Consider the following 112,325-nt stretch of genomic DNA (forward strand, 5'->3'; position numbering starts at 1 on the left):
CGACTTCCCCGAAACGAACCGCAGCGGCTTTCGCCTGCGCCTGGAGCGTCCACCGGGCGCCAGCCAGGCCAAGCTCGCCCTCAAGGGCGCCGGCGCCTATTTCGTCGACCTGGGCGTCGACCAGGCGATGCAGGATCTCAAGACCGCACTGGATCGCTGCGTCGCCACGCAGCCGCAGTGAGCCCGAATAGGACACTGCGGTTCTGATCCCGGCGCCATCACAGCGACCAAGGAAGGACACGACCATGCCCCATTACGCCATCGAAGCCCGCTCGCTCGGCGTCATCGGCATCGCGGGCCACGCCTTCTGGGTGCTGCGCGACGAACACGGCAAGGCCGTGGCGGAACTGCATGGCCTGGCCACCGACCGCCAGACCGGCCAGGCCATCCCCATCGGCACCGACGCCACCCGGCACTCGCTGCGCGCCTGGCACTACCCGCACGATCCTGACTATGCCCGCTCCATCGGCGAGAAGGTCGACAGCACCACCTACATCCGCGACGACCAGCCGGCGCGCACGGTGGCCACAGGCGACAAGAACGAAATCCTGGAGCGCTGGAATACCGCGGTGCGCGCTGTGCCGGAACTCAACGCACAGGATCGCGACTACCCAAACTATGGCTTCAAGGTCTTCGGCGAGACCGTCAACAGCAACTCCGCCTACCGCACCTTCGGCGAACTCATGGACGTGCCCGTGCAGGGCTTCCGTGGACGCCTCGAACCCGGCATCGGCAACCGCATGCTCTCGCCGGAACGTACCGAGGAACTGCGCTACCACGCACCGGACGAACAGGATCGGCAGCGCGCACCCGCGCCCGCGGCCGATCCCACGCGCGCCGACCATCCCGATCACACGCTGCTGCAGCAGATCCGCGACAAGGTCCAAGGCCTCAACGGCCCTGGCCAGTTGAACCCGGCCGACAACGACCGCGTCAGCGCCAGCCTGTACGCCCTGGCCAAGCAACACCACTTCAGCAGCGTCGACCAGGTCGCGCTCAGCCAGCAGACCGCAACCGCTGCCCCTGGCGAAGCATCTTCATCGCGCAGGTTTCCTGCCAACGATCCAACCAAGCAGCATGCGCATATGTCAAAGGCGTGCCTCACCGCCGCGCACAAAGGCTAATCACAAGGCTGGATGCAACATCGACTCAGGATTCAGAAGTGCGGACGATGCTGTATCCGTCTTTGCTGTAGAGACCATTGAGCCTTGAATCCAGCGTACTCATGCGAACGGAGTAACCCAAAGCGAATACGTAATGGAAGACTTCCCTTACATCCCCCAACTCGATCTGGTTTACATTTCGATTGGCGCCAGTAACCGGCTGTGCAACCCGAAAGGCCACTCTACCTGTATCGCGGCGCTTTACTCTGCAGGGGTACAGCCGGACGCCGTTACGGTGCTCAAACCAGAAGCTCGTATCTATACGTTTCACGTGCATAGCAACCCCCTAAAGTAGGCCCCGGTTTCCAGCTAGCCGCCCAGTACAACAGGCACTCCAAGCAAAAAAGACCGAGTACGAAATCCGTCCTTACTCACCCCCAGCAAGAAACCACACCGGCTTGAGCGGCAAACGCGCCCGGGCGATGTCGTCGAGCTGCGCATAGTGCGCCGTCCATAGCCCCAGTAGCTTGCGCGCATCGATCAGGCTGATGCGCCGATGCGACTGCCGCGCCTCGTAGTCCGCGTCCTTGGTGAAGCCGGACAGGGCCACGAACAGGCCCACGTCGCCCTCGCCAAGGACGGCCATGAAGCTGCGCAGACCCATCACGTCGATGCGCGGGGAGTTGGCGTTGCGCTTGACCTGCACCTTGATGCGTGGTGGCCGGGTGCCGAGCGGGTCGTTGTAGGCAATGATGTCGGTGCCGCCGTCCTTGCCGGGCGGGGCGATCCAAGCGACGTGGTAGCCCATTGCCTTCAGCAGTGAGCCGACCAGTTCCTGGAAATCGTAAGGCGGCATCGCCGCCAGGTACGCCTCGATCTCGGTCCAGGCCATCTCCTCGGCTTCTTCCAGGGTGATGGTGGCCGAACCTTCGCCGAGTTCTTCCTCGCCCTCCTCGTCCTCGATCGGGTCGGGCTGGGCGCTCTTCCATTTGCGGTAGAGCTGGCCGACCGCGCGGGTGAACTGTTCGGGGTCGGGGTAGGCATGCAAGGCAGCTTCGCCATCGGGTGTCAGCGTCCAGATGCCCTTGTCCTTGACCATCCAACCGGCCTTCACCGGCGCTACGGTGCTGAAGCGCACGATCTTCTCGAAACGGCGGCCGCCGGTCTGGTAGTCCCCTGCCTCGTACTCGGTCATCGTGACCTGCTTCGCCAGCACCTCCAGCGCGTCGCTGGCGCGCATCCCCTCCGGCTGCGCCTTGAGGATCTGGAACAGCATGCGGATCAGCTCGCCTTTGCGGCGCTTGGTGATGTTGGCCATCGGCTCTCCATGTCTCCGGTGTGTTGGCGCGGGGCGCAGGTGCAATGATAGCTGCCTTCGCATCGCTCGAACTTCCAGCCAGGCTTCGCCGTACACGTTCGCCGTCGAAGCGGAAGCGTCTGCTGCCCCCTCATGTCACGAGGATCCGGATACAGATAGGCGACAAGATCCTCAACCTTGCAGCTACGTGTTGCAGTCGGGCACCGCACGGGCGCCTCTAGCGCTATGATCCGCCAAGCTTCGTCTCAGTGGCTCGCCTTTGCGCCTACTGACTCAATTCAGCCCATGTATTGCGAGGATGCGATGGACCGCGGACTGCAAGAAGAAACGGTGGACCGGCTGCGCCGGACGGTGGAGAGGCTGGCGCGTTCCGCGGGCACACCGGACTGGGCATCCTCATTGGCCAACGTTGCCTGGGAAGTCACAGCCGCGTCGTCTGCTGCGCTACCGAGTAGCGATCACCCATTGCATCAACGGGCTGTCACAGACCTTGCCACTCTCCAGGAGACGCTCTCCGAAGTCGTGGTCACCATGAGCGATCCGCAGCGCTTTCAGACACTGCTCGCTTCGAAGGGGCAGATACCAGAAGTGATGCAGCAGCATCTTGCACTGATGGAGGCGCTGGATCGTGCGCTCGGCTGCATCGTGGGACTCATGCAATACGACGTCCACGACCGCTACCTGCTCGATCCAGAAGACGGCTTCATGATCTCAAGCGGCAGCATGAGCTATGGGCGCAGCCGTTTCCGTGGTCGAGCAAGCTAGGTGCATCGCAGTCTTGCACTCACCGGACGCAAGGATTGCGTGCCATAGCTAGGAGCGCGAACTGGTGGCCTTCACCCATGCTGTCGCGACTTGACAGCCATGAGGGAAAAAGATGATTCGAGTATCGGCATCCTTCTCGCGTCTCGACGCCTCTGGCTAGAAACGCGACACCGACCCCGCTCAGCGCGATATGCCCAACATTGCGCTGGGCTGGAATCACCTCCTCACACCACTACCTGACCCGCCACAGACACCACCCCATCACCCCCACTCTGCCGCAGCAGCCCCTCCGCCTCCAGTGTCTCCAGCGACACATCGGCGCCGGGATCGGCCGCCACCCCGTCCAGCGTCAATCCCACCCAACGATCGCGGCCGGCATGCTTGGCGCGATACAGGGCGGCGTCGGCGATGCGCAGGCTCAGTGGCCAGTCCCCGCCGGGATGTGCGGGGAACAGGCTGACGCCCATCGACACGGTGAGGGCGATGCGGCCGGTCGGGCGCACCAGTGGGTCGGCCTGCAGGCGCTCGCGCAGGCGGCGGAACAGGCGTGGGGCGTCGGCCAGGGTGCCACCGGGGCAGATCCACAGGAATTCTTCGCCGCCCCAGCGGGCGATGATGTCCGAGCTGCGTGCACACTCGCGCAGCAGGTCGCCCAGTCGTATCAAGGCGTGGTCGCCGCCTTCGTGGCCGTGCAGGTCGTTGACGCGTTTGAAGTGGTCGATGTCCAGCAGGGCGATCAGCAGCGGTTCCTGCGTGCGCTCGGGCGTCGCGGCGGCCTCGCGCGCCTGCAGCCAGGCGGTGACGTAGCGGCGATTGCGCAGGCCGGTGAGGGCGTCTTCCTCGCTCTGGCGACGGATGGTGGCGGCGAGTTGTTCCAGTTCGCGGTGCTGCGCCTGGATCTCCTCGTTCTTGCGCGCCAGTTCCGCGTTGATGCGCCGGCGCGCGCGACCTTCGCGCACCTTGAGCAGGAAAAAGCCGGCCAGCGCCAGCAGTGCGGCCAGCAGACCGTAGAGCACGCTGCGCTGGCGCTGCGCGCGCGCCTGCAGTTGCGCATACGCAACCTGTTCGGCGACACGGGTGCGGGCAAGTGCGGCCAGTTCGCTGTTCTTGCGCGCCAGGTCCACCGCCGATTCGAGCTCGGCGATCCGGGTCTTGGATTCGACGTTCACCGCCTTGTCGTTGACCGCCTTGTACTCGCGCATGAGGGCAAGCGCCTCGCGGTCGCGGCCGAGTGCGTCGAGGTTGTCGATCATGCGCGGGTACAGTTCCAGCCGCCGAGGGACGTTGTCCCACTGCGTGAACATCTGCCGCGCGCGCTCGAACGCGGCGGCCGCGGCGTCGCGTTGGCCGAGATCGGCCAGCACGTTGCCGAGCGTGGAATAGACGATGCCTCCCTCGCCATGGTCGCCGCCTGGCGCCGCCCCCTCCAGCATCGCGGCCGCTTCGCGCAACAAGGGCAACGCCTCACGCGGGCGATGCTGCAGCGCGAGCACGTTGCCCAGGTTGTTCAGCAATCCGATCAGCGACGTCTTGCCATCGGCACGCCCCGCCGCCAACGCCTGCCGGTAGATCGCTTCGGAGCGTTGCAGTTCGTTTGCGCCCTGATAGGCCGTGCCCAGGTTGTTGAGTATGTCCGCACGCGTCAGGTCCTTGTACGGCATCGCATCGTAGGCAGCGAGCGCACGCTGGCCGTAGGCGATCGCCTTTTTCCATTCGTGGGCATAGATGAACACGCCGGTGGCGTTGTGCAGCATGGAGACGTCGTCGGGCATGCCGAGTGCCTTGACCACACGCTCCGCCTCGAGCAGGGCGGCGATGGCATCGGGCATGCGCCCCTGCTGAGCCGACACCAGGAACACGGTCTGGTTGGCCTTGTACTCCACCGGATCCGGATGCCGACGTACTCTGGACAATGCGATGCGGGCGACCCGCAAGGCGTCGTCCTGCGCGCCCATCTTGTAGTAGGAGCGGGCCAGCAGTCGCCACAGCTCGGCGATGTGCGGATCGTGCGGCAGTTCCGCTTCCAGCCGCTGCATCTCGCCTTCGAGCTGCGCGATGCGGAGCGCGTCGCGCGGCCGCCAGATCTCGGCATTGAGTTGCGTGAACAGGCGCACGCGCTGTTGCGACGACAACGGCTGGGCGAGCAGCGCCGAGCCGATGGAGACCACCCTATTCGGCTGGCCTGCGGCGGCAGCCGCATCGACCAGTTCCAGGCCGAGCGCGATCGAGCCTTGCTTGTCGGCCGCGGCGTCCCAGGCCGGCATGCCCATCTGCAGCGCGGCCGCCGGGTCTGCGGCACGCATCGCCGCCACGCAGGCCGGCAACGCCTGCGCCGGTGCGCACCGCTGCATCGCGGCCGTGTGTGCCACCGCGGGCGACACCAGCACACTCCCACACAGCAGCATCCTGAGCGACTGCAAGATCAAGCGACTGCGCACTGCCGTTCTCCCCAAGATGCCGCAGCACACGCCGGATCCGTGAATGCGGCGGATATCGTCGCAATCCGGTCCCACGCGCGCCGTTGCCAGCGTGCAGCGACGCCGACCCGTGCAAGGCTATCGGCCACACGGGCAATTTCTTGAGCTCTATCCCATGCAAGAAGCCACGTTACTCACGCTACGCCTGCACGCGCCTTACCAGCGGGACCGCAACTAGCCCCTCTCCCACCGGGAGAGGGGTTGGGGTGAGGGTCGGAGCACGCGACACACCCATGCATCCCCCAACTCCAATCCCCAAATCCCATCAAAGTGGCGTCAGCTGCCTGAGCTGCGCGTCATCGGGAAACGCCAGCACGCGGTAACGCGGCGGATACAGCGGCGGCTGCGACTCCATCAGGTCGCCGAACGCGGCAATAGCCTCGTCCCATGACACCAGGACGACCGCTTCCTCCTCGGCATCGTCGCGCGGGACGACCAGGGCGATCCGGTCGGCCCTGGGCAGCAAGGTATCGACGCCCTTGGTCCAGGTGCAGAGCGAAAACTGCCGCGCGCCGTCGTCGCGCTCCTGGTAGACGCTGAACGATGCGACGAAGATGTCCTGCTCGGTCGCGTCGTGGAGCTTGTCCAGCGCCGCCTTCTGATCGGCGTAGGCAGGCGCGTCCAGCAGCCGGCGCAGGTCCGCCTGGCGCTGGCGATGCGCGGGCAACGCCAGCGCGAACGGCACCATGCGACGTGCCTCGTCGTAGGTGAACACCAGCGCCGAGACGTTGCGGCCCTGCGCGGCTGCTTCCACGCTCAGTTCCAGCATCGCGCCGATGGCGGCGGCGTCGCGATCGCCCACCACCAACAGACAATCGCGCGCCGGCAGCATGAACAGCGGATTGCCCGCCACCGGTACGCGGTACAGCACGTCGGGCAGCAAGGCGCGACTGGTGTCGTAGGCATCCTGCCATGCGCCGCGGAACACGCCGGGCGCGACTTCGACGAAATGGTCGGCGGTCGCGTCGCGCAGATTGTCGCGGGCGATGGCCAGGCCTTCGTCCAGGGTGATCCCCCATGCCGCGCGCGGCCCCTGGAACAGCGTGGAAATCGTGTCCGGCAGATCCAGCGCCAGCAGCTCGACGCAATCCTCGGCAATGTCGCGCCATGCATATGGAAATGGCGCATCGAGGCCTTTCTCCAGCATGTGCTCCAGCCGCAGCTCCTCGAACATGCCGCGATTGCGGATCACCGGCATCAGCGTCGCGCGCACCTCGTCGAATGTCTTTTCCCGGCCACTCTCTTCCTGCGCGTTGAGCGAGGACGTCACATAGGCGCGCAATGCCTCGGCCCGGCCTTTGCGCGTCGCGGTCCTGTAGGCCTGATAGGCATTGTGCAGATAGATGGTGTAGCCATTGCCGCCGACCAGTCGGAACGCGTCGGGCTGATAAACCAGCTCCTCGCGATAGCCGCGTGCGCGCAAGGCGTCGGTGTAGATCCTGGCGAAGGCGTCGGGGCTGGGCGTGCGGTTGAACAGCGTGTCGAACAGTGCAGCGAACATCGGCGGTCGTCCTTGTCGAGTGGCGGCATGCGGGTGCCGCGCGGAATGCTAGCGCAGCTTTGCGGCAGTCGCAGGTGGACGCGGACTGCAGTGTCGGCAACGGCACTCCGGCAACTCCGGCAACTCCGATTACGTCGAGCAGCCAGAACGCGTGCGCACGCTGTTCGGTCAGCCGTCCTTCCCACGTGCATGCACGGCGCACCGCATTACGCGTGTCCGTGTGCGGCGTGAAACAAAAAGCCCCGCTGTCGCGGGGCTCTCTGGAGACTCGGCACGTCCTTCTCCCGCATGCAGGAGAAGGAGCGGCGTGTCGCCTGCCTCAGGCGAACGGATCCTGCAGCACCATGGTGTGCTCGCGATCCGGGCCGGTGGAGACGATCGAGATCGGGCAGCCGGCCAGTTCCTCCAGCGCACGCAGGTAGGCGCGGGCGGCGGGCGGCAGTTCGTCCCACACGGTGATGCCGTGGGTGTTCTCGCTCCAGCCCGGGAACTCCAGGTACACGGGGGTGCACTCTTCCCAGCCCTGCGCGTCCAGCGGTGCGTATTCGGTGCGCTTGCCACGGTATTCGTAGGCGATGCAGACCTTCAGCTTCTCCATGCCGTCGAGCACGTCGAGCTTGGTGATGCACAGGCCGGAGATGCCGTTGATGGCCACCGCGCGCTTGAGCGCGACGATGTCCATCCAGCCGCAGCGGCGCGGACGGCCGGTGGAGGCGCCGTACTCGGCACCGCGATCGCGGATGCCCTGGCCGATCTCGTCGTCCAGTTCGGTCGGGAACGGGCCGCCGCCGACGCGGGTGGCGTAGGCCTTGGCGATGCCCAGCACGTAGTCGATGTCCTGCGCGCCCACGCCGGTGCCGGCCAGTGCGCCGCCGACGGTGGTGTTGGAGCTGGTGACGTAGGGATAGGTGCCGTGGTCGATGTCCAGCAGCGCACCCTGCGCGCCTTCGAACAGCACGCGCTTGCCCTGCTTGCGCAAGTCGTGAAGGATGCCGGCAACGTCGGACTTCATCGGCTGCACGTACTCGCCGAAGGCCAGCGCTTCGTCGAAGGTCTTCTGGAAGTCGACCGCTTCCACGCCCAGGTACTTGGTCAGCACGAAGTTGTGGTAGTCCAGCGCGGTGCGCAGCAGCTCTTCCAGCTGCGGCGGGTAATGCAGGTCGGCGACGCGGATGCCGCGGCGCGCCACCTTGTCTTCGTAGGCCGGGCCGATGCCGCGGCCGGTGGTGCCGATGGCCTTGCCGCCGGCGGCCTTCTCGCGGGCCTGATCCAGGGCGATGTGGTACGGCATGATCAGCGGCGCGGCCGGCGAGATCTTCAGGCGCGAACGCACTTCCACGCCGGAGGTCTCCAGCTCCTCGATCTCCTTGCGCAGCGCGGCCGGGGAGATCACCACGCCGTTGCCGATCAGGCACAGCGCGTCGTCGCGCAGGATGCCGGACGGGATCAGGTGCAGGACGGTCTTCTTGCCGTTGATGACGAGGGTGTGGCCGGCATTGTGGCCGCCCTGGAAACGCACGACGGCACCGATTTCCTCGGTGAGCAGATCGACGATCTTGCCTTTGCCTTCATCGCCCCACTGGGCGCCGAGCACGACAACTGACTGACCCATGGCTGGGTAACTCCTGGTTTGCTGCGCGACCGTCGGGGCCACGCGGATGTGGTGGCCGTGCGGGGACCGGCCGACACCAGTGCGGTTGCTCCATCGGGGAGCGTCCAGGCGGCGGCAGGACCCATACACGGAAAAAGCCGGTCGAGACGCTCGCGTGGAGCGGGCCCGGCCGGCTTTTGTGCATTATCCGGGTTTTGGGTGGCGGTCACCACCCCTTCCCCTGCCGCGTTCAGCGACCTGCCCAGCGGGCGCGATCAGGATGCGGTCAGGCGCGAACCCACAGCAAGGCGAGCAGTCCCACCGCCAGGGCTACCCCGCCAGCGATCCGCAACTGCGTGGCCGGCATGGCCAGCATCTGCTGCACCATCCGCTTCCAGGCCTCCGGCGCGACCAGCAGGATCAGGCCTTCGAAGACGACGACCAGGCACACCGCGGCGATCAGATCGTGCATGGGGCTCCCGGCAAGCGAAGATGGGCGGAGCGCGCGGCGCTCAAGCGTGTCGACCTTGTAGGAGCGACTTCAGTCGCGACGGGCTTTACCGGGAAGGCCCGTCGCGACTGAAGTCGCTCCTACAAAGGCTTCCAGCGACGGGGCCAGCCGCATGCAGCCGGCAACCCAATACATCATCAGAAACCGGGGACCCGCTTTGGCGAATCCCCAATCAACTCCCCAATCCCACTCCTCAACGATCGCTCTTGAGGTACTGCAGGAACGGGTCGTTCTTGTCGAGCACGATCACGCCGTTGCCGTCGGCCATGGCGCCGCGGTAGGCCTCCAGGCTGCGGTAGAAGGCGTAGAAGGACGGGTCGGCGGAGCCGGCCTTGCCGTAGACGCTGGCGGCCTCGGCATCGCCTTCACCGCGCAGCTTCTGCGCGTCGCGCTCGGCCTCGGCGACCAGCACCGTGCTCTCGCGGTCGGCCTGGGCGCGGATGGTCAGTGCCTGCTCCTCGCCTTCGGCGCGCAGCTTGGCTGCTTCCTGCTTGCGCTGCGCACGCATGCGCTCGTACACGTCGGTGATCACCTGGCTGTCGGTCGGCAGGTCGATCTGCTTGATGCGCAGGTCGACGATCTGCATGCCCAGGGTCTTGCTGGCCGCGTTGATCGCCACCAACTGCTTGGCGATCAGTTCGCTGCGGTCGCCGGACACCAGTTGCTGCAGGGTGCGCGAGTTGATCTGGTTGCGCAGCGAGTCGGTGATGATCGGCGCCAGCAGGCTGTTGGCCACCTTCTCGTCGCCGCCGGTGGTGGCGCGGTAGAAGGCGCGCACGTCGGAGATGTAGCCGATGGCGAAGAAGCTGACGCTGACGTCCTTCTGCTCGGCGGTGAAATAGCGCGCCGGGTTGGTGTCGATCACCTGGAAGCGGCGGTCGAACATGCGCACCGATTCGACCAGCGGCACCTTGAAGTGCAGGCCCGGCTTGAGGTCGGCACGCACCACGCGGCCCAGGTTCAGCACCATCGCCGCCTTGTCCTCGGGCACCACGAACACCGAGCTGAGCAGCGCGAACAGCGCGACGACGGCAATGCCCGCCCACAATGACAGTTTCATCGCTGGATCTCCTCACGGCCGGTCGGGCGCGGCGTGCGCTCCGGGTTGCGGACACTCTCGGCCGAACTGCTGTTCAACGCCGGCATCAACACGTCCTGCGGCACCGTCGGCAGCGAGGTGGTCGGCGTCGGCGGCGTCGCGGCGGCCTGCGCCTTGCTGTCGGCCGGCATCGGCACGTAGATCAGCTGGCGGCCGTCGCCGCCGATGACCTTGCGGTTCTCCGCCAGCACCTGCTGGATCGTCTCCAGCCACAGCCGCTTGCGGGTGACCTCCGGCGCGTTCTGGTACTGCTGCTGCAGCAGGGTGAAGCGCTCGGCGTCGCCCTGCGCGCGGGCGATCGCCGCTTCCTTGTAGCCTTCGGCGACGGTGCGGGTGCGCGCCGCCTGGCCGCGCGCCTCCGGCACCACCTTGGCGGCGTAGGCCTGGGCCTCGTTGATCAGCCGCTCCTTGACCTGCTGGGCGCCATTGACCTCGTCGAAGGCCGATTTCACTTCCTCCGGCGGACGCGCGTCGGGCAGGGTCAGGCCGGTCACGATCAGGCCGGTGTGATAGGCCTTCAGCGCGGCCTGCAGGCGCTCGCGCGCGGCCACGGCCATCGGCCCGCGGTTGTTGAGCACCGTGTTGAGATCCGAGCGGCCGATCTGTTCGCGCACCGCGCTCTGCGCGGCCTGCTCCAGCACCAGGTCGGCGTTGCGCGCGCCGAACACGTAGGTGCGCGGGTCCTCGACCCGGTACTGCACGTTGAGCGAGACGTTGACGATGTTCTCGTCGCCGGTCAGCACCGGCAGCTGGCTGTCGAAGGTCTTGATGCGGGTGGCATCGACCTTGCGCACGGTCTCGATCGGCCACGGCAGCTTGAAGTTCGGGCCCGGCTGCAGAATCCGCGAGAACTGGCCGAAGCGCAGCACCACGCCGCGCTGCTGCTCGCCGATCAGCTGGAAGCTGCTGAACAGCAGCACCAGCACCACCGCACCCAGGATCCAGCGGCCGATGCCGCCGCCATCGCCGAACAGGTCCTTCAACGGACCGGGCAACCCGCCCCACCTGCCTCCCCCATTGCCGCCACGCGGCGGCCAGGGACCGCGCCCGTGATTGTCGGGGCCGTCTCCGCCCTTGCCGCCAGGTGTGTTCCAGGCCATGCATGCTCCAAGAAGGAAGGTGGCGACGCGTCGGTCACGCGCCGGTCACCGGATAATGAGTCGCCGATTCTACAAGATGGGGCAGACCCGCCGTTTCGAAAGGGTATCTTGGTGCATTCCTGCGTGCCGACCAAGGTGTTCCATGTCCGTTCCCGCCCAGTTCTCCGCCTTCCGCATCCACCAGGACGCCACCGGCTACCACGCCGGCCTCGCCCCGCTGTCGCTGGACCAGCTCAGCGATGGCGAGGTGGTGATCCGCGCCGCCTGGTCGTCGGTGAACTTCAAGGACGCGCTGGCCGGCACCGGCCAGGGCAAGATCCTGCGCCGCTTCCCGCTGGTCGGCGGCATCGACGTGGCCGGGCACGTGGTCGCCTCCCGCGACCCGGCGTTCAAGGAAGGCGACGCGGTGCTGGTCACCGGCTGCGGCCTCAGCGAGACCCGCGACGGCGGCTACAGCGACTACGTGCGCCTGGAGTCCAAGTGGGTGGTGCCGCTGCCGGCCGGGCTGAGCCTGCGCGAGAGCATGGTGCTGGGCACCGCCGGCTTCACCGCGGCGCTGGCGCTGCTGCGCCTGCTCGACAACCGTCAGACCCCGGCGCACGGCCCACTGTGCGTGACCGGCGCCACCGGCGGGGTCGGCTCGCTGGCGATCGACATCTTCAGCCGCGCCGGCTTCGAGGTGCATGCGGTCAGCGGCAAGGCAGACCGCGCCGAACAGCTCAAGGCCTGGGGCGCCACCCAGGTGCTCGGCCGCGAGGCCCTGCAGACCAGCCGGCCGCTGGAATCGGTGCGCTTCGGCGGCGGCCTGGACAACGTGGGCGGGGCGATGCTGACCAGCCTGCTGGCGCAGACGGCACCGTACGGCAATGTCGCCAGTGCCGGGCTGGCCGCGACCGCCGAGCTGGACATGACGGTGATGCCCTTCATCCTGCGCGGCGTGTCGCTGCTGGGCATCGGCTCGGCCGGCACCGCCCGCGACCTGCGCGACCGCATCTGGCAGCACCTGGGCAGCGACTGGAAGCCGCGTCACCTGGAGACCATCTGCACCCGCGAAGTGGACCTGGCCGGCCTGCCGGAGGTGTTCGCGACGATGCTGGCGGGGCAGTCGTTCGGGCGCACCGTGGTGCGGCTGGATCCGAGCGCGTAGCCACGCCGGCGCTTTGTGACACGCAACGCTTTCCGCCCTCGCGCCGCTGCCACTACACTCGGAGCCTCCTAGGGGGAACCACATGGCACGCATTCTGATCGTCGACGACTCACCGTCGCAGTTGCTGGGCATCCAGCGCATCGTCGAAAAACTGGGGCACGAAACGATCACCGCCACCGACGGCGCCGCCGGCGTGGAAGCGGCCAAGGCGGCCTTGCCGGACCTGGTGCTGATGGACGTGGTGATGCCGAACCTCAACGGCTTCCAGGCCACCCGCACCCTGCGCCGCGAGCCGACCACGCAGAACATCCCGGTGATCCTAGTCACCACCAAGGACCAGGACACCGACCGCATGTGGGGCATGCGCCAGGGCGCCCGCGCCTACATCACCAAGCCGTTCTCCGAGGACGAGCTGTACGAGGTGATCGAGCGTGTGTTCAGTGGCGAGGATGCGCCGTAGAAGCCGGGAATCGGGATTGGGAATTGGGGATTCGTAAGGGCGGGTTTCCGGGCGGCGTTTGAGCGCGCGGCGTAAGGCCGCGTTGCAATCGGCGCCCCTTGTAGGAGCGGCTTCAGCCGCGACGGGCGTTACCGGTAACGCCCGTCGCGGCTGAAGCCGCTCCTACGAGGCCCCAAGCGCGAGGGGAGCCCGCTCTTGCGAATCCCCACTCCCGACTTCCCACTCCCGCCTCACCTCATACGGCCTCGCCAAACGCCTTGGCCAACCCGCGATACGCCTTGCGCTGCGCTTCGGTTTCCGGCGCCGGTGCCAGGACTTCCAGTTCGACGATCTGGTCGCCCGGCGGGGTGCCGGGCAGGCCGCGGCCGCGCAGGCGCAGCTTGCGGCCGGCGTCGGACTCCGGCGGGATCTTCAGTTCCACCGCCCCGCCCAGGGTCGGCACGCTGATGCTGGTGCCCAGCGCCGCCTGCCACGGCGTCACCTGCAGGGTGTAGAGGATGTTGCGGCCGTCCACCTCGAACTGCGGATGCGCGGCGTACTCGATCTCCAGCAGCAGGTTGCTGCCGCCGTTGCCCTGCCCGCCCAGCCGGATCACCTGGCCGGGGCGCACGCCCTTGGGGACGCGCACGTCCAGTTGCTTGCCGTTGATGGTGATGCGCACGCTGTCGCCGGCGTACACCGCCTCCAGCGGCACCGCCAGCTTGGCGCGGGTGTCGCCGCGCGGCGCGCCCGAGCCCGGACCGGGGCCGGCGCCGCCCTGGCGGGCGCGCTGCTGGCGGGCGAACAGGCTCTCGAAGAAATCGCTGAAGCCGCCGCCGGCGCCGCCGTTGCCGAACACTTCCTCGAAGTCGAAGCCCTGCGCGCCGCCGTAGTTCGGCGGCGCGTGGAACTCCTCGCCGGGCCGGTAGCCCTGCGCGCGCAGCTGGTCGTAGGCGGCACGCTTGGGCGGGTCGCGCAAGGCCTCGTAGGCCTCGTTGATCGCCTTGAACTTCTCTTCGGCCCCAGGCTCCTTGCTGACGTCGGGATGGTACTTGCGCGCCAGCCGCCGGTACGCGGTCTTGATCTCGGCATCGCCGGCGCTGGGTTCCACGCCCAGGGTCGCGTAGTAATCCTTGAATTCCATCCATCACCTCAAAAAGAGTCGGCCCGCCGCCTTGCGGCAACGGGCCGGTTGCATGCACTGCGCCATCGCCCGGCCATTCTACGGCCGGCCGCGAGGGCGCGGCGTCGCGATGGCGACGCCGCTGCGAGCAGGCGCTTACTGCACGATCGTGGCCCCGGTATCGACCTGGATCCGGCGCGGCGTGCTCGCCGGACGCTTGGGGATGCGCACTTCCAGCACGCCATGGTAGCCGGTGGCGGAAATGCCGTCCGGATCGGCGCTGTCGGGCAGCGCGAAGCGGCGGTGGAAGCTGCCGTAGCGGCGCTCGATGCGCGAGAAACGCTCGGTGTCGGCGGCCGATTCGCTCTTGCGCTCGCCCTTGATCGAGAGGATGCCCTTGTCCATCGACACCTCGATCTCCGACGGGTCGATACCCGGCAGGTCGGCGTACAGCACGAAGCGCTCCGGCTCCTCCTTGATGTCCACGCGCGGCACCCACTGCGCGGTGACGACGGCCGATTCGTCGGTGCCGCCGTTGGGGTCGAAGAAGCGGTCGAACACCTGCTTGATCTCGTTCTGGAATGCGGCCTGGGCCGGCCACTGGCGATAACGGACGATGCTCATCGTGGTCTCCTGAAACGTGAATGAGGTACACCCCGGAGGGGACGGTTCGCGGCGGCGGGACCGGCCCGCCGTCCATGCCGGTCAGATAGGCCTGCCGCGGCGCTTTTCAAGGCGTTGACGCCACCTTCCCATTTCCGTTTCTAGACTCGGTTCATCCAAGGAGCCCGACATGCCCATCCAGACCGGCGAACGCATTCCCGAAGTGGTGCTGCAGCGCATCCGCGACGGCGTGGAAGCCGTGGACACGCGCACGTTGTTCGACGGCCGCCGCGTGCTGCTGTTCGCGGTGCCCGGCGCGTTCACCCCGACCTGTTCGGAGAAGCACCTGCCCGGCTATGTGGAGCACTTCGACGAGTTCCGCAAGCGCGGCATCGAGGTGTACTGCATGGCGGTCAACGACCCGTTCGTGATGCAGGCCTGGGGCAAGAGCCAGCTGGTGCCGGACGGCCTGCAAATGCTGTCCGACGGCAATGGCGCCTTCGCCAAGGCGCTGGGCCTGGAACTGGACGCCAGCAGCTACGGCATGGGCGTGCGAGCGCGGCGCTTCGCGCTGTACGCCGACGACGGCGTGGTGCAGGCGCTGTTCGTCGAGGCGCCGGGCGAGTTCAAGGTCTCCGCCGCCGACTACGTGCTGCAGCACCTTCCCGACTGATCCCCTTACCCACCACAGGAAACGGCCAGCCATGTCCAACAAGCCAGCCACCCCGAAGACCGACGCCAAGCCGCTGCAGCACACCGCCGGCCTCACCGACACCGCCACGCTGCGCGCCAACGCCCGCCAGAGCATCGAGGACGGCGCGATCACCAAGAGCTACAGCGCCGACCGCGAGGCGGTGATCAAGATGCTCAACGACGCGCTCGCCACCGAGTACGTGTGCGTGCTGCGCTACTACCGCCACTACTTCATGGCTGCGGGCATGCTTGCCGATGCGGTCAAGTCCGAGTTCCTGGAGCACGCGCAGCAGGAACAGGCGCACGCGCACAAGCTGGCCGAGCGCATCGTGCAACTGGGCGGCGAGCCGGACCTCAATCCGGACACGCTGACCGCGCGCTCGCACGCCGAGTACAAGGAAGGCGAGGACCTGCGCGACATGGTCAAGGAGAACCTGATCGCCGAGCGCATCGCCATCGACAGCTACCGCGAGATGATCAACTTCGTCGGCGACAAGGACACCACCACCAAGCGCATCCTGGAAGAGATCCTGGCCCAGGAAGAAGAACACGCCGACGAGTTCTCGGACATGCTGGAAGGCTGGATCGGCAAGTAAGCCGGATAGGCTCACGCCCTCTCGTAGGACTCGTAGGACTCGTAGGAGCGGCTTCAGCCGCGACAGGCCGTCTCGATTGCACCTGTCGCAGCTGAAGCTGCTCCTATTGTCTTTCTGGTCTGACACACATGGTTGAAGCAACTGCAAAGGCTTTCGCCTTGCGGCGAGTCACTTTTCTTTGCTTGTGCAAAGAAAAGTAACCAAAAGAAAGCACACCCTGCCTCGCGCCCTCCGCGCTAACGCGCTCCGGGTCCGCGTCCATCCCGGGGATCCGTGGAAGGGGCTTGGCTGCTTCGCAGCCAAGTCCGGGGCAGTCGCCTCACGGCGCCAGCCCGCCCGCCGGGGCGAAGCAGTGCTTCGCCTGTTTCCGGCGAGCCCTGCCCTGCCGCGGACGGCGTACATCCATGTACGCCGCCCTTCGGGTGTTTCCCCGCGATGGCCGCCGCTTCGGAAGGGAACCCGGTAAGTCAAAAGCAAGAGCAAGAGCAACAGCAACAGCAACCAGCCAAAGCCAAGCGACCGCGACTCTCGCGGGGACTCACGCTTATTCGTGTCCGCGAGCGATGTGGGAGGGACTTCAGTCCCGACTGCTTCCTACGTCAGATCGTCTGCCTACTCTGGTCGTAGTGGCTGCATGACTGTTGGCTTCTACGAAGGCGCGCGCGCCACCGCTGCTCAGCGCAACACCCGGAACCGCACCTGGGTCCAGGCGCCGTTGCTGGCCAGCGCGGTCAGGGTGTGGTCGCCGGCGTCGGCGAAGTCGCGCTGGAAGGTGCGTGCGCCTTCGGTGCGGGCGATCCAGCGGCCGTCCAGCAGCCAGTCCACCGGTGTGCTCGTGCCCAGCGCGCGCACCTGCAGACGTACAGTGGTGCTGCCCGGCGCGCGCGCCAGGGTGGCGCGATCGTTGAGGCCTTCGATGCGCAGCACGTCGCTGCGGCCACGGCCGTCGTCGCGGCAGTCCGGTGCGAGCGCCGGCAGTTGCCCGGCCTGGCGCTCGCTGGCGTGCAGCCACGGCGTCAGCAGCGCCGGCCAACGTGCCAGGTCGCGGGTGACCGCCTCATGCGGCTGTGCGCAGTCCGGCGACAGGCGCAGGCCGCTGCGGGCATCCACCTGCACGGTCTCGCGGCCGGCGCTCCACAGCCGCGCATCGCGCTCGGCGAAGGTCGGCGGCACCGCGCCATCCAGCGCATAGGCGGAGAAACGGCGCTGGCACAACGCCGGCGGCGTCTGCTCGGCGGCGATGCCCAGCGGCCAGCACACGTCCAACTGCTGCACCGTCGCCGGCATCGGCCGCGGGGCGTTGTCGCCGCGCAGGCGCGGCAGGCTGTCGATGGTCTCGAACATCAGCGGCAACGCGGTCACCGCGCCGTACTGGCCGGGCAACGGCGTGCCGTCGGGGCGGCCCACCCACACGCCGACGGTGTAGCGGCGGGTGCTGCCGATCGCCCAGGCATCGCGGTAGCCGTAGCTGGTGCCGGTCTTCCACGCCACCCGCGGGCGCGTGCCGACGTCGAAGGTGCCGACGCCGTAGCCCGGACGCGGATTGGCCTCGAGCATCTCGCGCACGATCCAGGCCGCGCCGGGCGACATCAGCCGCCGTTCGATGCGCTTGTCGGTTGCGCTGTAGCGCACGTGGCCGGCGATGCCGTCGCGGTTGAGCGCGGCGAAGGCGCCAACCAGTTCCTCCAGCTTCGCGCCGGTGCCGCCCAGAATCAGCGCCAGGTTGGGGGTACTGCCGCGCGGGAACTTCAGGCCGATGCCGGCATTGCTCAGGCGCGCGGCGAAGCGCGCCGGCCCGACCCGGTCGAGCAGGTCCACCGCCGGCACGTTGAGCGACAGGCGCAGCGCGCTGGCGGCGCCGATCGGGCCGTTGAAGGCTTCGTCGAAATTTCCCGGGCGGTAGTCGCCGAAACTCTGCGGCGCGTCGACCAGCAGGCTTTCGGAATGGATCAGGCCGTCGTCCAGGGCCATGCCGTACAGGAACGGCTTGAGCGTGGAGCCGGGCGAGCGCCAGGCCTGCACCATGTCCACATCGCCGAGCCGGCGGCGGTCGCCGAACTGCACCGAGCCGATGTAGGCGCGCGCCTGCAGGTCGCGGTTGTCCACCACCAGCAAGGCGGCGGAGGTGCGCTCGGGCAGTTGCGAGAAGTAGGCGCTGACCCGGTCTTCGAGGGTGCGCTGCAGGTCGGCATCGAGGGTGGAGACGATGTGCGCGGCATGCGGATGTTGCTGGCGCAGGCGCTCGGCCAGCAACGCGGCGTGCAGCGGCGTCTGCAGCGAGCGCGCCACCACCGGCTCGATGCGCGCGTCGTCGACCTGCGCGCGCGGCCACACGCGCAGCGCGACCATGCGTTCGAGCACCTTGTCGCGCGCCGCACGCGCCGCCTCCGGATGCCGGTCCGGGCGCAATCGGCTCGGCGCCTGCGGCAGTACCGCCAGCAGCGCCGCCTCGGCCTGCGACAGGCGTGCGGCCGGCTTGCCCAGGTAGGCCCAGCTCGCCGCTTCCACGCCTTCGATGGTGCCGCCGTAGGGCGCGCGTTCCAGGTACAGCTGCAGGATCTGCCGCTTGCTCAGGTGCGCTTCCAGTTGCAGCGCACGCAGCGCCTGCTGCGCCTTGCCCCACGGCGTGCGCGTGCTGACCTCGGGCGGCATCAGGATGCGCGCCACCTGCATGGTCAGGGTGGAGCCGCCGGAGACGATGTGGCGCGAGAACAGCCACTGCTTGGCCGCACGCAGCAGGGCCCAGGGATTGACCCCGGGATGGACCCAGAACCAGCGATCCTCGTAGTTCAGCAGCGCCTGCAGGTACAGCGGCGAGACGCTGTCCGGCGTGGCCGGATAACGCCAGACGCCGTTGCTGTCGGCGAAGGCACGCAGCGGCGTACCGTCGGCGGCGACTACCAGGGTCGAGGTGTCGCGCGACTTCGGCAGCGGCAGCGGGAACGCCAGGTCCAGCAGCAGCAAGGTCGACAGCAGCGCCACCGTGCCCCAGCGCAGCCACGGCAGCAGGCGCGTCCAGCGCCGGGGGCGCCGCGCGACGTGCGAGGCGGCAGTGTCGTCCAGTGGCATGCGTGCTCCCGATGGAAGCGGCCATTTTGCCTGTTGCGGCGGCGACGCGGCGAGCGGGACCAGGCCGGCGCGTTTGGCGGCACCGACGGTGCGCGGAGCTGGCGTCGGGACACCGCCACCAGTTCGCCGTTGCCGCGACGCGATTGACGCGCTGCTGTTTTGTAGGAGCGGCTTCAGCCGCGATGGGCGCTATCGGGAACGCCCGTCGCGGCTGAAGCCGCTCCTACGACGGCATGGAGTCTCCTGGGGACGCGCAATGCCAGCACGTAGTGCACGGGCTAGATCCCGCCGAACGTCCCCACCCCACCCCGCCCTACGCCAGCGGCAGGCGCAGCGTCGCCACGCTGCCGGGCGCATCCGTGCGCGCCTCCAGGTGCAGGCTGCCGCCCTGCGCCTCCAGGATCTGCCGCGACAGCACCAGGCCGATCCCCGAGCCACCGGGCTTGGTGGTGAAGAACGGCACGAACAGGTTGTCGCTGGGCGGCAGGCCGGCACCGCCGTCGCGCACTTCGATCAGCACACCGGCGCCGTCGCCGCGCGCGCGCAGCGTCACCGGCGCGCTGCCGCCGGCTTCCAGCGCGTTGCGCAGCAGGTTGATCAGCACCTGTTCGAGCTGGTCGGCGTCGGCGCACGCATGCAGCGACGGCGCGACCTCGACCTGCACCCGGGCATCGTCCAGCAGCCGCTGCACGCGCGCGCACAGCGGCGCCAGCGCCACCGGCGCCGGGACCGGCGCCGGCAGCCTGGCCAGGCGCGCGTAGCCGCCCAGGAACCGCTGCAGCGCGGCACTGCGCTGTTCGATCACGCCCAGCCCGTTGTGCAGATCGGCCTGCAAGTCGGCGTCGAGCGCCTGCGGCGCGGCCGCCAGCAGGCGCGCGAGGGTGTCGGCGATCGAGGCGATCGGCGCCAGCGAATTGTTGATCTCGTGGCTGAGCACGCGCAGCAGGCGGCGGAAGGCTTGCGCCTCTTCCTCGCGCAGTGCGCGCTCCATTGGCTGCACCAGCAGCAGCCGCCCGGCCTGGCTGCGGCTGCGCAAGGCGGCGTGGCCGATCTGCCAGCGCCCCTGCTGCCGAGGAAACGCATGTGCCTGGATGCTGCCCGACGGCACATCGAACAGGCCGGCCAGGCCCAGCGCCTGTGCGGATTGCCCGATCGCCTGCTGCGCGGCGACGCCGAGCAGGCGCTCGCCGGCCGGATTGAGCAGGCGCAGGCGCTGGTCCTGTTCGAAGGCGAACACCGCCCCGTCCAGCGCCGCCAGGGTCTTGCTCAGCAGTTGCAGGCTTTCGTGCGAATCGCGCTGGTCGTCCTGCAGGCGCTGCGCCAGGGCGTTGAACCGTGCCAGCAGGCCGTCGGCATCGCGCGCATCCTGCGCCGCGCGCACGCTGTAGTCGCCCTCGCGCAGCGCGTCCAGCAGGCCGCCGAGGGTACGCAGGCGCTGCCCGGCATCGCGCTGCTGCCAGCGCCACAGCGCCATGGTCAGCAACAGCACGCACAGCAGCAGCACGATCGCCTCGGGCAACCGCGGCGCGCCGGCCACGAGCACCAGCACCAGGGCCAGCACGGCCGGTGCCGCCAGCCACAACGGCCGCCGGCGCTGCCGCTCAGCCGGCGTCATCGCTGCGCAGCCCGTGCTTGCCCAGGCGCCGGTACAGGCTCTGCCGGGTGATGCCGAGCTGGTCGGCAGTGCGCTGCAGGTTGCCCTGCTGCTGTGCCAACGCCTGCTTCAGCAGCAGCGCCTCGGCCTCTTCCAGCGTCAGTTGCGTCGACAGTGTCGGCGCGGCGTTGGTCGCCGGCTGCAGCCGCAGGTCGTCGCTGCCCAGAGTGCTGCCGTCGGCGAGCAGCGCCGCGCGCTCCATCGCGTGCGCCAGTTCGCGCACGTTGCCGGGCCAGGCGTAGCCCAGCAGGGCGCGCTCGGCGTCGCGTGCCAGCGTCGGCAGCGGCCGCCGATAGCGGGTGCAGGCGGCGGCCAGGTAGTGCCGCGCCAGCGGCAGGATGTCGGCGCCGCGCTCGCGCAGCGGTGGCACCCGCACCTGGAAGGTGTTGAGCCGGTACAGCAGATCCTGGCGGAAGCGGCCGGCCGCCACCTCCGCCTCCAGATCGGCATTGGTCGCCGCGACGATGCGCACGTCCACCCGCTGCGTGCGCGAGGAGCCGAGCCGCTCGAACTCGCCGTCCTCGATCGCGCGCAGCAGCTTGGGCTGCTGCTGCAGCGGCAGGTTGCCGATCTCGTCCAGGAACAGGGTGCCGCCATCGGCCAGTTCGAAACGGCCGGCACGGTCCTGGCGCGCGTCGGTGTAGGCGCCGCGCACGTGGCCGAACAGTTCGGCCTCGAACAGGGTCGGCGCCAGCCCGCCGATGTTGACCTTGACGAAGGCCTGCGCGCGCCGCGGCGACCACTGGTGCAGCAACTGCGCCAGCAGGCTCTTGCCGGTGCCGTTCTCGCCCAGCAGCAGCACGTTGGCGCCGCTGCCGGCAATGCGCAGTAGGTCCTCGACCAGGCGCTGCATCGGTGCCGATTCGGCGACGAAGCCGGCCGCGCCGTCCTGCAGCAGCCGCGCCTGCGCCTCGCCCAGCCGCTGCGCGTTGCGCCGGCTGCGCTCCAGCGCGATGCGGCTGTCCAGCACCGCCAGCACCCGCGCGTTCTGCCAGGGCTTCTCGATGAAATCCACCGCGCCCTCGCGCATCGCCGCCACCGCCAGCTCGATGCTGGCCCAGGCGGTCATCGCGATCACCGGCAGTCCCGGCCATTGCGCGGCAATCTCCGCGATCAAGGCCAGGCCTTCGGCGCCGGAGGTGGTGTCGCGGGCGTAGTTCATGTCGACCAGCACCGCGGCGAACGCGTCGCCGCGCAGGCAGGCCAGCGCCAGCTCCGGCGATTCGGCACCGACCATGCCGTAGCCGGCGCTCTTGAGCAGCATGCGCAATGCTTCGCGCACGTCGGCCTGGTCGTCGACGACGAGGATGCGCGGCAAGGGCGGGAGACGGGGCTCGTTCATGGCGCAGAGTCTAGGGCGTACGCCGCAGGTTGCGGCCAGACGCGGCCCGCGCACGGCATGGGCGGGTGCCACGCGCGTGTCGCGCGGCACCCGCGATGCGGCAGGCCACCGGCAGGCGCCACGGCCGCTGTCGCGGCGCCCGCGCCTCGGTTGCCGGCGCGCATCATTCGGCGCGCAAGGCCTGCATCGGCGGCACCCGCGCCGCGCGCCGCGCCGGCGCCAGCGCGGCGAGCACGCCGGCCGCGGCCAGCACCAGCAGCACCGCGCCGATCGCCAGCGGGTCGGCCACACGCACCTCGAACAGGAACCGCTGCAGCAGCCGCGACACCGCCATCGCCACGCCCAGGCCCAGCAGCAGGCCCACGCCGATCTGTACGCCGGCCTCGCCCAGCACCTGCCGGCGCAGCCGTGCCGGCGGCGCGCCGAGCGCGGCGCGCACGCCGAACTCGTGCTGGCGCGCGGCCACCGCCACCGCCATCACCGCGTACAGGCCGACCGCCGCCAGCAGCAAGGCCAGTCCCGCGAACAGGCCCACCAGCAGCAGGTTGAGCTTCTGTTCCCCGGTGGTGGTGGCGACCAGCGCCTGCATCGGCTGCAGGCCGGCGATCGGCTGCTGCGGCGCCACCTCGTCGATCGCCGCACGCAACGCGCGCTCGTCCGCGCCCAGTGCGCCGGCCCGCAGATGGATGGCATAGGTCAAGGCGCCGAAACCGCGGATGATCTGCCACATCGGCTCGCTCATCTGCGCCAGCGGCTGGTACACCGTCGGCTCCGGGGGCTCGGCCGGGCTGGTGTGGCGCACGTCGCCGACCACGCCGACCACGCGCATCGTCAGGCGCTGATCGCCGCCGTCGTCGGGCACGGTGACGATCTTGCCGAGCGCCCGGCCATGCAGGTAGCGCGCAGCGAAGCTGGCGCTGACCACGCAGACGCGCTCGGCTCCGGCCACGTCGCTGTCGGCGATCCCGCGCCCGGCTAGCAAGGGGATGCGGAACACCTCCAGGAACTGCGGCGTGGCCAGCCGGTACTGGCTGTCGACGGAGGGCGCGCCGTCGATCTCCACGCTCCAGCTCAACCGCGTCGCCGTCGGCGGATTGGTCGACACCCCCACGCGGTCGATGCCCGGCACCTGCTGCAGCCGCGCGACGATGCGCCGGGTCTGCTCCACCGCATCGGCCGCGGTGACATAGCGATCCTTCACCGGCGCCAGGGTGAACACCACCGCCGAGCGGCTCTCGAAGCCCATCGGCACCTCCGCCAGCTTCTGCAGGGTGCGGGTGAACAAGGCCGCGCCGATCAGCAGCACCACGGCGATGGCCACCTGCGCGATCACCAGGACGCGACCGAGGCGACCGGCCTGCAGGCTCCAGCCCCCGCGCCCACCGCCGGCCAGTTCAGTGACCAGATTGCGACGGCGGCCGCGCACGACGCCCAGCGCCGCCGCAAGCAACGCGGTGGCGCCACCGGCGAGCAGCGCGAACAGCACACTGGCGCCGCTCAGATGCGGCGCCTCGCCGCGCATCCACATCAGCGGCACCCAGCCGCCGAGCAGGCGCAGCCCGAGCCAGGCCAGCGCCAAGCCGGCCAAGCTGCCGAGGGCGCCGATCAGCACGCCTTCGGCCAGCGCCGGCAGGCTCAGCCGCAGCCACGATGCGCCCAGCGCGGCGCGCACCGCGCTGTCGTGGCTGCGCCCGAGCGCACGCAACAGCATCAGGCTGGTCAGGTTGATCGCGGCGATCAACAGCACGCAGGCGGCCGCGGCGAAGAATAGCCACAGCGTGTTGCCGCTGTTGGCGGCGTACAGGCTGTCCTGCAGCGGCAGCGCATTGGGCGGCCGTCGCTGCAAGGACGCCCACCACGACGCGTCCATGTGCGGGCTGTTGCGCAAGAGGGCCTGGAGCGTCGCCGCGGTCTGCGCGGAAGCGGCGGCCACGCTGACGCCGGGCCGCAACCTTGCCACCACGATCTCGTTGGTGGACAGGTTGGTCGCGGCCAGGTCCGGCTGCATGTTGCGGATCAGGTCGAACGGTTCGGCCCAGGGAAACTCCGCCGGCAACACGCCGACGATCTGCACCGGCTTGCCTTCCACCTGCAGGGTGCGCCCCACCGCCGCCGGATCGCCACCGAAATAGCGCTGCCAGAAGCGATGGCCGAGGATCACCGCCTGCGGCCCGCCGGGCCGGCTTTCCTCGTCGTTGAAGTTGCGCCCGGCCGCCATCGGCAGGGCGAGCGTGCGCAGGAAGCCGGCATCGGCGCTGATCGCGCTGACCACCTCGCTGGCAGCGCCGCGGGCGACGTTGGCCGGCACCGGGAACCCGCGCGCAATGCCGATCGACTGCAGGCTCGACATGCGCCGCAACACCGGGTAGTAGCCGGGCGCGGCGACATTGCGCCCGGGGTCGCTGGACAGGCCGAGTGTGACCAGTCGCTCCGGCTGCGGGAACGGCAATGGCTTGAGCAAGGCCTGGTCGAGCAGCGCGAACACCGCGGTGGTGGTGGCCACGCCCAGCGCCAGGGTCAGCACCGCCAGCAGCAGATAGCCCGGCTTGCGCGCCAGCGCGCGCCAGGATTGGCGTAACTCGGCCCAAAGCAGGGCGGCGCTCATCGCGCCTGCCCCGCGGCGCGCGCCGGCAACGCCACGTCCTGCTCGTGGCGCAACCGATCGAAGGTGTCTTCGTCGACGATGCGGCCGTCGAGCATGTGTACGATGCGCTGCGCGCGCCGCGCGAACGCCGGGTCGTGGGTGACCATGCACAAGGTGGTGCCGTTGTCGTGCAGTTGCTCGAGCAATTGCATCACCGCCTCGCCGTTGCGGCTGTCCAGGTTACCGGTGGGCTCGTCGGCAAGCAGGATCGCCGGGTTGCCGGCCAGTGCGCGCGCCACCGCCACGCGCTGCTGCTGGCCGCCGGACAACTGCCCGGGATAGTGCTTGTGGCGATGCTGCATGCCGACCAGTTCCAGCACCTCGCGCACGCGCTGGCGGATCTGGCTGCGTTGGGCGCCGTCGCGGTAGGTCAGCGGCAGCGCCACGTTCTCTTCCACGGTGAGGTCGGCGATCAGGTTGAAGGCCTGGAAGATGAAGCCGATCTCGGCATTGCGGATCCGCGCGCGGCCGACCGTGTCCAGCTCGGCGACGCTGCGGCCGTTGAGCAGATAGCTGCCGCCGCTGGGCGCATCGAGCAGGCCCAGGATCGACAGCAGGGTCGACTTGCCGCAGCCGGACGGGCCGGTGATGGCGACGAAATCGCCAGGCGCCACGTCCAGTGCGATCTCGGCCAGGGCGTGGGTTTCCACTTCCTCGGTGTGGAACACCTTGCTGAGCCCGTGCAGGTGGATCAGCGGCGCGGCGGATGGTGCGGATAGTGCGGTCATGCGGGGTCTCTCCTGGTGAGGCTAGCGTAAGCGCAAGGTGGCGTCGGCATTCCACTGACTGGTGTCGGACAGCACGACGCGATCGCCGGCGCGCAGGCCGGCGCGCACTTCGATGCGGTCGCTGGAGGCGGCGCCGAAGCGCACGCGGATGCGGTGTGCGGTCTCGCCGCCGTCGCGCAGCACGAACAGGCTGCCGGCGGTGTTGGGCACGGCCAGCGCCGGGCGCGGAATGCTGATCACGTCGTGCAGCGTGCCGAGCACGATGCGGCCATCCACCGACAGGTCCGGGCGCACGCCGGGCGGCAGCGGCGGCGCCAGCCGCACGTCGACCACCACGCTGCCGCTGCGCACCGCCGGATCGATACGCGCCACCTGCCCGCGGATCACGCCGTTGTGCGTGTCCACGACGACCGGCAAGCCGTCGATCACGTCCTTGGCCAGGACTTCGGGCACCTGCAGCCTGGCCAGCAGTTCGTCCGGGCGCGCGACCCGCGCCAGCTTGGCGCCGGCCTCGACGCGCTGGCCGGGTTCCACGTCCACCTGCTGCAGGATGCCGTCGCTGCCGGCGCGTACCTGCAGCGAGGCGGCCTGTTCCGCCGCGATAGCCAGGGCGCTGGCGGCCTGCGCACGCCGTGCCTGCGCGGCGCGCAATTGCGCCGCCATGTTCTGCCGGAACGCGGCGACGCGCTTGCGTTCGATGTCGGCACGGCTGCGTTGCTGCGCCTCGACGATCTGGCTCTGGGTGAGGTCGATCGCCGAGATCGCGCCGCCGTCGTGGCCGCGCCGGTAGGCCTTGGCCTTGATCTGCGCGATCTGCAACTCGGACTCGGCCTGCGCCTGAAGCGCCTGCTGGTCCAGCAGCTGCGAGGCCAGTGCGGCGTGCAGCGCGGCCAGGTCGGCATCGGCGCCGGCCAGCGCGGCGCGCGCGCGATCCAGGCCGGCCTCCAGTTCCGGATTGACCAGCTGCAGGATCGGCGTATCGGCCAGCACGCGCGCGCCGGCCTCGACCCGTTGCTGTTGCACGGTGGCCGGCGCCCCGGCGGTGATCCAGCGGATCTGCCGCGGCACCAGCACGCCGTTGGCGCGGACCTCGCGACGCATCTCGCCGCGCGTGGCCGCATCGATCCACACGTCGCTGCGTGCCACCCGCGGTGCGGCGCGGCCGCTGCCGAGCAGCGCCACGCCCAGGACGATCGCCACGGCGGCGGCCGCCACCAGCCAGCGGCGGCGGTGGCGCCAGAACGAACGGTTCGGTGATTTCGCGATATCCATGCCTGCTGTACAGCAGGCCGCATGCCAATCGCCGAAGCGCGCTAACCCATTGAATCGGTTGCACCGCGACCGCGACGCGCGCAGTCGCCGCGTCCGCAAGCGGTCGCGCAGCGACCGATTACGGACAGTGGAACGGCCATGCGCGGGTCAGGGCTTTTCCAGCGACGCGCGATAGCGCAGCAGCGCTTCCGGTTCGTCGGTCTGGAAGGCGCCGATGCCGGCGCGGTACAGCCGCCCCCACACCGCCTCCGGATCGCGCACCGCATCGGCATCGCCGCCGACGTCGGCGACGAAGCCTTCCCACAGCGTATTGACCAGCAGCCGTACCTGCCGCTGCTTTGCCAGCGCCGTCACCGCCGGCAACTGGTCCAGGCGCATCCGCGGCAGTTCGATCGCCACCGGCCGCACCTTGCCGCCGGTCTGGGTGCGCACGGTCTGCACCAGGTCGTCGGTTCCCGGCGGGTTGAGCAGCACCGGGGTGAAGTTGATCCGGTCGAACGGCGGCATCGACGCCAGATCCTGGCTGGCGACGCCGACCTCGGTCTTGATCACTACCTGCCGCTCCATGCCGGCGCGGCGCACCGCGTCGACCACCTCGGCGTAGATGGGCGCCTTGACGTCGAGGTTGAGCATGATCCGGCCCTTGGCCGCGGCCAGCATCTGCTGCAGGGTCAGCGGATGCTGGTCGGTGAGCGGCGCGTCGGCGCCGCCCTCGTCGTCGCGCAGGCGCAGCCGCGCCAGTTGCGGCCAGGTGAGTTCGGCGACCTTGCCGGTGCCGTCGGTGGTGCGGTCGACGGTGGCGTCATGGAACATCACCAGGGTGCCGTCGCCGGCGCGGCGGATGTCGGTTTCGAGCATGTCCACGCCCAGCGTCACGCAGCGTTCCAGCCCCAGCAGCGAGTTCTCCGGTGCGTGCCCGGGGAAGCCGTGCGCAGGCGCGGGATTGTGGCAGCCGCGGTGGGCGACGACGAAGATGCCGCCGTCGGGTGCGGCCAGGCGCGCCTGGATCGGGGCGATGGCGGCGACGGCCGGGGCGGTCGCGGTCAGCATTGCGGCAATGACGGCGCCGCGCGAAAAAAGCAGGTTCATGGAAGGTCTCCGGCAACGGTCACAGCGACGGGGTGAAGCGCAGGCCGAGCCAGTAGGTGGTCGGCATCGAATAACTGTCCTTCAGCAGGTTCTCGCCGGGGCCGGTGAAGCTGGTGAGGCGGCTGTGGGTGACATTGCTGATCTGGCCGACCACGCTGAGCTGCTTGCTCACCGCCCAGGTCGCCGACAGGTCCAGCTGCGAGCGCGGCGCCCAGTACAGATCCTGCCAGGCGATGTTGCTGACGATGGCGCGCAACGCCTTGCCCTGGCGGTTGTAGGCCGCACGCAGTTCGACGCCGCCGACGGTGTAAAACAGCGAGGCGTTGGCGGTGTAGTCCGGCTGCCCGACCAGGCGATCGACGGTGCGCTGGCTCTGCACCAGGTTGGGCGCGCTGCCGCTGGTGAACGGCACGTCCATGCCGCCATCGAGCAGGGCCAGGTTGGCGCTGGCGCCCAGGCCGGACAGCGCCGGCACGCCCGGGAACAGAGTGTTGAACACCGCGCTCAGCTCCAGGCCGCGCACGTGCGCCTTGGCGGCGTTGGCCGGGGTGCTGATCAGCACGTTGGAATAGGTGGTGCCGTTGAAGCTGAACTGGTCGGTGCGCGAGAGGGTGAAGATCTCGTCCTGGATGCGCTTGTCGAACAGCGCCGCGGCCAGCATGCCGTCGAAATCGTCGGGCAGGCGCCATTCCAGCGACAGGTCCAGGTTGGTGGACACGCGCGGCTTGATGTCGGGGTTGCCGATGGTGACGGTCACGCCCTGCGCGTTGGGATTGCCCATGTCGCTGCTGTTGACGAAGCCGATCGAGGTGCGCGCGGCATAAGCGTCGTAGGGCGGACGGCCGAGCGTGCGGCTGGCGCCGGCGCGCAGGTCGAGGCGGTCGTTGACGTGATAGGTCATCACCGCAGAGGGCAGCACCTTGGCATAGCGCGACTCGGTGGGCGCATCGACGTAGACGTAGCTGCCGGTGGCCGCATCCAGTTGCCGCTGGCGGCCGACGGTGGACTGGTCGGTGTGGTCGTAGTGCAGGCCGGCTTCCACGTCGAACGCGTCGGCGCGATAGCCGACCAGGCCGTAGGCACCGAAGATTTCTTCGCGATGGCTGAAGTTGTCCTGGTTGCTGAAGGCGCTCTGGTCGGTGCGGTTGAATGCGCTCAGCGGGGTGGCGCTCAGCACCTGGTTGGCCTTGTCCGGATCGATCGCGATCAGGTTCAGGCCCAGGTAGCGCATCGGCGCATTGGACGGCGCCAGCACGTCGGCGATCTTCAGCGGCGGCGCGCTGCGGTTGGGTTGGTATTCCACGCGATAGATGTCGAAGCCGGGTTCGTCGCGGGTGTAGCTCAGGCCGCTGCCGAAGCCGAAGCCGCGGTCCATCTCGCCACGGTTGAAGGCGTAGTCCAGGCGCCCGGTGAGCACCTTGTCGCGCGCATTGCGCTGGTAGTCCGGGCGCCAGTACAGCAGGCTGTAGTTGTCGTAGTTGTAGTACGCCTGCGCCGCCATCGGGAAACGCTGGTTCAGCGCGGAGGTGTCGTAGTTGAAGCCATAGGCCGCCGTCGGCACCACGGTGACGCCGGGGCCGGTCTGCCCGGTGGGCACCGCCGCCGGGCGCTGCGCGCCGGTGACGTACTTGATCATCTTGATCGGCTCGGCATAGGTGGCATCGGACCAGGAGGCGCGCGCCGACAGCAGCTGCCGGTCGTCCGGGCGCCACTCGAAGCCGGTCTGGCCGAGCTTGGTGCGGGTGGTGGTGATCTGGTTGGAGTAGCCCACTTCCACGTCGCCGACCGGGTAGCTGCCGCTGGTGGCGGTCTGGTTGTAGACGCGGTTGCGGTTGCGCGGATCGAGGATGATCTCGTTGCGCTCCATGTTGTCGCGGAAGTAGTAGTAGCCGGCCATGGCGTAGGCCTGCAGGGATTCGCTCAGCCGCGCCTCGAACTTGCCGGTGAGGCCGTAGCGGTCGCGCTTGTCCATCACGTACCAGTACTTGTCCTGCTGCGGCACGGCCCAGCCGTTGCCCAGGTTGGTACCGCTCTGCAGCGCGCCGGTGCTGTCGTAGAACCCGTAGTGCACCGTGTCGGTGGTCATGTGGGTTTCGGTGTAGCTGCTCAGCGTCTGGTAGTTGCCGGACAGGGTCAGGCCGTACTGGCCTTCGCTGCCGAAGGTGCGGCTGCCGGTGGCGAGCAGGCGATAGCCCGGGTCGTCCTGGTCGCGCGGCTTGCCGACGTCGTTGGCGTGGCCCAGCGAGGCCTCGGCGGTGAAGAACGGCTTGCCGCCGTTCTCGAACGCGCTGCGGGTCTTGAGGTTGATCGCGCCGCCGGTGGCGTTCGGGTCCAGGTCCGGGGTGAAGGTCTTGATGACCTGCAGTTCGCTGACCATCGAAGCCGGCAGGATGTCCAGGCGCACGCCGCGGGTGATCGAGCCCAGCGTGCCGTTGGGCGTGCCCGGCGAGGCCACGGTCAGGCCGTCGATGGTGACGTTGTTGTAGGACGGGCCGAGGCCGCGCAGCACCGGGGTGGCGGCTTCGTCGCGCGGATGTTCGTTGTCGGTGGCCGGCAGCACCGACAGGCCGGGGATGCGGCGCAGCGCTTCGACGATGGTGGTGTCCGGCAGCGCGCGCACGTCGGTGGAACTGACCACGTCGGTGATGTTGGTGGCCGCGCGCTTGCTCTCGATCGCGGCGGCATTGGCCTTGCGCACGCCGGTGACCATCACGCTGGACAGAGTGGTGGTGCCGTCGCCGCTGGTGGCCTCGTTCGGCGCGGTGTCGGGCGTGGTGGCGCCCACGGCCGGTGCGGTGGCGGCCGCGGCCGCGACGGCGCTGGCGCTGGCGTCGGCGGCGACCGTCGCCGTGGTGGACGCGGCGTCCTGCGCCAGCGCGGCCTGGCAGCTGGCGGCAAGCGCGCAGACGATCAGCGCGCGGCGCCGATGGGTGAGTGGTTGCATGGCGATGTCCCCCGGTTGACCGAATTAAGTAACTTAAAGTTCGTTATTTAATCCCAGGGATATGACGCTGCGATGGCGGCGTGAGGAAAGCGCGAAGACACGGCGGCACGGCCCAGCCTGACTCGGCTCGGGCAGCGGGTCACTCGCGATGGCATAGCTGTGCGGACGCCGCGCCCTTGCCGCGCTTGATGCCGTCGTGTGCGCTGCAGCGGCCGCCCGGCCGCCGTCCCTCAGTCGGCGTCCGCAGGCGCAGCGCGATGCACCTGCACCGCCTGCGCGGCGAACGCGGCAAGCACGCCGGCCGGGGCGTCGTGCTCCACCACCAGCCGGTCGATCGTCTCCACGCCGACCACGCGGTGCGCGGCCAGGGTGCCGAGCTTGTCGCTGGTCACCACCGCCACGGTCTCGGCGCTGGCCTCGACCATTGCCCGCTTGAACAGGCTCTCCTCGTCGTCCACGCCCCACAGGCCGCGCTCGGGGTCGATCGCGCAGGCGCCGGGAAAGCACAGGTCGGCGCGCAGTTGCCGCACTTGCTGCAGCGCCTGGGCGCCCACCGCCGCGCCGCTGCGCGGATCCAGGCGGCCGCCGATCAGCAGGATCTCGATGCCCTCGCGACGCAGCAGGATCTGCGCGATGTCCGGCGCATTGGTGACCACGCTCAACCCCTGCCGCGCCGGCAGTGCGGCGGCGATGGCGCTGTTGGTGGAGCCGGCATCGATCAGCAGCCGCTGCCCGGGCTTGACCAGCGCCACCGCGGCCAGCGCCAGCGCACGCTTGCGTTCGGCATGCTCGGCCTGGCGCTGCGGCAGCGGCGCAAAGGTCGGCGTGGGCAGCAGCGCGCCGCCGTAGACGCGCCGGCACAGCCCCTGCGCGGCGAGTTCGCGCAGGTCGCGGCGGATCGAGTCCTCGGACACCGCGAAGCGCTCGGCCAGTTCCGCGGCCACCACCCGGCCGTGCTCGCGCAGGCGCTGCAGGATCGCCTGCTGTCGCTCCTGCGGCAGCGTGTCGCGCTCGCCGCTCATGGCGCCGCGGCGTCGGTGCGCGGCGGCAGCAGGCCCAGTACGACCAACTCCTCGCGCAGCGTGGCGGCGTCGCGGAACTGCAGCGCGTGCATGCCGGTGGCGGCCGCGGCGTGCACGTTGCGCGGCGCGTCGTCGATGAACACCGCCCGCGCCGGGTCGATCGCATAGCGTTCGCACAGCAGCGCGAAGATCGCCGGGTCCGGCTTGACCAGGCGCTCCTCGCCCGACACCAGCACGCCCTCGAACCACTGCAGGAACGGAAAGCGTTCGCGTGCGATCGGGAACGTCTCGTGCGACCAGTTGGTCAACGCGTACAGCCGCACGCCCTGCCCGCGCAACTCGTCCAGCACCGCCACCGTGGCGTCCAGCGCGCCGCCCAGCATCTCCGGCCAGCGCGTGTGGTAGGCGGCGATCATCGGCGCGTGCGCCGGATGCAGCGCGCTCAGTTCGGCCACCGCCTCGTGCCACGGCCGCCCGGCGTCCTGGCGCTCGTTCCACTGCGGGCTGCACACCTCGCGCAGGAAGGCTTCCATCGCCGCCTCCTCGTCGAACAGTTGGCGATACAGATGGCGCGGATTCCAGTCGATCAGGACGCCGCCGAGATCGAACACCACGGTGTCCAGGCGAGGCGAGGCGGAGGGATCGGACGACGGCATGGCAGGCTCCAGCGGACGGAAGTGGGGATCAGCGACGGACCAGGCGCGCGCCGGCGGCGACCAGCAGCAACAGCGCCGCCACCGCGGCCAGCGCCAGCGGCAGGCCGATGGCGTGAGCCAGGAAGCCGATCAGCGCCGGTCCGGCGAGCAGGCCGGTATACCCGAGCGTGGTCAAGGTCGCCAGCGCCAGCGCGGGCGAAGTACCGGGCATGCGCCCGGCGGCGCCGAACATCACCGGCACCAGGTTGGACGCGCCCAGGCCGACCAGCACGCAGCCGAGCAGGCCGCTGCCCGGCAAGGTCCCGAGGCTGGCAAGCGCCAACCCGGCCGCCGCCAGCACCGCGCCAAGGGCGACGGTGCGCACCGGCCCCAGCCAGGCCACCAGGCGGTCGCCGCCGAGCCGGCCCAGCGCCATCGCCACCGAGAACGCGGCATAGCCCATGCCCGCCGCGCTGGGTGCCAGGCCGTGATGCTCGCGCAGCAGCACCGCGCTCCAGTCCAGCATCGCGCCCTCGGCCAGCAGGCAGACGAAGCACAGCGCGCCCAGCAGCAGCACCGGCCCCTGCGGCAGTCGCAGCGGCACCGCTTCGCTGGTGGACGCCGTGTGCCGCAGCAAGCCGCCGCGCTGCCACAGCAGCACGCCCAGCAGGAGCACGGCGACCAGCACGGCGCCGGCCAACAGCGGCAGGCCGGCGCCGAGCAAGGCGCTCATGCCGGCCGCGCCGATCAGCCCGCCGACGCTGAACAGGCCATGGAAGCCGGACATCGCCGCCTTCTGCAGGCGCCGCTCCACCTCCACCGCATGCGCGTTCATCGACACGTCGAGCGCGCCCAGCGCCGCGCTGAAGTACAGCAGCGCCGCCACCAGCAGCGGCACGCTGGGCGCCAGCGCCAACGCCGGCAATGCCAGACACAGCGCCAGCGCGCTGGCGACGATGACCGTGCGCGCGCCCAGGCGGTGGCTGAGCAGCCCGCCCAACGGCATCGCCAGCACCGAGCCGGCGCCGAAGGCCAGCAGCACCATGCCCAGCCGCGCGTCGTCCAGCGCGAAGCGCGCCTTGACGTAAGGGACCATCGGCGCCCAGGCGGCCATGGCCATGCCTGAGAGCAGGAACATGCCGCGGGTGGCGGCGACGGCGCGGGAGACGGTGGGCGCAGAGGTTGGCGCGGAAGCTGGAGGCGAGGCGGACGGCATGCGGGGGACCTGCGATCGGATGCGAGCCCAGCTTAGACGAACGTGCATAATCGTGCAGAAACGTGCATTCATCGGCGTCGGGGTATTGCGGCGGTCATTCGGTCTCTGAGCACCGGGCGGCTCGATTCCGCCTGGGAGTTGCGCTGCGGCGACGCAGGCGCTGGCCGCAAACGACGACAGGACCCTGCTGGGTCCTGTCCTTGGGTGCTGCGAAGTGTGGGGGCGTCTGCAGCGCGGTTGGGCGCGGCGGTCTTTGGTGCATTTCTGGCCGCCGTACCCTCACCCCCGGCCCCTCTCCCGCAGGGAGAGCGGGGTTGAGCGCGGCGGTTTCTGGTGCATTTCTGGCCGCCGTACCCTCACCCCCTGCCCCTCTCCCGGAGGGAGAGGGGAGGTCTATCAGGGCTGCACGACATTGATCGTGCCGGGGTTGCTGCGCCCCACCCCGCGCAGGTCGCGACGGTACATGTCCTCGACCAGCGACGGCGGCACCGTGTAGGTGCCCGGGGTCACCGCGCGCACCAGGTAGAACACTTGCGCCTTGCTGCCCGCCGACAGGCTCAGCGCGGCCACGTAGCGGTCGTCGCGGAACTCCTCGTGCTTGACGTCGGCGGCGTTGGAGCGGTCGCTGATCTCGATGCCGTCCACCACCACGTCGGCCCACTGCTTGGCGTCGCCCAGGTTGAAGTTCTCGATCTCCAGGCCGGCCGGCAGCAGGTCGGTCAGCAGCGCGTCGGGCATGCTGGTGTCGGAGGTGATGGTGACCCGCACGATCAGCGCCTCGCCCTCCTTCAGCGGCTGCGGCGTCCACGGCTTGCCGTCGGTGCCGTAGAAGCTGCGCTCCACCTTCAGCGTGCTGTCGTCGGCCGTCGGTGGGGTGCGCGGCACACCAGCGATTTCCAGGCTGGCGTACAGCGGCGGCTGGCCCTGCGGCACGAAGTGCACGCCGCGCGCCAGCTCGGCCTCGTCGAACTGGCGGCCGAAGGCCTTGGCCGGGGCGATCGCTTCGCTGCTGTCGCCGATGCTCAACTGTCCGGACACCTGCGCGGTCTGGCTGTTGAGCAGGGCCTTGCCCATGCGCGCCAGCGCCACCTGCTCCTGCGTGCTCAGCCACAGCCAGCCACCGCGGCGGCGCGCGTCCAGTTCGCGGCCCAGCGCCATCACCCGCGCGTCGTACTCGGGCTTGGCCAGGCCGCGCTCGTGCAGCAGCGCGACCATCAGCGCATCGTCGCGGACCACGCTGCCGTAGTCGCCGAAGTAGCGCGGCCGGTCGGCGCTGTCCTTGGCGAAACCGGCGGCGATCGCCGCTTCGCCACGCTTCTTGTCGCCCTGCAGCGACAGCGCCACGCCCAGGTGCACCAGCGACAGGCCGGTCAGCGCCTTGTTGCGGTCGTTGTCGTACAGCGCGCGCAGCGTGCCCAGCGGCGCACGGTTGACCCGCGCCAGCACGTAGCCGGACCAGGCCTGGTTGGCGAACTTCAGGTTCTCGCGGCGGTCCTGGCCGTAGAAGTTGTTGCCGCCGGACAGCAGGTCCTCGCTGAGCCGGTTCAGCGCCTTCTGCAGCACGTTGTCGGGCACCGCGAAACCGGCGTCCTTGGCGTCGAGCAGAAACTCGGCGATGTACGGGGTCAGCCCCGGATTTACGTAGCCCTCGTCGCCCCACATCGAGAAGTGGCCGCTGGAGACCTGCATCGAGGCCAGCCGCCCAAACGCGCCTTCCATGCGCGCGCGACGCGTGGCCGCATCCAGGCCCTTGACCCCGAGCAGGCGCGCGGTGGCGTCGTCGAGCAGCAGCGCGGCGTAGCCCTTGCTGGTGGTCTGCTCGGCGCAGCCGTAGGGGTACTGCAGCGCGCCCTGCAGGGCGCTGGCGAACGGGATCGGCGGCAAGGCGCTGACCAGCATGCGCGCGTTGACCGAGCCAGCCATCAGACCCTCGGCATCGCTGGCACCCAGGGTCACCGGCGCCAACGGGTCGAGCACGCGGGTCTGCGCGCGCAGCACCGACGGCCACGCCGCGCGCACCGGCAGGTCGTAGCGGCGGTCGGCGGCATAGCCATTACCCTCCACGCGCACCCGCACCTTGGCCACCGTATAGCCTTCCTGCGCCACCAGCGGGAAGCTCAGGGTGGCCTTGCCGTCCTTGCCCAGCTTGGCGCTGCGCGCGTTGTCGGCGATCGCCAGCGGGCCTTCGCCGTCCACCCGCACCTTGAACTCGCCCGGCTGGCCGGTGAAATTCTGCACGTCCAGGGTCACGGTGCTGCGGTCGCCCGGCGCCATCACCCGCGGCATGCTGGCCTCGGCCACGATCGGCGCGCGCACCAGGGTCTCCACGTCGCGGTTGCCGTAGCGCTCGTCCGAATAGACCAGCGCCGACACGCGCAGGGTGCCGTTGAAGTCCGGCACCGGCAGCTGCACGCGGGCGTTGCCCTTGGCGTCCAGTTGCACCGGGCCGGAGAACAGGTCCACGGTCTGCACCCGCGCGGTCGGCCGCTTGGCCTGCGGCAACGCCGCCAGCGCCATGTCGCCGCCGAAGCGCAGCTTGCCGGTGCCGCCCTCGAAGCTCTCGATCACCCGGCCGTAGATGTCGTAGGCATCCACGCCCAGGCGCCGCTGCGCGAAGAACTGCGCGTTGGCGTTGGGCACCGGGAAGCGGGTGATGTTGAGGATGCCCACGTCCACCGCGGAGATGGTCACGTGCGCCTGCTTGCCGGCCAGTTCCGGCACGCTCACCGTCACCGGCAGCGGCTGTTCCGGGCGCATCTGCTTGGGCGCGACCAGGCCCACCGCCACGCGCCGGGCCTTGCGGTCCATCGGCACGTAGGCCACGCCGACCGCGCGCGCCGGAGTGATCTTGCTCGGCGCCGAGCCGCCGCGGAACACCAGCGCGGTGACGTAGACGTCGTGGCGCTCCCAGTCCTTGGTCACCGGGATCTCGAAGCGGCTGCCCGGCTTCACGTCGATGTCCTGCACGTACAGCATGCGGTCGCTCTCGACCATCAGCAGGCCGGGGCCGGCATGCGGCGGGGTCAGGGTGACCTTGAGCGTGTCGCCGGCCTTGTAGCCGGTCTTGTCCAGCGCCAGCTTGACCTTGTCCGGACGCGCATCGAGGCCGCGGTTCTCGTCGTTCCAGCTCCAGCCGGCATGGAACGGATAACGCGTGGTCAGGCCGGTGGCCGGGTCGAACACGTCCACCCGGTACTCGCCCCACTCCACCGGGAAGTCGACCTTGGCGGCGCTGGCGCCGGCATCGATGGTGAGCGTCTGCTTGTTCTCGAAGCGGCGGGTGAAGTCGTAGTCCCAGCGGTTGTCGGTGAACGCCCAGTGGTAGTCGCGCAGCTCGCGTACCAGGGTCACCTTCAGGCCCTTGGCCGGCTGCGGCTTGCCCTGCGCATCCACGCGCATCAGCTCGAAGCGCGCGTTGGCGTTGGCGTCGGCGCCGTCCTTGTCGTCGAACAGCGGGCGCACGCCGACCAGCGCCGGCGCCGGCCACAGCACGCGCTTGAGGGTGCGGGTGACGGTGCGGCCGCCGGTCTCGTACACGCTGGCCGAGACCAGCGCGGCGATGGTGCTGGTCGGCTTGGCCTCGTCGGGCAGCGCCAGGTCCTCGCTGAGCTTGCCGTCGGCGCCGAACTCGGTGTCGACCACGTCCTTGGCCTCGCGCGGCAACTGCAGGGTCGGGTCGCCGAAGAAGTAGCCCGGCAACGCCTCCACCGGGTGCTGCTCGACCGCCACCGCCAGCTTGGCGGTGAAGCGGTTGCCCGCGGCCGGCGCGCCGTACAGATAGGCGGCGGTGGCCTGCAGCTTGAACGGCTCGCCCGGCTTGAGCGTCTTCTGCGCGCTGTCCAGGTCCAGCTTCATGCGCTCGGGCAGGAACTCCTCGATGCGCAGGGTCATGCCCTGCACCGCTTCCTTGCTGGTCGGGTCGGTGCGGAACTCCACCTGCCAGCGTCCGGTCGGCGCATCGGCGGGGATCAGCTGCTCGAAGCTGAAATAGCCCTGCTCGCCCGGCTGCAGCCGGGTCTCGCGGAAGATCTTGCCGTCGGGCTGCTTGAGCCGCAGGAACACCGGCTGCGCGCCCTTGCCGGTGGTCGGCACCGGCTTGCCGTCGTTGTCGCGCAGCAGCGCCGACACCCGCACGGTCTCGCCGGGGCGGTACAGGTCGCGGCCGGACCAGGCGAACACGTCGAACCAGGCGTTCTCGCGCCCGGCCACCGCGAACTCGCTCAGGTCCAGCGCCGGCTGGTTGAACGGCAGCATCGACAGGTCGGTGCCGCTGCGCGCCACCAGCACCTGGCCGGCGTCGAGCGTGTAGTTCAGCAGCGCGTTGCCGTTGTCGTCGGTCTGGCCCTTCAGGAACAGCTCGCCGTCGGCGCCGAGCACGCGCAGCTCCACCTTCTTCAGCGGCTCGCCACTCTGCAGCGAGGCAGTGTGCACGAACAGCTTGTCCTTGTAGGCGCGCGCGTGCAGGCCGATGTCGCTGACGGTGAAGAAGGCGGTGTCGTATTCGTTGTCGAACTTGCCGGGGCGGCGCAGCACCGCGAAGTACAGGCCCGGCGCCTGCAGTTCCTTGATTTCCTGGATCGGCAGGTAGGTCAGCGCGCGCTCGTTCTTGTCGCCGCCGAGCACGAAGCGGTTGACGTAGACCGAGTCGGCCATCTGCGAGATCGGGGTGTGCTCGCCGTACTCGCTATCCAGTTCCCAGGTGCCGCGGCGGCCGCCGCGCTGGTACTGGGCGAAGAACGTCGGCAGCGCGCCCTCCTTGACCCGCATGAACTCCACGTCCACTTCCGGCACGTTGAGCGAGACCACCGGCAGGCCGCGGCTCTCGCGCGCCGGCAGCACGCTGCCCTGCGAGGCGAAGCCGACCGCCGGGGTCAGTTCGCCGGTGTAGACCTTCTGCTTGAGCGGCTTGCCCAGGCGGCTGCCGTCGGCGGCCAGCAGGTCGGCCGAGATCACCACGGTGTAGTCCTTGGCCGCCTCCACGTAGGGATAGCGCAGGGTCTTGCCGTCGTCGGACAGCGACCAGGCGCTCTCGTCGGTGCCGACCTTCTCCTCGAAGCGCAGCAGCTTGTCGAAATCCTGGGTGCCGACCAGCGGCCGCGAGAACTCCAGCGCCAGCGACAGCCCGTCGCTTTTCTGGTCGGGATAGGCGCGGACCAGGCCGAAGCCCTTCATCGCTTCCTTCTGCCCCTTCACCGGCTCGCCGCTGGCCTCGGGCAACTGCCCGGATTCGTTGCGCTTGCAGCCGCCCAGCGCCAGCGCCAGGCCCAGCAGCAAGCACGTCCCCATCAACCCCGCGCGCAGGCCCGCCCAGCGCCGCTTCGAATCCGTGTGCATGCGTTCGCTCCGTGAATGTGGCGCGAGTATAAAGCGCCGGCGCGACGGCTGGAGGGGCGAACGTGCGCCATCCGTCGGCGTGTGCGCGGCAGGCCGCCATCGGTGCGGAAGCACCTCCCGCAACCATGCCACCGATCGCCGTGGAGCCCCTGTAGGAGCGGCTTCAGCCGCGACGGGCTTTCTCGGGAACGCCGGTCGCGGCTGAAGCCGCTCCTACCCCTGAGTCGCCGTGGGCCCTCACCTTGAGGCCAGGTTGGAGGGCTTCGGTCCCACCGCGACGGCACGGGGTGCGCCGATGGCTCCACTGGTCGGGACTGAAGTCCCTCCCACAGGGAGCCAATCCGATCGCCCATGCCGACAGCATCCACGGCAAGCGTCCTATGTGGGAGGGACTTCAGTCCCGACTGCAGCGCAACGAATCAGCCAACTGCCCCGCTTGTCGCGACCACACGTCAGCGCAGCAGCCGCTGCATGTACAGCGCAATCAGCCGCGGCCGGTCCAGTGTCAGGCACACCTGCGCGTTGGCCGCAGCCCCCGACGCGTCCGCCGTCGACGTCTCGCGGGTGTAGCCCTTGTCGTCGACCACGATGCGCAGCGGCACGGTGGGGCACAGGCCGGGATCCAGCAACTGCGCCACCGGCACCACGTCGAACAGCGTCGGGGTGGCGCTGGCCCAGGGCTGGTCGGTGTCGCGCCACTGGTAGTAGAGCTGCGCCAGCGCGTCGGTCAGCGGCTCGCCATGGGCGAACAGCGCCACCCGCTCCGGCTCCTCCAGGGTCACCTGGGTGGCGTCCAGCGGCAGCATCACGATCGGCACGCCGGCGGCGAACACGCGCTGCGCAGCGGGGATGTCGGCGGCGATGTTGTACTCGGCCGCCGGCGGATTCGGCGGGCGGTAGCGCGACTTGCCGTACCCCGCGCGCACCGAGCCGCCCATCAGCACCACCTGCTTGAGCTGGGCGAAGCCAGCCGGATCGCGCTGCAGCGCGCGCGCCGCGTCGGTCAGCGGGCCGAGCACCAGCAGGGTGACCTGGCCGGGATGACGCCGCGCCTGCGCCACGATGAAGTCGGCCGCATCCGGCGCCTTGCGCGGCAGCGTACCCTTCGCCGCCCAGCGCGCCTGACTGAAGGGGATGGTGCTGGTAGTGCGCTGGCCGATCGCCAGCGGAATGTCGCTGCGGCCGGCCTGCTGCAGCAGCCGCTGCAGCAGTTGCGCGCGCAGGCCGGTGTCGCCCCAGGCCGAGGCGATGCCCAGCACCTGCAGCTCCGGGCTGCGCAACAGCAGCGCCAGCGCGAACGCATCATCGATGTCGTCGCCGACGTCGGTGGACACCACCACCTTCTGCACCGGCGCGGTCGTTGCTGGCGCCGTGGCCGTGGCCGCCGTCGCATCGTTCACCCACACGGCCGCGATCAGCAGCGCCGACGCCGCCCATTGCTTCAGCACGCGCATGCGCGTCTCCCAAAAAAGAACCGCCGGCATGATAGCCGGCGGTCGGTGGTGCAACGGCGGGGCCGCGGATCAGAAGTTGGCGCGGAACTGCGCGCCGACGATGCGCGGATCGTTGATGAAGCCGGTGAGGTTGTTGAAGTCGATCGCACCGGTGGCGCGGATCTGGTTGGTGCAGTTGCGGCAGAACACCGAGACCTCGTACGCGCCGGCGCCCCAGTTGTAGCCGATCTTGGCACCACCCTCGAGCAGCGGCTGGCCGACGAACTCGCGCGAGTCGTACAGGAAGAAGTTGATCTCGCTGCGGTAGGACCAGTCGGTGAAGAAGAAGAACTCGGCGTCGTCGCCGACCGGGATGCCGTAGCGCAGGGTCGCGTTGCCCATCCACTTGGCCGCCTGCGGCAACACATTGCCGTCGATCAGCGCGCGGCCGGAGGCGTTGACCGGATCGGTCACGGTGCAGGTGCGGCACACGCCCACCGACAGGGTCGGGTCCTCGATGCGGGTCCAGTTGTAGGCGCCGCCCAGGGTCATGCGCAGGTTCTGGGTCAGCAGCGCTTCGAAGTCGAACTCGGCGCCGCGCGCCTTGGAGGCCTTGGCGTTGAGCAGGCGCACGTCGTTGGAGGCGCCACCGACGGCGGTCAGCTGCTGGTTCTTCACCTTGAAGTCGTAGACGTCGAAGCTCAGGCGCGCACGCTTGTCGAACAGGTCGGACTTGATGCCGATCTCGTAGGAGTCCACGGTTTCCGGCGCGGCCACGGTCAGCGGCGCGGTGGCCGACGGCACGCCGAAGCTGGCGCCGCGGAAACCGCGGGCGGCGCGCCCGTAGACGTTGACGTTGTCGTTGATCGTGTAGGTGGCGCTGAGGTCGCCGGTGACCTTGGAGTTGTCGGTGCTGCCGCTGGAGGGCTGCTGCAGGGTCACGCGGTCCAGCGCGAGCACGTCGAAGGTCTTCTTATCGTAGGTGTAGCGGATGCCGGCGCGCAGGTTCAGGCGCTCGGTGGCCGCGTAGTTCAGCGAGCCGAACGCCGCCCACGAGGTGTTGCGCTGGCGGGTCAGCTGGTAGCTGGACAGGGTGCCGCCGGCCAGGGTGTTGTAGGTGTAGTTCTCGCCTTCCACCGAATCGTGGAAGTAGTACAGGCCGGCCTGCCAGTTCAGCGGTCCGGTGTACTGCGACTCGGCGCGCAGCTCCTGCGAATACTGGTCCAGGTTCTTGATGCCGCCGGCGGTCTCCACCGGGAACGCGATCACCCCGGGGCCGGACGGCGGCGCGAACACCGCGCCGTAGCCGCCGTCGATGTCGCCGCGGCTGTAGTACTTGCCGATGCCCTCGTAGCCGGTGATCGAGTGCAGCACGATGTCGCCCAGGTCCCAGGTCAGGTTGGCGCTGCCACCGTAGGTCTGCAGTTCCTGGGTGTTCTTGCCGTCGATGGACACCTTGTCCGGATCGAAGCCGGCGACCAGCTGGTTGGTGCCCGGCTGGAAGATGTTGGCGCGGAACAGCCGCGCGGTGCCGTCGAGGTGGCGCGCGTGCGCGTTGAACAGCGCGCTGAAGTCCTCGCCCGGCTGGAACAGCACCTGCAGGCGCACCGCCGAGTCCATGTAGCCTTCGAAGGAGCGGTTGTCGATGGTGTTGTCGACCCAGTCGCCGCGGCGCTGGCCCAGCGCCGACAGGCGCGCGGCCCACTTGTCGCCCATCGCCACGCTCAGGCCGGTTTCCATGGTCATGGTGCCGTAGGTGCCGTAGGACAGGCTGGCGTAGCCGTCGTTGGCGCCGATGGTCGGCTTGACCGAGTTGAACTTGACCACGCCGGCGGGGGTGTTGCGGCCGAACAGCGTGCCCTGCGGACCGCGCAGCACTTCCAGGCTCTGCAGATCGAAGATCGGGAAGCCCTTCAGGAACGCGTTCTCGGCGACCACGTCGTCATAGATCAGCGACACCGGCTGCGAGGCGTAGGTGTTGAAGTCGGTGTTGCCGTAGCCGCGGATGTAGAAGCGCGGGAACACGCGGCCGTTGGATGACTCGACGTTGAGGCTGGGCGCCTTACCGGCCAGCACGCGCACGTCCGAGCCGCTGGTGGCGATGGCGTCCAGGTATTCCGGGCGCAGCACGCTGGCCGACACCGGCACGTCCTTGGAGTCCTCGGCACGGCGCTCGGCGGTGACCTTGATCGTGTCCAGACGGGCGACCCCGTCGGTGCTGTCCGCCTGCTGGGCGGCGGCGGGGAACGAAAGCGCGGAAACGACGGCAACGGCAAGCGCACTGGCGCGCAGCGACCAACTGGCAGACATGGGAACTCCGGGATGGGTGGGCGTAATCGGGAGCGCGCCGAGTCCTTGCCGCGCCGCAGCATAATTAACACAAAATATACAACCTGCGGCGGCCGGCGTCACCTGGGGGGCGGGGATTTGGGATTGGGGAGTCGGGATTGGCAAAAGCGGGCCTGGCGCCGGAGCTGCGCCTGACGGCCCGGGCGGGGCTTCCCACCTCGGATTGCGGCAGCCGTCTTTCGTCGCGTCGGGACTGAAGTCCCTCCCACAGGGCTTCCCTCCCCTGTGGAACGCATCAGGCTGGCAGTGCCCCCACCTGTACCCACCTGTAGGAGCGGCTTCAGCCGCGATAAGCGAAGCGGCAGCGCCTCCCGCCTCTGAAACACTCGGGGCCGCACTCGCTGCCGGGGCCGCACTCGCTGCCACCGGCTCAGCCGGCCAGCGCCCTCAACCCGCCGGCGTCTCCGGCACGCGCACCCAGCCTTCCATCAGCACCCGCGCGCTGCGGCTCATCAAGGCCTTGGTGACGGTCCACTGGCCGTCGACCTGGCGCGCCTCGGCGCCGACCCGCAAGGTGCCGGAGGGATGGCCGAAGCGCACCGCGGTGCGTTCGCCGCCGCCGGCGGCGCGGTTGACCAGGGTGCCGGGAATCGCCGCGGCGGTGCCGATCGCCACCGCTGCGGTGCCCATCATCGCGTGGTGCAGCTTGCCCATCGACATCGCCCGCACCAGCAGGTCGATGTCGGCGGCCGCCACCGGCTTGCCGCTGGAGGCGGTGTAGTCGGCCGGCGGCGCGACGAAGGCGACCTTGGGCGTGTGCTGGCGCGTCGCCGCGTCTTCCAGCGTGGCGATCAGGCCCATGCGCAGCGCGCCGTACGCGCGGATGGTTTCGAAGCGCTGCAGCGCCTGCGCATCGCCGTTGATCGCGTCCTGCAGTTCGGTGCCGCGGTAGCCCAGCGCCTGCGCCTCGAGAAAGATCGTGGGGATACCCGCATTGATCAGGGTCGCCTGGAAGCTGCCGACGCCGGGCACCTCCAGCGTGTCGACCAGGTTGCCGGTGGGGAACATGGCACCGCCGGCGCCGTCCTCGTCGGCGGCCGGGTCGAGGAATTCCAGCGCGATCTCCGCCGCCGGGAAGGTCACCCCGTCCAGCTCGAAATCGCCGGTCTCCTGCACCGCGCCATCGGTCATCGGCACCTGCGCGACGATGGTCTTGCCGATGTTGGCCTGCCAGATCCGCACCGTGGCCACGCCATCGCGCGGAATCCGCGCCGGATCCACCAGCCCGGCGGCGATCGCGAACGGCCCCACCGCGGCGGACAGGTTGCCGCAGTTGCCGCTCCAGTCCACGAACGCGCGCTCGATCGCCACCTGGCCGAACAGATAGTCCACGTCGTGGTCCGGGCGCGTGCTCGGCGCCACGATCACGGTCTTGCTGGTGCTGGAGGTGGCCCCGCCCATGCCGTCGATCTGCTTGGCGTACGGATCGGGACTGCCGATCACCCGCTGCAGCAGCGCATCGCGCGCCGGGCCCGGCGTCTGCGCCGCCGCGGGCAGGTCCTGCAGGCGGAAGAACACGCCCTTGGAGGTGCCGCCGCGCATGTAGGTGGCGGGGATGCGGAGTTGCGGAGCGTGGGCCATGGCGGTTCCGGTTGCGTGCGAAAAGAAGAGACGGCGGATCAGGGCGAATCGGGAATCTCGGGCTCGACCAGCTGCGTCAGCAGGGTCAGCGACTCCTGCCAGCCGAGATGGCAGAACTCCACCGGGATCTGCGGCGGGATGCCCTCCTGCACGATCTCCAGCGCCGTGCCGCAGGCCACCGGCCGCAGCCGCACGGTCACGATCATCTCGCCGGGCAGGTCCGGGTTGTCGAAGCGATCGGTGTGGCGGATCAGCTGGCCGGGCACCAGCTCCAGGTAGGTGCCGCCGAAGGCGCTGCTGGTGCCGGTGCCGAGGTTGGTGAAGCTCATCCGGTAGCTGCCGCCCACCCGCGCGTCCAGCGCATGCACGGTGGCGACGAAGCCGTGCGGCGGCAGCCATTTGACCAGCGCCGCCGGCTCCAGGAAGGCGCGGTAGACGCGCTCGGCCGGCGCGCGCAGCACGCGATGCAAGTGGACGGTCCCGGTGGTGGCGGCGGACGTGGTCATGGCGTTTTCCTCGGCGGTGGCGGGCGCGGCCAGCATGGCACGCGCCCGATGACAGCGGCAGCCGGCTCAGGCGCTGCGGGCGTCCTCGAGGAAGTCCTGGGCGAAGCGCTGCAGCACGCCGCCGGCCTCGTAGATGGACACCTCCTCGTTGCTGTCCAGGCGGCACAGCACCGGCACCTCCACCACGTCGCCGTCCTTGCGCACGATGCGCAGGGTCAGCGTGGCGCCCGGGGTGCGCGCGCCGACCACGTCGAAGGTCTCGCTGCCGTCGATGCCCAGGGTCGTGCGCGTGGTGCCCGGCAGGAACTGCAGCGGCAGCACGCCCATGCCGATCAGGTTGGTGCGGTGGATGCGCTCGAAGCCTTCGGCGACGATGGCCTCGACCCCGGCCAGGCGCACGCCCTTGGCCGCCCAGTCGCGCGAGGAGCCCTGGCCGTAGTCGGCGCCGGCGATCACGATCAGCGGCTGCTTGCGCGCCATGTAGGTCTCGATCGCTTCCCACATGCGCAGCACCTGCCCGTCCGGCTCCAGCCGGGTCAGCGAGCCCTGCTGCACCTTGCCATCGACCACCGCCATTTCGTTGATGAGCTTGGGATTGGCGAAAGTGGCGCGCTGCGCGGTGAGGTGGTCGCCGCGATGGGTGGCGTAGGAATTGAAGTCCTCCTCCGGCACGCCCATGTGCGCCAGGTATTCGCCGGCGGCGCTGTCGGCCAGGATCGCGTTGGATGGCGACAGGTGGTCGGTGGTGATGTTGTCGCCGAGTACCGCCAGCGCGCGCATGCCGCGCAGCGTACGCTCGCCGGCCAGCGCGCCTTCCCAGTACGGCGGGCGGCGGATGTAGGTGCTGCGCGGGCGCCAGGCGTACAGCGGCGCCACCGGCGCGCCCTGCTCCACGCGCACGTTGAACATCGGCGCATAGACGCGGCGGAACTGCTCCGGCTTCACCGCGGCCCGCACCGCCGCATCGATCTCGGCATCGCTGGGCCAGATGTCCTTCAGCCGCACCTCGCGCCCGTCGGCATCGGTGCCCAGCACGTCCTTCTCGATGTCGAAGCGCACCGTGCCGGCGATGGCGTAGGCGATCACCAGCGGCGGCGAGGCCAGGAACGCCTGCTTGGCATAAGGATGGATGCGCCCGTCGAAGTTGCGGTTGCCCGACAGCACCGCGGTGGCGTACAGGTCGCGCGCCACGATCTCCTGCTGGATGCGTGGATCCAGCGCGCCGCTCATGCCGTTGCAGGTGGTGCAGGCGAAGGCGACGATGCCGAAGCCCAGCGCCTCCAGGTCCGGCAGCAGGCCGGCCTCTTCCAGGTACAGCTGCACCGCCTTGGATCCGGGCGCCAGCGAGGTTTTCACCCACGGCTTGCGGGCCAGGCCGCGCGCGCGCGCATTGCGCGCCAGCAGGCCGGCGGCGATGACGTTGCGCGGGTTGGAGGTGTTGGTGCAACTGGTGATGGCGGCGATGATCACCGCACCGTCGGGCATGCGCCCCTGCGCCTGCTCGGCCTGGCCGGCGGCGAGCTTGGTGGCGTCGGCGATGCCGCGCGCGGCCAGCTCGGTGGTCGCCACGCGCTTGTGCGGATTGCTGGGGCCGGCCATGTTGCGCACCACCTGCGACAGGTCGAAGCGCAGCACGCGCTCGTACTGCGCGGTGGCCAGCGCGTCGGCCCACAGCCCGGTGGTGCGCGCGTACTGCTCCACCAGCGCCACCTGCGTTTCCTCGCGCCCGGTCAGGCGCAGGTAGTCCAGGGTCTGCTGGTCGATGTAGAACATCGCCGCGGTGGCGCCGTATTCCGGGCACATGTTGGAGATGGTGGCGCGGTCGCCGATGGTCAGCGCGGCGGCGCCTTCGCCGAAGAATTCCAGGTACGCGCCGACCACGCGCTCCTGGCGCAGGAACTCGGTCAGCGCCAGCACCACGTCGGTGGCGGTGATGCCGGGCTGCGGCCGGCCGCTCAGCTCCACGCCGACGATGTCCGGCAGGCGCATCCACGAGGCGCGGCCGAGCATCACGCTTTCCGCTTCCAGCCCGCCGACGCCGATCGCGATCACCCCCAGCGCATCCACGTGCGGCGTGTGGCTGTCGGTGCCCACACAGGTATCGGGGAAGGCGACGCCGTCGTGCACGTAGATCACCGGCGACATCTTCTCCAGATTGATCTGGTGCATGATGCCGTTGCCCGGCGGGATCACGTCCACGTTGCGGAACGCGCGCTTGCTCCAGTCGATGAAGTGGAAGCGATCCTCGTTGCGGCGATCCTCGATCGCGCGGTTCTTGGCGAAGGCCTGCGGATCGTCGCCGCCGCACTCCACCGCCAGCGAGTGGTCGACGATCAACTGCACCGGCACCACCGGATTGACCTTGGCCGGGTCGCCGCCCTGCTCGGCGATGGCGTCGCGCAGTCCGGCCAGGTCGACCAGCGCGGTCTGGCCGAGGATGTCGTGGCACACCACCCGCGCCGGAAACCACGGGAAATCCAGGTCGCGGCGGCGCTCGATCAATTGCAGCAAGGCATCCTGCAGCAGGCCAGGATCGCAACGACGCACAAGGTTCTCGGCGAACACCCGCGAGACATAGGGCAGGCCGGCGTAGGCGCCCGGGCTGATCGCATCGACTGCGGCCTGCGCGTCGAAGTAGTCCAGCGCGGTGCCGGGAAGGGATTTACGGTAGTGGCTGTTCATGGCTGGCTACAGTAGAAAAAAGCGAAGACAGGACTCCTTCTCCCTTCGGGACCTTGGCCCCCTTTTTGGGGGAAGGTGCCCCGAAGGGGCGGATGAGGGTACGGGCAAAGCTCGTGCAACCCAACACCACGAGGCTGCGCCCGTACCCTCACCCCCGACCCCTCTCCCGACGGGAGAGGGGAGTGTCACTCGGGGTAGAGGGTGCGTAGTTGCATCACTTGCGCTGATCGATCGGCACGAACGCCTGATCCTCCGGCCCCACGTAGTTCGCGCTGGGGCGGATGATCTTGCCGTCGATGCGCTGCTCGATGATGTGCGCGCTCCAGCCGGCGGTGCGGGCGATGACGAACAGCGGGGTGAACATCGCCGTCGGCACGCCCATCATGTGGTAGCTGACCGCGCTGAACCAGTCCAGGTTGGGGAACATCTTCTTGATGTCCCACATCACCGTCTCCAGGCGCTCGGCGATGTCGTACATCTTGCGGCTGCCCTGCGCCTCGGACAGTTCGCGCGCCACGTCCTTGATGACCTGGTTGCGCGGATCGGACACCGTGTACACCGGGTGGCCGAAGCCGATGATGACTTCCTTGCGCTCGACCCGCGCGCGGATGTCGGCCTCGGCCTCGTCCGGGGTGTCGTAGCGCTTCTGCACCTCGAAGGCGACCTCGTTGGCGCCGCCGTGCTTGGGCCCGCGCAGCGCGCCGATACCCCCGGCGATGGCGCTGTACATGTCGCTGCCGGTGCCGGCGATGACCCGGCAGGCGAAGGTGGACGCGTTGAACTCGTGCTCGGCGTAGAGGATCAGGCTGGTGTGCATCGCCTGCACCCATTCCTCGTGCGGCTTGAACCCGTGCAGCAGGCGCAGGAAGTGCCCACCGATCGAATCGTCGTCGGTCTCCACCTCGATGCGCCGGCCGTTGTGGCTGTAGTGGTACCAGTACAGCAGCATCGAGCCGAGGCTGGCCATCAGCTTGTCGGCGATGTCGCGCGCGCCCGGGTGGTTGTGATCGTCCTTCTCCGGCTGCACGCAGCCCAGCACCGACACGCCGGTGCGCATCACGTCCATCGGATGCGCCGACGGCGGCAACTGCTCCAGCGCGGCCTTGACCGCGGCCGGAATGCCGCGCAGCGAGCGCAGCTTGGCCTTGTAGCCGCGCAGCTCGCTGTTGCTGGGCAGCTTGCCGTGCACCAGCAGGTAGGCGATCTCCTCGAACTGGCTGGTGCGCGCCAGGTCCAGGATGTCGTAGCCGCGGTAGTGCAGGTCGTTGCCGCTGCGGCCCACCGTGCACAGCGCGGTGTTGCCGGCGGCGGTGCCGGACAGGGCCACCGATTTCTTCGGCTTGAAGGCGGGGGCGGTCTGCGGAGCGGTGTCGTTCATGGCGAATCTCCCGGTGGTGCGGTCGGATGGACGCAGTGGATCAGGGGGCGTGCGGCGCCGGTGGCCAGGCCCCGGCGCGCTCGAGCAGTTGCTGCAGCATGGCGATCTGGCGGTTCTGCTGGTCCACCAGCGTCGCCCAGTCCTGCTCGCGCAGCTGGTTGAGCTTCTCGTGCACCTGCAGGATTTCCAGTTCGGATTTGATGTTCACTTCGTAGTCGTTCTGCGCGCGCAGGCGGTCCACCGCCGCCTGGCGGTTCTGGCTCATCATGATCACCGGCGCCTGGATCGCGGCCAGGCACGACAGGCACAGGTTGAGCAGGATGTAGGGATACGGATCGAAGGCGCGCGCCAGCACCAGGCTGTTGAGCACGATCCAGCCCAGCAGCACCAGGCCGAAGCCGATGATGAAGCTCCAGCTGCCGCCGATCTCGGCGACGCGGTCGGCGATGCGTTCGCCGAGCGTACGGTCGCGGTCGGCCTGCGTGACGATGTCGCGGGCCACGTGGCGCTTGGCGATGAAGCGCTCCACCACCTCGCGCTCGGCGTTGGGCAGCTTCTCCAGTTCGGTCTGCAGCAGCTGCCGCGCGGTCTGGCGGCGATCGATGCGGCTGCGCAGCGACGAAGAGGGACCGGCATTGGGATTCATGGACGGACTCGGGCGGGAAAATCGCCGCCGATCATGCGCCCTTGCCGGCGAACAGCGCATCCAGGCGCTGCTCGAAGGCGTGGTAGCCGATGCGCTCGTACAGCTCCTCGCGGGTCTGCATGCGCTCCAGCACTCCCTGCTGATGGCCGTCGCGGCGGATCGCGGTGTACACGTCCTCGGCGGCCTTGTTGGCGGCGCGGAACGCCGACAGCGGGAACAACTGGATCGCCACGCCGGCCGACGCCAGTTCGTCGCGGGTGAACAGCGGGGTCTTGCCGAACTCGGTGATGTTGGCCAGCACCGGCACCTTCACCGCGTCGACGAACCGGCGGTAGGTGTCCAGGTCGTAGGCGGCCTCGGCGAAGATGCCGTCGGCGCCGGCCTCCACGCAGGCGATGGCGCGTTCGATCGCCGCGTCCACGCCCTCGGCCTGGATCGCGTCGGTGCGCGCGATCAGGAAGAAGTCCGGATCGGTCTTGGCATCGGCCGCGGCCTTGACCCGGTCCACCATCTCGCCCTGGCTGACGATCTCCTTGCCCGGACGGTGGCCGCAGCGCTTGGCGCCGACCTGGTCCTCGATGTGGCAGGCGGCCGCACCGGCCTTGATCAGCGCCTTGATGGTGCGCTCGATGTTGAACGCGCTCGGCCCGAAGCCGGTGTCGATGTCCACCAGCAGCGGCAGCGGGCACACGTCGGTGATGCGGCGCACGTCGATCAACACATCGTCCAGGGTGTTGATGCCCAGGTCCGGCAGGCCCAACGAACCAGCCGCGACGCCGCCGCCGGACAGGTAGATGGCCTTGTAGCCGGCGCGCTGCGCCAGCAGCGCATGGTTGGCGTTGATCGCACCGATCACCTGCAACGGCGCTTCGGCGGCCAGGGCGGCGCGGAAACCGGCGCCGGGGGAAACGAGGGACATGGACGGCTCCTGACGAAGAGGCGGCGGCGCCCTGCCGGGCGTTCCGCGATGGGCGTCAATCTGGCACTCTCGCAGGCACGGATCAATCTTGATTCAATGAATCAACCTATCGTCCCTTCATGTCCGACAGCGCCGACCGCAACCTGATCTCCGCCGCGCAGGCCTGCGCCCTGCTCGGCATCAGCAGCGCCACCCTGTACGCCTATGTCAGCCGCGGCCTGCTCAGCTCGCGCGCCGGTCCCGACCACCGCAGCCGGGCCTACCTGCGCGCCGAAGTGGAGCGGCTGGCACAGCGCAAACGCGCCGGCCGCGGTGCCGCGCGTGGTGCCGCGCAGAGCCTGGACCGCGGCCTGCCGGTGCTGGAGACGCGGATCTCGCTGATCCGCCCCGACGGCCCCTACTACCGCGGACGTTCGGCGGTGGCCATGGTGCGTGCCTGCGCCAGCCTGGAGGACGTCGCGCGACTACTGTGGGATTGCCCCGACGGCGAAGACCCGTTCGCCAGCGCCCCGGTCGCGCCCTGGCCAGAGGTAGTGGCGCCGCTGGCCGGACATGCCGCGTTGCCGCCGCTGGAACGCGCCATGGCCTGTATCCCGCTGCTGGCCCTGGACCTGCGCCAGTCGCTCAACGCCGCCCCCGGCGTGCGCCGCGAAATCGCCGCCACCCTGCTGCGGCAGAACGCCGCGCTGCTGGTCGGCACCGCGCCGGATGCGCGCCCGCTGCATCGCCTGATCGCCGACCACTGGCGTCCCGGCGACGCCGACTTCGCCGAACTGGTGCGCGCCGCGCTGCTGCTGTGCGCCGACCACGAACTCAACGTCTCCGCCTTCGCCGCCCGCGTGGTCGCCTCCACCGGCGCACCGCTGCACGCCACCGTCAGCGCCGGCCTGGCCGCCCTGTCCGGCCCGCGCCACGGCGGTGCCACCGCCCGTGCCCACGCCCTGCTGCGCGACGCCCAGGACGCGCCCAGCGCCGCTGCCCTGATCGCCGAACGCTGGCAGCGCGGCGACGACCTGCCCGGCTTCCACCACGCCCTGTACCCGGACGGCGATCCGCGCGCGGCCGAAGTGCTGCGCCTGCTGCGCGAACGCAGCGGCGACAGCGCGCGGATGCAGCACGTGGACGCGGTGATCGCCGCCGCCCAGGACTGCAGTGGCCAGCGCCCGAACATCGACTGCCTGCTGGCCGCGCTCTGCTTCGTCCACGACCTGCCCGCGGCGCACGCCCTGGTGCTGTTCGCCGCCGCCCGCCAGGCCGGCTGGCTGGCCCACGCCCTGGAGCAGCAGGCCCTGGGCAAGCTGATCCGGCCACGGGCGCGCTACACCGGGGCGATGCCCGAGGATGGCGCTGGGCGCGGCTGAGGGGACAGCGGGCGCACCTTGCGAATGCACCAATATTGGTACACCATGCCGTCATGGAGACCACACTGGACGTGCGCTTCTACCGTGCCGCATCGGGCGTCGAGCCGTTGCGGGTCTGGCTCAGGGAAGCGGTGTCGGCCGATGCCAGGAAAGCGATCGGCGGCGACATCAAGACAGTGCAGTTGGGATGGCCGCTCGGCATGCCCTTGGTGCGCAAGCTGGACCAGCGCCTTTGGGAAGTGCGCAGTGCGATTCCCGAAGGCATTGAGCGGATCTTTTTCACCACCGTTGGATCGGACATGGTGCTGCTGCACGGCATCGTCAAGAAATCGGGCAAGACCCCGAGCGCCGATCTCGCCACCGCCAAACGCCGCAGAGACAAGGTGATGCGATGAGCCGCAATCCCCATATCGGATCCAGCTTCGACAGCTTCCTGGCCGAGGAAGGCATCCTCGAAGACACCGCCGCACTCGCCGCCAAGCGCGTGATCGCCTGGCAGGTCGCCGAAGCGATGAAGTCGGCCAAGCTCACCAAGAGCGCGCTGGCCCGGCGCATGAACACCAGCCGCTCGCAACTGGACCGCGTGCTGGACGCCACCGACACCAGCCTCACCCTGGACACGTTGAGCCGTGCCGCCACGGCGCTGGGCTACCGGATCCAGATCGACCTGGTCGCCGCGCAATCGGGCAGGTCAGTCGGCAAACCGCCAACGGCGAAGGCCAAGACTTCGGCCGGCATCCGTCGCTGACGCAATCCCCACCCTGCGACTCAACGCATGGCCTCGGACATTGGCACCCGCCAATGACATGCCCTTGATCAATTACTTTGCATCGAGCTCAGGTATGCATCGAACGGCTCCATCGCCATGATCTCCCGCCGGCGATCCAGCGAGGCCCTGTCCTGGATCGGATACGGCTCGACCTTTCCGCCGTCCTCGCTGACCTGAGAGCCGTAGATCTGGTCTTTCCCTTGGTACATGCGCAGTCGATCGATCATGAGCGCGTAATCATGGCGAGCCATCTCGCCCCGTAGCATCAGTGGCCGCGCCATTCCGAGCGCCTCCCGTATCAGTTCAGGATTGTGGGAGTGCTGCACCAGGATGTAGAACGCCATGACGCCCTTGCGCCCCACCATTTGCGCATCGGGAAAGCCGTACTTCTTGAGCACATCCGCAACGAACACCGCGTTCTTGGCATCGTCGGCGTCTGCCGCCTTCGCTTCGGCGGAATCCGCCCCCGTCCCTGCCTCGTCCCACGCGTCCCTCAGCTTCTGGTCCCGCGCGTATCGCTCATCCAGAGAGCGCCTCAGATCGGGATGCGTGATGGGTGGCGGCCGCTGGCACAACGCGGCCCCACCGATCACTTGGTCATAGGGCACGCCGACGGAGATCAGGTCACTCGCAGCCCGAAGATCCACAGCGATCGGCGCAAGCCCCAGGTCATCACGCTCCTGATTCACCGCCATCTCGCTCAAGCCCTCTTGCAGCCGGAGCACTCCGTTCTTCAATTCGGAGGCTGTACCGTAGGACGGCTTCTTTCCGCTGGAGAGCGCCACGCGGTCAGCCAGTTCGGCATAGCCCTGGGCGTCGACATCATCCCCCACACGCTCGTAGAGCGCGTCCATGAGCCTACTCTGGAGCTTCCCATCACCGCGCGACGCGAGCACGATCGCCCCCAAGGCATTGACCCCTTCGCAGCCGACCTGGCCTTCGGACGGAATACCGCCATCCAGCACCTTCGCCACTTCGCGCAATTCTTCTGGCCCGAAAGGCCCGACGCTCGCCTTGGCGCGAAAGGCCAGGAGTGTGTCCCGCAGATCCTGCCGAGCGATCCCTGCAGCGTGCCCGGACACCGCCAAGGCGCCGAGCAACACACAACTCCAACCCCTGACCAATCTGCCCATCGCGACGTCACCCAGTGTGCTTGTCAAGACGCTCGTATCGACAGCTTCGGACGCGACACGCCGCCGGGCAAGCTGCAGCGCTAGCGGAAGTCGCAGGCAACCTGCACCTCCACTCGGTGAACGCAACAATGGCGCCTGGCCGCAGCGACCAGGCGCCGCAAGTCTGCCCCAGGTGACCATCATGCTCGTCGCGGCCACCGCTGCAAGCAGTCACGACCAGAAAGGATGCCGCGACGAACTGGCCTCATCCAGACCAGCGGTACCGCCCAAGAACGGCTGCCCCGGAAGAACCGACAGCGCCCCCTCCAAAAGCATTCAGCACATCCATTCGCCAAAGGCACCGCCGAAGGTGTACAAATGTACACCATGACCACCCTGTCCCCGCAGCGCGCCGCCATCCTCGCCTACGTCCATGCCTGCATCGAGCAGGAGGGGCGGCCGCCGAGCCTGGCCGAGATCGCCGACCGCTTCGGCTTCGCCTCGCGCAATGCCGCGCGCAAGCACGTGCAGGCGTTGGTCGAGGCCGGGCTGCTGGCGCAAGTGCCGCAGCAGGCGCGCAGCCTGCGCCCGGCACAGGCCGGCAGCCGTAGCGAACTGCTGCAGTTGCCGGTGCTGGGCCGGGTCGCCGCCGGTGCGCCGATCGGCGCCGACATCGGCCTGGACCAGCAGTTGCGCCTGGACCGTGCGGTGTTCGCGCTGCGTCCGGACTACCTGCTGCGGGTGCAGGGCGACTCGATGATCGACGACGGCATCCTCGACGGCGACCTGGTCGGGGTGCGCCGCGCCGCCGACGCGCGCAACGGCCAGATCGTGGTGGCACGGCTGGACGGCGAACTCACCATCAAGCGCTACCGCGCCGAGGGCGACGGCATCGCGCTGCTGCCGCGCAACCCCGCCTATGCGCCGATCGTGGTCGCTCCCGGGCAGGACTTCGCCATCGAAGGGCATTACTGCGGCCTGATCCGGCCCGGCTGATGGCCGCCGTCGTCGCCCTCGACCGCCTGCTGGCCGAGCGCCGGGTCTGGCGCGGCCAGCCGACGGCGCTGCCGCCCAGCGCGCAGCCCACCGGGCACGCCGCGCTGGACGCGGTGCTGCCCGCGCGCGGCTGGCCGGAAATGGCGCTGACCGAGTTGCTGCACGCCGCCGACGGCATCGGCGAACTGCAGCTGCTGTGGCCGACGCTGGGGCGGCTGTCGCAGGGCGGCGGCCGCATCGTGCTGGTCGATCCGCCGTACCTGCCCTACCCCGCTGCCTGGGCGCAGGCCGGCGTGGCGCTGGCGCAGCTGCAGATCGTCCGTGCCGGCGCCGACGCGGCCTGGGCCGCCGAGCAATGCCTGCGTTCGGGCAGTTGCGCGGCGGTGCTGTGCTGGCCGGGGCTGGCCGGCGACAAGACCCTGCGCCGGCTGCAGGTGGCGGCCGAGACCGGGCGCACCCTGGGGTTCGCCTATCGGCCGCTGAAGACCGCCGCCAATCCGTCGCCGGCCGCGCTGCGCATCGCCATCGACGCCGCGCCGGCGCAACTGCGCGTGCTCAAGTGCCGCGGCGGGCTGCCGCCGCCGCAGCCGATCGCGCTGTCCGCCCTGGCGACCGGGTGAGGCCGCCACCATGCGCTGGGCCTGCATCCTGTTGCCGCAGCTGGCGCTGGACACCGTCCTGCGTCGCTGGCCGACGCCGGACGAACCGCTGGCGTTGCTCGACGGCCCGCCGCAGCGGCGCACGCTGAAGGCCGTCAACGCCGCCGCGCGCGCCCGCGGCCTGCGCCCTGGGCAATCGCTGGTCACCGCGCAGGCGCTGTGCGACCGCTTCGCCACCGCCCTGCACGATGCCGAAGAAAGCCGCCGCAGCCAGCAGTTCCTGGCCGCCTGGGCGTACCGCTTCAGTTCGCTGGTCAGCACCGACTACCCCGGCGCGCTGCTGCTTGAGATCGAGGCCAGCCTCGGCCTGTTCGGGCCCTGGCCGCGCTTCGAGGCGCGGCTGCGCGAGGAACTGACCGCGCTGGGCTTCCGCCACCGCATCGTGGTCGCACCGCATCCGCTGGCCGCGCGTGCGCTGGTCAATGCGCACGACGGCATCGCCCTGCTCGACAACGCCGCGCTGCAGCGCGCGCTGGGGCAGTTGCCGATCGCCCGCGCCGGGTTGTCGCCGGCCCTGGCCGAGGGCTTCGCGCGAATGGGCCTGCGCCGCCTGCAGCAGCTGTTCGCACTGCCGCGCACCGCACTGGCACGGCGCTATCCGCCCGCCCTGCTGCAGCACCTGGATGCGCTGCGCGGGCAGGCGCCGCTGCCGCTGCAGTACTACCTGCCGCCGGACCGCTTCGATGCGCGCGTGGAACTGGGCTATGCCACCGAATCCAACCAGGCGCTGCTGTTCCCGCTGCGGCGCCTGACCCAGGATCTGGCCGCATTCCTGGCCGGACGCGACGGCGGCGTGCAGCGTTTCCGCCTGCTGCTGGAACACGAGGACCTGGAGCCCAGCATGGTGCCGGTGGGCCTGCTCGCCGCCGAGCGCGATGCGGCGATGCTGTTCGAACTGGCGCGCGGGCGCCTGCAGCAGGCCAGCGTGCCGGCACCGGTGCAGGCGCTGCGCCTGTGCGCCGACGAACTGCCGCCGTTCGTGCCGGCCGCGCGCGAACTGTTCGACGAGCGCGCGCAACAGGCGCTGCCGTGGGAGCAACTGCGCGAGCGCCTGCGCGCGCGCCTGGGCGACGACGCCGTGCACGGCCTGCGCGCGTATGCCGACCATCGCCCGGAACTGGCCTGGCGCGCCGAATCCGCTGCGGCGCGCAGCACGGCCGCGCCCGCCGCCGCACCGCCACGCCCCGGCTGGCTGCTGCCGCGGCCGGTGCCGCTGCGCGAACGCGCGCCCGAGCGCCTGGCCGGGCCGGAGCGCATCGAGAGCGGCTGGTGGGACGACGGCGACGTGCGTCGCGACTACTACGTCGTGCGCACCCGCCAGGGCCAGCGCGCCTGGGCCTTCGCCCCGGCCGACGCGCCGGACGCACTGATGCTGCACGGCTGGTTCGCATGAGCCACACCCCGCCGCATCCGCGCATGCCGCCGCGCCTGCGGCTGCTGCCGATGCCGGCGCCTGCGCCTGCGCCAACCAGCGCACCCGCCGCCAACGTGCCGCGCACGCCAGCGGACCCCAACCTGCCCGACTACGCCGAACTGCATTGCCTGTCCAACTTCAGCTTCCAGCGCGGTGCCTCGCACCCCTGGGAACTGTGCGAACGTGCGCTGCACCACGGCTATCGCGCCCTGGCGATCACCGACGAATGCAGCCTGGCCGGCATCGTGCGCGCGTGGCAGGCGTCCCGGGACATGGGCCTGCCCCTCATCGTCGGCAGCGAGATCCAGTTCGAACACGGCCCCAAGCTGGTGCTGCTGGCCGAGACCCTGCATGGCTACCAGCGGCTGTGCCGGCTGATCACCCTGGCCCGGCGCCGCGCCGACAAAGGCAGCTACCGCGCGCTGCGCGAGGATCTGGCCAGCGCGGACGACGGCGCCGGCCTGCTGTGCCTGTGGCTGCCGCGCGGCGATGGCGACGACGCCGCGGACGGCGCCTGGCTGCAGGCGCGCTTCCCGCAGCGGCTGTGGCTGGCGGTGGAACTGCTGCGCGGTCCCGACGACGCCGCGCTGCTGCAGGCGCGCCTGCAGTTGGCGCATGCGCTGCAGCTACCGGCCGTGGCCAGCGGCGACGTGCACATGCACGCACGCGGCCGGCGCGCGCTGCAGGACACCTTGACCGCGATCCGCCAGCGCCTGCCGCTACACGAAGCCGGCGCCCACCTGTATCCCAACGGCGAACGCCACCTGCGCCCGCGCGCCACGCTGGCGACGCTGTATCCGCCGGAACTGCTGGCCGAAACCATGCGCATCGCCCAGCGCTGCACATTCCACCTCGGCCAACTGCAGTACGAATACCCACACGAACTGGTACCGCCCGGGCACACACCCACGCAGTGGCTGCGCATCCTCACCGAACGCGGCGCGGCCGAGCGCTGGCCGCACGGCCTGCCGGACAAGGCGCGGCGCCTGATCGAACACGAACTCGGCGTGATCGAGCGGCTGAAGTACGAGTCCTACTTCCTCACCGTCTATGACCTGGTGCGCTTCGCGCGCTCCAAGGACATCCTGTGCCAGGGCCGCGGCTCGGCGGCGAACTCGGCGGTGTGCTACGCGCTGGGCATCACCGCGATCGATCCGGACCGCATCGGCATGCTGTTCGAGCGTTTCATCTCCGAGGAGCGCAAGGAGCGGCCGGACATCGACATCGATTTCGAGCACGACCGCCGCGAGGAAGTGATCCAGTACATCTTCAGTCACTACGGCCGCGAGCGCGCCGCGCTGGCGGCGGTGGCGATCAGTTACCACACGCGCAGCGCGGTACGCGACGTGGCGCGTGCACTGGGCCTGCCCAGCGACACCGTCGATGCGCTGTCCTCCGCGCTGGGCCAGCGCGACCCGGTGGAGTCGGCACAGGAACTGCTGCGCGAACGCGGTTTCGACCCGGACACGCCGGTGATGCGCCGGCTGCTGGTGCTCGCCGGCCAACTGCTCGGCTTCCCGCGGCACCTGTCGCAGCACCCCGGCGGCTTCGTCATCTCCGAGCATGCGCTGCACACCCTGGTGCCGGTGGAGAACGCGACCATGGCCGAGCGCACGGTGATCCAGTGGGACAAGGACGACCTGGAACTGGTCGGGCTGATGAAGGTCGACGTGCTCGCGCTGGGCATGCTCAGCGCGCTGCGACGCACCCTGGACCTGCTGCGCGCGCACCGCGGCCGCGACTACACGCTCGCCACCATTCCTGCCGAAGATCCGCAGACCTACGCGATGATCCAGCGCGCCGACACCATCGGCGTGTTCCAGATCGAATCGCGCGCGCAGATGGCGATGTTGCCGCGGCTGCAGCCAAAAGAGTTCTACGACCTGGTCATCCAGGTGGCGATCGTGCGTCCCGGGCCGATCCAGGGCGGCATGGTGCATCCGTATCTGCGCCGGCGCAGCGGCGAGGAGGCCACCGACGATCTGCCCGACGAATTACGCGAGGTGTTCAAGCGCACACTCGGCGTGCCTCTTTTTCAGGAACAGGTGATGCAACTCGCAGTGGTCGCCGCTGGCTACACGCCGGGCCAGGCCGACCAGTTGCGCCGCTCGATGGCGGCCTGGAAACGCCACGGCGGCCTGGAACCGCATCGCGACAAGCTGTTGGAAGGCATGCTGGAGAGGAACTACACCGCCGAATTCGCCGGACGCATCTTCGAGCAGATCAAGGGCTTCGGCAGCTACGGCTTTCCCGAAAGCCACGCCGCCAGTTTCGCCCTGCTCACCTACGCCAGTTGCTGGCTCAAGTGCCACGAACCGGCCGCGTTCACCTGCGCGCTGATCAACAGTTGGCCGATGGGCTTCTACAGCCCCGACCAGTTGCTGCAGGACGCACGCCGCCACGGCCTGCAGGTGCGGCCAGTGGACGTACGCTACAGCGACTGGGACTGCAGCCTGGAAGCGTACAGCCCCGATCCCGAGGTGCAGCCGGCGATTCGCCTGGGCCTGCGCCTGGTCCGCGGCCTGGCCGAGGACGCCGCGCTGCGTTTGCAACAAGCGCGTGCGCAGGCCCCGTTCCACGACCTCGCCGACCTGTGCCACCGCGCCGCGCTCGACGACAAGGCCCGCGCCGCCCTCGCCGACGCTGGCGCATTGAAAGCTTTGGCCGGCCATCGCCATCGCGCCCGCTGGGCCGTGGCCGGCGTCGAGGCGCAGCGCCCCCTGTTCGAAGCGCTCGCAGCGACGCCCGAGCAGCAGGTGGCACTGCCGCTGCCCAGCCAGGGCGAAGACATCCGCGCCGACTACGCGACGCTCGGCACAACCCTGGGCAAGCATCCGCTGACCCTGCTGCGCGCGCAGCTGCGTGCGCGCCGCTACCGCCATTCCGGCGAGCTGCGGGCGTTGCCGCATGCCAGCGCCGTCGCCATCGCCGGTCTGGTGACCATGCGCCAACGCCCGCAGACCGCCAGCGGCGTCACCTTCGTCACCCTCGAAGACGAGCACGGCCTGGTCAACGTGGTGGTGTGGCGGCGTTTGGCCGAACGCCAGCGCCAGGCCCTGCTCGAATCCCAACTGCTGCTGGTGCGCGGCCGCGTCGAGACCGAGGGCAAGGTCCGCCACCTGATCGCCGCCCACCTCGAAGACCTGACGCCCATGCTGCTCGGCCTGGATATCCGCAGCCGGGATTTTCATTGAGGCCGCAAGCGTCAACGCCGCGGTAGCGCCTGGATCAACGTCGTGCCAGCTGAAGGCGCATCTGCGCCTTCCTTCTTCAAGCACCAGCATCCTCCAACCTACTGACGCAAGCAGGGCTACTTGAATATTTCAGGCTGCACCTCTGCCAACGCATACCGCCGCTGACAATGCTCGCAGAAGAACGCGCGCCGCTGCGCCTTGCCGAGTTGCTTGCGATACGTGAGCAAATGACCGTCGCGCGGACACACCGTCTTGGTGTGCACCTGGTAGTGCTTCTTCAGTTCGTAGGCTTTCTTCCAGCGATAGAAATCGAAGCTGTACTCGCGCGCCTGCGTCACCAGTTCGCCCAGCTTGCGCGGCGGCAATGCGCCGATCTCGCTCTCGGGGTGCACACGGATGCGATGCAGCACCTCGTTCTTGATGATGTTGCCGACCCCGGCGAACACGTCCTGATCCAACAAGGCATCGGCGGCGAGCGTATGCGGCCGCAGCCGCAACTTGCGCCGCGCCTGCGCCGCATCCCAGTCGGGATTCATCACGTCCGCCGTCCAGTCGTAGGCCGCGTCCAGCGGACCGTCGATGAACTTGATCGAACACGCGTAGAAGTTCAACTCCTCGCCCTTGGCGAAGCCCAAGCTCAAACGTGCCGTCGCGTCCTTGCGCGCATTGATCCGGTAGCTGCCGAACAGCAGGAAGTGGATGCGCACACTGAACGCATCGAACTCGATCAGGAAATGCTTGCCCCAACTGCGCAGCGACAGGATCTTGCAACCGCGCATCCGCTCCAGGTCCAGCTTGCTGTTGCCGGACACCCGCAGCACCTTGCGCCCGGCGAACGCGGCGGTTTCTTCCTTGAGGATGACGATCGAGGGACCTTCGGGCATGGCCTCAGTATCGAGCGCCGGCGTGAGTGGGCTGTGAGCCTAATGCGCCCAGCTACAGCACTATTCGCTCGGCCCAAGATCGCCTGTCACAAAAGTGCTAGTTTGATAATTTTCATTGATAGACCTACTCACGAGCGTACAAGTTCTTGTACAACTTCGAGCACAGCATGGACATCATCTCCTACAACGTCGCACGTTCTTCTCTAGCGGACATCATGGACCGCGTGGCCACCAACCGCCAGCCGGTGATAATAACGCGCAGCCGCAAGCAAGCAGTGGTCATGCTGTCTCTGGAAGACTACAAATCGATGGAAGAAACCGCCTATCTGTTGTGTAGCCAGAAGAACGCGCAGCGTTTTTTGGAATCCGTCGCCCAGCTCAAATCCGATGCAGCATCACAGGAAATGCCAGAGTGACACTGCCGTTTGCAGACAATGCCCAAGCGTCTCCAGCCAACAGCAACAAGCGGACAAGGTCAGCGTGCGCCACCATTAATTTGTCTACAAAATAGCGCTTCGCCCTAGCCCTGATAGCTAGGACTCGCGGGCATCTCAATTAAAGGCTAGACTCGGCGAATAGCAAATGGGCGAGCTCATGGAAACCGACCAACTCGTCACTTTCACAATCAGCGGAAAGCAGCCTAGCGACTTCACCATCGAGAGGCTCGCCGAATATATGCGCCAGTTATCCGATTTAGTGGGTGCTCCGGAAAAAATACGAGTCCAGAAGATCACACCTGGAAGCGTCAAGGTGCGACTAACTGTCGACCGTGAGCACTTCCCTCGTCTAGCCAATCGAATGGCCAGCGCAACAGCACCTTCAGCGTCGCGGGAATTGAGACGCACCGTCGAGAGCATGCGCGAGATGCTATCTGAAGATGGGGTCTCGATTGAAATGCGCGCCGGTAGAAGTCGAATATTCCATCTCCGCGGCTATGAGCGTGAGCATGGACAAGTCTTTGGGCCGATCCATCAGCGTTACGTCGCCCGAGGACAGGTTATCGGCCTAGAAGGAAAGGACGATACCAAACACGTCCGCTTACTCGACGTATCCACAAACCGCGAGCTCCGAGGGGAAATTAGGGAACAAGGTCTAGCCGAGCGACTGACCGGACACCTATGGAAAGGGATAGTTGAAGTCGCCGGCACCGCGAAGCTCAGTCGCTTGGCGGAGGGCACTTGGGTTATTTCGCAATTCCGAATAGATACTGTGACTGAACTAGAAGACGGAACACTCGCGGACGTGCTGCAACGTCTGCACGACGTCTTGGGAAAGGATGTCATAGAAGCGCAGCTGCGCGGCATCAGCAAGGATAGAGGCTGGTAAATGCGAATAGTCGTGGACAACAGCGTACTGCTTTACTTGGTTCATCCCAAAGCCCCTGCACCAATCGATCCTGAATCAGGAAAACCGGTCGAGCACTGCATTGAGCGGATCGAGGGCCTGCTCGATGACCTCGAGAAAGAAGGCGTAGAGATAGTTGTACCCACACCGGTACTGTCCGAGCTACTTATCAAGGCACCCGGCCGTGAGCCTGAAATTCTCAGCGCCCTTACGAACCGACGCGCTGTGCGCATCGTACCCTTTGATTCGATGGCCGCAATAGAGAACGCAATACTGAGACGGCCAAAGTCAGCGAGACATGGCGCCACAAAAAAAGAAGTTTCCTTTGATCTTCAGATATTGGCAATCACTCGTACCGTGGACGCAACGATGATCCTCACTGACGATGCCACTCTACGACGCCGTGCAATTGCAGCTGGCATCAAAGTGAAAGGCATAGGCGAATTAGGCATTCCGGAAACCAAACGGCAGCACGGGTTGCCATTTGACCGACAGGCAGATGAGCACGCGAATGATGCAAATCTCACGTATCAAATTGAACACGAAGTTAACCAAACGCAATCTACCGATCAACAAGTACCGTGATTAGGCTATGCCTCACGACCAGTACAATATCGGCCTAAGTCACGCACTGATTGACGATAAGCCCTGACTACGACTGCTATCGTACAGAACAAAAAGCCGGCACTAGGCCGGCTTTTTCGTTGACGCTCAAATTCGTGGTGGGCGGTGCAGGGTTCGAACCTGCGACCCTTGCCGTGTGAAGGCAATGCTCTACCGCTGAGCTAACCGCCCGTGTCGCGAGCCGCACATTATAGGGGTGTGGCGCGCGGCGTCAATGGGTCCTTGCGAGGTCCGTGGCGCGGCGTCGCCGCGCGGCCGCTACATGGTCTGGGTGGGCTTGTCGGCGTTGAGGATGCCGGCTAGCTGGGTCTCGATCTTGGTGCGGATGGTCTCGCCTTCGCTGTTGTCCGGCAGTTGCACGCCGATGCCGGCGGCGCGGTTGCCCTGGGCGCCGACCGGGGTCACCCAGATCACCTTGCCGGCCACCGGCAGGCGCTCGCTGGAATCGGGCAGGGTCAGCAGCAGGAACACTTCGTCGCCGAGGAAGTAGCGCTTGGGGGTGGGCACGAAGATGCCGCCGTTCTTCACGAACGGCATGTAGGCGTTGTACAGCGCCGCCTTGTCCTTCACCGCCAGCGACAGGATGCCCTGGCGTCCGCTCATCGCGCTCATCGTTGTGCCCCTCTCCGGGCCGGGCGATCGCCATCGCGCCAGGCCAGCAACAGTTCCGCGATCGCCAGGTCGGCGCGCACGGTGGTCCGCAGCAGGTCGCGGGTGCGATTGGCGGCGTCGAACCACGCGGCCAGCTTGTGCAATCGCGCCGGGTCGGTCAAGCCGGCCTGCGACGCCTGGGCCAGCGCCAGGTCGGCGGCATGGCCCAGGCGCTGTTCGGCCAGCGCGTCGCTGCTCCAGCGCTGCGCGGCGTCCAGCGTGCCGAGCTTGCCGGCGGCGACCTGCTCCAGATCCGCAGCCACCTGCTGGCGCAGCTTCAATCCGTCCTCGCGCAGCCACTGCGCGGCTAGGCCGGGATGGCCGCGCGCGGCGTCCAGCGCTTCGCGTGCGGTCTTCTCGGGAAAGTCCTGGGCCAGCAACCAGGCGATCGCCTCGTCGGCCGGCGGCAGCTTGAACTCCAGGCGCTGGCAACGGCTGCGGATGGTCGCCGGCAGCCGCGCCGGCTGCGCACTGATCAGCCACAGGTAGCGGCCGGGCTGCGGTTCTTCCAGCGTCTTCAGCAAGGCGTTGCAGGCGGCGCGGTTGATCGCGTCGGCCGGATCCACCACCACCACCTGGGCCACGCCGTACTGCGGGGTCAGCGCCAGTTTCTGCGAGATCTCGCGCACCTGCTCGATGACAATCTCGGTGCGCAGCTTGTCGCCGGTGCGGTTGGGGATGAACGAGATCAGCTGCAGGTCCGGATGGGTGCCGGCGGCGATCAACTGCGCGCTGCGCAGGTTCGCCGCCGGTTCGCCCTGACCGAGTACGTGCGCGGCCAGCTTCAGCGCCACCGCGCGCTTGCCCAGGCCTTCCGGCCCGCAGATCAGCAGGCCATGGCCGAGGCGGCCGGCGTCGAGCGCGGCCACGGTCTGGTCGTAGGCGCGCTGCTGCCACGGCGCAAACGGCAGATCGCTCATAGCGTCGGCTCCTGTTGCTGCTGCATCCACGCCACCAGCGCGGCGGCGACCGCCTGGGCGACCGCCTGTGGCGGCTGGCTGGCGTCGATGACGCGGAAGCGCTGCGGATCCTGCGCGGCGCGCTGGCGGAAGCCGGCACGTACACGCTGGAAGAAATCGTCCTGCTCGCTCTCGATCCGGTCCGGCCACAGGTCGCGACCGCTGGTGCGGGCGCGGCCGATCTGCACGTCCAGGTCCAGCAGCAAGGTCAGACCCGGCTGCAGGCCGACCGCGCGGCGCTCCAGGTCGGCGATCCAGGCGCGGTCCAGGCCGCGGCCCTCGCCCTGGTAGGCGTAGCTGGAATCGGTGAAGCGGTCGCTGACCACGTAGGCGCCGCGCTGCAGCGCCGGGCGGATCACCTCGCGCACGTGCTGCGCGCGCGCGGCGAACACCAGCAGCAGTTCGGTCTCGGCGGCCAGCGGCTCGGCGACTTCGCCGGGCGTCTTGTCCAGCAGCAGCGCGCGGATGCGTTCGGCCAACGGCGTGCCACCCGGCTCGCGGGTCAGCACCACCTCGTGGCCCTGCGCCTGCAGCGACTCACGGATCGCGTTGATCGCGGTGGTCTTGCCGGCGCCCTCGCCGCCTTCCAGGCTGACGAAGCGATGGTGACTCAGCACGGCCTCGCTCATGGCGTCACCGCCGCGCCGTTGCGCGCCTGGCGCAGGCGCTGCAGGTAGCGCGCCACCGCCGCGTTGTGCTCGGCATAGCTGGAGGAGAACGCATGCGCGCCGCTGCCGTCGCCGATGGCCACGAAGTACAGGCTGTCGCCCGGCGCCGGGTTGGTGGCGGCACGCAGCGCCTCGCGTCCGGGCATGGCGATCGGGGTCGGGGTCAGGCCGGTGCGGGTGTAGGTGTTGTACGGCGTATCGGTCTCCAGGTCGCGCTTGCGGATGTTGCCGTCGTAGGCGCTGCCGATACCGTAGATCACGGTCGGGTCGGTCTGCAGTTTCATGCCCAGTTGCAGGCGGCGCACGAACACGCCGGCGATCTGCGGGCGCTCGGCGGCCAGGCCGGTTTCCTTTTCCACGATCGAGGCCAGGATCAGCGCCTGCTCCGGCGACTGCAACGACAGGTCCTTGGCACGCGCGTCCCAGGCCTCGGCCAGCGCCTTGTCCATGGCCGCATGTGCGCGGCGCAGCAGTTGCAGGTCGGTGTCGCCGCGCTGGTAGAGGTAGGTCTCGGGCAGGAAACGGCCTTCCGGGTGCTGGCCGGGCTGGCCGAGCTTGGCCATCAACTCGCTGTCGCTGAGGTCGGCGGTGGTGTGCACCAGCGGCGTGGCCGCGTTCAAGGCGCTGCGCAGCTGGCGCACGTTCCAGCCTTCGACGATGGTGAAGCGGTACTGGATCACCTGGCCCTTGCGCATGCGCAGCAGCAGCTCGCGCGGGCTCAGCGCCGGCTGCAGTGCGTATTCGCCGAACTTGAGCTTGCCGGCCACGCCCAGCTCGCGCGCCAGCAGCTGCCACTGCAGATCGCTGCCCTGGGTCACGCCGGCGGCGCGCAGCTTGCGCAGCACCCCGTTGAGCGAGGCGCCGCGCGCCACTTCCACGCTGGGCTGGGTCGCCTGCAGCGGCTGTTCGGCGAAGGCGCGATAGCCGTGCCACCACCACGCGCCGGCTGCGGCGAGCAGCAGCGCCAGCACCAGCAATGCCGCCAGCAGGGTCAGACACCCGCGTTTAGCCCAAGCCACGACCACCTCGGAGCGAATTCAATGACGTGCAGGATACCGCGCGGCCGGCATGGCCCGGTATCGCGCGGCCCCGCTCATGGATCCAGCGCACGCAGCAGGCCGCGTGCCTTGGCCCGGGTCTCGTCGAGCTCGCGCTCCGGGTCGGAGTCGAACACGATGCCGGCGCCGGTGCGGAACTGCACCTGCGCGCCGTCCACCTCGGCGGTGCGGATGAGGATGTTCAGGTCCATGTCGCCGTCGCGGTTGAGCCAGCCGAACGCGCCGGTGTAGGCGCCGCGCGGGGTCTGCTCCAGCTCGGCGATGATCTGCATGCAGCGCACCTTGGGGCAGCCGGTGATGGTGCCGCCGGGGAAGGTGGCGCGGATCGTCTCGCCCGGAGTCGTTCCCGCACGCAGCCGGCCGCGCACGTTGCTGACGATGTGGTGCACGTGGGCGTAGCTCTCCACGGTCATCAGCTCGTCGACCTCGACGCTGCCCGGCGCGCAGATCCGCCCCAGGTCGTTGCGCTCCAGGTCGATCAGCATCACGTGCTCGGCGCGCTCCTTGGGGTGCCCGACCAGTTCGCGGATGCGCGCGGCCTCGTCGTCGCCCGGCGCGCGCGCGCGGGTGCCGGCGATCGGCCGGGTCTCGACCACGTCGCCGCGCACCGACACCAGCCGTTCCGGTGAGGAACTGACCACGGCGCGGCCGTGGCCGACGAACAGGCCGGCGAACGGCGCCGGGTTGGCGCGGCGCAGTTGCGCGTACAGCGCCGCCGGCGCCAGCGGCGCGGCGAAGCGCGCCGACCAGCGCCGCGACAGGTTGACCTGGAACACGTCGCCGGCGCGCAGATAGTCGAGGATGCGGCGCACGCCGTCGACGAAGCGCTGCGGCGGATCTTCCTCGATCGCCAGCGGCGCCTGCCACGCCGGCGCAGGCGCCGCCGCAGGCAGTGCCTGCAGATCGGCGAGCACGCGGTCCAGCAACGCCGCATGCGCGGGCTCGGCCAGCGCCACACAGTCGCCGCTGACGTGATCGCGCAGCAGCGCCGCGGGGCAGCGCAGGGCCAGCGCCGCGGGCGTGGTCGCAGCGGACGGCGGCAGTTGCAGCACCGGCTCCACCTGCGCAGCCAGTTCGTAGTCCAGCAACAGCGCCCAGCCGCCGCGGAACGGCCAGCGCGGTTCGTCGCGTTCGCAGCGTTCGGCCTGCCAGCGCGCGTCCAGCGCATCGAGGAAATCGCCGGCGACCGCCGTGCCATCCATCGCGCGGGTCACGCCATCGCGATCCAGCCGCAGGCCCTGCCCGTCGGCGACCAGCAGCAGATCCCAGCGGCCCTGCGCCGTGCCCGACGCCGCGGATTCCAGCAGCACCGGATACCGCTGCGGCGCCAGGCGATGCAGCGCCAGCAGATCGACCTCGGCCGGCAAGGGAACGGTACGCAGCATCGAAGATCCGCTGGAAGAATGAAAAAACGTCAGGAAACGGAAGGCGCCGCCAGAGAAGCTCTAAGCCATAACGCAGCAACGCGCGCGTACCTCACGCGCGCCGCTCGATGTATGGACGCGCGACGGGAGTGAGGCGCCGGCTGTGACGATTCCCGATTCCCGATTCCCGAATCCCGGCTCTCAGACCCGCTTGAACACCAACGTGCCATTGGTCCCGCCGAAGCCGAACCCATTGGACATCGCCACGTCGATCTTCTTCTCGCGCGCCACGTTCGGCACGTAGTCCAGATCGCAGCCTTCGCCCGGCTCGTGCAGGTTGATGGTCGGCGGGATGATTCCGGCGTGGATCGCCATCACCGAGAAGATCGCTTCCGCACCGCCGGCGGCGCCGAGCAGGTGGCCGGTCATCGACTTGGTGGAGCTGACCATGGTCTTGTAGGCGTGATCGCCGAGCGCGCGCTTCATCGCCAGGGTCTCGGCCAGGTCGCCCAGCGGCGTGGACGTGCCGTGCGCGTTGAGGTAGTCGATCTGGTCCGGATTGAGCTTGGCGTCCTTCATCGCCGCCACCATGCTGCGCGCGGCGCCTTCGCCGTCCTCGCTCGGGGCGGTCATGTGGAAGGCGTCGGAACTGGCGCCGAAACCGACCAGCTCGGCATAGATGCGCGCGCCGCGCGCCTTGGCGTGTTCGTACTCTTCCAGTACCAGCACGCCGGCACCATCGCCGAGCACGAAGCCGTCGCGCTCCTTGTCCCACGGCCGCGAGGCCGCGGCGGGATCGTCGTTGCGGGTGGACATCGCCTTCATCGAGCAGAAGCCGCCCACCGAGGTCGGCGAGGACCCGCGCTCGGCGCCGCCGGCCAGCATCACGTCGGCGTCGCCGTGCTGGATCATGCGCATCGCGGTGCCGATGGAATGGTTGGAGGTGGCGCAGGCCGAGACCGCGGAGAAGGTCGGCCCCTTCAGCCCTTTGATCAGGCTCACCTGGCCCGGCAGCATGTTGATGATGGTGCTGGGGACGTAGAACGGCGAGATCTTGCGCGCGCCGCCCTCGTGGAATTTGATGGTCTGCTCCTCGATGCCGAGCAGGCCGCCGATGCCGGAACCGAGGATCGCGCCGATGCGCTCGGCATTGGCCTCGGTGATCTCCAGGCCGGAATCGTCCAGCGCCATGAACGAGGCGCCGACGCCGTAATGGATGAACGAATCCATCTTGCGCGCGTCCTTGGACGAGATGAACTTGGTCGGATCGAAATCCTTGATCTCGCCGGCGATCTTGGTGGTGAACTGAGACGCATCGATCTGGGTGATCGGGCCGATGCCGGAGCGTCCGTTGACGATCCCTTCCCAACTGCTGGCCAGGTCATTGCCCAACGGCGACACCAGGCCCATGCCGGTTACGACGACACGACGGCTCATTGCGAAATCTCCTCACCGCGATACGCGCGGCCTTGACGCTGTAAAAACACAGGGCCGCATGCGCGGCCCCATGGGATTGTCACGCGCATCGGGCCCACGCAGGCGCCGATGGCGATCGAGAACGCAGCCTCAGCTCTTGACGTGCGCCTTGACGTAGTCGATGGCCTGCTGCACCGAGGTGATCTTCTCGGCTTCTTCGTCCGGAATCTCGCACTCGAACTCTTCTTCCAGGGCCATCACCAGCTCGACGGTGTCCAGCGAGTCGGCACCCAGGTCATCGACGAACGATGCGTTGTTGGTGACTTCTTCTTCCTTGACGCCGAGTTGTTCGACGACGATTTTCTTGACGCGTTCTTCGATGGTGCTCATTGGGATATCGCTCCAGATGGAGTAGTGGTGGTTCGAGTTTTAGGATCCCCGCACACGGATGTGCGGTGCTCCTGTGAGGGACTCACAAAACGCCATCGGGCTGCGATGGCCGCGTTGGGTAGTGTAGTGGAAACCGACTGGCCCTTGCAGCACTGCACAAATGCCGGCCGATCAGCCACTTAGGCGCATCCACTGCGCCGCAGGCTCACGGCATGTACATCCCGCCGTTCACGTGCAGGGTTTCGCCGGTGATGTAGCCGGCGCCGGGCCCGGCCAGGAACGCCACCGCGTTGGCGATGTCGGCTGGCTGGCCGAGCTGGCCGAGTGCGATCTGCTCCAGCAGCGCGGTGCGCTGCGCTTCCGGCAGCGCCTTGGTCATGTCGGTATCGATGAAGCCCGGCGCGACCACGTTGACGGTGATACCGCGCGAGCCGATTTCCTTGGCCATCGACTTGGAGAAGGCGATGATGCCGGCCTTGGCCGCGGCGTAGTTGGCCTGGCCCGGGTTGCCGGTCACGCCGACCACCGAGGCGATGTTGACGATGCGGCCCTTGCGCGCCTTCATCATGCCGCGCAGCACCGCCTTGGAGGTGCGGAACACGCTGGTCAGGTTGGTGTCGATGATCGCCTGCCAGTCGTCGTCCTTCATCCGCATCAGCAGGTTGTCGCGGGTGATGCCGGCGTTGTTGACCAGGATCGAGACCGGGCCGAATTCCTTGGCGATCGCCTCGATCAGCGCATCGACCGCGGCGCCGTCGGTGACGTCCAGCGCGCGGCCATGGCCGCCGTGGGCGGCCAGGCGCGCACCGATCGCCTGCGCGCCGGCGTCGGAGGTGGCGGTGCCGATGACGGTGGCGCCCTGCGCGGCCAGTTCGTCGGCGATGGCGGCACCGATGCCGCGGCTGGCGCCGGTGACCAGCGCGATCTCGCCCTGCAATGGCTTGCTCATCTGCGTTTCCTTGGAGACGGACGGCGCATGGCGCCGATGGAAAGGAGGGAAACCAGCGCGGGCGAACGGCGCACCGCGCGGCGACCGGCGATCAGGAGGCCCAGGCCTCGCGCGCGCCGGCGAACTCGGCGGGCGTGCCCAGGGCGCGGCCGTCGAGCGACTTGTCGATGCGCTTGACCAGCCCGGTCAGCACCTTGCCCGGGCCGCACTCGGCCAGGCGGGTGGCGCCGCCGGCGGCCAGCGCCTGCACGCAGCCGGTCCAGCGCACCGGCAGATACAACTGCTCGACCAGCGCCTGGCGGATCGCCTCGACGCCCTCGTGCACCTGCGCATCGGCGTTCTGCACCACCGGCAGCTGCGGCGCCTGCCAGGCCAGCCCGCGCATCGCTTCGGCCAGGCGGTTGGCGGCCTCGCGCATCAGCGGGGTGTGCGAGGGCACGCTGACCGCCAGCTTCACCGCCTTGCGCACGCCGCGCTCGGCCAGCAGCGCCAGCGCGCGGTCGACCGCCGCGGCATCGCCGCCGATCACCACCTGCCCCGGCGAGTTGTAGTTGGCCGGCACCACCACCTGGCTGCCGGCGGCCTGCGCGCAGACCTCTTCGACCACGGCGTCCTCGGCGCCGAGCACCGCAGCCATGGCGCCCACGCCGGCCGGCGCGGCGTCCTGCATCAGTTGCCCGCGCAGCCGCACCAGGTGCGCGCCGTCGTGCAGCGACAGGGCGCCGGCGGCGACCAGCGCGCTGTACTCGCCCAGGCTGTGCCCGGCCAGCTGCGCCGGACGCGCCCCGCCCTCGGCCAGCCACAGCCGCCACAGCGCCACGCTGGCGGCCAGCAGCGCCGGCTGGGTGTACTCGGTGCGGTTGAGCATCTCTTCCGGGCCGCCCTGGCTCAGCGCCCACAGGTCCACGCCGGCGCCCTCGGAGGCTTCGGCGAAGCTGTCGCGCAGCTGCGGATGCAATTCGGCCAGTTCGGCCAGCATGCCCAGCGATTGCGAACCCTGGCCGGGGAAGACGAAGGCGAGTGTGGAATCGGTCACGCGGTTGGCCCTGCGAAAATCGAGCGGCGATGATACGGGCGAAACCGGCCGGGCGTCTGTACCCGGGCGTATGTGAAGTGGCCGCTGGCCACCGCGCGGTGCCAGCGGCGCTCGGCTCCGCCCTGCCGGGCCATGCCGACAGCGCGCGTGCGGGCGCGACGCATGCGAGCAGAACGCGCTGCGACGGGTGCGTCAGGCAAGGCAAAGGCAGCGCATGCCGACAGCAGCGCGGCGCGATGGGCGTTGGTCGAATCGGCATGGACTCGCGCCCAGGCGATGGCACGATGGCGCGGACGCCCTGGCGGCCACTCGGATCGAACCGCACCTCGACCGACCGTGCCCAGGGCGCCGCAACAACCGCTCTGCCGCCACGCAACGGTGCCACCTCGTTGCCACCGCAGGAGCTGCTTAAGCCGCGACGGGCGTGCCCGTGAAAGCCGGTCGCGGCTAAATACAGGAGCTTCGGTAAGGCGCGAGCGAGATGCGACGACGGACACAGCGCGCGCAGGCAGCACTGCGTGTCCGGCCGCAGCGACTGCGCACAACCGATGGTGCGCGAGCCTGGCGCGCACTGGCATCGACAACGATGGGGTCGGCCAGCGCATCGCCGTGTGTCGTGGAGACGACGCACAGCATCCGGCATTGCCGCTGCGTACCGCGGTGCCGATGGCGCCGCGCACGGACAGGCTCAGTAGCGCAGCAGCGCCGAGCCCCAGGTGAAACCGCCGCCGAAGGCTTCAAGCAGCAGCAACTGGCCGCGCTGCACGCGGCCCGACCGCACCGCCACGTCCAGCGCCATCGGCACCGAGGCGGACGAGGTGTTGCCGTGGATGTCCACCGTCACCACCACCTGCTCCATCGGCAGGTCCAGGCGCTTGGCGGTGGCCTCGATGATGCGCAGATTGGCCTGGTGCGGGATCAGCCAGTCCAGGTCGTGCTTGTCCAAGCAGTTGGCCTCGAGGGTCTCGTCGACCACGGCGTCCAGCGCCTTGACCGCGTACTTGAACACCTCGCTGCCCTTCATCTGGATGCCGCCGGCGGCCGGGTCGCCGGTGCCGTCGCCCAGGCCGGTGGCGATGCCGACCGGATTCCACAGCAGTTCCTTTTTGCTGCCGTCGGCATGCAGATGGGTGCTGAGAATGCCCGTGTCTTCGTCGGCGCGCAGGACCACCGCGCCGGCGCCGTCGCCGAACAGCACGCAGGTGGTGCGCTCGGTCCAGTCGACGATGCGGCTGAGGGTTTCGGTGCCGATGACCAGCACGGTCTTGGCGTCGCCGCTGCGGATGAACTTGTCGGCCACGCTGAGCGCGTAGACGAAGCCGGAGCAGGCGGCGTTGACGTCCAGCGCCGGGCAACCGACCACGCCAAGGCGGGCCTGGATCAGGCAGGCGGTGGACGGGAAGATCAGGTCCGGCGTGGTGGTGCCGACCACGATCATGTCGAGTTCGGCGGCATCGATGCCGGCGGCTTCGATGGCCTTCAGCGCGGCCTCGTAGCCCAGGTCGCCGGCGGTCTGGCCGGGGGCGGCGATGTGCCGCTCGCGGATGCCGGTACGGCTGCGGATCCATTCGTCGCTGGTGTCGACCATCTGCGACAGATCGTCGTTGGTCAACACTTTTTCAGGCAAATAGCTGCCGGTGCCCGCGATCCTGGAATAGATCCGCTTGCTCATTCTGGTTCCTGTTGCCTGTTACGCAGGCCGCCCCGGTGCGGCGCGGCCTGTGAAGATGGGTGACTCCGTCCGCCGCAGCGCGGTGGACGGGCACGCATCAATCTTCTTCGACCTGCGCGGTCTTGGTGGCGATCACCTTCTTGCCACGGTAGTAACCGTCAGCGGTGACGTGGTGGCGCAGGTGGATCTCGCCGCTGGTCGGATCGGTCGACAGCTGCTTGGCGCTGAGGGCGTCGTGCGAACGGCGCTGGCCGCGGCGGGACGGGGTGACACGGGATTTCTGCACAGCCATGGGATTGCTCCAAACTCGGTTCGTTTACATCTGTCGTCATTACGTCGCGCAGGACGCGCGCGTCCGGCAACAACCTCAGGCAGCGGCAGGCGGACCGACCGCTACTGTTTCTTCAGCGCCGCCAACGCCGCGAACGGGTTGACCTTGCTCGTTTCTTCCTCGGTCGCCGGCCAGTCGCGATCGACCGCCTCGCTTCCGGGCGCCACCGGCACCAGCGGCACCGCCAGCACCAGCTCGTCCTCGACCAGATCGGCCGGCCGCAGCATGCCGTCTTCCGGCACCAGCAAGGCCTCGTGATCCGGCGGCAGCGCGGCTTCTTCTTCCTCGCTGCGGATCAGCCCCAGCCGCTGCACGCTCGACACCGGCAGCAGGAAGCGCTGCAGGCTGCGCTGACAGATCAGCGGCAGCTCGGTTTCGATCTTCAGTTCGACATAGGACACTTGCAGTACAGCGTCGCGGCCGAATTCCAGCGTGTAGCGGCATTCGCCTTCGGTGTCGGCCAGGCTGCCTTGCAGACGGGTCATCGCCGAGAGCGGCAGGCGGTCTTCGAAGACCCTGCGCGCTGCGACCATCCGCCAGGCATCCAACAGTTCGGGCACGTTCGCGGACATAAGCCGCAGAATGTTAAGGACTGCCGGGGCCGCTGTCAAACCGCCCCCTTGGCCGCTGCCAGCCCGGCCCCGAACCGCCTTGCCGGTCCGCGCCGGCCGCCGCAGACTGCCGGCCCCGGCCTGCCGCCGCCCGCCCTTCCGCCGATGCCCGCGCTGATCCTGGCTTCCACCTCCGCCTACCGCCGCGAACTGCTGCAGCGGCTGCGCCTGCCCTTCGACTGCGCGCGCCCGCAGGTCGACGAAACCCCGCTGCCCGGCGAAGCGCCGCTGGCGCTGGCGCAGCGGCTGGCCGCGGCCAAGGCGGCGGCGGTCGCGGCCACCGCCGGGGAAGCCTGGGTGATCGGCTCGGACCAGGTCGCCGAACTGGACGGCCAACCGCTGGGCAAGCCCGGCAACGTCGCCGCGGCACACGCGCAGCTGGCCGCCATGTCCGGGCGCAGCGTGCGCTTCCACACCGCGGTCTGCCTGCAGCGCGGCACGCACACCCTGCACGCCTGCGACCTCACCGAAGTGCAGTTCCGCGACCTGCAGGCCGAGGCCATCGCCCGCTACGTCGCCGCCGAACAGCCGCTGGACTGCGCCGGCAGCTTCAAGTGCGAAGGCCTGGGCATCAGCCTGTTCCGCGCGATCCACAGCCAGGACCCCACCGCGCTGATCGGACTGCCGTTGATCGCGCTGTCCGAGCTGCTGCGCGAGGCCGGCTTTACCCTGCCCTAGCCGGCCGACAGGTGCTGCTCCTTACTGCAGCCGGCACCACTGGTACGGGAAGCGCGCCTGGCCGACCCAGGACGGGTAGAGCTGGCACGAGCCCGGCTGCAGCGCCAGGCCGTAGCGCGCCAGTTGCTGCGCGGCCAGCGCCTGGGTCTGGCGGTCCGCGGCGGCGACATCCACGGCCCGTTCCGGCAGCAGCACCCAGCGACAACGACCGGCATCCACCTCCACGCCGGCGCGCACCGGGCGATGCGCGAGACGCCGCATCAGCGCGCAGTCCGGGCCGCGGTCCAGACCCAGGCGCGCGGCCACGGCATTGAGCCGCTGCAGGCGTTCGACGTTGCGGTCCACCTCTGCCGGCAACAGCGCATAGCCCTGCCCGCGCGCCGCCAGCATTTCGCGGACCCGCGCGGCGTAGGCCGGCGTTTCCGGGAAATTGGAGGCGACCGACGCGTACGCCGCCTGCTCTGGCAGGAACGGGATGCGCCAGGACTCCGGCGCATCGCCGACCAGCAGCACCAGGCTGCGCCCGGGCTGCGGCATCGGCGGCGCCTGCACCCGGAACGCCTGCCGCGCCCAGCGCTCGTGGCCCCAGTCGCCCCAGCCATACAGCGCAAAGGCCGCACAGGCGATCAGGGTCCAACGCGCCGCTGGGGCGGCGATGCGCGTCGGCAGCAGCCGCCGCAGCCCCACCCACAGCAGCAGCAGCGCCAGCAGCTCCGGCACCACCAGGTAGCGCTGGATGCTGAAGGCCGCCTGCCAGGCAAGAAAGGCGACCACCACGAACACCAGCACCGCGCGCCACGCCGGCGCGACCACCTCCGCCGGCGCGGAGGCGCGCGGACGCCGCAGCACCCAGCGCAGCAGCGCGACCAGGCCCAGCAGATACAGCAGCGGCCACACCAGTTGCCGCAGGCGTACCTCGCTGACCCGGTTCGGCGCCAACGAGAACTGCAGCGGCCAAGTCAGCCACTCCCATAGCGTCTTCGGCAACCAGCGTGTGTCGCTGACCGCCACCGGCTGCGCCAGCGGCGCCAGGAAGTGGCTGTTGAACTGCGGGAACAGCGGATTGCCGAAGGTCTGCCACACCCGCAGCAGCCACGGCCCGGCCAGCAGCACGAAGCTGAGCAGGGTCACCGCGGTCAGTACCGCGGCGCCACCGATGCGCTGCCGCGGGCGCCCGCCGGCGACCAGCGCGGCCACGCCCAGGGCCAGCGCGAACAGGGCATTGGTCAACTTGCAGGCCATCGCCAGCCCGAGCAGGGCACCGGCCAGCGTCCACCAGCCCAGCGCCACGCCCTGCGCCGCGGCCTGCTGGCGGCGTTGCGCATGCAGTGCGGCGAGCAGCGCGCCCAGCACCGGCAACGCGCTGGTGTTGTCGGCCATGGTGCCGGCGAACTCGGACAGGAACGCGGCGCTGCACAGCCCCGCCAACGCCAGCCACGGCGCCAGCCGCGCGCGGTCCAGCCGCGGGTCCAGCACCTGCCAGACGATGCCCGCCAGCAGCAGGAACGCCAGGGCATGCAGCACGCCCATCGCAAAGCCGGCCAGCGGCGCAGGCAGGCCGACGAACAGCGCGTAATGCAGCACGTCCAGCAGCGGATTGAAGTAGCTCTGCATCTGCGCCGGCGCCAGGTCGATGCCGAGGCGGCCGTGCAATGCGGCGTAGCCGTTGTACAGGTGGTAGTTGCGCAGGTCCCAGTTGGCGTCCTGACCCAGCCACAGCGACAGCAGCCCACCCAGGAGCGCGACCGCCACACCCGCGGCGATCACGTTGCCGCGGCTGTGGAAGGCGAAGCGGCGATCCAGCGCGGCGAGCAGGCGCTGGCGGCGCGTCGGGCGCGGCAGCGCCGCGGCAGCAGCGGTCGTGCTCATGCGCCATCACCATGATGCGCACCCTGCGCATCCGCCGCCGGCCAGGCCGGGATCGCCAGGTAGGCCAGGCGCTTGGCCTCGATGCGGCCGCGCGTAACCGTGTCCAGGATCAGCCCGCAGGCCAGCAGCAGCACGCCGAGCAGGACCAGCGCCGAGCACAGGATCGCGGTGGGAAACCGCGGCACCAGGCCGGTGTGCAGATAGGTCAGCAACAGCGGCACCGCCAGCGCCAGCGCCAGCAGCACGCAGGCGCCGAAGCCCAGCGAGAAGAACAGCAAGGGCCGCTCGGCCTTGAACAGGCGCAGGATGGTCAACAGGATGCGGGTGCCGTCGTGCCAGGTGCGCAGCTTGCTCTGCGATCCTTCCGGACGCGCGCCATAGGCAGTGTCCACCTCGGCCACCGGCATGCGCAGCTGCAGCGCGTGCACCGCCAGTTCGGTCTCGGTCTCGAAGCCGGCCGCATGCGCGGGAAACGACTTCACGTAGCGTCGCGAGAACACCCGGTAGCCGGACAGCATGTCGTCGAAGCTGCGACCGAACAGGAAGCCCACGCAGCGGGTCAGCAGCACGTTGCCGGTGCGATGGCCGGCGCGGTACGCCGCCGCTTCGTCGCTGCGGCGAGCGCCGACCACCATGTCCAGCCCGTCGCGCAGCAGGCGCTCGACCAGCGCCGGCGCCATCGCCGCATCGTAGGTCGCATCGCCGTCGACCAGCACGTAGACGTCGGCCTCGATGTCGGCGAACAGGCGCCGCACCACGTTGCCCTTGCCCTGCAGCGCGACCTCGCGCACCACCGCGCCGGCCGCACGCGCACGGGCGATGGTGGCGTCGCTGGAATTGTTGTCGAACACGTGGACCTGCGCGCCCGGCAGATGCGTGGCGAAATCGGCCACGACCCGGCCGATGGTGGCCGCCTCGTTGTGGCAGGGCACCAGCACCGCGATCCGCGGCACGGCCGCGGGGCGATCGGAAGGGAAACTGGACATGGGCGGCGTGCGGTCCTGCGCGACGGCGGAAAGGCGCGCCATCCTAGCTCAGCGCGGGCGCAGCACGATCGATTGCTCCCACCAGTCCTCGACGCTGCCGTCGCGCCCGTGCAGGCGCAGGCCCAGCCAGTGCGTGCCCGGCGCCAGGCCGCTGGCATCGACGCTGGCGCGGAAGCCGATGTTGGGGTGGCCCGGATCGGTGGAGATCTTCCAGAATTTGGTGACGTCGTAGACGTCGCCGTAGTGCGCCTGCACCGCGACCTTGCCGTCGAGCAGCACCTCGACCCGGTCGATCCCCACGCCGTCCTTGAACGCCCAGCCGGAAACGTCGAAGCGGCGGCCGACGCTGGCGTCCACGTCCGGCGTGTTGAACCAGGCCATCGCCGGCGTGGTGCAAGGGCCGTTCGCACGCTGCGCCGGCAGTGCGAACAGCAGGAAACGCTGGCTGCCGTGGTCGCTGGACACCACCCGCGGCGGCGGCAGCGGGCCGACCAGGTCGCAGACCGCGTGGTAGCGCTGCAGCAGCAGCCGGTACTTCATGTCGCTGGGCGAAAGCACCAGCAGCCGCGGAGCGTCGCGGTGGCCGTCGCTGAGCAGGCCCCACTGCTGCAGTTGCGCGCTGCGTCCGTGCTTGTCGTTCAACGGATGCGGCAACACCTGGATGTTGGGATCGCGCAGTTCGAAGCCGAGTTCGGCGCCGACCTTGAAGTTGTCCGCCAGCACCTGGGTGCCGGGCGGCATGCTCGCCAGTTCGCGCCGCACCGCGCCGGCCAGCGGCCGCCAGCCGGCGAAGTTGCGCGGGTAGTACTTGTCGCCGGCAGTGTGCTCGCGCACCGCCGGCACCGACACCGCCAGGTAGTAGCCGAACGCACCGACCAGGCCCAGCCCGGCCAGCAGCCAGGTGGCGCGGCGCAGCGGCTTGCTCCAGCCATTGAGGATCACCGGCGTGGCGATCAGCAGCGCCAGATAACCCGGCAGCGGCCAGTGGAAGCTGACCCGCTCGGCGTCGGTGAAGAACCCGAGCAGGAAGATGCCCAGCGTGGACACCCCGCCGAGCAGGCCGAAATACCGCCACTGCACGCGCGTGCCGCTGCTGCCGCCGCGTGTGGCCATCAGCGCCACCTTGGTCATCGCCACCGCCAGCAGCGGCGTGACCAGCAGCAACTGGATCAGCAGGAAGGCGATGCCGGCGGGCTGGAAACTCCAGGGATGGCGGTCGACCAACTGGAACTTGAGACCGGCCTCGCCGTTGTCCGCGTTCCAGGCCAGCAGCGGCAGCCAGGCGACCATGCCCAGCGCCAGCGCCACCCACACCTGCGGATCGCGCAGCATGCGCCGGCCCTGCGGGATCAGCAGCAGCGCGATCGCGCCGACGCCGATCACGCCGACGAAGCGGTAATGGCTCAGCGCGCCGATGACCAGACCCAGCGCCAGCTCCACCGCGCTCATCGCCTCGGTCTGGCGCAGCAGCCGCGCGGTGGCGTCGATGCACAGGATCGTCGCCAACGCCATCGGCACGTCCGGCAGCGCCAGGATGCCCAGGGTGCCGGACAACGGCATCAGCAAGGCCAGGCTGCCGGCGCGCCAGCCCGCCACCGCACCGAACCAGCGCGTGGCGATGCGTGCGATGAGCCACGGCACTGCCGCGCCCAGCAGCAGGAAGGGTGCGCGCAGTGCCAGCAGGTGGTCGCCGCCGAGCGCCACGCCCAGCCGCGCCAGCCACGCGGTCAGCCCGGGCAGGTCCGAGTAGGCCAGCGCCAGATGCTGGCCTTCCTGCCAATAGAATGCCTCGTCCACGAACAACGGCAGGCGCGCGGCGACCAGCAGTTTGGCGGCAGTGACGAGCGTCCACAGCACGATGAAGACGCTGCGTGCACGTTGTTCCCCTTGCATTGCCCGTACACTCCCTGAAACCGTTGCGAGAATGCGATGCCTACTCCGCTCCGCTTGCCGGAAATGCTAACCGATACGTTGCGCGAGGCGCTCACGCGCGCCCAGCAGCAGGTCAATGCGCTGGTCCTGGGCAAGCCGCAACAGGTGCGCATGGCGTTTGTCGCCCTGCTGTCCGGTGGACATCTGCTGATCGAGGACCTGCCCGGCCTGGGCAAGACCACGCTGGCGCATGCGCTGGCCGCGAGCCTGGGGCTGGGCTTCCAGCGCGTGCAGTTCACCTCCGATCTGTTGCCGGCCGATGTGCTCGGCGTGTCGGTGTACGACGCGCAGTCGCGCCAGTTCCAGTTCCACCCCGGCCCGGTGTTCACCCACGTGCTGCTCGCCGACGAGATCAATCGCGCGCCGCCGCGCACGCAGAGCGCGCTGCTGGAAGCGATGGCCGAACAGCAGGTCACGCTCGACGGCACCACCCATCCGCTGCCGTCGCCGTTCTTCGTCATCGCCACGCAGAACCCGGTGGACCTGTCGGGCACGTTCCCGCTGCCCGACTCGCAACTGGACCGCTTCCTGCTGCGGCTGGCGCTGGGGTATCCCAACGCCGAGGCCGAACGCGCGCTGCTCAGCGGCAGCGATCGCCGCGACCTCATCGCACAGGCGCAGCCGCTGCTCGGCGAGGCCGACATGGCCACGCTGCGGCAGGGCGTGGAGCAGATCCACGCCAGCGAGGCGCTGGTCGGCTACGTGCAGGCGCTGCTGGCGCGCAGCCGCCAGCACCCGGGCGTGCGCGTCGGCCTGTCGCCGCGCGCCGGCATCGCCCTGCTGCGCGCGGCCAAGGCGCATGCGCTGTTGCTCGGCCGCGGCCATGTGCTGCCCGACGACGTGCAGGCGCTGTTCGTGGCCGTGGCCGAGCACCGCCTGGTGGCCGAGCAGGAATCGGCCTCCGGCCAGGCCCTGGCCAAGGCGATCCTGCACAGCGTCGCGGTGGACTGACACTCATGCCGGGCGGGCGGCGCGACTGGCGGCAGCGACTGGCGCAGTTGGCCGCGCCGCGCGCGCCGGAAGCCCTGCCGGTGCAGTTGGACCGACGTCGCATCTACATCCTGCCGACGCCGTTCGGCGGCTTCCTGGCGCTGCTGCTGGCGGCGATGCTGCTCGGCGCGCTGAACTACAACAACAACCCCGCGCTGCTGCTGGCGATGCTGCTCGGCGCGGCCGCGATGGCCAGCGCCATCGTCGCGCACCTGCAGTTGTCCGGGCTGCGGCTGGAGGCGCTGTCGGCCGAGCCGGTCGCGGCCGGGCAGCCGCTGCGCCTGCGATTGGCGCTGGCCACCGCCGACGGCCGCCGACGGCGCGGCCTGCGCGTGCGCCACGGTGCCGCGCACACCTACCTGGACCTGCACCGCGACGACCGCAACGAGGCCGACCTGGAGGTGCCCACCGAACGCCGTGGTTGGCTCGACCTGCAGCGCATCCAGGTCTCCACCACCCAGCCGCTGGGCCTGCTGCGCGCCTGGGCCTGGTTCTGGCCGGACGCCCCGCTGCTGGTCTATCCGCAACCGGAGGCCGACGGCCCGCCGCTGCCGGCCGGCGCCGGCACCCCGACCCAGACCCGCCTGCACGCGCTGGGCGAGGAATTGCACCAACTGCGCCCGTATCGGGCCGGCGATGCACCGCGGGCGATCGCCTGGAAGCACTCGGCGCGCCGCGACACCCTGCTGGTGCGCGAGTACGAACGCCCGATCGGGGTGGACGTGGTGCTGGACTGGCGCACGCTGCCGACGTTGCCGCACGAACGCCGCATCGCGCGGCTGGCGCGCTGGGTCGAGGACGCCGAACGCGACGGTCGCCGCTACCGTTTGCTGTTGCCCGGGCAGCCGGCGCTGGGCCCGGGCCGCGGCCCCCAGCACCGACACCTGTGCCTGCGCGCGCTGGCGCTGCTGCCGCATGGCTGAGCCGCGCTCGCCGACGCTGCATGCCGCCAGCCGCGCCTGGGCGCTGGGCGCGGCGCTGCTGGCCTTGCTGCCGCTGCTGCTGCAGTTGCCCGGCACCCTGGCCTGGCTGATCGCGCTGTCGGCGCTGCTGATCGGCGCCAGTTCGGCGTGGCGGCCGCTGCCGGCGTTGCTGCGCCTGGCCCTGGTCGCAGCGATGCTCGCGGCGCTTTACTGGCAGGTCGGCCTGCGCTTCGGCCGCGATACCGGCTGCGCACTGCTGGCGGCGATGCTGGCGATCAAGCCCTCGGAACTGAGGAGCCTGCGCGATGCGCGCAGCCTGCTCGGCTTCGCCCTGTTCGCGCCGTTCGCCGCCTTCCTGCTCGACCAGGGGCCGGTGACGATGGCGCTGGGGCTGGCCGCGGTGATCGCGGCACTGCTGTGCATGCAGCGCCTGGCCGACCAGGAAGGGCATAGCACGCAGCGCCCGCTGCGCGGGCAGTTGCGCGGCGTCGGCCGTCTGCTGGCGTTGGGCCTGCCGCTGGCGCTGGCCGCGTTCTGGCTGTTCCCGCGGCTGGGCTCGCCGCTGTGGGGCGTACCGGAACGTGCGCTGGGCCGTCCCGGCCTGTCGGACACGATGAGTCCGGGGCAGTGGCTGGACCTGCTGGCCGACGACACCCCCGCATTGCGTGTGCAGTTTTTCGGCCCGGTGCCGGCACCGGCACAGCGCTACTGGCGCGGCCCGGTGCTGTGGGATTTCGACGGCCGCACCTGGCGTGCGCAGCGGGACAACGTCTTCGCGCCGGCACCGCCGATCCAGCTCGCACCCGGCGGCTGGGACTACCAGCTCGAGGTGGAGCCGACCGACCGCCGGCAACTGGTCGCCTTGGACCTGCCCCGCCAGGCACCGGCCGGCACCCGGCTGACGGCCGACGCCGTGCTGCAGACCGAGCGCCCACTCAGCGCGCTGACCCGCTGGCGTCTGCGGTCGGCGCTGCCGCAGCGGGTCGAGGCCGATCTCGCGCCGGCGCAACGGCAGCGCGCGCTGGCGCTGCCGCCCGGCTACAACCCGCGCACCCTGGCACTGGCCCGGCAGTGGCGGCAGCAGGCCGGCGCCGACGACGCGGCGATCGTCGCCCGCGCCCTGCAATGGATCCGCCGCGACTTCGCCTACACCCTGGAGACGCCGCTGCCCGGCCGCGACGGCGTGGACGAGTTCCTGTTCCAGCAAAAGGCAGGGTTCTGCCAGCACTTCAGTTCGGCGTTCGTGGTGCTGATGCGCGGCGCCGGCATTCCTGCGCGCGTGGTCACCGGCTATGCCGGCGGCACCCGCAATGCGTTCGGCGACTACTGGGTGGTGCGGCGCATGGACGCGCACGCCTGGGCCGAGGTGTGGCTGCCGCAACGCGGCTGGGTGCGGGTGGACCCGACCGCGGCGGTGGCGCCGGAGCGCATCTACGACACCCTGGAGGACCGCCTGGGCAGCGAGGCCGGCGCGCAGGGCGGCGCCGCAGACTGGCGCTGGCGCGACCTCGCCGACTGGGCACGACGCGGCTGGAACGACCTGGTGCTGTCCTTCGATGCCAACCGCCAGCAGCGCCTGCTCAGCCAATTCGGCGTGCCGAAGCTGGATCCCGGCCAATTGGTGGCCCTGTTCGCCGGGTTCGCGGTGCTGCTGCTGGGTGCGATGGCCTGGTGGCTCGCGCGCGGCGAGCGCGAACGCGATCCGCTGCTGCGGGCCTGGCGGGCGCTGGGCCGGCGCTACGCCCGGCGTGGGCTGGGCCGCGACCCGCACGAACCGGCCCTGGCGTGGGCGGCGCGCGTACAGCGGGAAACCGGCGATGCGAGCCTGATTCCGCTCAGCCGGCGTTTCGCCGATGCGCGCTACGCTGGCGCTGATTCGGACAGCGCTTCATTGTTGCGCGACCTGCGCAGGCACCGTCCGCCCACTGGAGCATCCCGATGAAGATTCGCCTGCTGTTCCCCGTGATCGCTGCGTTGGCGCTCGGCGCCTGCGCCACCGCCCCCAAGCCGCTGCAGGGCCAGTTCGCGCCCGTCAGCCCGCGCGACTCGGTCGCCGGCCAGCAGGCCGGCGCGCCGGTGCGCTGGGGCGGCAAGATCATCAAGACCACGCCCGGCCAGGGCCAGACCTGCTTCCAGATGCTGTCGCGCCCGCTCAATGCCAGCGGCCGCCCGGACAGCGATGCCGCCGACGCCAGCGATGGCCGCTTCATCGCCTGCCGCGCCGGCTTCTACGACCCGGCGGTGTTCGAGCCCGGCCGCGAGGTGACCTTCATCGGCCACGTGTCCGGCTACGACAATACCCGCATCGGCGAGTACGACTACCGCCTGCCGAAGATGGACGCGGACGTGGTCTACCTGTGGCCGGTGGTGCGCCAGGTCGAAGTGGTGCCCGCCTACCCGTACGGCCCCTGGGGCGGCCCGTGGGGTCCGTGGGGTCCGCGCTGGGGCTGGTGGTAAGCCTGCCGCATCGGCAACAACGAAAAACGCCGCTGATCCAGCGGCGTTTTTTTATGCCTGCACGTTCGCGCCAGCCGCTGCTCAGGGCGTACCGAAGCGCCCCAGCGGCGCACCGGCGAGCAGATGCAAATGCAGGTGGAACACGGTCTGCCCGGCGTGCTCGCGGCAGTTGATCACCACCCGGTAGCCGTCCTGGGCCAGGCCCTGCTCGCGCGCGTAGCTGGCCGCGGCCAGCACCAGCCGGCCGACCAGGGTCGCCTGCTCCGGCGCCAGGTCGTCCAGGGTCGGAATCTCCACCTGCTTGGGGATGAAGAGCACATGCACCGGCGCCTGCGGCGCGATGTCCTTGAAACCGAGCACGGCATCGTCCTCGTAGACGATGCTGGCCGGAATTTCGCGACGGATGATCTTGCCGAAGATGGTGTCCATGGAGCGCGCCCGGAACGAAAGAAGGGGCCGCCGTTATAGCCCAATTCGGCGTCGCGCCGCAGCCGCGTGCGGCGCTTACTCGCCGGTGCCGGTACGCGGCACTTCGCTGCGGCTGCCGAAGGCGTGCGACAGGGTGCCGCGATCCACATACTCCAGCTCGCCGCCGAGCGGCAGACCCTGCGCCAGCCGGCTCGGCCGCACGCCATGCTGGCGCGCCAGTTGCGCCAGGTAATGCGCGGTGGCCTCGCCTTCGACCGTGGAGTTGGTGGCGATGATCAGCTCGGCCACCTCGCCCTGCGCCAACCGCGCGGCCAGCCGATCCAGGCCCAGTTCGCGCGGACCGATGCCGTCCAGCGGCGACAGCTTGCCCTGCAGGATGAAGTAAAGCCCGCGGTAGCCGGTGGCGTGCTCGATCGCCAGCCGGTCGGCCGGCGATTCCACCGCGCACAGCTGCTGGCGGTCGCGCGCGGGACTGGCGCAGATCGCGCAGAGCTCGGTCTCGCTGAAATCGCGGCACTGCGCGCAATGGCCGATGCGCTCGATCGCCTCGTGCAACCGCTCGGCCAGCCGCTGCCCGCCTTCGCGCTCGCGCTCGAGCACGTGATACGCCATGCGCTGCGCGGTCTTCTGGCCGACGCCAGGCAACACGCGGAACGCATCGATCAGTTGTTCGAGCAGGGGCGAGCTCATTGTGGTTGGGGATTCGGGAGTGGGGATTGGGGATTGGGGATTCGTAAGGGAAACATCGCTGTCACGCGATGTCCTTGTAGGAGCGGCTTCAGCCGCGAGGGGCATTACCGGTAACGCCCCTCGCGGCTGAAGCCGCTCCTACGCGAGGAATTCACCGAAGCAGGAGAGGCAGCGCACTCGCGAAAAACCGCGAATCCCCACTCCCGAATCCCGAATCCCGGCCTCTCAGAACGGCAGCTTCATGCCCGGCGGGATCGGCATGCCGGCGGTGGCCGCGCCCATGCGCGCCTTGGATTCGGCATCGATCTTGTTGGAGGCGTCGTTGAAGGCGGCAGCGATCAGGTCCTCGGCCATTTCCTGGTCGGCCAGGATGCTCGGATCGATCCGCACCTTGCGGCACTCCTTGGCGCCGGTCAGGGTCACGTTGACCATGCCGCCGCCGGCGCTGCCGGTGACTTCCAGCTTGGCCAGTTCTTCCTGGGCGCGCTGCAGGTTTTCCTGCATCTTCTGCGCCTGTTGCATCAGTTGGGCGATATTGCCGCGCATCGTGGTTCACTCATCGTAGGGACGGATGGAATCGGGAACGACCCGCGCGCCTTGCTGCTGGATCAGCGCCTGCACCGCCGGGTCGTTCATGAACGCGGTCTCGGCCGCGTTCTGGCGCTCGCCGCGTTGCCGGTGCGAGCGCTCATGCAGGGTTTCGGCATCGACCGCGATGCCGCTTTCGATGACGATCTTCGGCCGCTGCCCAAGCGCATCGGCCAGCGCCGCGGCCAGTTCGCCGAGCGAGCGCTCGGACTGCAGATACTCGAAGCCCGGCGACAACGACAGCCGCAGCACGCCCTCGGCATGGCTGACGAAGGCGGCATTGGCGGCGAGCTGCCGCGACGGGCCGCTCAGGCCGCAATCGGCGACCAGTTCCAGCCAGTCCTCGGCGCTGTGCAGCGCGCGCGGCGTGTCGGACACGGCGGCGTGGGTGCGCGGCGGCGGCGCCAGCGGCGGCACCATCGCCATTTCCGGCTCGGCGGCCGCAGGTGTGGCCGCGGCCGGAACGACCGCTGGCGCCGGCGTCGCGACGGGCGCGGACGGCGCTGGGCGTGCCGCTGGCGGTGCCGGCGGATCCCAGGGCGGATCCAGCGGGGCCGCCGCCGCAGTGGGCGCAGCCGCCACGGGCGCAGCGGGAACCGGCGCCGGCGCAGCAGCGACAGCGACAGCGACAGGCGCCACCGGGGCAGCGGCCGCCACCGCGACAGGTGCCGCCATCGCCGCTGCAGGCGCGCTGGCAGCGGCGGCCGCCGCATTGCCGTGCCCTTGCGTGGCCGCGCCGGTCGTCGTGCCGGCCGGCAGCGCCGTGGCGCCCATCGGCCGGAATGCCAGCATGCGCAGCAGCGCCATCTCGAAGCCGGCGCGCGGGCTCGGCGCCAGGTACAGGTCGCGGCGCCCGTTCAGCGCCATCTGGTACCACAGCTGCACGATCTCCGGCCGCAGGCGCTCGGCCAGCGGCCCCGGGTCCAGGCCGTCCAGCGCGGGCATGGCCGCGCCAGGCACCAGTTGCCGCACCTGGATGCGGTGCAGGGCCTCGGCCAGCGCCTCCAGCACCCCGCCCCAGTCGGGCGAGAATTCGGCCAGGCCGGCCACCACCTGCAGCAGCCGTTGCCCGTCGGCATCGGCCAGCGCATCCAGCATTGCGCCGACCTGGGTACGGTCGACCGTGCCCAGCATCGCCCGCACCACCTCGTCGCGCAGCGCACCGCCGGCGTAGGCGATGGCCTGGTCGAGCAGCGACAGGCCGTCGCGCAGGCTGCCGTCGGCGGCCTTGGCCAGTTGCACGATCGCCGAGGCATCCACCTCGATCTGCTCGGCGGCCAGGATCTTGGTCATCTGCCCCTGGATCTGCTCCTCGTCCAGGCGCTTGAGGTTGAACTGCAGGCAGCGCGACAGCACCGTCACCGGCAGCTTCTGCGGGTCAGTGGTGGCGAGCAGGAACTTCACGTGCTCCGGCGGCTCTTCCAGGGTCTTCAGCAGCGCGTTGAACGCCGCCTTGGAGAGCATGTGCACTTCGTCGATCAGGTAGACCTTGAACTTGCCGCGCGAGGGCATGTACTGCGCGTTCTCGATCACCTCGCGCACGTCGTCCACGCCGGTGTTGGACGCGGCGTCGATCTCCAGCAGGTCGATGTAGCGGCCGGCGTCGATGTCCAGGCAGGCCGCGCACTGGCCGCACGGGTCGGCGCTGGTGCCCTGTTCGCAGTTCAGCGACTTGGCGAAGATGCGCGCGATGGTGGTCTTGCCGACGCCGCGGGTACCGGTGAACAGGAACGCGTGGTGCACCCGGCCGCTGTCCAGCGCGTTGGTGAGCGCACGGACCACATGCTCCTGCCCCACCAGCTCGGCGAAACGCTTGGGGCGCCACTTGCGGGCGAGAACGAGATAGGACATCAGGCGACCGTCTTCATCTGAACCGCCATTGTGCCACGCCGGGCCACCGCGATCGTTCAGTCGCCCGGTCATCCGCCATCACGCGCGCGCCGACCTTTGGCGCAGGGCTGCCTGCGACGATGAACAGGGCAAAGGTGACGCCGGTCAGCGCGGCAGCCGCGATTCGCCTTGTGAACGGCGGCCATGACGGCTAGAATTCCCGCCCTTGCCCGGACCGCACGGCCCGCGCAAGACCCGGAGAGGTGTCCGAGTGGTTGAAGGAGCACGCCTGGAAAGTGTGTAAGCGTCTAAACCGCGCTTCGGGGGTTCGAATCCCCCTCTCTCCGCCAGATTCGAAAGCGTGTCCTCTCGCAGAATGCTCCCACCCTTGTGGCGGTGTTCAAATGAGGAAAGACCGCGCCACTGGCGCGGTTTCGTCTCTATGGTGGCCCCGTCGGCCCCTCGCGACGCTAGGTCGAAAACCCCGCCAGGGCCGGAAGGCAGCAACGGTATCGATCGACGCGGGCGCCGAGGTCAGCCGGCGGGGTTACCACCCCCTTCTGCAACGCTGCCTGCCGCATGGACCCATGCATCGTGTCCGCTATAGGTTCTGCGGGTACGAACATCCTTCCGGCATGCCACGCCTTCCGCTTGCTTCGGGGCAATGGCTAGTCGTTGGCACCGGCCATGGCGACGGCGCAAGCATCTCTACAACGGCGGCGCCACTTCGGCGCGTATCGATCGACGCGGGCGCCGAGGTCAGCCGGCGGGGTTACCACCCTTCTACGACGACGAACGATCAACCTTGATCGCAGGCAGCGGCTGCGCCTGCAGAAAGCAACAGCCATCCCGGCCTGTCATTCGTTCCGGCCGTGGCGACGGCACAGAGATCCTTGCGGCGGCAGGCTATGCCTGGCGTGGTCAGCCGGCAGGGTTACCCCCCTTCTCGACGACGAACGATCAGCCTAGATCTCAGGCAGCGGCTGCGCCTGCAGAAAGCAACAGCCATCCCGGCCTGTCATTCGTTCCGGCCGTGGCGACGGCACAGAGATCCTTGCGGCGGCAGGCTATGCCTGGCGCGGTCAGCCGGCGCCCCCCCCCCTCCTCTACGAAGACAGCGATCAACGCAGATCGCGCGCCGCTATTCGCGCGAAGGCGCCTGCGCCTCCGGATGCAGCCAGCCCGCATCGCCGTCGCGATAGCGTTCGCGCTTCCAGATCGGCACGCGTGCCTTGACCTCGTCGATGACGTAGCGGCAGGCGTCGAACGCGGCGCTACGGTGCGCGGCGACCACGCCGACCCACACCGCCAGGTCGCCGATCGCCAGTTCACCGACGCGGTGCACGCAGCGCAGGTCGAGGATGGCGAAGCGAGCCAGGGCCTCATCGACGATGCGTTGGCCTTCGGCCTCGGCCAGTGCGGCGTAGGCCTCGTAGTGCAGGCCGTCGACCGCGCGGCCGTCGTTGTTGTCGCGCACCCAGCCTTCGAAGCTGGCGTAGGCGCCGGCCTGGGCGTGCGCCAGCGGGGCGCGCAGCGTGGCGATGTCGAGCGGTCGGTCGGCCAGCCGGAAACGCGGTTCGGTGGACATGGCTCAGCCTCCCGAAACCGGCGGAATGAACACCACTTCGCTGCCGTCGCGCACCGCCTCGTCCCAGCCGACGAAGGCGCTGTCCACCGCCACCCGCAACCGCTCCAGCGGCCAGCGCAGGCCATGGCGGGCATCGAGTTCGGCGTACAGCGCGCGCAGATCGGAGGCATCGGTGCGCACCTGCTCGCGCTCCAGGCCCGCGGCCTCGCGCAGGCTGGCGAAGTACAGCACGGTCACCTCGGCGCTCATGCCACGCTCCCGACGTCGCGCTTGCCGCCACGCTTGCCGACCAGCCGCACCGGGCCGATGGTCATCGCGTGGGTCAGCGCCTTGCACATGTCGTAGACGGTCAGCGCGGCTACGCTGGCGCCGGTCAGCGCCTCCATCTCCACGCCGGTGCGGTGCACGGTGCGCACCGTGCATTCGATGCCCAGCACCTGCTGCGAGCGCCAGTCGATGGCGAAGCGGCAGCCGTCGATCGGCAGCGGATGGCAGAACGGAATCATTTCGTGGGTGCGCTTGACCGCCATGGTGCCGGCGATCACCGCGGTGTCGACGATGCCGCCCTTGGCACTGCGCAACGCATCGGCGCGCAACTGCGCAGCCACGGCGGCGGGAAAGCGCACCTGCGCCTCAGCCACCGCCACGCGCGCCGTAGCGTCCTTGGCGGAGACGTCGACCATGGTCGGCAATCCCTGCGGGTCCAGATGGGTCAGCGCCGGCGCGGCGGCGCGCGCGGACGTGGCGGAGGTCTTCTTGGTCATGGATTGCGCTGCCGCTCCCACGGCGCGATCTTCAAGCGCCGCCGGGGATCGGCGTGCCTTGGTGGAACAGCATGCGCCATTGGCCGTCGCGATACCGCCAAAGCGAACTGCGCAGCGCCTGTCGCGGCGGTTCGCCACCGCCGCTGCGCTCGCTGCGATAGCGCAATTGCGCCAGCTCCGGCGCCAACAACTGCGCCTGGATGTCGAAAGCGCGGTACCGGAATGCACCCGACTCGGCCGGCAAGGCCTGCAGCACCGCCGGCTTGTCGAAGCGACGGCCGGAGGCACCGAACTCGACGAAGGCGTCGTCCAGCAGCTCGGCCACGCGCGCCGCCGAGGCCCGCACCGCCGGTTCCAGCAATTCCAGTTCCAGCGCGACCAGCGCGCGTTGCACGGCGGCGTCCATCGCTCAACCGCCGATCAGGAACATTTCGACGTGCTTGCCGCGCGTGGCGGTCGCCGCGCCGCGCAGTTCGCTGTAGCGATCGTCGCGGCGCTCCCACAGCGCACGCACGCGCTCGGCCAGCGCCTCCTCGCCACCCGCCAGCGCCGGCCGCAAATCAGTGCCCTCGCCCGCGAACAGGCAGGTGTAGAGATGGCCATCGGCGGACACGCGGGCGCGGTGGCAATCGCCGCAGAACGGCGTACTGACCGAGGTGACGAAGCCGATCTCGCCGCCGCCGTCGGCGAAGGCGTAGCGCGCAGCGACTTCGCCCGGGTAGTGCGGCGCCAGCGCCTGCAGCGGCCAGCGCGCGGCGATGCGGTCGCGCAGTTCGGCAGCCGGCACCACCCGCTCGCGGCGCCAGGCGTTGCAGGTACCGACGTCCATGTATTCGATGAAGCGCAGCACATGGCCGCTGCCGCGAAAATGCGCCAGCAACGGCAGCACCTGGTCGTCGTTGATGCCGCGCTGGACCACGCAGTTGAGCTTGACCGGCCCAAGCCCGGCCGCGACAGCCGCGTCGATGCCCTCCAGCACCTGCGCGATCTCGCCGCGGTCGCCGGACAGCTTCCGGAACACCGCCGGCTCGATCGCATCCAGGCTGACCGTGACCCGGCGCAGGCCGGCCTCGCGCAAGGCCTGCGCATGCCGCGCCAGCAGCGCGCCGTTGGTGGTCATGGCCAGATCGTCCACACCGGGAATTCGCGCCAGCCTCCGCACCAGTTCGGGCAGATCGCGGCGCAGCAGCGGTTCGCCGCCGGTCAGGCGCAGCTTGTTGACGCCGTTGCGCACGAAGGCGCGGGCCAGGGTTTCCAGTTGCGCGAACGACAGCCGCGATGCGGCGTCGAAGCCGTAGTCGTCCGCCACCTTGTCGGCCGGCATGCAGTAGCCGCAGCGGAAGTTGCAGGCCTCGATCACCGACAGGCGCAGGTCGCGCAACGGCCGCCCGCGCCGGTCCGCCGGCGTCGTCGACGCGAGCGGCGGGCGCGGCAGCGCGTTCATCCCGCCGGCACCTGCGGCGCGCGCGGCGCGGCCAGCGCCACGCATTCGCCCGGGCGCGCCACGCGGTGGCCGCGGGCGTGCAGGGCCTCGGCATCCTCGGCGCTGGCGTAGTGGTAGAGCATGGTCCGTTGCAGCAGCTCGGCGGGGTACTCCCGCTCCAGGTCGTCCACGCCAGTATGCGACGGGTTGCCGTGAAGACCGCAGTCGTGGGCCACCAGTTCGCCGTCGTCGGCATACCGGTTCAGCATTTCCGGGATCGGCCGGGTGTCCCCGCTCCACACCAGCGCGCCCTGCAGGCGCAGGCCGTAGGCCGTCTCCGGCCAGTGGTGACGCACCGGAAACACCTCCAGGCGCACGCCCTCGTGCCAGAACGCATCGCCCACCGCGATCAGCTGGAACGCATCCCAGAAGTTGGCGCCGCCCTCGGCCAGCACGTTCGGATAATCGGCCACGCGGCGGTGCAGCAGCGGCAGCACTGTCGCCGGCACGTACAACCGCGGCTTGCCGCGGCGCTCGGAAAAATAGCTGTCCACGAACAGCCGTTCGAAGCCGGCGACGTGGTCCAGATGCACATGGGTGACGAACAGCGCCTGCGGCATCGCGCCGTAGTGCGCCTGATAGGCGGTCAGCCCCTCGCCGCCGCAGTCGATGGTCAGCCATGGCCGGCCATCGCGCTCGATGGTGGCCATCGGCGAGCCAAGCACCACCGCCGAGGCATTGCCCACGCCCTGGAAACGCAGCGCCCAGTCCGTCATCAGCAGCCGCGCTCCCAGGCCAGGTCGTAGGCGCGGCGCAGGCGCGCGTAGTCCTTCTCCACCGCATCGACGCTGCGCTCGCCGCGCAGCTTCAGCAGCGAACGGCGCAGCCGCTTGAGGTTGCGCTCGCGCCAACGGGTGGCGGGAATGCGCAGCACGCCGCGGTCGAAGTCGATCAGCCAGCCGCGGCCGTTGCCATCGAACAGGATGTTCTGCGCATTGAGGTCGGCGTGGTCGAGCCCGGCGCGATGGAAGCGCGCGATCAGCCGCCCCGCCTCCTCCCACGGCGCGCCGCGACCGGCCAGATGTGCGCGCTCGGCCAGCGAGCGCACGCCCTCCAGCCGCTCCATCAGGATCGCCGCGCGGTAGCGCAGCCCCTGGCGCAGATAGCAGGCCGCCAATGGCCGCGGCACCGGCAGCTTGCGCGCGATCAGCGCGCGCATCAGCCGGAACTCGGCGAAGCTGCGGGTGCGGTCGGCGCCGGTCCACAGGTAGCGGTCGCGAACGAGCTTGGCGACCAGCCCACCGCGGCGGTACTGGCGCAGCACGCAACTGCCGAACGGGGCATCGACGAACCAGGCGCCGCCGCGGCCGCCGGCATCCACCGGGCGTGCGCGTTCGCCCCAGGCGGCGGCGGAGAACAGCGCCGGTTCGGCTTGCCGCAGTCGTTCGCGGTCGAACAGAATGGCCCCGTATCCGCGGCCCTCGCGGTACGGCGTCAGTGCTTCGGTGGCGTCGAATGCAACCATCCAGCGAGTCTAACAACACCATGCCGGCAACGCTCCCTTCGCTGTGCCTGTTGCGCCTGTCGGCGCTGGGGGACGTGACCCACGTGGTGCCGCTGGTGCGGACCCTGCAGCGCGCCTGGCCGCAGGCACCGGCGTTGCACTGGATCATCGACAAGGCCGGGCACAAGCTGCTGGACGGCCTGCCGGGCGTGGTTTTCCACCCCTACGACAAGCGCAGTGGTCTGGTCGGCATGCGCGCACTGCGCCGCGCCCTGCCGGCGCAGGGCTTCGACGCGCTGCTGCAGATGCAGGTGGCGTTGCGCGCCAACGTGCTGTCGGCGTTCGTGCCGGCGCGCCGCCGTATCGGCTACGACCGCAGCCGCTCCAAGGATCTGCACGGCCTGTTCGTCAACGAGCGCATCCCCGACCGCCCCGGCATCCACGTCCTGGAGGCGATCGGCAGCTTCTGCGAGCCACTGGGGCTGCGCCAGACCGAAGTGCGCTGGGACCTGCCGGTGCCGGAGGACGCCCATGCCTGGGCGCGCGCGCAATGGCCCGACGACGGCCGCCCGGCGCTGCTGATCTCGCCCTGCTCCAGCCACCAGCGCCGCAACTGGTATGCCGAGCGCTACGCCGCGGTGGCCGACCATGCCGCCGCGCAGGGCTGGCGGGTGGTGCTGTGCGGCGGCCGCAGCGACCTGGAGCGCAGCACCGCCGACGCCATCGTCGCGGCGGCGCGCACGCCGGTGCTCGACCTGGTCGGCCGCGACACGCTCAAGCAACTGCCGGCGCTGCTGCAGCGCGCGGCGCTGGTCATGACCCCCGACTCCGGCCCCATGCACATCGCCAACGCGATGGGCACCAAGGTGCTGGGCCTGCACGCGGCCAGCAACCCGCGCCGCAGCGGCCCGTATTCGGACATCCGCTACTGCGTGGACAAGTACGACACCGCCGCGCGCAAGTACCTGGGCAAGCCGGCCGCGCAGTTGAAGTGGGGCAGCAAGATCGAGTTCGACGGGGTGATGGCGCTGATCGAGGTGGACGAGGCGATCGCCGCGTTCGAGCGCTATCGCACGGACCACGGCCACTGAGCCCGGTTGCGGCGCGCGCGGCGCCGCTCTACCATCGCCGCGCGTCCTGCCGCCGACCCGGCCCGCAGGAGCCGCCGTAAGCGTTTACGTCAATCAACGCGCCAACTGCGCCGGATCCGTCCGGGGCTGTTTCCCGTCCGGGCCTGGCAGGCCGCTGACGGGTGGCGCCTTCGATCGACCGGCTTACGGAGAGTCCGCAATGTCACGTTCCCCGCTGTTTTCCCGCAAGCTGTCCCCGCGCCATGCCGCCTGGGTGACCCCACTGCTGCTGTCGGTGCTGATGACCTGCATCGTCTCGATGATCAGCACCCTGCGCAGCGTCGGGCTGGCCCCCGGCGTCGGCACGCTCTGGCTCGGTGCCTGGGCGCTGTCCTGGCTGGTGGCCTTCCCCACCCTGCTGCTGGTGCTGCCGCTGGTGCGGCGCCTGACCGGCCTGGTGGTCGCACGCGACTGAGATGCGGCGCGTGCGTTCCGGGAGACGGCAACGCCTCCCGGAACTCTGTCCTCACGCCGAGGCGTTGCGGTAGTCCTGATAGGACTTCTCTTCCACGTAGCTGGAGCCCAGGGCCAGGTTGATCTCTTTCTTGAGCCGCGCGCGTTCGTCGTTTTCGTAGTACACGCTGCGCGCCAGCTTGATGAACTCCTCGTCGAAGGCCTGCGCCTTCTCCTTGATCCGGATCTCGTCCTCGATCACCCACAGGCGCTCGTTGACCGCCTTCAGGTCCGCGCGCAGGCGCGCCACGTCGCCGCCGGCGGCCGGATGCGCCATCCAGGTCTTTTCCAGCGCCGACAGTTCGGCACGCACATTGGCCAGCTTGCCCGGATCTTCGATGCGCTCGGACTTGATCTGCAGGATGGCGATCTTGTCGAGCAATTCGCCGAAGGACACGGGCACCAGGATTTCGGACATGGAAGACACCACAAGCAGAAGTCGGAAGGAAGTGTAGCGGCCAGGCCTTAAGGCGACGTCGGCACGGCGTCGCGGCCACCCAAAAACAAAAGGCCCCTGACGGGGCCTGATGCGAAACTGGCGGGAAGGGGGATGCACTCGGTGCATGCTGCACCTCGCCCTGCGGGGGGCTGCGCCGTGCGCATTGGCTGTCGCCGATGGGTCGAACCCGCGGGACTTCTCACCCTCCACTCCTGCACCGATCACACTCTGCGACCACTGGAGGGTGCACGCGCGATGAAACTGGCGGGAAGGGGGGGATTCGAACCCCCGAGGCGCTATAAACGCCTGCCTGATTTCGAGTCAGGTACATTCAACCACTCTGCCACCTTCCCGGGTGGTCCCCGGCGGACCGGGGGCGTGCATCATACGGTCCCCGCCGCGCGCGAACAAGCGGCCTGGCGCGGAGGCCCCGCAAGCGCCCCGGCGGCGCGGGGCGATGAACCCCGCCTGCTGCGCGCCTCGCGCGGCGATTGCCTGATCCGCGCGCGACCGCGATGATGCCCGTCGACCCCAGAAAACACCGGCCGGCCGCAGGCGCGCAATGATCGAATTCGGACACCTCACCCACGTCGGCCTGCGCCGCGACCTCAACGAGGACACCTACTACGGCGACCACGAACTGGGGCTGTGGCTTGTGGCAGACGGCATGGGCGGCCACGCCTGCGGCGAGGTCGCCAGCGCGCTGGCGCGCGAGGCCATCGTCCGCGAAGTGCGCGGCGGCACCGCGCTGGCACAGGCCATCCGCATCGCCGACGAGGAGATCATCCGCGCCTCGCAGCGCCGCAACGACACCCTGCCGATGGGCACCACCGTGGTGGCGGCGCGGGTCCAGGGCAACCGCTTCGAGGTGGCCTGGGTCGGCGACAGCCGCGCCTATCTGTGGCGCGACGGCAAGCTGGCCCAGCTCAGCCAGGACCACAGCTACGTGCAGGAACTGATCGCGCAGGGCGCGCTCACCGCCGAACAGGCCCGCGCGCATCCGCACCGCAACGTGGTCACCCAGGCGCTGGGCGTCACCGATCCGCAGCACCTGAACGTGGCGACGATGACCGGCGAGCTGCGCCCGGGCATGCGCCTGCTGCTGTGCAGCGACGGGCTGACCGAGGAAGTGGACGATGCCGGCCTGGCCAACGCGCTGGGCCACGACGACTGCAGCGCGCAGGAGTGCGTGGACATGCTGGTGGCCGCCGCGCTCGACGAAGGCGGCTCGGACAACATCACCGCGATCCTGGTGCGCTGTCACTGAGGATGGTGCAGCGCGGCCGCCGCTCGCGTCCGCGCAAACCACTTCAGGGCACCGCTGCGCACTTGCATTCTTCACGCTCAAGCCGGCCAGGCGGCCCTGTAGGAGCGGCTTCAGCCGCGATGGGGCGTTCCCGGTAAAGCCCCATCGCGGCTGAAGCCGCTCCTACGACATAGGCCCCGTCGTCTTTCGAGGCGCCCTTTCAGCCGGCCACCGCTTCCGCCGCGACCGGTTCGGCGTCGTCCCACAGCGCGCGGCCGGCTTTCTTGCGCAACTTCTCCAGCCGCGCCTGGTGCGCTTCCAGCTCCGACGCGGTCGGCAACACCCGCGGCCGCGGCAGCAACATCGTCATGTCGAACGCCGGCCCCTGCGCGGCCGCATGACCGGCGCCATCCTCGGCCAGGGCGAAACCGATCTCCTCCTGGCCGGAGGTCAGCGCGATGTACACGTCGCTGAGGATCTGCGCATCGAGCAGCGCGCCGTGCAGTTGCCGGTGCGAGTTGTCCACGCCCAGCCGCTTGCACAGCGCGTCCAGCGAATTGCGCTGGCCGGGGAAACGCTCGCGCGCCAGCAGCAGGGTGTCGATCACCGTGGCGCGGTCGAGAATGCGGCCGTAGGACTCACCCAGCCGCGACAGTTCGTAGTCCAGGAAGCCCAGATCGAACGAGGCGTTGTGGATGATCAGCTCGGCGCCGTCGATGAACTCCAGGAATTCGTCGACCACCTCGTGAAATTCCGGCTTGTCGGCGAGAAAGTCCAGGGTCAGGCCGGTGACTTCCTGCGCGCCGGGTTCGAAATCGCAGTCCGGGCGCAGGTATCGGTGGAAGTTGCGCCCGCTGGGGCGGCGTTCGAGCAGTTCCACCGCGCCGATTTCGACGACACGGTTGCCCTTCTTCCATTCCAGGCCGGTGGTTTCGGTATCGAGGATGATCTGACGCATAGGACTCGCAGCGGAAAAGGAAGACACGATCAGGTCGCGACCGCGGCGCCGCCGGCGCGCACGTGCAGGGCCTGGTTGCGCGCCAACTGGTCGACTCGCTCGTTGTCCGGATCGCCGTTATGGCCCTTGACCCAGCGCCAGTCGATCGTATGCCGCTGTGCGGCCGCATGCAGCCGCTCCCACAGGTCGCGGTTCTTGACCGGATCGCCGCCGGCGGTCTTCCACTGCCGGCGCACCCAGCCCGGCATCCATTCGGTGATGCCCTGGCGCACGTACTGCGAGTCGGTATGCAGGACGATCTGGCACGGCTCGTTGAGCGTCTCCAGCGCCATGATCGCGGCCATCAGCTCCATGCGGTTGTTGGTGGTGTGCGCCTCGGCGCCGGCCACCTCGCGCTCCAGTCCCTTGTAGCGCAGCAGCGCGGCCCAGCCGCCGGGGCCGGGATTGCCGAGGCAGGCGCCATCGGTATGGATGTCGACAGTCTTCATGAAACTCCGTGTTCAGATGGAAGCGACCGAGCCGCGCCAGCGGACCGGCGCGCGCAGCGGAATGGGGCCGATGCCGGCGGCGGTGCGTTTTTCCGCCTGCAGCAGGCAGACCGCGCGCAGCGGCGCGGTGGAGGTGGCCGGGCCGACGCCGCCGCGGGTCGGCCACACCGGCCCGAGATAGCGCAGTTGCTCCACGCACGGCAGGCCGACCTGTTCCAGCAGACCGCGCCAGCTGCCCGGCGGACGCGCCACCAGGCCCTGGCGGCGCCAGCGCAGGCGGTACGGGCTCACCGCATTGAGCGCGAACAGCCACAACCGCCCGCCCGGCATCAGGATGCGCTCGCATTCCTCCAGCAACGCAGCGGCATCGGCGGCGAGCACATGCTGCAGGACGATCGCGTTGACGCTTTCCGACGGCAGCGGCAGTGGCAGCGTGCACACCAGGTCGCCAGCGTAGCCGCAGGCGCTGCGGTGCAGGCGCACGCCCCGCCCCGGCAGCTCGCGCCCGGGAGGCGGTAGCGGCACCGGCGCCAGCCACAGCCAGGGCTGCGCGGGGCGCTTGAGCAGGGCGTCGAGGATCAGCGGCTGCTCGGCCTGCAGCAGCGCCTGCGCCCCGGCAGTATCAAACCAGGATGAGACGTTGGCTTGACGAGGGAGCGACACGGCAGGCATGGTGCCAATTCTATGCGACTGATCGCCCTGCCCGCATTCCAGGATAACTACATCTGGGCGATCGCCACGGACGACGGGCGTGCGTTGCTGGTCGACCCGGGCCAGGCCGAGCCGGTGCTGGAGGCAGCTGCACAAGGGCTGCAGCCCGCCGCGATCCTGCTCACCCATCACCACGACGACCATATCGGCGGCGTCGCCACGCTGCGCGAGCGCTGGCCGGACATCCCGGTGTACGCGCCGGACGACCCGCGCATTGCCGGATTCGCGTGCGAGCGGGTCGGCGATGGCGACGTCGTGAAGGTGCTGGACTGGCAGTTCGATACCCTGGCCGTCCCCGGCCATACCCGCTCGCACCTGGCCTACGTCGGCGAGGGCCACCTGTTCAGCGGCGATACGCTGTTCAGCCTGGGCTGTGGGCGCATGTTCGAAGGTACGCCCTCCCAGATGTTGGGTTCGCTGCAGCGCCTGTCCGCCCTCCCGGGGCAGACGCTGGTCTGCTGCGGACACGAATACACCTTGGCCAATGCGGCATTCGCCGTCACGGTCGATCCCACCAACGCTGCCCTGCGGCAGCGCCATCAGGAAGCCCAGGCCATGCGTCACGCTGCCCGCCCCACCGTTCCCGTCACCCTCGCCAGCGAACTGGCGACCAATCCGTTCCTGCGCACCGCTTCGGCGGCGATCCAGCAGGCGATCGGCGCCCGGCTCGGCCGGGGGGTGTCCGACGAAGTGGAAGTCTTCGCCGAATTGAGGCGCTGGAAAGACGATTTCCGCGCATGAGGGCGCTGGCGTTGACGGCGGCGCTGACGCTGGCGATAGCGTCGGCGGCGCCCCCCGCGGCGGCGGCGACCCCGCTTGCGGTGGCACTCGAACAGACCGTGGCTGGCCTGAACGGCCTGCCGACGGACACGGCGGCACTGCCGCCGCCGACCACCCGTAACGGGCACGACATCCTCGCCCGCTTCCGCGACGGCCTGGCCGATGCGCGCTGCGACGCCGGCGCCACCGATGCGCGCTGGCAGCAGCAGTTCTCGCGCGCCCCGTCGCGCCTGGCCGACGAGGACGAGGACGTGCTGCCGCTGTTCGGCTACGTGGTCGACGAACTGCGTGCGGCCAACCTCCCGACCGAATTCGCGCTGATCCCGTTCGTGGAGAGCGGCTACCGCCCGGCGGCGCGCAACAGCAGCGGCCCCGCCGGCCTCTGGCAGTTCATCCCCGGTACCGCGCGCAACCACGATGTCCCGCTGGAGAACGGCTACGACGGCCGCCTGTCCGCGGTGGACTCCACCCGCGCCGCAGTGCGCTATCTGAAGACCCTGCACGGCATGTTCGGCGGCGACTGGCGCCTGGCGATCATGGCCTACAACGCCGGCGAGTACCGCGTGCTGCAGTCGATGCGCCGCGCCGGCATGAACGCGCAGAACGCGCAGCCGGACAAGCTGCCCGGCCTGTCCTCGGTCACCTACGCCTACGTCGAGAAGCTGCATGCGCTGGCCTGCGTGCTGGAACAGGCGCAGACCCGCGACGAATGGATGGCCTCGCTGGACCGCGACGTGCCGATCCTGCAGGCGCAGACCCTGCCCGCCGGCATGGCACTGGACGAATGGGCGCGGCGCCAGGCGCTGCAGGGCAATCAGCTCGCCCGGTTGAACCCGGCCCTGGGCAGTGGCCGCAGCACCAAGCGGGCGCTGCCGGTGCTGGCGCCGCGCAGTCTGGGCGGCCCCTTGCTGGCCCAGGACACCGCGCCGCCGGCGCAGGACGACACCCCGGTCGTCGCCACCGTGGCCAGCGCCGACGACGCTCCCGCGCCGAACCGTGCCGCACGCGCCGGCGCACGCTCCCGCCACACGCACACCGTGCGCGACGGCGACACCGCCTGGAACATCGCCAAGCGCTACGGCATCACCGTGCAGGCACTTCTGATGAAGAACGGCCTGTCCACGCGCAGCGTGCTGCGTCCCGGCATGGTGCTGAGCTACGAGGACTGATCGCGCTCCCGCTGCGGCGGGACGAGGTCCGGTCCTGCTGCAACGTCCGCGGACGTGCAGCCACGCGCGGGGATGACCACCCGTTCCCCCCGCGCCTACCACCAGCATGAGCGCCTGCAAGGCAGGCGTATCACGGCATCCAGCACCGACGACAACCGCGCGTATCGCCCCTAGTCCGGCGTGAAGAAGATCCTGGCCCGGCGCGCAATGCCGGTGGTGGCGACGGCGTTGCACAACATGTGGACCAGCATGTGGAGCAAGTGCGACGCGCGACTGCGGCAGCAGTGATGAATCGATCGCCATCGCGCACAGCGCCTCGTGCCAGGCGAAGGTGACGGCGTGCCGCGCTTGCCATCTCTTCGCCACCACCAAGCCTGCCGGCGACCACAGGCGCATGCCTGCACTTGCCGCGCCTCTGCACTCGGAGACGCGCGCACGTCGATCAGCCACGCACACCTCGACGCCCCCTGAAACGCAACAGGCCCGGCAATGCCGGGCCTGTTGCGTGCCGCCTTGCGCTGTCGAAGCAGCGGTTACAGCTGCGATTCCTGCACGCTGATCTTGAAGTGCTTGCGCATCGCATCGACGTAGGCCTTGGCATCGGCCTCGCCCTCGATCCGCGCCAGCTGCTGCTGGAACATCGTCTGCTGCTCGGCCGGCACCTTGCTCAGGTCGCCCGGCGTCACCTTGGTGACCGCAAACAGCGCATAGCGCTTGCCCACAGTGCCCGGCGCCGCAGGCAGCTCGACCTTGCCCACCGACGGCTTGCCGTCGGCCGGCTGCGGCGCGCTGAAGATCGCCTGGCTGGCCTGCGCGCTCGGCATCGGCACGTTGCGCGGCAGACCCGGCATCGGGTTGATCTGCAGCTTCTCCGGGCCGGCCAGGGCCTGCAGGGTCTCGCCCTTGCGCAAACGCTCCAGCAGCGCATCGGCCTTGGCAGCGGCCGCCTTGGCGGTGCGGTCGGCATGCACCGCGGCCACGACCTCCTCGTGCACCTTGGCCAGCGGCTGGATCTGCTCCGGCTGGTGCTGGGTCACGCGGATCAGCACGCTGTGGTTCGGCCCCAGGTTGATCGGGTCGCTGACCGTGCCGTCCTGCACCAGGGTGTCGGAGAACGCGGCGCGCAGCACCGCCGGCTGTGCGGCGATGCCACTGGCGGTGGCGCGCGAGAACGGCCCCAGCGTCTGCACCGGCAGGCCAACTTCCTTCGCCGCCGAAGCCAGCGCGGTCGGGTTCTTGTAGACCAGGTCCACCAGCTTGCCGCTCAGCTCGCTGAAGGCCTTCTCGCTGTCGGCCTTCAACTGCTCGCTGGCAAGCTGGTCGCGCACCTGCTCGAACGACTTGCCTTCGCCGCCCTTGACCTGGCGCAGCTGGATCACGTGATAGCCGAACTCGCTCTTGATCGGGCCGACGATCTCGCCGGGCTTCATCGCGAACAGCGCGTCCTCGAACGGCTTCACCATCACGCCCTTCTCCACCCAGCCCAGATCGCCGCCGGCGTTCTTGGAACCGGGGTCATCGGAGTTGGCGCGGGCAAGCGCGGCGAAATCGGCGCCGGGCTGCTTGGCTTCGGCCGCCAGCTTGGCCGCCTTGGCCTCGGCCGCCTTCTGCGAGGCCGCGTCCTTGCCGGCGCTGATCAGGATGTGCGAAGCCAGCCGCTGATCGGGCTCGACGAAGCGCGCCTTCTCGTCGTCGTAGCGCTTGCGCAGCGTCGCCTCGTCGGCCGGCTTGACCGGCGGCAGGCTGGCCGCATTGAGGTCGACGTACTCGATCGTGACGGTTTCCGGCTGCTTGAAGTCCGACTTGTGCGAGTCGTACCACTGCTGCACCTGCGCGTCGCTGACCGGCGCGGTGTCGGCCGGCATTTCCGGCAACAGCGCCATCTCCACGTCGCGGGTCTCGCCCAGCATCTTCAGCAGGCGCTCGGTTTCCGGCTTGGTGGCGAACGCCGATTCCGCGATGCCGGAAGGAATCACCGACTGCTGCAGCGCGTCGCGCACCAGTTGCTGGAACATGGTCGGCGTACGCGGCGGCGTGCCCGAGGCCAGCGCAAGGCGGTAACGCTCCGGATCGAACTTGCCGTCGTTCTGGAACGCGGGCATGGAGCTGATGTAATCGCGCACCGCGGCATCGCCGATGACCACGCCGGCGCGTTCGGCCGACAGCTTCGCCACCTGCTCGTCGATCAGCTGATCGAGCAGCTTGCGCTTGTTGTCGATGCTTTCGAACGCGCGCGGATCGAAATCCTCGCCCTGCTGTTCGCGCGCCTGGATGCGCGCCTGCTCGAAGCGGGTACGGAACTGCTCCGTGCTCACTTCGTGGTGCTGCCACAGCAGCGACACCGGCCACCACGACGGCGCCGACGACCACCACGACGGCGGTGCCTGCACCTTGGCGACGTTGTTGGCACCGACGCCACCGAGGTAGCTGTTGTCGATGACGAACAGGAACGGAATCATCAACAGACCGATGATCGCGGTGGCGATCCAGCCCGAGGTCTTTTCGCGAAGTTTCTGCAGCATTGGGAACCGACGGCCTATTGGCGAGCCGCGCAGTTTAACCCGCTTCACGCCTTGCGGCAGAACCGGCGGCCCGGCAACCCGCGCCGCCCATGTGCCGCGGCGGCGAATCCGGAGCGCACCGAGGACGAAAACCAGCACACGGCGGAAAAAAAGAAACCCCCGATCGCTCGGGGGTTTCGCGTACAAATGGCGGAGTGGACGGGACTCGAACCCGCGACCTCCGGCGTGACAGGCCAGCATTCTAACCGACTGAACTACCACTCCGCGTTTGAACGGAGGCGGGCGCGAGGCCCGCTTTCCCGAAGCGGCCGGGCCAACGCTGGCGCGTGGCGGCGACTGCGAGAAACGAAACCCACGATCGCTCGGGGGCTTCGGTACAACTGGCGGAGTGGACGGGACTCGAACCCGCGACCTCCGGCGTGACAGGCCAGCATTCTAACCGACTGAACTACCACTCCGCTTTTGAAACTTGTCGCTCGGTGCTCTGGTGGGTGCTGAGGGTTTCGAACCCCCGACCCTCTCCGTGTAAAGGAGACGCTCTACCGCTGAGCTAAGCACCCTAGCGAGTCGATTAGTTTACGGCATCCTTCAGCGCTTTACCAGCCTTGAACGTCGGATTCTTCGACGCCGCGATCTTGATGGAGTCGCCGGTCTTCGGGTTGCGGCCGGTGCGCTCGGCACGGTCGCGCACCTGGAAGGTGCCGAAGCCCACGAGCGTGACGCTGTCGCCCTTCTTCAGGGCCTTGGTCACTTCCGACACGAAGGCGTCGATGGCACGACCGGCTTCGGCCTTGGAGATATCGGCGGCAGCGGCGATCGCGTCGTTCAGTTCGGCTTTATTCATTTCTTGATGACTCCATGTGCGGCAGAAGACCGCGGATTGAGGATCGGGTGTCGGCGTGGCCTGCCTCGCCTGGGCGAGACCCCGATGGATATGTTTTGCACTACCAAGCACGCCCGTTCGCGGTGCTCGCAAGCGCTGCATTTATACCAGCGGGCCCATACCCGCGCAAGCCGAAAAGCCAACAACGGCGCGGGTTTGAGCCGTTTGCGCGGGTGCGGTTCAGCGCGCGTCAGTGCTTGACGCGCGGGTTCGAGGATGCTTTCTGCTTGCGCCGCGACGGCGCCTGTTCGGCGTCGGCGGCGGGCTTGGGCGCGAGCGGACGCTCCAGTGCCAGGTCCAGCACTTCGTCGATCCACTTCACCGGCACGATCTTCAGATCGCGGGTGACGTTCTCGGGAATGTCGGCCAGATCCTTGCGATTCTCCTCGGGGATCAGCACGGTGCGGATGCCACCACGCAAGGCGGCCAGCAACTTCTCCTTGAGTCCGCCGATCGCCGAGACGCGACCGCGCAGGGTGATCTCGCCGGTCATCGCCACCTCCGACCTGACCGGCACCTTGGTCAGCATCGACACCAGCGAGGTCACCATCGCGATGCCGGCGCTGGGGCCGTCCTTCGGCGTGGCGCCGTCGGGCACGTGCAGGTGCACGTCGTGCTTCTGCAGGAAGTCCGCCTCGATGCCAAGCCGCTCGGCGCGCGAACGCACCACCGACAGCGCGGCCGACGCCGATTCCTTCATCACGTCGCCGAGCTGGCCGGTCAGGATCACCGCACCCTTGCCCGGGACCAGGGTCGATTCGATCTGCAGCAGATCGCCGCCGACCTCGGTCCAGGCCAGGCCGGTCACCAGACCGATCTCATTCTGCTCCTCGGCGCGACCGAAGTCGTAGCGGCGCACGCCCAGGTACTTGTCCAGGTTCTTCGAGCCGACGCTGACCCGCGCCTTGTCCTTGCGCGCTGCACCCTTCTTCGCCGCGGCCTTCTTCGCCGGGGCTGCCGGCTGCGGACCGGCCAGGGCAATCTCCTTGACCACCTTCCGGCAGATCTTGGCCACTTCGCGCTCAAGGTTGCGCACGCCGGATTCGCGCGTGTAGTAGCGCACGATGTCGCGGATCGCGTCGGCACCGATCTCCAGCTCGTCCTGCTTCAGCCCATTGGCCTTGAGCTGCTTGGGCACCAGGTAGCGGGCGGCGATGTTGAGCTTCTCGTCCTCGGTGTAGCCGGGGATGCGGATCACTTCCATGCGGTCCAGCAACGGACCGGGGATATTCAGCGAATTGGAGGTCGCCACGAACATCACTTCGGACAGGTCCAGGTCCACTTCCAGGTAGTGGTCGTTGAAGGCATTGTTTTGCTCGGGGTCGAGCACTTCCAGCAGCGCCGAGGACGGATCGCCACGGAAGTCCATCGACATCTTGTCGATCTCGTCGAGCACGAACAGCGGGTTCTTGCTGCCGACCTTGTTGAGGTTCTGCACGATGCGGCCCGGCATCGAGCCGACGTAGGTGCGGCGATGGCCGCGGATCTCCGCCTCGTCGCGCACGCCGCCCAGCGACATGCGCACGAACTTGCGGTTGGTGGCCTTGGCGATGGACTGGCCCAGCGAGGTCTTGCCCACGCCCGGCGGCCCGACCAGGCACAGGATCGGCCCCTTCATCTGCTTCACCCGCGACTGCACCGCGAGGTACTCGAGGATGCGGTCCTTGACCTTCTCCAGGCCGTAGTGATCGGCGTCGAGGGTTTCCTGCGCGACCTTCAGGTCCTTGCGCACCTTGCTGCGCTTCTTCCACGGCACGCCCAGCAGCCAGTCGAGGTAGTTGCGCACCACCGCGGCTTCGGCCGACATCGGCGACATCTGCTTGAGCTTGTTGAGTTCGGCCTTGGCCTTGGTCTCCACCGGCTTGGGCATGCCGGCCTCGGCGATCTTGCGCGCCAGTTCCTCCAGTTCGCCCGGCGCGTCGTCGAGGTCGCCCAGTTCCTTCTGGATCGCCTTCATCTGCTCGTTGAGGTAGTACTCGCGCTGGCTCTTCTCCATCTGCGACTTGACCCGGCCGCGGATGCGCTTCTCCAACTGCTGCACGTCGATCTCGCCGTCGACCAGGCCGACCAGCATCTCCAGGCGCTCGCCCACTTCCAGGGTTTCCAGCAGGCGCTGCTTGTCGGCCAGGCGCACGCCGATGTGCGCGGCGATGGTGTCGGCCAGGCGGCCGGGCTCGTCGATGCCCGACAAGGTCTGCAGCAGTTCCGGCGGCAGCTTGCGGTTGGTCTTGACGTACTGCTCGAACAGCGACATCAGCGAACGCGCGATCGCCTCGACCTCGCGCTCCTCGCGCGATTCGGCGGCGTCGATTTCGCGGCCTTCGCCCTGCAGCGCGCCGTCGCGCTCGGCGACCTTGTCGACGCTGACCCGCGACAGGCCCTCGACCAGCACCTTGATGGTGCCGTCGGGCAGCTTCAGCAGTTGCAGCACCTGCGCCAGCGTGCCGACGTTGTACAGGTCGGCCGCCGCCGGGTCGTCGGTCTCGGCGGACTTCTGCGCGACCAGCAGGATGCGCTTGTCGGCCTCCATCGCGTGCTCGAGCGCGCGCATGGATTTGTCGCGACCGACGAACAGCGGGATGACCATGTGCGGGAAGACCACGACGTCGCGCAACGGCAGGACCGGCAGGTCGAGGACTTCGGATTGGGACTGGGCCATGAGGATTCCGATTTGGGAGGCGGGAACGCGATGCGGGCGGCCATAAAAACGCCGATGGCCCCGTTATGGGGCCATCGGCTGGACGATGCAAGGGGAGCGCAGAACCCCTTTATGTTTCAGCGACTTACCGGCAGGCACGGGGCGCGCGACAGGGTCGCCGCGCAGCGCCTGCCCAGGGTCATTCCGCGGAGGCGACCTTGGGCGCCGCCGGCGGGGTCTGGTAGATCAGGTACGGCTCGGACTTGTGCTCGATCACCGACTCGTCCACCACCACCTTGCTGACGTTTTCCTGCGACGGCAGCTCGTACATCGTGTCCAGCAGCACCGACTCGACGATGGTGCGCAGGCCGCGTGCGCCGGTCTTGCGCTTGAGCGCCTTCTTGGCGATGGCCAGCAGCGCGTCCTGGCGGAACTCCAGCTCCACGCCTTCCATCTCGAACAGCTTCTTGAACTGCTTGGTGATGGCGTTCTTGGGCTCGGTGAGGATCTTGATCAGCGCCGGCTCGTCCAGTTCCTCGAGCGTGGCGACCACCGGCAGGCGGCCGACGAACTCGGGGATCAGGCCGAACTTGATCAGGTCTTCCGGCTCGACGTCGGCCAGGATCTTGCCGACCTCGCGCTTGCGCTCGGAGCTCTTCACCTTGGCGCCGAAGCCGATGCCGCCGGCGTCGTTGGAGCGCTGCTGGATCACCTTGTCCAGGCCGGCGAACGCGCCGCCGCAGATGAACAGGATGTTCTTGGTGTCCACCTGCAGGAATTCCTGCTGCGGATGCTTGCGCCCGCCCTGCGGCGGCACCGAGGCGACCGTGCCTTCGATCAGCTTCAGCAGCGCCTGCTGCACGCCTTCGCCGGACACGTCGCGGGTGATCGACGGGTTCTCGCTCTTGCGCGAGATCTTGTCGATCTCGTCGATGTAGACGATGCCCTGCTGCGCCTTGTCGACGTCGTAGTCGCACTTCTGCAGCAGCTTCTGGATGATGTTCTCCACATCCTCGCCGACATAGCCGGCCTCGGTCAGCGTGGTCGCATCGGCGATGGTGAACGGCACGTTGAGCAGACGTGCCAGCGTCTCGGCCAGCAGCGTCTTGCCCGAGCCGGTCGGACCGACCAGCAGGATGTTCGACTTGGCCAGTTCGACCTCGTCGTTCTTCTGCCGGCTCTCGATGCGCTTGTAGTGGTTGTACACGGCCACGGCGAGCGTGCGCTTGGCGCGCTGCTGACCGATCACGTACTGATCGAGCACTTCAAGGATCTCGCGCGGCTTGGGCAGGCTGCTGCGTGCCGACTGCGCCTTCTCCTCGAGCTCCTCGCGGATGATGTCGTTGCACAACTCGACGCATTCGTCGCAGATGAACACGCTGGGCCCGGCGATCAGCTTACGGACCTCGTGTTGACTCTTGCCGCAGAACGAGCAGTACAGGATCTTGTTGCTGTCGCCGGAACGGCCTTGCCGGTCTTCGCTCATTGCTTCGCTTACCCAGTTACCCCACCCGATGAACGGGGGTTCGATTTCGAGAATAGCACAGGGCCGGGAGGACGCTAGCCCGACCCCGGCCCTGCGGAATACGCTGCGTTTTGCAGTACATGCAAGCCTTATGCCGGCTGGATGGACTCATCCGGACGACGCTCCAGGACCTGGTCGACGAGGCCGTAGGCCTGCGCGTCGACAGCGCTCTTGAAGTTGTCGCGCTCGGTGTCGCGGGCGATGGTTTCCAGCGACTGGCCGGTGTGCTTGGCCAGGATTTCGTTCAGCCGCGCGCGCAGCGTCAGGATCTCGCGGGCGTGGATGTCGATGTCGGTGGCCTGGCCCTGGAAGCCGCCCAGCGGCTGGTGGATCATCACCCGCGAGTTCGGCAGCGCGTAGCGCTTGCCGGCCGCACCCGACGCCAGCAGCAGCGCGCCCATCGAGGCGGCCTGGCCGACGCAGATGGTGCTCACGTCCGGCTTGATGTACTGCATGGTGTCGTAGATCGCCATGCCGGCGGTGACCACGCCACCCGGCGAATTGATGTAGATGCTGATGTCCTTCTCCGGATTGTCCGCTTCCAGGAACAGCAGCTGGGCCACGATCACATTGGCCATGTGGTCGTCGATCGGGCCGACCAGGAAGATCAGGCGCTCCTTCAACAAGCGCGAATAGATGTCGTAGGCGCGCTCGCCGCGGCTGGTCTGCTCGACCACCATCGGAACCAGATTCAAGGCCTTGGTCACATTGTCCACGCGGTGATCTCCTGCTGCTCGGGGTCCGTCCCTGTACGGGGATGTACAGGGCTTCGCATCGTGTTGCGCCCCGCCGCCGCGGGGAGTGAAACGGGGAACCACCTCGCGCATGCCGGGATGCGCGAGACGGCGACGCGTCGTCTTATTGACGGATCGCGTCCTGGAACGACATCGCCTGCTCGGTGTGCTGGGCGCGCTCGGCGATCCAGTCGATCACCTGCTCTTCCATCACGCGGCTCTGCAGTCCCCCCATCAATTGGGGATCGTTGCGGTACATCTCAATGACCTGTTCCGGCTCTTCGTAGGTCGAGGCGATCAGACGCAACGTTTCCGAAACCCGCTTCGGGTCCAGGCGCAGTTCGTTGCGGCGGGCGACCTCGCCGACCAGCAGGCCGACCAGCACGCGCTTGCGCGCGGCGTCCATGAAGCCCTGGTGGGCGTCCTCCGGCACCTGGCCGGGGTCGCGGCCGGAACGGCGCAACTGCTCGACCTGCTGCGCCAGCATGGCGCGCGCTTCGTTCTCGACCAGGCGCGGCGGCATTTCGACGGACGCGTAGGCGGCGATCAGCTGCTCGCCGACTTCGCGACGCAGGCGGTTCATCAGCGCGCCCTTGAGCTCACGCTCGAGGTTGATGCGGATGTCCTTGCGGAACTGCTCGGCATCGCCGCTCTTCACGCCGAAGCTCTTGATGAACTCCTTGTCCACCTCCGGCAGCACCGGCGCGGCGACGTCGACCGCCCTCACGTGGACCTGGACCTGCTTGCCGGCGAACTGCGGCACCCGCCAGTCGGCCGGGAAGTCGACGGTCAGCGTCTTCTCTTCGTCCTTGGACAGGCCGATCAGGCCCTGCTCGATCGCCGGGAACATGACGCCCGAACCGATCACGCTGCTGCCCTTCTCCACGCCCTCGGTCGGCAGACGCTCGTCGCCGACCTGCGACCAGGTCTCCAGGGTCACCAGATCGCCGTCCTGCGCCGGGCGCGCGGCCGGCTGCCAGGTGCGGCGCTGCAGGCGCAGGTTCTCGATCATCTGCTCGATGTCGGCGTCGGTGACCTCGGCGGTGTGGCGGATCACCTGCAGCGTCGAGACGTCGATGTCGCCGAAGTCCGGCACCACTTCGAAGGTGGCCACGAACTGCAGTTCGTTGTCGCCGGCGCGGTCGATGCGCGGGTTCCCGGCCAGGCGCAGCTCGTGCTCGCGCACGGCCGAGTCGAAGGTCTCGCGCAGCAGGCCGTCCAGCGCCTCGGCGCGGATCTGCGGCCCGAACCGCTGCTCGATCACCTTGGCCGGAATCTTGCCCGGACGGAAGCCCTTGATCCGCGCGGTACGCGCGACTTCGCGCAGGCGGCCGCCGACATGGGTTTCCAGGCGATCCCCCGGCAGGGTGAAGGTCAGACGCCGTTCCAGGGTACCGGTGGTTTCGATCGAAGCTTGCATGTGGACTCCTGCCACCGGGAGCCCACGGGGCTCTCGGCACGATGTAGTAAAGACGGGTTGACGCGGGCACGGGACGGCCGCCGCAGCCGGATAGTTTCGCCTATTCCCGCGGTGCCTGCCAGCGCAGGGCCGGGAGACCGCCGTGGCGACGCCGAACCTGCCATCGCCGCAAGGGGCCGCAGGGGCTTGGATGGTGCGAAAGAGGGGACTCGAACCCCTACGCCTTGCGGCACTGGTACCTAAAACCAGGGCGTCTACCAATTCCGCCACTTTCGCGCTGCAGCGCCGGAAGGCGCCTGCCGGCACATTGTTGCAGGCCGGCCGGCAAAGAAAAAGGCACCTGCCGGAGCAGGTGCCTTTCGTTTTGGTGGGCCGTCAAGGATTCGAACCTTGGACCTATTGATTAAGAGTCAACTGCTCTACCAACTGAGCTAACGGCCCTGAAACTGAGTCGCACATTCTATGTGCTTTTTTGCTTCGTTGCAACACCCCGCGAAGCATCGGGTCACGCGATCAATGGGGTGGCTGAGGGGACTCGAACCCCCGACATCTGGAATCACAATCCAGTACTCTAACCAACTGAGCTACAGCCACCATTGAAACCTTGCATCTCCCGCCCGGCGCCATGTGGCGCGCCCGACAGGAATCGAACCTGTAACCGCCGGCTTAGAAGGCCGGTGCTCTATCCAGTTGAGCTACGGGCGCCCTGGCTGGATTGTCGCATTCCTTTCCGCCGTTGGACATCGGATTGGTCGGGGTAGAGGGATTCGAACCCCCGACATCCTGCTCCCAAAGCAGGCGCGCTACCAGACTGCGCTATACCCCGGCGGAACATCCCTCGCGGCCAAGGCCGGAAAGGTCGGCTATTGTGAGAAGCTTGCGGCCCGCTGTCAACGTCGCATGCACGCAACATCGCCTGCGCTATGCTCAGGCCTTGCCGTCGGCATCGGCCGATGCGCCATTTTGAAGGAGAAAACAGCATGCTTCGCAGCGGCAACCCCGCCCTGAAGGAATCCACCTTCCTCGATCTGCACAGCGGCAACGTGGTCTCGCCCGGCAACGGCACGGTCGTCGCGCGCGACAGCGGTGCGATGACCCTGAACGGCACCGCCAACAAGACCGGCGTGCTGTTGATGCTGACAGCGCTCACCGCCGTATTCGCCTGGAGCCAGTCGGTCTCGATCGATGCCGCGGGCAACGCGATGATCGCCCCTGGCGTGGCCGGCTACGCGCTGGGCGGCCTGATCGGCGGCTTCATCCTGGCCCTGATCACGATCTTCAAGAAGGAATGGTCGCCGATCACCGCGCCGCTGTACGCGCTGGTGGAAGGCTTTTTCCTGGGATCGATCTCGGCGATGTACGAAGTGCGCTTCAACGGCATCGTGCTGCAGGCGGTGCTGCTGACGTTCGGCACCCTGTTCGCGATGCTGTTCGCCTACCGCAGCGGCATGATCAAGGCCACCGAGAACTTCAAGCTGGGCGTGGTCGCGGCCACCGGCGGCATCGCGCTGGTGTACCTGGCCACGATGGTGCTGGGCTTCTTCAACATCCAGATCCCGTACATCCACGCCTCCGGCACGGTCGGCATCCTGTTCAGCCTGTTCGTGGTGGTGGTGGCGGCGCTGAACCTGGTGCTGGACTTCGACTTCATCGAGAGCGGCGTCGAACAGGGCGCACCCAAGTACATGGAGTGGTACGGCGCGTTCGGCCTGATGGTGACGCTGGTGTGGCTGTACCTGGAGTTCCTGCGCCTGCTGTCGAAGCTGCAGTCGCGGAATTGAAGCCGGGAGTCGGGAATCGGGATTGGGGAATCGTAAAAGCGAACTCCCCTTGATCGATGAGCGGGCTTTGCTTCAGACAAACTTCCGAGCAAAAGAAAGGGCGCCCTGGGGCGCCCTTTCTTTTTCTGGGATCTTCCGGCCGCTCAGAGGCGGCTGGCGATGGCCTGGGCGAAACCCATGGTGTTGCCGCTGCCGCCCAGGTCCGGGGTCAGCCCGTCCTTGGCTTCCAGCGTGGCGACGATGGCGTTGCGCAGGCGCTCGGCGTTCTGCGGCTGGCCGATATGGTCCAGCAACTGCGCCGCGCCCAGCAGCAGCGCGCACGGGTTGGCCTTGCCCTGCCCGGCGATGTCCGGGGCCGAGCCGTGCACGGCTTCGAAGATCGCCGCGTCCACGCCGATGTTGGCGCCCGGGGCCAGACCCAGGCCGCCGACCAGACCGGCGCACAGGTCCGACAGGATGTCGCCGAACAGGTTGGTGGTGACGATGATGTCGAACTGCTCCGGGCGCATCACCAGCTGCATGCACGCGTTGTCGACGATCATTTCCTGGAACTCGATCTCCGGGTAGTTTGCCGCCACTTCACGCGCCACCTTCAGGAACAGGCCCGAGGTGGACTTGATGATGTTGGCCTTGTGCACCGCGGTGACCTTCTTGCGGCCGGTCGCGCGGGCCAGGTCGAAGGCGTAGCGGACGATGCGCTCGGAGCCCTTGCGGGTCACCTTGGCCATCGACAGCGCGGTCTCGCCGTCGGCGGACACTTCCTGGCCTTCGCTCAGGTAGGCGCCTTCGGTGTTCTCGCGCACCGTAATCAGGTCCACGCCGGCGC

Annotated in this window: 96 protein-coding genes, 11 tRNA genes and 1 other RNA gene (2 of these 108 only partly in view); 30 read left to right on the top strand and 78 right to left on the bottom strand. The window is 69.2% G+C overall.

The window, feature by feature from the left end:
* Positions 1-181 carry the end of a hypothetical protein gene (locus tag AC1PMG_RS16060; RefSeq protein ID WP_043092857.1) on the top strand. 242 nt of this gene lie to the left of the window's left edge, so the window shows 181 of its 423 coding nt (coding positions 243-423); the start codon falls outside the window, past its left edge; its stop codon occupies positions 179-181.
* Between the two features lie 64 nt (positions 182-245).
* Entirely contained in the window at positions 246-1,124 is an 879-nt protein-coding gene (locus AC1PMG_RS16065) for an XVIPCD domain-containing protein (RefSeq protein ID WP_481109546.1), read from the top strand.
* Positions 1,125-1,530: 406 nt separating this feature from the next.
* Here AC1PMG_RS16065 and AC1PMG_RS16070 read toward each other — a convergent pair whose 3' ends face one another.
* Entirely contained in the window at positions 1,531-2,421 is an 891-nt protein-coding gene (locus AC1PMG_RS16070) for a restriction endonuclease (protein WP_481109547.1), read from the bottom strand.
* Positions 2,422-2,724: 303 nt separating this feature from the next.
* On the opposite strand from AC1PMG_RS16070, the gene AC1PMG_RS16075 reads away from it, so the two are divergent.
* Positions 2,725-3,186 carry a hypothetical protein gene (locus AC1PMG_RS16075; RefSeq protein ID WP_481109548.1) on the top strand — a complete coding sequence of 154 codons (462 nt, stop codon included), beginning with the start codon at positions 2,725-2,727 and terminating at the stop codon, positions 3,184-3,186.
* A gap of 224 nt (positions 3,187-3,410) precedes the next feature.
* Here the strand turns inward: AC1PMG_RS16075 and AC1PMG_RS16080 are convergent, their stop codons facing one another.
* The 6 genes from AC1PMG_RS16080 to hflK all read right to left on the bottom strand — a co-directional run bounded on the left by AC1PMG_RS16080 (position 3,411) and on the right by hflK (position 11,465).
* On the bottom strand, positions 3,411-5,555 hold the full coding sequence (locus AC1PMG_RS16080) for a tetratricopeptide repeat-containing diguanylate cyclase (RefSeq protein WP_481109549.1): 2,145 nt from the start codon (positions 5,553-5,555) through the stop codon (positions 3,411-3,413).
* A gap of 373 nt (positions 5,556-5,928) precedes the next feature.
* On the bottom strand, positions 5,929-7,164 hold the full coding sequence (locus tag AC1PMG_RS16085) for a DUF1444 domain-containing protein (RefSeq protein WP_481109550.1): 1,236 nt from the start codon (positions 7,162-7,164) through the stop codon (positions 5,929-5,931).
* A gap of 319 nt (positions 7,165-7,483) precedes the next feature.
* Positions 7,484-8,776 carry an adenylosuccinate synthase gene (locus tag AC1PMG_RS16090; RefSeq protein ID WP_026144396.1) on the bottom strand — a complete coding sequence of 431 codons (1,293 nt, stop codon included), beginning with the start codon at positions 8,774-8,776 and terminating at the stop codon, positions 7,484-7,486.
* Between the two features lie 265 nt (positions 8,777-9,041).
* On the bottom strand, positions 9,042-9,227 hold the full coding sequence (locus AC1PMG_RS16095) for a DUF2065 domain-containing protein (protein ID WP_048490196.1): 186 nt from the start codon (positions 9,225-9,227) through the stop codon (positions 9,042-9,044).
* Positions 9,228-9,459: 232 nt separating this feature from the next.
* Complete coding sequence (hflC, locus tag AC1PMG_RS16100) at positions 9,460-10,326, bottom strand: protease modulator HflC (RefSeq protein WP_026144397.1); 867 nt, start codon at positions 10,324-10,326, stop codon at positions 9,460-9,462.
* Positions 10,323-11,465 carry an FtsH protease activity modulator HflK gene (gene hflK, locus AC1PMG_RS16105; RefSeq protein WP_481109551.1) on the bottom strand — a complete coding sequence of 381 codons (1,143 nt, stop codon included), beginning with the start codon at positions 11,463-11,465 and terminating at the stop codon, positions 10,323-10,325. The genes hflC and hflK overlap by 4 nt, the downstream gene beginning before the upstream one ends.
* A gap of 142 nt (positions 11,466-11,607) precedes the next feature.
* Here hflK and AC1PMG_RS16110 point away from each other — a divergent pair, with 142 nt between their 5' ends.
* On the top strand, positions 11,608-12,612 hold the full coding sequence (locus tag AC1PMG_RS16110; protein WP_481109552.1) for an acrylyl-CoA reductase family protein: 1,005 nt from the start codon (positions 11,608-11,610) through the stop codon (positions 12,610-12,612).
* An 82-nt stretch (positions 12,613-12,694) separates the two neighbouring features.
* The gene (gene pilH, locus AC1PMG_RS16115) at positions 12,695-13,072 is read left to right on the top strand and encodes a twitching motility response regulator PilH (protein WP_010340114.1); all 378 of its coding nucleotides are present in this window, start codon (positions 12,695-12,697) and stop codon (positions 13,070-13,072) included.
* A gap of 235 nt (positions 13,073-13,307) precedes the next feature.
* Here pilH and AC1PMG_RS16120 read toward each other — a convergent pair whose 3' ends face one another.
* Positions 13,308-14,195 (bottom strand): DnaJ C-terminal domain-containing protein, encoded by an 888-nt coding sequence (locus tag AC1PMG_RS16120; RefSeq protein ID WP_152240529.1) that lies wholly within the window; start codon positions 14,193-14,195, stop codon positions 13,308-13,310.
* A 135-nt stretch (positions 14,196-14,330) separates the two neighbouring features.
* Positions 14,331-14,798, bottom strand: a complete 468-nt coding sequence (locus tag AC1PMG_RS16125) for an Hsp20/alpha crystallin family protein (protein WP_010341349.1) — start codon at positions 14,796-14,798, stop codon at positions 14,331-14,333.
* Between the two features lie 169 nt (positions 14,799-14,967).
* Between AC1PMG_RS16125 and AC1PMG_RS16130 the strand changes: the two genes are divergently transcribed.
* Positions 14,968-15,450 carry a peroxiredoxin gene (locus AC1PMG_RS16130; protein ID WP_152240528.1) on the top strand — a complete coding sequence of 161 codons (483 nt, stop codon included), beginning with the start codon at positions 14,968-14,970 and terminating at the stop codon, positions 15,448-15,450.
* A 31-nt stretch (positions 15,451-15,481) separates the two neighbouring features.
* Positions 15,482-16,066 carry a ferritin-like domain-containing protein gene (locus AC1PMG_RS16135; protein WP_342074461.1) on the top strand — a complete coding sequence of 195 codons (585 nt, stop codon included), beginning with the start codon at positions 15,482-15,484 and terminating at the stop codon, positions 16,064-16,066.
* A 675-nt stretch (positions 16,067-16,741) separates the two neighbouring features.
* Here the strand turns inward: AC1PMG_RS16135 and pbpC are convergent.
* From pbpC to prpB, 20 genes are all read right to left on the bottom strand, one after another.
* Positions 16,742-19,135 (bottom strand): penicillin-binding protein 1C, encoded by a 2,394-nt coding sequence (gene pbpC / locus AC1PMG_RS16140; protein ID WP_481109553.1) that lies wholly within the window; start codon positions 19,133-19,135, stop codon positions 16,742-16,744.
* Between the two features lie 313 nt (positions 19,136-19,448).
* The gene (locus AC1PMG_RS16145; RefSeq protein WP_481111691.1) at positions 19,449-19,937 is read right to left on the bottom strand and encodes a sensor histidine kinase; all 489 of its coding nucleotides are present in this window, start codon (positions 19,935-19,937) and stop codon (positions 19,449-19,451) included.
* A gap of 799 nt (positions 19,938-20,736) precedes the next feature.
* A complete protein-coding gene (locus AC1PMG_RS16150; RefSeq protein ID WP_481109554.1) occupies positions 20,737-22,131 on the bottom strand; it encodes a sigma-54-dependent transcriptional regulator in 1,395 nt (464 codons plus the stop codon).
* Between the two features lie 163 nt (positions 22,132-22,294).
* Entirely contained in the window at positions 22,295-24,736 is a 2,442-nt protein-coding gene (locus AC1PMG_RS16155; RefSeq protein ID WP_481109555.1) for an ADOP family duplicated permease, read from the bottom strand.
* Positions 24,733-25,503, bottom strand: a complete 771-nt coding sequence (locus tag AC1PMG_RS16160; protein WP_481109556.1) for an ABC transporter ATP-binding protein — start codon at positions 25,501-25,503, stop codon at positions 24,733-24,735. Before AC1PMG_RS16160 ends, AC1PMG_RS16155 begins: the two co-directional genes overlap by 4 nt.
* A gap of 21 nt (positions 25,504-25,524) precedes the next feature.
* The gene (locus tag AC1PMG_RS16165) at positions 25,525-26,775 is read right to left on the bottom strand and encodes an efflux RND transporter periplasmic adaptor subunit (protein ID WP_481109557.1); all 1,251 of its coding nucleotides are present in this window, start codon (positions 26,773-26,775) and stop codon (positions 25,525-25,527) included.
* 147 nt (positions 26,776-26,922) lie between these two features.
* On the bottom strand, positions 26,923-27,825 hold the full coding sequence (locus tag AC1PMG_RS16170) for a glycerophosphodiester phosphodiesterase family protein (protein WP_481111692.1): 903 nt from the start codon (positions 27,823-27,825) through the stop codon (positions 26,923-26,925).
* Positions 27,826-27,883: 58 nt separating this feature from the next.
* Positions 27,884-30,808, bottom strand: a complete 2,925-nt coding sequence (locus AC1PMG_RS16175) for a TonB-dependent receptor (RefSeq protein WP_481109558.1) — start codon at positions 30,806-30,808, stop codon at positions 27,884-27,886.
* 230 nt (positions 30,809-31,038) lie between these two features.
* Positions 31,039-31,830 (bottom strand): DeoR/GlpR family DNA-binding transcription regulator, encoded by a 792-nt coding sequence (locus AC1PMG_RS16180; RefSeq protein WP_481109559.1) that lies wholly within the window; start codon positions 31,828-31,830, stop codon positions 31,039-31,041.
* Positions 31,827-32,486, bottom strand: coding sequence for an HAD family hydrolase (locus tag AC1PMG_RS16185; RefSeq protein WP_481109560.1), 660 nt, complete (start codon positions 32,484-32,486; stop codon positions 31,827-31,829). Before AC1PMG_RS16185 ends, AC1PMG_RS16180 begins: the two co-directional genes overlap by 4 nt.
* Before the next feature lie 28 nt (positions 32,487-32,514).
* Positions 32,515-33,603, bottom strand: coding sequence for an MFS transporter (locus AC1PMG_RS16190; RefSeq protein ID WP_481109561.1), 1,089 nt, complete (start codon positions 33,601-33,603; stop codon positions 32,515-32,517).
* 474 nt (positions 33,604-34,077) lie between these two features.
* On the bottom strand, positions 34,078-38,967 hold the full coding sequence (locus tag AC1PMG_RS16195) for an alpha-2-macroglobulin family protein (RefSeq protein WP_481111693.1): 4,890 nt from the start codon (positions 38,965-38,967) through the stop codon (positions 34,078-34,080).
* 500 nt (positions 38,968-39,467) lie between these two features.
* The gene (locus AC1PMG_RS16200) at positions 39,468-40,469 is read right to left on the bottom strand and encodes a nucleoside hydrolase (RefSeq protein WP_481109562.1); all 1,002 of its coding nucleotides are present in this window, start codon (positions 40,467-40,469) and stop codon (positions 39,468-39,470) included.
* A 69-nt stretch (positions 40,470-40,538) separates the two neighbouring features.
* Positions 40,539-42,758: a TonB-dependent receptor gene (locus AC1PMG_RS16205; RefSeq protein ID WP_481109563.1), complete on the bottom strand. Its 2,220-nt coding sequence runs from the start codon at positions 42,756-42,758 to the stop codon at positions 40,539-40,541.
* Positions 42,759-43,184: 426 nt separating this feature from the next.
* Positions 43,185-44,378 (bottom strand): 2-methylaconitate cis-trans isomerase PrpF, encoded by a 1,194-nt coding sequence (gene prpF / locus AC1PMG_RS16210; RefSeq protein ID WP_481109564.1) that lies wholly within the window; start codon positions 44,376-44,378, stop codon positions 43,185-43,187.
* Between the two features lie 38 nt (positions 44,379-44,416).
* Positions 44,417-44,920, bottom strand: coding sequence for an SRPBCC family protein (locus AC1PMG_RS16215; protein ID WP_481109565.1), 504 nt, complete (start codon positions 44,918-44,920; stop codon positions 44,417-44,419).
* A gap of 30 nt (positions 44,921-44,950) precedes the next feature.
* The gene (gene acnD, locus AC1PMG_RS16220; RefSeq protein ID WP_481109566.1) at positions 44,951-47,566 is read right to left on the bottom strand and encodes a Fe/S-dependent 2-methylisocitrate dehydratase AcnD; all 2,616 of its coding nucleotides are present in this window, start codon (positions 47,564-47,566) and stop codon (positions 44,951-44,953) included.
* 214 nt (positions 47,567-47,780) lie between these two features.
* A complete protein-coding gene (gene prpC, locus AC1PMG_RS16225) occupies positions 47,781-48,944 on the bottom strand; it encodes a bifunctional 2-methylcitrate synthase/citrate synthase (RefSeq protein WP_153751164.1) in 1,164 nt (387 codons plus the stop codon).
* 40 nt (positions 48,945-48,984) lie between these two features.
* Positions 48,985-49,590, bottom strand: coding sequence for a DUF1003 domain-containing protein (locus tag AC1PMG_RS16230; RefSeq protein ID WP_481109567.1), 606 nt, complete (start codon positions 49,588-49,590; stop codon positions 48,985-48,987).
* A gap of 31 nt (positions 49,591-49,621) precedes the next feature.
* Positions 49,622-50,509 (bottom strand): methylisocitrate lyase, encoded by an 888-nt coding sequence (prpB, locus tag AC1PMG_RS16235; RefSeq protein WP_017910833.1) that lies wholly within the window; start codon positions 50,507-50,509, stop codon positions 49,622-49,624.
* Positions 50,510-50,628: 119 nt separating this feature from the next.
* Here prpB and AC1PMG_RS16240 point away from each other — a divergent pair, with 119 nt between their 5' ends.
* From AC1PMG_RS16240 to AC1PMG_RS16250, 3 genes are read left to right on the top strand one after another with little or no spacing between them, the layout of a single operon-like run.
* Complete coding sequence (locus AC1PMG_RS16240) at positions 50,629-51,870, top strand: citrate/2-methylcitrate synthase (protein WP_481109568.1); 1,242 nt, start codon at positions 50,629-50,631, stop codon at positions 51,868-51,870.
* 53 nt (positions 51,871-51,923) lie between these two features.
* Positions 51,924-52,265: a type II toxin-antitoxin system RelE/ParE family toxin gene (locus AC1PMG_RS16245; RefSeq protein WP_481109569.1), complete on the top strand. Its 342-nt coding sequence runs from the start codon at positions 51,924-51,926 to the stop codon at positions 52,263-52,265.
* The gene (locus tag AC1PMG_RS16250) at positions 52,262-52,618 is read left to right on the top strand and encodes an XRE family transcriptional regulator (RefSeq protein ID WP_481109570.1); all 357 of its coding nucleotides are present in this window, start codon (positions 52,262-52,264) and stop codon (positions 52,616-52,618) included. The genes AC1PMG_RS16245 and AC1PMG_RS16250 overlap by 4 nt, the downstream gene beginning before the upstream one ends.
* 68 nt (positions 52,619-52,686) lie before the next feature.
* Here the strand turns inward: AC1PMG_RS16250 and AC1PMG_RS16255 are convergent, their stop codons facing one another.
* The gene (locus tag AC1PMG_RS16255) at positions 52,687-53,739 is read right to left on the bottom strand and encodes a DUF6624 domain-containing protein (protein ID WP_481109571.1); all 1,053 of its coding nucleotides are present in this window, start codon (positions 53,737-53,739) and stop codon (positions 52,687-52,689) included.
* Between the two features lie 399 nt (positions 53,740-54,138).
* Here AC1PMG_RS16255 and lexA point away from each other — a divergent pair, with 399 nt between their 5' ends.
* From lexA to AC1PMG_RS16275, 4 genes are read left to right on the top strand one after another with little or no spacing between them, the layout of a single operon-like run.
* A complete protein-coding gene (lexA, locus tag AC1PMG_RS16260; RefSeq protein WP_481109572.1) occupies positions 54,139-54,747 on the top strand; it encodes a transcriptional repressor LexA in 609 nt (202 codons plus the stop codon).
* Complete coding sequence (gene imuA, locus AC1PMG_RS16265) at positions 54,747-55,367, top strand: translesion DNA synthesis-associated protein ImuA (protein ID WP_481109573.1); 621 nt, start codon at positions 54,747-54,749, stop codon at positions 55,365-55,367. The genes lexA and imuA overlap by 1 nt, the downstream gene beginning before the upstream one ends.
* A gap of 10 nt (positions 55,368-55,377) precedes the next feature.
* A complete protein-coding gene (locus tag AC1PMG_RS16270) occupies positions 55,378-56,799 on the top strand; it encodes a Y-family DNA polymerase (RefSeq protein ID WP_481109574.1) in 1,422 nt (473 codons plus the stop codon).
* Positions 56,796-60,014: an error-prone DNA polymerase gene (locus tag AC1PMG_RS16275; protein ID WP_481109575.1), complete on the top strand. Its 3,219-nt coding sequence runs from the start codon at positions 56,796-56,798 to the stop codon at positions 60,012-60,014. Before AC1PMG_RS16270 ends, AC1PMG_RS16275 begins: the two co-directional genes overlap by 4 nt.
* A 116-nt stretch (positions 60,015-60,130) precedes the next feature.
* Here AC1PMG_RS16275 and AC1PMG_RS16280 read toward each other — a convergent pair whose 3' ends face one another.
* On the bottom strand, positions 60,131-60,898 hold the full coding sequence (locus AC1PMG_RS16280) for a DNA-formamidopyrimidine glycosylase family protein (RefSeq protein ID WP_481109576.1): 768 nt from the start codon (positions 60,896-60,898) through the stop codon (positions 60,131-60,133).
* 167 nt (positions 60,899-61,065) lie between these two features.
* Between AC1PMG_RS16280 and AC1PMG_RS16285 the strand changes: the two genes are divergently transcribed.
* From AC1PMG_RS16285 to AC1PMG_RS16295, 3 genes are all read left to right on the top strand, one after another.
* Positions 61,066-61,314, top strand: coding sequence for a type II toxin-antitoxin system Phd/YefM family antitoxin (locus AC1PMG_RS16285; RefSeq protein WP_481109577.1), 249 nt, complete (start codon positions 61,066-61,068; stop codon positions 61,312-61,314).
* A 166-nt stretch (positions 61,315-61,480) separates the two neighbouring features.
* Entirely contained in the window at positions 61,481-62,224 is a 744-nt protein-coding gene (locus AC1PMG_RS16290) for a hypothetical protein (protein ID WP_371181197.1), read from the top strand.
* 12 nt (positions 62,225-62,236) lie between these two features.
* A complete protein-coding gene (locus tag AC1PMG_RS16295; protein ID WP_371181196.1) occupies positions 62,237-62,827 on the top strand; it encodes a hypothetical protein in 591 nt (196 codons plus the stop codon).
* A gap of 135 nt (positions 62,828-62,962) precedes the next feature.
* On the opposite strand, the gene AC1PMG_RS16300 is transcribed toward AC1PMG_RS16295, so the two are convergent.
* The 13 genes from AC1PMG_RS16300 to AC1PMG_RS16360 all read right to left on the bottom strand — a co-directional run bounded on the left by AC1PMG_RS16300 (position 62,963) and on the right by AC1PMG_RS16360 (position 73,932).
* A tRNA-Val gene (locus tag AC1PMG_RS16300) sits at positions 62,963-63,037 on the bottom strand.
* A gap of 87 nt (positions 63,038-63,124) precedes the next feature.
* The gene (locus AC1PMG_RS16305; RefSeq protein WP_010342469.1) at positions 63,125-63,478 is read right to left on the bottom strand and encodes a PilZ domain-containing protein; all 354 of its coding nucleotides are present in this window, start codon (positions 63,476-63,478) and stop codon (positions 63,125-63,127) included.
* Positions 63,475-64,437, bottom strand: coding sequence for a DNA polymerase III subunit delta' (locus AC1PMG_RS16310; RefSeq protein ID WP_481109578.1), 963 nt, complete (start codon positions 64,435-64,437; stop codon positions 63,475-63,477). The genes AC1PMG_RS16305 and AC1PMG_RS16310 overlap by 4 nt, the downstream gene beginning before the upstream one ends.
* Positions 64,434-65,105, bottom strand: coding sequence for a dTMP kinase (gene tmk / locus AC1PMG_RS16315; protein WP_481109579.1), 672 nt, complete (start codon positions 65,103-65,105; stop codon positions 64,434-64,436). The genes AC1PMG_RS16310 and tmk overlap by 4 nt, the downstream gene beginning before the upstream one ends.
* Entirely contained in the window at positions 65,102-66,169 is a 1,068-nt protein-coding gene (gene mltG, locus AC1PMG_RS16320) for an endolytic transglycosylase MltG (RefSeq protein WP_481109580.1), read from the bottom strand. The genes tmk and mltG overlap by 4 nt, the downstream gene beginning before the upstream one ends.
* A gap of 68 nt (positions 66,170-66,237) precedes the next feature.
* A complete protein-coding gene (locus tag AC1PMG_RS16325; protein ID WP_481109581.1) occupies positions 66,238-67,587 on the bottom strand; it encodes an aminodeoxychorismate synthase component I in 1,350 nt (449 codons plus the stop codon).
* A gap of 180 nt (positions 67,588-67,767) precedes the next feature.
* On the bottom strand, positions 67,768-69,003 hold the full coding sequence (gene fabF, locus AC1PMG_RS16330; RefSeq protein WP_048490158.1) for a beta-ketoacyl-ACP synthase II: 1,236 nt from the start codon (positions 69,001-69,003) through the stop codon (positions 67,768-67,770).
* 129 nt (positions 69,004-69,132) lie between these two features.
* Positions 69,133-69,372 (bottom strand): acyl carrier protein, encoded by a 240-nt coding sequence (gene acpP, locus AC1PMG_RS16335; RefSeq protein WP_010342475.1) that lies wholly within the window; start codon positions 69,370-69,372, stop codon positions 69,133-69,135.
* Positions 69,373-69,577: 205 nt separating this feature from the next.
* Positions 69,578-70,321 (bottom strand): 3-oxoacyl-ACP reductase FabG, encoded by a 744-nt coding sequence (gene fabG / locus AC1PMG_RS16340; RefSeq protein ID WP_481109582.1) that lies wholly within the window; start codon positions 70,319-70,321, stop codon positions 69,578-69,580.
* Between the two features lie 91 nt (positions 70,322-70,412).
* On the bottom strand, positions 70,413-71,357 hold the full coding sequence (gene fabD / locus AC1PMG_RS16345; RefSeq protein WP_342074665.1) for an ACP S-malonyltransferase: 945 nt from the start codon (positions 71,355-71,357) through the stop codon (positions 70,413-70,415).
* 688 nt (positions 71,358-72,045) lie between these two features.
* Entirely contained in the window at positions 72,046-73,029 is a 984-nt protein-coding gene (locus tag AC1PMG_RS16350) for a beta-ketoacyl-ACP synthase III (protein ID WP_481109583.1), read from the bottom strand.
* A gap of 97 nt (positions 73,030-73,126) precedes the next feature.
* A complete protein-coding gene (gene rpmF / locus AC1PMG_RS16355) occupies positions 73,127-73,321 on the bottom strand; it encodes a 50S ribosomal protein L32 (protein WP_010342479.1) in 195 nt (64 codons plus the stop codon).
* A 101-nt stretch (positions 73,322-73,422) separates the two neighbouring features.
* Entirely contained in the window at positions 73,423-73,932 is a 510-nt protein-coding gene (locus tag AC1PMG_RS16360; protein ID WP_010342480.1) for a YceD family protein, read from the bottom strand.
* 144 nt (positions 73,933-74,076) lie between these two features.
* Here AC1PMG_RS16360 and AC1PMG_RS16365 point away from each other — a divergent pair, with 144 nt between their 5' ends.
* Entirely contained in the window at positions 74,077-74,649 is a 573-nt protein-coding gene (locus tag AC1PMG_RS16365) for a Maf family protein (RefSeq protein ID WP_481109584.1), read from the top strand.
* A 21-nt stretch (positions 74,650-74,670) separates the two neighbouring features.
* Here AC1PMG_RS16365 and AC1PMG_RS16370 read toward each other — a convergent pair whose 3' ends face one another.
* From AC1PMG_RS16370 to AC1PMG_RS16380, 3 genes are read right to left on the bottom strand one after another with little or no spacing between them, the layout of a single operon-like run.
* Positions 74,671-76,518 (bottom strand): hypothetical protein, encoded by a 1,848-nt coding sequence (locus tag AC1PMG_RS16370; RefSeq protein ID WP_481109585.1) that lies wholly within the window; start codon positions 76,516-76,518, stop codon positions 74,671-74,673.
* A complete protein-coding gene (locus AC1PMG_RS16375; RefSeq protein WP_481109586.1) occupies positions 76,515-77,504 on the bottom strand; it encodes a glycosyltransferase family 2 protein in 990 nt (329 codons plus the stop codon). The genes AC1PMG_RS16370 and AC1PMG_RS16375 overlap by 4 nt, the downstream gene beginning before the upstream one ends.
* Positions 77,505-77,552: 48 nt before the next feature.
* On the bottom strand, positions 77,553-79,397 hold the full coding sequence (locus tag AC1PMG_RS16380; protein ID WP_481109587.1) for an ArnT family glycosyltransferase: 1,845 nt from the start codon (positions 79,395-79,397) through the stop codon (positions 77,553-77,555).
* A gap of 36 nt (positions 79,398-79,433) precedes the next feature.
* Between AC1PMG_RS16380 and AC1PMG_RS16385 the strand changes: the two genes are divergently transcribed.
* From AC1PMG_RS16385 to AC1PMG_RS16400, 4 genes are read left to right on the top strand one after another with little or no spacing between them, the layout of a single operon-like run.
* Complete coding sequence (locus AC1PMG_RS16385; RefSeq protein ID WP_342074659.1) at positions 79,434-80,387, top strand: AAA family ATPase; 954 nt, start codon at positions 79,434-79,436, stop codon at positions 80,385-80,387.
* A 5-nt stretch (positions 80,388-80,392) separates the two neighbouring features.
* Positions 80,393-81,349 (top strand): DUF58 domain-containing protein, encoded by a 957-nt coding sequence (locus AC1PMG_RS16390; RefSeq protein WP_481109588.1) that lies wholly within the window; start codon positions 80,393-80,395, stop codon positions 81,347-81,349.
* On the top strand, positions 81,342-83,291 hold the full coding sequence (locus AC1PMG_RS16395; RefSeq protein ID WP_481109589.1) for a transglutaminase TgpA family protein: 1,950 nt from the start codon (positions 81,342-81,344) through the stop codon (positions 83,289-83,291). The genes AC1PMG_RS16390 and AC1PMG_RS16395 overlap by 8 nt, the downstream gene beginning before the upstream one ends.
* The gene (locus AC1PMG_RS16400; protein WP_017914772.1) at positions 83,288-83,806 is read left to right on the top strand and encodes a Slp family lipoprotein; all 519 of its coding nucleotides are present in this window, start codon (positions 83,288-83,290) and stop codon (positions 83,804-83,806) included. The genes AC1PMG_RS16395 and AC1PMG_RS16400 overlap by 4 nt, the downstream gene beginning before the upstream one ends.
* An 81-nt stretch (positions 83,807-83,887) precedes the next feature.
* Here the strand turns inward: AC1PMG_RS16400 and AC1PMG_RS16405 are convergent, their stop codons facing one another.
* The 4 genes from AC1PMG_RS16405 to dnaX form a co-directional block, all read right to left on the bottom strand.
* A complete protein-coding gene (locus tag AC1PMG_RS16405; protein ID WP_010342491.1) occupies positions 83,888-84,235 on the bottom strand; it encodes a histidine triad nucleotide-binding protein in 348 nt (115 codons plus the stop codon).
* Between the two features lie 75 nt (positions 84,236-84,310).
* A complete protein-coding gene (gene recR, locus AC1PMG_RS16410; RefSeq protein ID WP_481109590.1) occupies positions 84,311-84,925 on the bottom strand; it encodes a recombination mediator RecR in 615 nt (204 codons plus the stop codon).
* A gap of 225 nt (positions 84,926-85,150) precedes the next feature.
* Positions 85,151-85,471, bottom strand: a complete 321-nt coding sequence (locus tag AC1PMG_RS16415; protein WP_017909282.1) for a YbaB/EbfC family nucleoid-associated protein — start codon at positions 85,469-85,471, stop codon at positions 85,151-85,153.
* A 6-nt stretch (positions 85,472-85,477) separates the two neighbouring features.
* A complete protein-coding gene (gene dnaX, locus AC1PMG_RS16420) occupies positions 85,478-87,364 on the bottom strand; it encodes a DNA polymerase III subunit gamma/tau (protein WP_481109591.1) in 1,887 nt (628 codons plus the stop codon).
* A 236-nt stretch (positions 87,365-87,600) separates the two neighbouring features.
* Between dnaX and AC1PMG_RS16425 the strand changes: the two genes are divergently transcribed.
* Both AC1PMG_RS16425 and ffs read left to right on the top strand, forming a co-directional pair.
* Positions 87,601-87,693: transfer RNA gene (locus AC1PMG_RS16425), tRNA-Ser, on the top strand.
* Between the two features lie 101 nt (positions 87,694-87,794).
* An RNA gene (gene ffs, locus AC1PMG_RS16430) (signal recognition particle sRNA small type) lies at positions 87,795-87,891 on the top strand.
* 593 nt (positions 87,892-88,484) lie between these two features.
* Here ffs and AC1PMG_RS16435 read toward each other — a convergent pair.
* Genes AC1PMG_RS16435 through AC1PMG_RS16465 form a run of 7 tightly spaced genes read right to left on the bottom strand, consistent with a single transcriptional unit; the run spans position 88,485 to position 92,643 of the window.
* A complete protein-coding gene (locus AC1PMG_RS16435; RefSeq protein WP_481109592.1) occupies positions 88,485-88,931 on the bottom strand; it encodes a molybdenum cofactor biosynthesis protein MoaE in 447 nt (148 codons plus the stop codon).
* A 3-nt stretch (positions 88,932-88,934) separates the two neighbouring features.
* Positions 88,935-89,180: a MoaD/ThiS family protein gene (locus tag AC1PMG_RS16440; protein WP_481109593.1), complete on the bottom strand. Its 246-nt coding sequence runs from the start codon at positions 89,178-89,180 to the stop codon at positions 88,935-88,937.
* The gene (gene moaC / locus AC1PMG_RS16445; RefSeq protein ID WP_481109594.1) at positions 89,177-89,695 is read right to left on the bottom strand and encodes a cyclic pyranopterin monophosphate synthase MoaC; all 519 of its coding nucleotides are present in this window, start codon (positions 89,693-89,695) and stop codon (positions 89,177-89,179) included. Before moaC ends, AC1PMG_RS16440 begins: the two co-directional genes overlap by 4 nt.
* Before the next feature lie 31 nt (positions 89,696-89,726).
* Entirely contained in the window at positions 89,727-90,101 is a 375-nt protein-coding gene (locus tag AC1PMG_RS16450; protein ID WP_481109595.1) for a nuclear transport factor 2 family protein, read from the bottom strand.
* A 3-nt stretch (positions 90,102-90,104) separates the two neighbouring features.
* Complete coding sequence (moaA, locus tag AC1PMG_RS16455; protein WP_481109596.1) at positions 90,105-91,139, bottom strand: GTP 3',8-cyclase MoaA; 1,035 nt, start codon at positions 91,137-91,139, stop codon at positions 90,105-90,107.
* Positions 91,136-91,894 carry an MBL fold metallo-hydrolase gene (locus AC1PMG_RS16460; protein ID WP_481109597.1) on the bottom strand — a complete coding sequence of 253 codons (759 nt, stop codon included), beginning with the start codon at positions 91,892-91,894 and terminating at the stop codon, positions 91,136-91,138. The genes moaA and AC1PMG_RS16460 overlap by 4 nt, the downstream gene beginning before the upstream one ends.
* Positions 91,894-92,643, bottom strand: a complete 750-nt coding sequence (locus tag AC1PMG_RS16465; protein ID WP_017914809.1) for a 3-deoxy-D-manno-octulosonic acid kinase — start codon at positions 92,641-92,643, stop codon at positions 91,894-91,896. The genes AC1PMG_RS16460 and AC1PMG_RS16465 overlap by 1 nt, the downstream gene beginning before the upstream one ends.
* A gap of 20 nt (positions 92,644-92,663) precedes the next feature.
* On the opposite strand from AC1PMG_RS16465, the gene AC1PMG_RS16470 reads away from it, so the two are divergent.
* Positions 92,664-93,713 carry a glycosyltransferase family 9 protein gene (locus AC1PMG_RS16470; protein ID WP_481111694.1) on the top strand — a complete coding sequence of 350 codons (1,050 nt, stop codon included), beginning with the start codon at positions 92,664-92,666 and terminating at the stop codon, positions 93,711-93,713.
* Between the two features lie 199 nt (positions 93,714-93,912).
* Positions 93,913-94,167 (top strand): DUF2798 domain-containing protein, encoded by a 255-nt coding sequence (locus AC1PMG_RS16475; protein WP_342074852.1) that lies wholly within the window; start codon positions 93,913-93,915, stop codon positions 94,165-94,167.
* Positions 94,168-94,218: 51 nt separating this feature from the next.
* Here the strand turns inward: AC1PMG_RS16475 and AC1PMG_RS16480 are convergent, their stop codons facing one another.
* Together AC1PMG_RS16480 and AC1PMG_RS16485 are read right to left on the bottom strand one after the other, a co-directional pair.
* Positions 94,219-94,623, bottom strand: a complete 405-nt coding sequence (locus AC1PMG_RS16480) for a DUF6165 family protein (protein WP_342074851.1) — start codon at positions 94,621-94,623, stop codon at positions 94,219-94,221.
* 283 nt (positions 94,624-94,906) lie between these two features.
* Positions 94,907-94,997, bottom strand: a tRNA-Ser gene (locus tag AC1PMG_RS16485).
* Positions 94,998-95,206: 209 nt separating this feature from the next.
* Here AC1PMG_RS16485 and AC1PMG_RS16490 point away from each other — a divergent pair.
* Positions 95,207-95,911 carry a PP2C family protein-serine/threonine phosphatase gene (locus tag AC1PMG_RS16490; protein ID WP_017907821.1) on the top strand — a complete coding sequence of 235 codons (705 nt, stop codon included), beginning with the start codon at positions 95,207-95,209 and terminating at the stop codon, positions 95,909-95,911.
* A gap of 199 nt (positions 95,912-96,110) precedes the next feature.
* On the opposite strand, the gene dnaQ is transcribed toward AC1PMG_RS16490, so the two are convergent.
* Genes dnaQ through AC1PMG_RS16505 form a run of 3 tightly spaced genes read right to left on the bottom strand, consistent with a single transcriptional unit; the run spans position 96,111 to position 98,008 of the window.
* Positions 96,111-96,848 (bottom strand): DNA polymerase III subunit epsilon, encoded by a 738-nt coding sequence (gene dnaQ / locus AC1PMG_RS16495; protein ID WP_481109598.1) that lies wholly within the window; start codon positions 96,846-96,848, stop codon positions 96,111-96,113.
* A 29-nt stretch (positions 96,849-96,877) separates the two neighbouring features.
* Positions 96,878-97,336, bottom strand: a complete 459-nt coding sequence (rnhA, locus tag AC1PMG_RS16500) for a ribonuclease HI (RefSeq protein WP_017907823.1) — start codon at positions 97,334-97,336, stop codon at positions 96,878-96,880.
* Between the two features lie 12 nt (positions 97,337-97,348).
* On the bottom strand, positions 97,349-98,008 hold the full coding sequence (locus AC1PMG_RS16505) for a class I SAM-dependent methyltransferase (protein ID WP_295958979.1): 660 nt from the start codon (positions 98,006-98,008) through the stop codon (positions 97,349-97,351).
* Between the two features lie 12 nt (positions 98,009-98,020).
* Between AC1PMG_RS16505 and gloB the strand changes: the two genes are divergently transcribed.
* Entirely contained in the window at positions 98,021-98,788 is a 768-nt protein-coding gene (gloB, locus tag AC1PMG_RS16510; protein ID WP_481109599.1) for a hydroxyacylglutathione hydrolase, read from the top strand.
* Positions 98,785-99,996 carry a lytic transglycosylase domain-containing protein gene (locus AC1PMG_RS16515; protein ID WP_481109600.1) on the top strand — a complete coding sequence of 404 codons (1,212 nt, stop codon included), beginning with the start codon at positions 98,785-98,787 and terminating at the stop codon, positions 99,994-99,996. Before gloB ends, AC1PMG_RS16515 begins: the two co-directional genes overlap by 4 nt.
* A 533-nt stretch (positions 99,997-100,529) precedes the next feature.
* Here the strand turns inward: AC1PMG_RS16515 and AC1PMG_RS16520 are convergent.
* The 14 genes from AC1PMG_RS16520 to AC1PMG_RS16585 all read right to left on the bottom strand — a co-directional run bounded on the left by AC1PMG_RS16520 (position 100,530) and on the right by AC1PMG_RS16585 (position 110,544).
* Positions 100,530-102,518, bottom strand: a complete 1,989-nt coding sequence (locus AC1PMG_RS16520; RefSeq protein ID WP_481109601.1) for a peptidylprolyl isomerase — start codon at positions 102,516-102,518, stop codon at positions 100,530-100,532.
* 187 nt (positions 102,519-102,705) lie between these two features.
* A tRNA-Asp gene (locus AC1PMG_RS16525) sits at positions 102,706-102,782 on the bottom strand.
* A gap of 117 nt (positions 102,783-102,899) precedes the next feature.
* Positions 102,900-102,976, bottom strand: a tRNA-Asp gene (locus AC1PMG_RS16530).
* A gap of 27 nt (positions 102,977-103,003) precedes the next feature.
* A tRNA-Val gene (locus tag AC1PMG_RS16535) sits at positions 103,004-103,078 on the bottom strand.
* An 11-nt stretch (positions 103,079-103,089) separates the two neighbouring features.
* On the bottom strand, positions 103,090-103,362 hold the full coding sequence (locus tag AC1PMG_RS16540; protein WP_010341124.1) for an HU family DNA-binding protein: 273 nt from the start codon (positions 103,360-103,362) through the stop codon (positions 103,090-103,092).
* Between the two features lie 229 nt (positions 103,363-103,591).
* Positions 103,592-106,060, bottom strand: a complete 2,469-nt coding sequence (gene lon, locus AC1PMG_RS16545) for an endopeptidase La (RefSeq protein WP_342073922.1) — start codon at positions 106,058-106,060, stop codon at positions 103,592-103,594.
* Positions 106,061-106,238: 178 nt separating this feature from the next.
* Positions 106,239-107,525, bottom strand: coding sequence for an ATP-dependent Clp protease ATP-binding subunit ClpX (clpX, locus tag AC1PMG_RS16550; protein WP_017907830.1), 1,287 nt, complete (start codon positions 107,523-107,525; stop codon positions 106,239-106,241).
* A gap of 128 nt (positions 107,526-107,653) precedes the next feature.
* On the bottom strand, positions 107,654-108,280 hold the full coding sequence (clpP, locus tag AC1PMG_RS16555) for an ATP-dependent Clp endopeptidase proteolytic subunit ClpP (protein ID WP_017907831.1): 627 nt from the start codon (positions 108,278-108,280) through the stop codon (positions 107,654-107,656).
* A gap of 142 nt (positions 108,281-108,422) precedes the next feature.
* Positions 108,423-109,718 carry a trigger factor gene (tig, locus tag AC1PMG_RS16560; RefSeq protein WP_481109602.1) on the bottom strand — a complete coding sequence of 432 codons (1,296 nt, stop codon included), beginning with the start codon at positions 109,716-109,718 and terminating at the stop codon, positions 108,423-108,425.
* 191 nt (positions 109,719-109,909) lie between these two features.
* Positions 109,910-109,994 (bottom strand) — tRNA-Leu (locus tag AC1PMG_RS16565).
* Between the two features lie 89 nt (positions 109,995-110,083).
* A tRNA-Lys gene (locus AC1PMG_RS16570) sits at positions 110,084-110,159 on the bottom strand.
* 76 nt (positions 110,160-110,235) lie between these two features.
* A tRNA-His gene (locus tag AC1PMG_RS16575) sits at positions 110,236-110,312 on the bottom strand.
* A gap of 34 nt (positions 110,313-110,346) precedes the next feature.
* Positions 110,347-110,423, bottom strand: a tRNA-Arg gene (locus tag AC1PMG_RS16580).
* 44 nt (positions 110,424-110,467) lie between these two features.
* Positions 110,468-110,544, bottom strand: a tRNA-Pro gene (locus AC1PMG_RS16585).
* 154 nt (positions 110,545-110,698) lie between these two features.
* On the opposite strand from AC1PMG_RS16585, the gene AC1PMG_RS16590 reads away from it, so the two are divergent.
* On the top strand, positions 110,699-111,499 hold the full coding sequence (locus AC1PMG_RS16590; RefSeq protein WP_481109603.1) for a Bax inhibitor-1/YccA family protein: 801 nt from the start codon (positions 110,699-110,701) through the stop codon (positions 111,497-111,499).
* A 143-nt stretch (positions 111,500-111,642) separates the two neighbouring features.
* Here AC1PMG_RS16590 and AC1PMG_RS16595 read toward each other — a convergent pair whose 3' ends face one another.
* A protein-coding gene (locus tag AC1PMG_RS16595; protein ID WP_153751193.1) for an isocitrate dehydrogenase crosses the window boundary here: on the bottom strand, positions 111,643-112,325 show its 3' portion. Its footprint extends 325 nt past the window's final position; only the last 683 of its 1,008 coding nucleotides appear in the window; the start codon falls outside the window, past its right edge; its stop codon occupies positions 111,643-111,645.

Source organism: Xanthomonas sp. NCPPB 2250 (assembly GCF_056725265.1).

What these genes read in the sequence shown, in the direction of transcription:
- AC1PMG_RS16505 (WP_295958979.1), bottom strand. Translation starts at nt 98,008, where the DNA reads ATGCCTGCCGTGTCGCTCCCTCGTCAAGCCAACGTCTCATCCTGGTTT.
- AC1PMG_RS16200 (WP_481109562.1), bottom strand. Translation starts at nt 40,469, where the DNA reads ATGCGCGTGCTGAAGCAATGGGCGGCGTCGGCGCTGCTGATCGCGGCC.
- recR (WP_481109590.1), bottom strand. Translation starts at nt 84,925, where the DNA reads ATGAGCTCGCCCCTGCTCGAACAACTGATCGATGCGTTCCGCGTGTTG.
- AC1PMG_RS16465 (WP_017914809.1), bottom strand. Translation starts at nt 92,643, where the DNA reads ATGGTTGCATTCGACGCCACCGAAGCACTGACGCCGTACCGCGAGGGC.
- AC1PMG_RS16165 (WP_481109557.1), bottom strand. Translation starts at nt 26,775, where the DNA reads ATGGATATCGCGAAATCACCGAACCGTTCGTTCTGGCGCCACCGCCGC.
- AC1PMG_RS16240 (WP_481109568.1), top strand. Translation starts at nt 50,629, where the DNA reads ATGTCCGACAGCGCCGACCGCAACCTGATCTCCGCCGCGCAGGCCTGC.
- AC1PMG_RS16450 (WP_481109595.1), bottom strand. Translation starts at nt 90,101, where the DNA reads ATGGACGCCGCCGTGCAACGCGCGCTGGTCGCGCTGGAACTGGAATTG.
- imuA (WP_481109573.1), top strand. Translation starts at nt 54,747, where the DNA reads ATGGCCGCCGTCGTCGCCCTCGACCGCCTGCTGGCCGAGCGCCGGGTC.
- AC1PMG_RS16385 (WP_342074659.1), top strand. Translation starts at nt 79,434, where the DNA reads ATGCCTACTCCGCTCCGCTTGCCGGAAATGCTAACCGATACGTTGCGC.
- AC1PMG_RS16250 (WP_481109570.1), top strand. Translation starts at nt 52,262, where the DNA reads ATGAGCCGCAATCCCCATATCGGATCCAGCTTCGACAGCTTCCTGGCC.
- AC1PMG_RS16170 (WP_481111692.1), bottom strand. Translation starts at nt 27,825, where the DNA reads ATGCTGACCGCGACCGCCCCGGCCGTCGCCGCCATCGCCCCGATCCAG.
- hflC (WP_026144397.1), bottom strand. Translation starts at nt 10,326, where the DNA reads ATGAAACTGTCATTGTGGGCGGGCATTGCCGTCGTCGCGCTGTTCGCG.
- AC1PMG_RS16185 (WP_481109560.1), bottom strand. Translation starts at nt 32,486, where the DNA reads ATGCCGTCGTCCGATCCCTCCGCCTCGCCTCGCCTGGACACCGTGGTG.
- AC1PMG_RS16460 (WP_481109597.1), bottom strand. Translation starts at nt 91,894, where the DNA reads ATGACGGACTGGGCGCTGCGTTTCCAGGGCGTGGGCAATGCCTCGGCG.
- AC1PMG_RS16175 (WP_481109558.1), bottom strand. Translation starts at nt 30,808, where the DNA reads ATGCAACCACTCACCCATCGGCGCCGCGCGCTGATCGTCTGCGCGCTT.
- fabF (WP_048490158.1), bottom strand. Translation starts at nt 69,003, where the DNA reads ATGAGCCGTCGTGTCGTCGTAACCGGCATGGGCCTGGTGTCGCCGTTG.
- AC1PMG_RS16370 (WP_481109585.1), bottom strand. Translation starts at nt 76,518, where the DNA reads ATGAGCACGACCGCTGCTGCCGCGGCGCTGCCGCGCCCGACGCGCCGC.
- AC1PMG_RS16275 (WP_481109575.1), top strand. Translation starts at nt 56,796, where the DNA reads ATGAGCCACACCCCGCCGCATCCGCGCATGCCGCCGCGCCTGCGGCTG.
- rpmF (WP_010342479.1), bottom strand. Translation starts at nt 73,321, where the DNA reads ATGGCTGTGCAGAAATCCCGTGTCACCCCGTCCCGCCGCGGCCAGCGC.
- AC1PMG_RS16230 (WP_481109567.1), bottom strand. Translation starts at nt 49,590, where the DNA reads ATGAATCCCAATGCCGGTCCCTCTTCGTCGCTGCGCAGCCGCATCGAT.
- AC1PMG_RS16070 (WP_481109547.1), bottom strand. Translation starts at nt 2,421, where the DNA reads ATGGCCAACATCACCAAGCGCCGCAAAGGCGAGCTGATCCGCATGCTG.
- AC1PMG_RS16390 (WP_481109588.1), top strand. Translation starts at nt 80,393, where the DNA reads ATGCCGGGCGGGCGGCGCGACTGGCGGCAGCGACTGGCGCAGTTGGCC.
- dnaQ (WP_481109598.1), bottom strand. Translation starts at nt 96,848, where the DNA reads ATGCGTCAGATCATCCTCGATACCGAAACCACCGGCCTGGAATGGAAG.
- prpB (WP_017910833.1), bottom strand. Translation starts at nt 50,509, where the DNA reads ATGTCCCTCGTTTCCCCCGGCGCCGGTTTCCGCGCCGCCCTGGCCGCC.
- lon (WP_342073922.1), bottom strand. Translation starts at nt 106,060, where the DNA reads ATGGCCCAGTCCCAATCCGAAGTCCTCGACCTGCCGGTCCTGCCGTTG.
- AC1PMG_RS16280 (WP_481109576.1), bottom strand. Translation starts at nt 60,898, where the DNA reads ATGCCCGAAGGTCCCTCGATCGTCATCCTCAAGGAAGAAACCGCCGCG.
- AC1PMG_RS16130 (WP_152240528.1), top strand. Translation starts at nt 14,968, where the DNA reads ATGCCCATCCAGACCGGCGAACGCATTCCCGAAGTGGTGCTGCAGCGC.
- hflK (WP_481109551.1), bottom strand. Translation starts at nt 11,465, where the DNA reads ATGGCCTGGAACACACCTGGCGGCAAGGGCGGAGACGGCCCCGACAAT.
- AC1PMG_RS16125 (WP_010341349.1), bottom strand. Translation starts at nt 14,798, where the DNA reads ATGAGCATCGTCCGTTATCGCCAGTGGCCGGCCCAGGCCGCATTCCAG.
- pilH (WP_010340114.1), top strand. Translation starts at nt 12,695, where the DNA reads ATGGCACGCATTCTGATCGTCGACGACTCACCGTCGCAGTTGCTGGGC.
- AC1PMG_RS16325 (WP_481109581.1), bottom strand. Translation starts at nt 67,587, where the DNA reads ATGCTGCGTACCGTTCCCTTGCCGGCCGAGGTCGATCTGCTGGCGCTG.
- AC1PMG_RS16285 (WP_481109577.1), top strand. Translation starts at nt 61,066, where the DNA reads ATGGACATCATCTCCTACAACGTCGCACGTTCTTCTCTAGCGGACATC.
- AC1PMG_RS16135 (WP_342074461.1), top strand. Translation starts at nt 15,482, where the DNA reads ATGTCCAACAAGCCAGCCACCCCGAAGACCGACGCCAAGCCGCTGCAG.
- lexA (WP_481109572.1), top strand. Translation starts at nt 54,139, where the DNA reads ATGACCACCCTGTCCCCGCAGCGCGCCGCCATCCTCGCCTACGTCCAT.
- tmk (WP_481109579.1), bottom strand. Translation starts at nt 65,105, where the DNA reads ATGAGCGAGGCCGTGCTGAGTCACCATCGCTTCGTCAGCCTGGAAGGC.
- AC1PMG_RS16590 (WP_481109603.1), top strand. Translation starts at nt 110,699, where the DNA reads ATGCTTCGCAGCGGCAACCCCGCCCTGAAGGAATCCACCTTCCTCGAT.
- AC1PMG_RS16520 (WP_481109601.1), bottom strand. Translation starts at nt 102,518, where the DNA reads ATGCTGCAGAAACTTCGCGAAAAGACCTCGGGCTGGATCGCCACCGCG.
- AC1PMG_RS16155 (WP_481109555.1), bottom strand. Translation starts at nt 24,736, where the DNA reads ATGAGCGCCGCCCTGCTTTGGGCCGAGTTACGCCAATCCTGGCGCGCG.
- tig (WP_481109602.1), bottom strand. Translation starts at nt 109,718, where the DNA reads ATGCAAGCTTCGATCGAAACCACCGGTACCCTGGAACGGCGTCTGACC.
- AC1PMG_RS16480 (WP_342074851.1), bottom strand. Translation starts at nt 94,623, where the DNA reads ATGTCCGAAATCCTGGTGCCCGTGTCCTTCGGCGAATTGCTCGACAAG.
- AC1PMG_RS16095 (WP_048490196.1), bottom strand. Translation starts at nt 9,227, where the DNA reads ATGCACGATCTGATCGCCGCGGTGTGCCTGGTCGTCGTCTTCGAAGGC.
- AC1PMG_RS16110 (WP_481109552.1), top strand. Translation starts at nt 11,608, where the DNA reads ATGTCCGTTCCCGCCCAGTTCTCCGCCTTCCGCATCCACCAGGACGCC.
- AC1PMG_RS16150 (WP_481109554.1), bottom strand. Translation starts at nt 22,131, where the DNA reads ATGAACGAGCCCCGTCTCCCGCCCTTGCCGCGCATCCTCGTCGTCGAC.
- AC1PMG_RS16245 (WP_481109569.1), top strand. Translation starts at nt 51,924, where the DNA reads ATGGAGACCACACTGGACGTGCGCTTCTACCGTGCCGCATCGGGCGTC.
- AC1PMG_RS16075 (WP_481109548.1), top strand. Translation starts at nt 2,725, where the DNA reads ATGGACCGCGGACTGCAAGAAGAAACGGTGGACCGGCTGCGCCGGACG.
- moaA (WP_481109596.1), bottom strand. Translation starts at nt 91,139, where the DNA reads ATGAACGCGCTGCCGCGCCCGCCGCTCGCGTCGACGACGCCGGCGGAC.
- gloB (WP_481109599.1), top strand. Translation starts at nt 98,021, where the DNA reads ATGCGACTGATCGCCCTGCCCGCATTCCAGGATAACTACATCTGGGCG.
- clpX (WP_017907830.1), bottom strand. Translation starts at nt 107,525, where the DNA reads ATGAGCGAAGACCGGCAAGGCCGTTCCGGCGACAGCAACAAGATCCTG.
- AC1PMG_RS16490 (WP_017907821.1), top strand. Translation starts at nt 95,207, where the DNA reads ATGATCGAATTCGGACACCTCACCCACGTCGGCCTGCGCCGCGACCTC.
- AC1PMG_RS16090 (WP_026144396.1), bottom strand. Translation starts at nt 8,776, where the DNA reads ATGGGTCAGTCAGTTGTCGTGCTCGGCGCCCAGTGGGGCGATGAAGGC.
- AC1PMG_RS16065 (WP_481109546.1), top strand. Translation starts at nt 246, where the DNA reads ATGCCCCATTACGCCATCGAAGCCCGCTCGCTCGGCGTCATCGGCATC.
- acnD (WP_481109566.1), bottom strand. Translation starts at nt 47,566, where the DNA reads ATGAACAGCCACTACCGTAAATCCCTTCCCGGCACCGCGCTGGACTAC.
- AC1PMG_RS16215 (WP_481109565.1), bottom strand. Translation starts at nt 44,920, where the DNA reads ATGCTGGCCGCGCCCGCCACCGCCGAGGAAAACGCCATGACCACGTCC.
- AC1PMG_RS16395 (WP_481109589.1), top strand. Translation starts at nt 81,342, where the DNA reads ATGGCTGAGCCGCGCTCGCCGACGCTGCATGCCGCCAGCCGCGCCTGG.
- acpP (WP_010342475.1), bottom strand. Translation starts at nt 69,372, where the DNA reads ATGAGCACCATCGAAGAACGCGTCAAGAAAATCGTCGTCGAACAACTC.
- AC1PMG_RS16195 (WP_481111693.1), bottom strand. Translation starts at nt 38,967, where the DNA reads ATGGGGACGTGCTTGCTGCTGGGCCTGGCGCTGGCGCTGGGCGGCTGC.
- AC1PMG_RS16350 (WP_481109583.1), bottom strand. Translation starts at nt 73,029, where the DNA reads ATGAGCAAGCGGATCTATTCCAGGATCGCGGGCACCGGCAGCTATTTG.
- AC1PMG_RS16365 (WP_481109584.1), top strand. Translation starts at nt 74,077, where the DNA reads ATGCCCGCGCTGATCCTGGCTTCCACCTCCGCCTACCGCCGCGAACTG.
- AC1PMG_RS16380 (WP_481109587.1), bottom strand. Translation starts at nt 79,397, where the DNA reads ATGCAAGGGGAACAACGTGCACGCAGCGTCTTCATCGTGCTGTGGACG.
- AC1PMG_RS16375 (WP_481109586.1), bottom strand. Translation starts at nt 77,504, where the DNA reads ATGTCCAGTTTCCCTTCCGATCGCCCCGCGGCCGTGCCGCGGATCGCG.
- prpF (WP_481109564.1), bottom strand. Translation starts at nt 44,378, where the DNA reads ATGGCCCACGCTCCGCAACTCCGCATCCCCGCCACCTACATGCGCGGC.
- AC1PMG_RS16310 (WP_481109578.1), bottom strand. Translation starts at nt 64,437, where the DNA reads ATGAGCGATCTGCCGTTTGCGCCGTGGCAGCAGCGCGCCTACGACCAG.
- AC1PMG_RS16190 (WP_481109561.1), bottom strand. Translation starts at nt 33,603, where the DNA reads ATGTTCCTGCTCTCAGGCATGGCCATGGCCGCCTGGGCGCCGATGGTC.
- AC1PMG_RS16305 (WP_010342469.1), bottom strand. Translation starts at nt 63,478, where the DNA reads ATGAGCGCGATGAGCGGACGCCAGGGCATCCTGTCGCTGGCGGTGAAG.
- AC1PMG_RS16270 (WP_481109574.1), top strand. Translation starts at nt 55,378, where the DNA reads ATGCGCTGGGCCTGCATCCTGTTGCCGCAGCTGGCGCTGGACACCGTC.
- AC1PMG_RS16205 (WP_481109563.1), bottom strand. Translation starts at nt 42,758, where the DNA reads ATGTCTGCCAGTTGGTCGCTGCGCGCCAGTGCGCTTGCCGTTGCCGTC.
- AC1PMG_RS16400 (WP_017914772.1), top strand. Translation starts at nt 83,288, where the DNA reads ATGAAGATTCGCCTGCTGTTCCCCGTGATCGCTGCGTTGGCGCTCGGC.
- AC1PMG_RS16085 (WP_481109550.1), bottom strand. Translation starts at nt 7,164, where the DNA reads ATGTTCGCTGCACTGTTCGACACGCTGTTCAACCGCACGCCCAGCCCC.
- dnaX (WP_481109591.1), bottom strand. Translation starts at nt 87,364, where the DNA reads ATGTCCTATCTCGTTCTCGCCCGCAAGTGGCGCCCCAAGCGTTTCGCC.
- AC1PMG_RS16435 (WP_481109592.1), bottom strand. Translation starts at nt 88,931, where the DNA reads ATGTCCACCGAACCGCGTTTCCGGCTGGCCGACCGACCGCTCGACATC.
- AC1PMG_RS16470 (WP_481111694.1), top strand. Translation starts at nt 92,664, where the DNA reads ATGCCGGCAACGCTCCCTTCGCTGTGCCTGTTGCGCCTGTCGGCGCTG.
- AC1PMG_RS16515 (WP_481109600.1), top strand. Translation starts at nt 98,785, where the DNA reads ATGAGGGCGCTGGCGTTGACGGCGGCGCTGACGCTGGCGATAGCGTCG.
- prpC (WP_153751164.1), bottom strand. Translation starts at nt 48,944, where the DNA reads ATGAACGACACCGCTCCGCAGACCGCCCCCGCCTTCAAGCCGAAGAAA.
- AC1PMG_RS16120 (WP_152240529.1), bottom strand. Translation starts at nt 14,195, where the DNA reads ATGGAATTCAAGGATTACTACGCGACCCTGGGCGTGGAACCCAGCGCC.
- pbpC (WP_481109553.1), bottom strand. Translation starts at nt 19,135, where the DNA reads ATGCCACTGGACGACACTGCCGCCTCGCACGTCGCGCGGCGCCCCCGG.
- AC1PMG_RS16440 (WP_481109593.1), bottom strand. Translation starts at nt 89,180, where the DNA reads ATGAGCGCCGAGGTGACCGTGCTGTACTTCGCCAGCCTGCGCGAGGCC.
- AC1PMG_RS16290 (WP_371181197.1), top strand. Translation starts at nt 61,481, where the DNA reads ATGGGCGAGCTCATGGAAACCGACCAACTCGTCACTTTCACAATCAGC.
- AC1PMG_RS16180 (WP_481109559.1), bottom strand. Translation starts at nt 31,830, where the DNA reads ATGAGCGGCGAGCGCGACACGCTGCCGCAGGAGCGACAGCAGGCGATC.
- AC1PMG_RS16415 (WP_017909282.1), bottom strand. Translation starts at nt 85,471, where the DNA reads ATGCGCGGCAATATCGCCCAACTGATGCAACAGGCGCAGAAGATGCAG.
- AC1PMG_RS16405 (WP_010342491.1), bottom strand. Translation starts at nt 84,235, where the DNA reads ATGGACACCATCTTCGGCAAGATCATCCGTCGCGAAATTCCGGCCAGC.
- AC1PMG_RS16360 (WP_010342480.1), bottom strand. Translation starts at nt 73,932, where the DNA reads ATGTCCGCGAACGTGCCCGAACTGTTGGATGCCTGGCGGATGGTCGCA.
- AC1PMG_RS16160 (WP_481109556.1), bottom strand. Translation starts at nt 25,503, where the DNA reads ATGACCGCACTATCCGCACCATCCGCCGCGCCGCTGATCCACCTGCAC.
- rnhA (WP_017907823.1), bottom strand. Translation starts at nt 97,336, where the DNA reads ATGAAGACTGTCGACATCCATACCGATGGCGCCTGCCTCGGCAATCCC.
- moaC (WP_481109594.1), bottom strand. Translation starts at nt 89,695, where the DNA reads ATGACCAAGAAGACCTCCGCCACGTCCGCGCGCGCCGCCGCGCCGGCG.
- AC1PMG_RS16475 (WP_342074852.1), top strand. Translation starts at nt 93,913, where the DNA reads ATGTCACGTTCCCCGCTGTTTTCCCGCAAGCTGTCCCCGCGCCATGCC.
- fabG (WP_481109582.1), bottom strand. Translation starts at nt 70,321, where the DNA reads ATGAGCAAGCCATTGCAGGGCGAGATCGCGCTGGTCACCGGCGCCAGC.
- AC1PMG_RS16540 (WP_010341124.1), bottom strand. Translation starts at nt 103,362, where the DNA reads ATGAATAAAGCCGAACTGAACGACGCGATCGCCGCTGCCGCCGATATC.